The 115,343-nt window shown below is 50.3% G+C and carries 103 protein-coding genes (1 of these 103 only partly in view); 46 read left to right on the top strand and 57 right to left on the bottom strand.

Annotation, left to right across the window (positions count from 1 at the left end; translation table 11 throughout):
- A protein-coding gene (locus DES37_RS16225) for a Crp/Fnr family transcriptional regulator (protein ID WP_110026780.1) crosses the window boundary here: on the bottom strand, nt 1-239 show its start. It extends 463 nt beyond the left edge of the window; only the first 239 of its 702 coding nucleotides appear in the window; the start codon lies at nt 237-239; its stop codon lies off the left edge, out of view.
- Between the two features lie 180 nt (nt 240-419).
- The gene (locus tag DES37_RS16220) at nt 420-3,518 is read right to left on the bottom strand and encodes an autotransporter outer membrane beta-barrel domain-containing protein (RefSeq protein WP_110026778.1); all 3,099 of its coding nucleotides are present in this window, start codon (nt 3,516-3,518) and stop codon (nt 420-422) included.
- Nucleotides 3,519-4,306: 788 nt separating this feature from the next.
- Between DES37_RS16220 and DES37_RS16215 the strand changes: the two genes are divergently transcribed.
- From DES37_RS16215 to DES37_RS16165, 11 genes are all read left to right on the top strand, one after another.
- Nucleotides 4,307-4,840, top strand: coding sequence for a fimbrial protein (locus DES37_RS16215; RefSeq protein WP_110026776.1), 534 nt, complete (start codon nt 4,307-4,309; stop codon nt 4,838-4,840).
- Between the two features lie 125 nt (nt 4,841-4,965).
- Nucleotides 4,966-5,688 carry a fimbria/pilus periplasmic chaperone gene (locus tag DES37_RS16210; RefSeq protein ID WP_110026775.1) on the top strand — a complete coding sequence of 241 codons (723 nt, stop codon included), beginning with the start codon at nt 4,966-4,968 and terminating at the stop codon, nt 5,686-5,688.
- On the top strand, nt 5,666-8,272 hold the full coding sequence (locus DES37_RS16205) for a fimbrial outer membrane usher protein (protein ID WP_110026773.1): 2,607 nt from the start codon (nt 5,666-5,668) through the stop codon (nt 8,270-8,272). The genes DES37_RS16210 and DES37_RS16205 overlap by 23 nt, the downstream gene beginning before the upstream one ends.
- Nucleotides 8,272-9,597, top strand: a complete 1,326-nt coding sequence (stbD, locus tag DES37_RS16200) for a fimbrial usher protein StbD (RefSeq protein ID WP_110026771.1) — start codon at nt 8,272-8,274, stop codon at nt 9,595-9,597. The genes DES37_RS16205 and stbD overlap by 1 nt, the downstream gene beginning before the upstream one ends.
- On the top strand, nt 9,563-10,294 hold the full coding sequence (locus tag DES37_RS16195; RefSeq protein WP_110026770.1) for a fimbrial biogenesis chaperone: 732 nt from the start codon (nt 9,563-9,565) through the stop codon (nt 10,292-10,294). The genes stbD and DES37_RS16195 overlap by 35 nt, the downstream gene beginning before the upstream one ends.
- Nucleotides 10,295-10,505: 211 nt before the next feature.
- Nucleotides 10,506-11,171: a LuxR C-terminal-related transcriptional regulator gene (locus tag DES37_RS16190; protein ID WP_170123784.1), complete on the top strand. Its 666-nt coding sequence runs from the start codon at nt 10,506-10,508 to the stop codon at nt 11,169-11,171.
- 17 nt (nt 11,172-11,188) lie between these two features.
- Nucleotides 11,189-12,511 carry a TolC family protein gene (locus DES37_RS16185; protein ID WP_110026766.1) on the top strand — a complete coding sequence of 441 codons (1,323 nt, stop codon included), beginning with the start codon at nt 11,189-11,191 and terminating at the stop codon, nt 12,509-12,511.
- 17 nt (nt 12,512-12,528) lie between these two features.
- Nucleotides 12,529-13,782, top strand: a complete 1,254-nt coding sequence (locus DES37_RS16180; protein WP_110026764.1) for an HlyD family secretion protein — start codon at nt 12,529-12,531, stop codon at nt 13,780-13,782.
- A 14-nt stretch (nt 13,783-13,796) separates the two neighbouring features.
- The gene (locus DES37_RS16175; RefSeq protein ID WP_110026763.1) at nt 13,797-15,947 is read left to right on the top strand and encodes a peptidase domain-containing ABC transporter; all 2,151 of its coding nucleotides are present in this window, start codon (nt 13,797-13,799) and stop codon (nt 15,945-15,947) included.
- Nucleotides 15,948-16,149: 202 nt separating this feature from the next.
- Nucleotides 16,150-16,491, top strand: coding sequence for a hypothetical protein (locus DES37_RS16170; protein WP_110026761.1), 342 nt, complete (start codon nt 16,150-16,152; stop codon nt 16,489-16,491).
- Nucleotides 16,492-16,628: 137 nt separating this feature from the next.
- Complete coding sequence (locus tag DES37_RS16165; RefSeq protein WP_245930104.1) at nt 16,629-16,976, top strand: colicin V synthesis protein; 348 nt, start codon at nt 16,629-16,631, stop codon at nt 16,974-16,976.
- Between the two features lie 282 nt (nt 16,977-17,258).
- Here the strand turns inward: DES37_RS16165 and DES37_RS16160 are convergent, their stop codons facing one another.
- The 3 genes from DES37_RS16160 to DES37_RS16150 all read right to left on the bottom strand — a co-directional run bounded on the left by DES37_RS16160 (nt 17,259) and on the right by DES37_RS16150 (nt 20,714).
- Nucleotides 17,259-17,933, bottom strand: a complete 675-nt coding sequence (locus tag DES37_RS16160) for a hypothetical protein (protein ID WP_110026760.1) — start codon at nt 17,931-17,933, stop codon at nt 17,259-17,261.
- 1,113 nt (nt 17,934-19,046) lie between these two features.
- Nucleotides 19,047-19,982: a LysR family transcriptional regulator gene (locus tag DES37_RS16155; RefSeq protein WP_036103225.1), complete on the bottom strand. Its 936-nt coding sequence runs from the start codon at nt 19,980-19,982 to the stop codon at nt 19,047-19,049.
- A 75-nt stretch (nt 19,983-20,057) separates the two neighbouring features.
- Nucleotides 20,058-20,714, bottom strand: a complete 657-nt coding sequence (locus DES37_RS16150; protein WP_110026759.1) for a helix-turn-helix domain-containing protein — start codon at nt 20,712-20,714, stop codon at nt 20,058-20,060.
- Nucleotides 20,715-21,297: 583 nt separating this feature from the next.
- Here DES37_RS16150 and DES37_RS16145 point away from each other — a divergent pair.
- Entirely contained in the window at nt 21,298-21,690 is a 393-nt protein-coding gene (locus tag DES37_RS16145; RefSeq protein ID WP_110026758.1) for a potassium channel family protein, read from the top strand.
- A 20-nt stretch (nt 21,691-21,710) separates the two neighbouring features.
- On the opposite strand, the gene DES37_RS16140 is transcribed toward DES37_RS16145, so the two are convergent.
- The 3 genes from DES37_RS16140 to DES37_RS16130 are packed head-to-tail and all read right to left on the bottom strand — an operon-like array spanning nt 21,711 to nt 22,907.
- Nucleotides 21,711-22,127: a DUF6691 family protein gene (locus DES37_RS16140; protein ID WP_110026756.1), complete on the bottom strand. Its 417-nt coding sequence runs from the start codon at nt 22,125-22,127 to the stop codon at nt 21,711-21,713.
- A 5-nt stretch (nt 22,128-22,132) separates the two neighbouring features.
- Complete coding sequence (locus tag DES37_RS16135) at nt 22,133-22,564, bottom strand: YeeE/YedE family protein (protein WP_110026754.1); 432 nt, start codon at nt 22,562-22,564, stop codon at nt 22,133-22,135.
- Between the two features lie 10 nt (nt 22,565-22,574).
- The gene (locus DES37_RS16130) at nt 22,575-22,907 is read right to left on the bottom strand and encodes an ArsR/SmtB family transcription factor (RefSeq protein WP_036103236.1); all 333 of its coding nucleotides are present in this window, start codon (nt 22,905-22,907) and stop codon (nt 22,575-22,577) included.
- Nucleotides 22,908-23,109: 202 nt separating this feature from the next.
- On the opposite strand from DES37_RS16130, the gene DES37_RS16125 reads away from it, so the two are divergent.
- The 12 genes from DES37_RS16125 (at nt 23,110) to DES37_RS16075 (ending at nt 37,264) form a co-directional block, all read left to right on the top strand.
- Nucleotides 23,110-24,768 carry an FAD-dependent oxidoreductase gene (locus DES37_RS16125; RefSeq protein WP_110026828.1) on the top strand — a complete coding sequence of 553 codons (1,659 nt, stop codon included), beginning with the start codon at nt 23,110-23,112 and terminating at the stop codon, nt 24,766-24,768.
- Between the two features lie 421 nt (nt 24,769-25,189).
- Nucleotides 25,190-25,414, top strand: coding sequence for a hypothetical protein (locus tag DES37_RS16120; protein ID WP_146211525.1), 225 nt, complete (start codon nt 25,190-25,192; stop codon nt 25,412-25,414).
- Between the two features lie 77 nt (nt 25,415-25,491).
- Nucleotides 25,492-26,658 carry an efflux RND transporter periplasmic adaptor subunit gene (locus DES37_RS16115; protein ID WP_110026751.1) on the top strand — a complete coding sequence of 389 codons (1,167 nt, stop codon included), beginning with the start codon at nt 25,492-25,494 and terminating at the stop codon, nt 26,656-26,658.
- Nucleotides 26,645-28,594: an ABC transporter permease gene (locus tag DES37_RS16110; protein ID WP_110026749.1), complete on the top strand. Its 1,950-nt coding sequence runs from the start codon at nt 26,645-26,647 to the stop codon at nt 28,592-28,594. Before DES37_RS16115 ends, DES37_RS16110 begins: the two co-directional genes overlap by 14 nt.
- Complete coding sequence (locus tag DES37_RS16105; RefSeq protein ID WP_110026747.1) at nt 28,594-29,985, top strand: efflux transporter outer membrane subunit; 1,392 nt, start codon at nt 28,594-28,596, stop codon at nt 29,983-29,985. The genes DES37_RS16110 and DES37_RS16105 overlap by 1 nt, the downstream gene beginning before the upstream one ends.
- Nucleotides 29,982-31,229: a beta-ketoacyl-[acyl-carrier-protein] synthase family protein gene (locus DES37_RS16100; RefSeq protein WP_110026746.1), complete on the top strand. Its 1,248-nt coding sequence runs from the start codon at nt 29,982-29,984 to the stop codon at nt 31,227-31,229. Before DES37_RS16105 ends, DES37_RS16100 begins: the two co-directional genes overlap by 4 nt.
- Entirely contained in the window at nt 31,229-31,996 is a 768-nt protein-coding gene (locus DES37_RS16095; RefSeq protein WP_170123783.1) for a MaoC family dehydratase, read from the top strand. The genes DES37_RS16100 and DES37_RS16095 overlap by 1 nt, the downstream gene beginning before the upstream one ends.
- Nucleotides 31,997-32,009: 13 nt before the next feature.
- Entirely contained in the window at nt 32,010-32,273 is a 264-nt protein-coding gene (locus tag DES37_RS16090) for an acyl carrier protein (RefSeq protein WP_110026743.1), read from the top strand.
- Between the two features lies 1 nt (nt 32,274).
- Nucleotides 32,275-32,994, top strand: coding sequence for an SDR family oxidoreductase (locus DES37_RS16085; protein ID WP_110026741.1), 720 nt, complete (start codon nt 32,275-32,277; stop codon nt 32,992-32,994).
- Nucleotides 32,995-33,152: 158 nt separating this feature from the next.
- A complete protein-coding gene (locus tag DES37_RS25660) occupies nt 33,153-34,094 on the top strand; it encodes a hypothetical protein (protein WP_170123782.1) in 942 nt (313 codons plus the stop codon).
- A 16-nt stretch (nt 34,095-34,110) separates the two neighbouring features.
- Nucleotides 34,111-36,183: a peptidase domain-containing ABC transporter gene (locus DES37_RS16080; protein WP_170123781.1), complete on the top strand. Its 2,073-nt coding sequence runs from the start codon at nt 34,111-34,113 to the stop codon at nt 36,181-36,183.
- Between the two features lie 109 nt (nt 36,184-36,292).
- On the top strand, nt 36,293-37,264 hold the full coding sequence (locus tag DES37_RS16075; RefSeq protein ID WP_110026826.1) for a nickel/cobalt transporter: 972 nt from the start codon (nt 36,293-36,295) through the stop codon (nt 37,262-37,264).
- 32 nt (nt 37,265-37,296) lie between these two features.
- Here the strand turns inward: DES37_RS16075 and DES37_RS16070 are convergent, their stop codons facing one another.
- From DES37_RS16070 to DES37_RS16055, 4 genes are all read right to left on the bottom strand, one after another.
- Nucleotides 37,297-38,748 (bottom strand): MFS transporter, encoded by a 1,452-nt coding sequence (locus DES37_RS16070; RefSeq protein WP_036103532.1) that lies wholly within the window; start codon nt 38,746-38,748, stop codon nt 37,297-37,299.
- Between the two features lie 237 nt (nt 38,749-38,985).
- Entirely contained in the window at nt 38,986-40,092 is a 1,107-nt protein-coding gene (locus DES37_RS16065) for an amidohydrolase (RefSeq protein ID WP_110026738.1), read from the bottom strand.
- A 68-nt stretch (nt 40,093-40,160) separates the two neighbouring features.
- Nucleotides 40,161-40,628 carry a YjiG family protein gene (locus DES37_RS16060; RefSeq protein ID WP_036103306.1) on the bottom strand — a complete coding sequence of 156 codons (468 nt, stop codon included), beginning with the start codon at nt 40,626-40,628 and terminating at the stop codon, nt 40,161-40,163.
- Entirely contained in the window at nt 40,621-41,301 is a 681-nt protein-coding gene (locus DES37_RS16055; RefSeq protein ID WP_036103308.1) for a nucleoside recognition domain-containing protein, read from the bottom strand. Before DES37_RS16055 ends, DES37_RS16060 begins: the two co-directional genes overlap by 8 nt.
- Before the next feature lie 153 nt (nt 41,302-41,454).
- Here DES37_RS16055 and DES37_RS16050 point away from each other — a divergent pair, with 153 nt between their 5' ends.
- The 6 genes from DES37_RS16050 (at nt 41,455) to DES37_RS16025 (ending at nt 46,789) form a co-directional block, all read left to right on the top strand.
- Nucleotides 41,455-41,730, top strand: a complete 276-nt coding sequence (locus DES37_RS16050) for a hypothetical protein (RefSeq protein ID WP_036103312.1) — start codon at nt 41,455-41,457, stop codon at nt 41,728-41,730.
- 28 nt (nt 41,731-41,758) lie between these two features.
- On the top strand, nt 41,759-42,673 hold the full coding sequence (locus tag DES37_RS16045) for a LysR family transcriptional regulator (protein ID WP_110026825.1): 915 nt from the start codon (nt 41,759-41,761) through the stop codon (nt 42,671-42,673).
- Nucleotides 42,674-42,861: 188 nt separating this feature from the next.
- Nucleotides 42,862-44,301 (top strand): circularly permuted type 2 ATP-grasp protein, encoded by a 1,440-nt coding sequence (locus DES37_RS16040; RefSeq protein ID WP_110026737.1) that lies wholly within the window; start codon nt 42,862-42,864, stop codon nt 44,299-44,301.
- Nucleotides 44,295-45,224 carry an alpha-E domain-containing protein gene (locus DES37_RS16035; RefSeq protein WP_110026735.1) on the top strand — a complete coding sequence of 310 codons (930 nt, stop codon included), beginning with the start codon at nt 44,295-44,297 and terminating at the stop codon, nt 45,222-45,224. The genes DES37_RS16040 and DES37_RS16035 overlap by 7 nt, the downstream gene beginning before the upstream one ends.
- Nucleotides 45,221-46,042, top strand: a complete 822-nt coding sequence (locus tag DES37_RS16030; RefSeq protein ID WP_110026733.1) for a transglutaminase family protein — start codon at nt 45,221-45,223, stop codon at nt 46,040-46,042. Before DES37_RS16035 ends, DES37_RS16030 begins: the two co-directional genes overlap by 4 nt.
- A gap of 18 nt (nt 46,043-46,060) precedes the next feature.
- Nucleotides 46,061-46,789 (top strand): proteasome-type protease, encoded by a 729-nt coding sequence (locus DES37_RS16025; RefSeq protein ID WP_036103324.1) that lies wholly within the window; start codon nt 46,061-46,063, stop codon nt 46,787-46,789.
- Between the two features lie 192 nt (nt 46,790-46,981).
- On the opposite strand, the gene DES37_RS16020 is transcribed toward DES37_RS16025, so the two are convergent.
- From DES37_RS16020 to phnF, 19 genes are all read right to left on the bottom strand, one after another.
- Nucleotides 46,982-50,098 (bottom strand): efflux RND transporter permease subunit, encoded by a 3,117-nt coding sequence (locus DES37_RS16020; RefSeq protein ID WP_110026731.1) that lies wholly within the window; start codon nt 50,096-50,098, stop codon nt 46,982-46,984.
- Complete coding sequence (locus DES37_RS16015) at nt 50,095-51,624, bottom strand: efflux RND transporter periplasmic adaptor subunit (protein ID WP_110026729.1); 1,530 nt, start codon at nt 51,622-51,624, stop codon at nt 50,095-50,097. The genes DES37_RS16020 and DES37_RS16015 overlap by 4 nt, the downstream gene beginning before the upstream one ends.
- The gene (locus DES37_RS16010) at nt 51,621-52,868 is read right to left on the bottom strand and encodes a TolC family protein (protein ID WP_110026728.1); all 1,248 of its coding nucleotides are present in this window, start codon (nt 52,866-52,868) and stop codon (nt 51,621-51,623) included. The genes DES37_RS16015 and DES37_RS16010 overlap by 4 nt, the downstream gene beginning before the upstream one ends.
- Before the next feature lie 13 nt (nt 52,869-52,881).
- Entirely contained in the window at nt 52,882-53,280 is a 399-nt protein-coding gene (locus DES37_RS16005) for a copper-binding protein (RefSeq protein ID WP_245930102.1), read from the bottom strand.
- 66 nt (nt 53,281-53,346) lie between these two features.
- Entirely contained in the window at nt 53,347-53,772 is a 426-nt protein-coding gene (locus DES37_RS16000) for a hypothetical protein (RefSeq protein WP_110026726.1), read from the bottom strand.
- A gap of 220 nt (nt 53,773-53,992) precedes the next feature.
- On the bottom strand, nt 53,993-54,874 hold the full coding sequence (phnE, locus tag DES37_RS15995; RefSeq protein WP_110026724.1) for a phosphonate ABC transporter, permease protein PhnE: 882 nt from the start codon (nt 54,872-54,874) through the stop codon (nt 53,993-53,995).
- Nucleotides 54,871-55,740 (bottom strand): phosphonate ABC transporter, permease protein PhnE, encoded by an 870-nt coding sequence (gene phnE / locus DES37_RS15990; RefSeq protein WP_110026722.1) that lies wholly within the window; start codon nt 55,738-55,740, stop codon nt 54,871-54,873. Before phnE (DES37_RS15990) ends, phnE (DES37_RS15995) begins: the two co-directional genes overlap by 4 nt.
- 60 nt (nt 55,741-55,800) lie before the next feature.
- On the bottom strand, nt 55,801-56,730 hold the full coding sequence (phnD, locus tag DES37_RS15985) for a phosphonate ABC transporter substrate-binding protein (protein WP_110026821.1): 930 nt from the start codon (nt 56,728-56,730) through the stop codon (nt 55,801-55,803).
- 57 nt (nt 56,731-56,787) lie between these two features.
- Nucleotides 56,788-57,630 carry a phosphonate ABC transporter ATP-binding protein gene (phnC, locus tag DES37_RS15980; protein ID WP_425451723.1) on the bottom strand — a complete coding sequence of 281 codons (843 nt, stop codon included), beginning with the start codon at nt 57,628-57,630 and terminating at the stop codon, nt 56,788-56,790.
- A gap of 103 nt (nt 57,631-57,733) precedes the next feature.
- The gene (gene phnP, locus DES37_RS15975) at nt 57,734-58,492 is read right to left on the bottom strand and encodes a phosphonate metabolism protein PhnP (protein WP_110026721.1); all 759 of its coding nucleotides are present in this window, start codon (nt 58,490-58,492) and stop codon (nt 57,734-57,736) included.
- Nucleotides 58,474-59,028, bottom strand: a complete 555-nt coding sequence (gene phnN, locus DES37_RS15970; protein ID WP_110026719.1) for a ribose 1,5-bisphosphokinase — start codon at nt 59,026-59,028, stop codon at nt 58,474-58,476. Before phnN ends, phnP begins: the two co-directional genes overlap by 19 nt.
- Complete coding sequence (gene phnM / locus DES37_RS15965) at nt 59,028-60,164, bottom strand: alpha-D-ribose 1-methylphosphonate 5-triphosphate diphosphatase (RefSeq protein ID WP_036103351.1); 1,137 nt, start codon at nt 60,162-60,164, stop codon at nt 59,028-59,030. Before phnM ends, phnN begins: the two co-directional genes overlap by 1 nt.
- Entirely contained in the window at nt 60,161-60,862 is a 702-nt protein-coding gene (gene phnL / locus DES37_RS15960; protein WP_036103355.1) for a phosphonate C-P lyase system protein PhnL, read from the bottom strand. The genes phnM and phnL overlap by 4 nt, the downstream gene beginning before the upstream one ends.
- Before the next feature lie 6 nt (nt 60,863-60,868).
- Nucleotides 60,869-61,630, bottom strand: coding sequence for a phosphonate C-P lyase system protein PhnK (phnK, locus tag DES37_RS15955; protein ID WP_036103559.1), 762 nt, complete (start codon nt 61,628-61,630; stop codon nt 60,869-60,871).
- Nucleotides 61,623-62,471, bottom strand: a complete 849-nt coding sequence (locus tag DES37_RS15950) for an alpha-D-ribose 1-methylphosphonate 5-phosphate C-P-lyase PhnJ (RefSeq protein ID WP_110026717.1) — start codon at nt 62,469-62,471, stop codon at nt 61,623-61,625. Before DES37_RS15950 ends, phnK begins: the two co-directional genes overlap by 8 nt.
- Nucleotides 62,464-63,537, bottom strand: coding sequence for a carbon-phosphorus lyase complex subunit (locus DES37_RS15945; protein WP_110026715.1), 1,074 nt, complete (start codon nt 63,535-63,537; stop codon nt 62,464-62,466). Before DES37_RS15945 ends, DES37_RS15950 begins: the two co-directional genes overlap by 8 nt.
- Nucleotides 63,537-64,115: a phosphonate C-P lyase system protein PhnH gene (gene phnH / locus DES37_RS15940; RefSeq protein WP_110026713.1), complete on the bottom strand. Its 579-nt coding sequence runs from the start codon at nt 64,113-64,115 to the stop codon at nt 63,537-63,539. Before phnH ends, DES37_RS15945 begins: the two co-directional genes overlap by 1 nt.
- Nucleotides 64,112-64,561, bottom strand: a complete 450-nt coding sequence (gene phnG, locus DES37_RS15935) for a phosphonate C-P lyase system protein PhnG (RefSeq protein WP_110026712.1) — start codon at nt 64,559-64,561, stop codon at nt 64,112-64,114. The genes phnH and phnG overlap by 4 nt, the downstream gene beginning before the upstream one ends.
- Nucleotides 64,561-65,277, bottom strand: coding sequence for a phosphonate metabolism transcriptional regulator PhnF (phnF, locus tag DES37_RS15930; RefSeq protein WP_036103372.1), 717 nt, complete (start codon nt 65,275-65,277; stop codon nt 64,561-64,563). Before phnF ends, phnG begins: the two co-directional genes overlap by 1 nt.
- Before the next feature lie 324 nt (nt 65,278-65,601).
- Here phnF and DES37_RS15925 point away from each other — a divergent pair, with 324 nt between their 5' ends.
- A complete protein-coding gene (locus DES37_RS15925) occupies nt 65,602-65,811 on the top strand; it encodes a YdgH/BhsA/McbA-like domain containing protein (RefSeq protein ID WP_110026710.1) in 210 nt (69 codons plus the stop codon).
- Nucleotides 65,812-66,119: 308 nt separating this feature from the next.
- On the opposite strand, the gene DES37_RS15915 is transcribed toward DES37_RS15925, so the two are convergent.
- Nucleotides 66,120-67,037, bottom strand: a complete 918-nt coding sequence (locus DES37_RS15915) for a LysR family transcriptional regulator (protein WP_110026707.1) — start codon at nt 67,035-67,037, stop codon at nt 66,120-66,122.
- A 101-nt stretch (nt 67,038-67,138) separates the two neighbouring features.
- On the opposite strand from DES37_RS15915, the gene DES37_RS15910 reads away from it, so the two are divergent.
- Nucleotides 67,139-67,615 (top strand): GNAT family N-acetyltransferase, encoded by a 477-nt coding sequence (locus tag DES37_RS15910; protein WP_110026705.1) that lies wholly within the window; start codon nt 67,139-67,141, stop codon nt 67,613-67,615.
- A gap of 84 nt (nt 67,616-67,699) precedes the next feature.
- Here DES37_RS15910 and DES37_RS15905 read toward each other — a convergent pair whose 3' ends face one another.
- On the bottom strand, nt 67,700-68,305 hold the full coding sequence (locus DES37_RS15905) for a class I SAM-dependent DNA methyltransferase (RefSeq protein WP_110026704.1): 606 nt from the start codon (nt 68,303-68,305) through the stop codon (nt 67,700-67,702).
- Nucleotides 68,306-68,325: 20 nt separating this feature from the next.
- A complete protein-coding gene (locus DES37_RS25655) occupies nt 68,326-69,006 on the bottom strand; it encodes a GGDEF domain-containing protein (RefSeq protein WP_170123780.1) in 681 nt (226 codons plus the stop codon).
- Between the two features lie 1,453 nt (nt 69,007-70,459).
- On the opposite strand from DES37_RS25655, the gene DES37_RS15895 reads away from it, so the two are divergent.
- Nucleotides 70,460-71,236 carry an EAL domain-containing protein gene (locus DES37_RS15895; protein ID WP_110026700.1) on the top strand — a complete coding sequence of 259 codons (777 nt, stop codon included), beginning with the start codon at nt 70,460-70,462 and terminating at the stop codon, nt 71,234-71,236.
- A 314-nt stretch (nt 71,237-71,550) separates the two neighbouring features.
- Entirely contained in the window at nt 71,551-72,402 is an 852-nt protein-coding gene (gene yghU / locus DES37_RS15890) for a glutathione-dependent disulfide-bond oxidoreductase (protein ID WP_110026699.1), read from the top strand.
- Nucleotides 72,403-72,537: 135 nt separating this feature from the next.
- Here the strand turns inward: yghU and DES37_RS15885 are convergent, their stop codons facing one another.
- The 9 genes from DES37_RS15885 to DES37_RS15845 form a co-directional block, all read right to left on the bottom strand.
- Nucleotides 72,538-73,050, bottom strand: a complete 513-nt coding sequence (locus DES37_RS15885) for a DUF4823 domain-containing protein (protein ID WP_110026697.1) — start codon at nt 73,048-73,050, stop codon at nt 72,538-72,540.
- A 294-nt stretch (nt 73,051-73,344) separates the two neighbouring features.
- Nucleotides 73,345-74,199 carry a triphosphoribosyl-dephospho-CoA synthase CitG gene (gene citG / locus DES37_RS15880; protein ID WP_110026695.1) on the bottom strand — a complete coding sequence of 285 codons (855 nt, stop codon included), beginning with the start codon at nt 74,197-74,199 and terminating at the stop codon, nt 73,345-73,347.
- Entirely contained in the window at nt 74,177-74,716 is a 540-nt protein-coding gene (gene citX, locus DES37_RS15875) for a citrate lyase holo-[acyl-carrier protein] synthase (protein ID WP_110026694.1), read from the bottom strand. Before citX ends, citG begins: the two co-directional genes overlap by 23 nt.
- The gene (gene citF / locus DES37_RS15870; RefSeq protein WP_110026692.1) at nt 74,713-76,242 is read right to left on the bottom strand and encodes a citrate lyase subunit alpha; all 1,530 of its coding nucleotides are present in this window, start codon (nt 76,240-76,242) and stop codon (nt 74,713-74,715) included. Before citF ends, citX begins: the two co-directional genes overlap by 4 nt.
- Nucleotides 76,243-76,264: 22 nt before the next feature.
- Entirely contained in the window at nt 76,265-77,140 is an 876-nt protein-coding gene (gene citE / locus DES37_RS15865; RefSeq protein ID WP_110026691.1) for a citrate (pro-3S)-lyase subunit beta, read from the bottom strand.
- Complete coding sequence (gene citD, locus DES37_RS15860; protein WP_110026689.1) at nt 77,137-77,430, bottom strand: citrate lyase acyl carrier protein; 294 nt, start codon at nt 77,428-77,430, stop codon at nt 77,137-77,139. The genes citE and citD overlap by 4 nt, the downstream gene beginning before the upstream one ends.
- Nucleotides 77,431-77,455: 25 nt before the next feature.
- On the bottom strand, nt 77,456-78,499 hold the full coding sequence (citC, locus tag DES37_RS15855; protein ID WP_110026688.1) for a [citrate (pro-3S)-lyase] ligase: 1,044 nt from the start codon (nt 78,497-78,499) through the stop codon (nt 77,456-77,458).
- Nucleotides 78,500-78,516: 17 nt separating this feature from the next.
- A complete protein-coding gene (locus tag DES37_RS15850) occupies nt 78,517-79,401 on the bottom strand; it encodes a fumarylacetoacetate hydrolase family protein (protein WP_110026686.1) in 885 nt (294 codons plus the stop codon).
- An 18-nt stretch (nt 79,402-79,419) separates the two neighbouring features.
- Nucleotides 79,420-80,781, bottom strand: a complete 1,362-nt coding sequence (locus DES37_RS15845; RefSeq protein ID WP_110026684.1) for a 2-hydroxycarboxylate transporter family protein — start codon at nt 80,779-80,781, stop codon at nt 79,420-79,422.
- A gap of 323 nt (nt 80,782-81,104) precedes the next feature.
- Between DES37_RS15845 and DES37_RS15840 the strand changes: the two genes are divergently transcribed.
- Together DES37_RS15840 and DES37_RS15835 are read left to right on the top strand one after the other, a co-directional pair.
- A complete protein-coding gene (locus DES37_RS15840; RefSeq protein WP_110026682.1) occupies nt 81,105-82,742 on the top strand; it encodes an ATP-binding protein in 1,638 nt (545 codons plus the stop codon).
- A complete protein-coding gene (locus DES37_RS15835) occupies nt 82,723-83,424 on the top strand; it encodes a response regulator (protein WP_110026681.1) in 702 nt (233 codons plus the stop codon). The genes DES37_RS15840 and DES37_RS15835 overlap by 20 nt, the downstream gene beginning before the upstream one ends.
- Before the next feature lie 64 nt (nt 83,425-83,488).
- Here DES37_RS15835 and DES37_RS15830 read toward each other — a convergent pair whose 3' ends face one another.
- From DES37_RS15830 to yieH, 4 genes are all read right to left on the bottom strand, one after another.
- Nucleotides 83,489-85,084, bottom strand: a complete 1,596-nt coding sequence (locus DES37_RS15830) for an ABC transporter substrate-binding protein (protein ID WP_110026679.1) — start codon at nt 85,082-85,084, stop codon at nt 83,489-83,491.
- 161 nt (nt 85,085-85,245) lie between these two features.
- Nucleotides 85,246-85,821: an SAM domain-containing protein gene (locus DES37_RS15825; RefSeq protein ID WP_110026677.1), complete on the bottom strand. Its 576-nt coding sequence runs from the start codon at nt 85,819-85,821 to the stop codon at nt 85,246-85,248.
- A 71-nt stretch (nt 85,822-85,892) separates the two neighbouring features.
- The gene (locus DES37_RS15820; RefSeq protein ID WP_146211524.1) at nt 85,893-86,435 is read right to left on the bottom strand and encodes an OmpH family outer membrane protein; all 543 of its coding nucleotides are present in this window, start codon (nt 86,433-86,435) and stop codon (nt 85,893-85,895) included.
- 387 nt (nt 86,436-86,822) lie between these two features.
- Complete coding sequence (yieH, locus tag DES37_RS15815; protein ID WP_036103431.1) at nt 86,823-87,488, bottom strand: 6-phosphogluconate phosphatase; 666 nt, start codon at nt 87,486-87,488, stop codon at nt 86,823-86,825.
- Between the two features lie 165 nt (nt 87,489-87,653).
- On the opposite strand from yieH, the gene DES37_RS15810 reads away from it, so the two are divergent.
- Nucleotides 87,654-88,991, top strand: coding sequence for an NCS2 family permease (locus DES37_RS15810; RefSeq protein ID WP_036103433.1), 1,338 nt, complete (start codon nt 87,654-87,656; stop codon nt 88,989-88,991).
- Between the two features lie 147 nt (nt 88,992-89,138).
- Here the strand turns inward: DES37_RS15810 and DES37_RS15805 are convergent, their stop codons facing one another.
- Both DES37_RS15805 and DES37_RS15800 read right to left on the bottom strand, forming a co-directional pair.
- Nucleotides 89,139-89,870 (bottom strand): 4'-phosphopantetheinyl transferase family protein, encoded by a 732-nt coding sequence (locus DES37_RS15805; RefSeq protein WP_110026674.1) that lies wholly within the window; start codon nt 89,868-89,870, stop codon nt 89,139-89,141.
- Between the two features lie 183 nt (nt 89,871-90,053).
- Nucleotides 90,054-90,365, bottom strand: coding sequence for an Rdx family protein (locus DES37_RS15800; RefSeq protein ID WP_110026672.1), 312 nt, complete (start codon nt 90,363-90,365; stop codon nt 90,054-90,056).
- A gap of 230 nt (nt 90,366-90,595) precedes the next feature.
- Between DES37_RS15800 and DES37_RS15795 the strand changes: the two genes are divergently transcribed.
- Complete coding sequence (locus tag DES37_RS15795) at nt 90,596-91,624, top strand: hemin-degrading factor (RefSeq protein WP_110026670.1); 1,029 nt, start codon at nt 90,596-90,598, stop codon at nt 91,622-91,624.
- 176 nt (nt 91,625-91,800) lie between these two features.
- Here the strand turns inward: DES37_RS15795 and DES37_RS15790 are convergent, their stop codons facing one another.
- From DES37_RS15790 to DES37_RS15775, 4 genes are all read right to left on the bottom strand, one after another.
- On the bottom strand, nt 91,801-92,643 hold the full coding sequence (locus tag DES37_RS15790; RefSeq protein ID WP_110026669.1) for a hypothetical protein: 843 nt from the start codon (nt 92,641-92,643) through the stop codon (nt 91,801-91,803).
- 578 nt (nt 92,644-93,221) lie between these two features.
- Nucleotides 93,222-95,429, bottom strand: a complete 2,208-nt coding sequence (locus tag DES37_RS15785) for a TonB-dependent receptor (RefSeq protein ID WP_110026817.1) — start codon at nt 95,427-95,429, stop codon at nt 93,222-93,224.
- Nucleotides 95,430-95,966: 537 nt separating this feature from the next.
- Nucleotides 95,967-96,851: a diguanylate cyclase regulator RdcB family protein gene (locus DES37_RS15780; RefSeq protein ID WP_110026667.1), complete on the bottom strand. Its 885-nt coding sequence runs from the start codon at nt 96,849-96,851 to the stop codon at nt 95,967-95,969.
- A 2-nt stretch (nt 96,852-96,853) separates the two neighbouring features.
- Complete coding sequence (locus DES37_RS15775; RefSeq protein WP_110026665.1) at nt 96,854-99,196, bottom strand: dynamin family protein; 2,343 nt, start codon at nt 99,194-99,196, stop codon at nt 96,854-96,856.
- An 802-nt stretch (nt 99,197-99,998) separates the two neighbouring features.
- Here DES37_RS15775 and DES37_RS15770 point away from each other — a divergent pair.
- The 7 genes from DES37_RS15770 to actP all read left to right on the top strand — a co-directional run bounded on the left by DES37_RS15770 (nt 99,999) and on the right by actP (nt 109,576).
- Nucleotides 99,999-100,334 carry a zinc ribbon domain-containing protein YjdM gene (locus DES37_RS15770; RefSeq protein WP_036103452.1) on the top strand — a complete coding sequence of 112 codons (336 nt, stop codon included), beginning with the start codon at nt 99,999-100,001 and terminating at the stop codon, nt 100,332-100,334.
- 385 nt (nt 100,335-100,719) lie between these two features.
- Complete coding sequence (locus tag DES37_RS15765; protein WP_110026663.1) at nt 100,720-102,264, top strand: methyl-accepting chemotaxis protein; 1,545 nt, start codon at nt 100,720-100,722, stop codon at nt 102,262-102,264.
- 138 nt (nt 102,265-102,402) lie between these two features.
- Entirely contained in the window at nt 102,403-102,834 is a 432-nt protein-coding gene (gene phnO, locus DES37_RS15760) for an aminoalkylphosphonate N-acetyltransferase (protein WP_110026661.1), read from the top strand.
- Between the two features lie 189 nt (nt 102,835-103,023).
- Nucleotides 103,024-105,171, top strand: coding sequence for a formate dehydrogenase subunit alpha (fdhF, locus tag DES37_RS15755; RefSeq protein ID WP_110026660.1), 2,148 nt, complete (start codon nt 103,024-103,026; stop codon nt 105,169-105,171).
- Between the two features lie 356 nt (nt 105,172-105,527).
- Nucleotides 105,528-107,486 (top strand): acetate--CoA ligase, encoded by a 1,959-nt coding sequence (gene acs, locus DES37_RS15750; RefSeq protein ID WP_110026658.1) that lies wholly within the window; start codon nt 105,528-105,530, stop codon nt 107,484-107,486.
- 126 nt (nt 107,487-107,612) lie between these two features.
- The gene (locus DES37_RS15745) at nt 107,613-107,927 is read left to right on the top strand and encodes a DUF485 domain-containing protein (RefSeq protein ID WP_110026656.1); all 315 of its coding nucleotides are present in this window, start codon (nt 107,613-107,615) and stop codon (nt 107,925-107,927) included.
- Nucleotides 107,921-109,576 (top strand): cation/acetate symporter ActP, encoded by a 1,656-nt coding sequence (gene actP / locus DES37_RS15740; RefSeq protein WP_170123785.1) that lies wholly within the window; start codon nt 107,921-107,923, stop codon nt 109,574-109,576. The genes DES37_RS15745 and actP overlap by 7 nt, the downstream gene beginning before the upstream one ends.
- A gap of 33 nt (nt 109,577-109,609) precedes the next feature.
- Here the strand turns inward: actP and DES37_RS15735 are convergent, their stop codons facing one another.
- Together DES37_RS15735 and DES37_RS15730 are read right to left on the bottom strand one after the other, a co-directional pair.
- Nucleotides 109,610-110,299: an LrgB family protein gene (locus DES37_RS15735; protein WP_036103474.1), complete on the bottom strand. Its 690-nt coding sequence runs from the start codon at nt 110,297-110,299 to the stop codon at nt 109,610-109,612.
- Entirely contained in the window at nt 110,292-110,717 is a 426-nt protein-coding gene (locus DES37_RS15730) for a CidA/LrgA family protein (RefSeq protein ID WP_110026655.1), read from the bottom strand. The genes DES37_RS15735 and DES37_RS15730 overlap by 8 nt, the downstream gene beginning before the upstream one ends.
- A 137-nt stretch (nt 110,718-110,854) precedes the next feature.
- Between DES37_RS15730 and DES37_RS15725 the strand changes: the two genes are divergently transcribed.
- Nucleotides 110,855-111,748, top strand: coding sequence for a LysR family transcriptional regulator (locus DES37_RS15725; RefSeq protein WP_110026653.1), 894 nt, complete (start codon nt 110,855-110,857; stop codon nt 111,746-111,748).
- A gap of 2 nt (nt 111,749-111,750) precedes the next feature.
- Here the strand turns inward: DES37_RS15725 and DES37_RS15720 are convergent, their stop codons facing one another.
- Both DES37_RS15720 and DES37_RS15715 read right to left on the bottom strand, forming a co-directional pair.
- On the bottom strand, nt 111,751-113,397 hold the full coding sequence (locus DES37_RS15720; protein WP_110026651.1) for a Na+/H+ antiporter: 1,647 nt from the start codon (nt 113,395-113,397) through the stop codon (nt 111,751-111,753).
- An 842-nt stretch (nt 113,398-114,239) separates the two neighbouring features.
- Nucleotides 114,240-115,190: a LacI family DNA-binding transcriptional regulator gene (locus tag DES37_RS15715; RefSeq protein WP_110026649.1), complete on the bottom strand. Its 951-nt coding sequence runs from the start codon at nt 115,188-115,190 to the stop codon at nt 114,240-114,242.
- Nucleotides 115,191-115,343 lie beyond the last annotated feature (153 nt).

The raw sequence follows: 115,343 nt of genomic DNA, 5'->3' as shown, positions 1-115,343 counted from the left end.
GATATCACACTCACCAGTTTATTATTTTCGCCATAGATATTCACTGTACCACTACGTAGTGCTATCAGGTGATTAACTGGCTCGCCAATACTGAACAGATTACTACCCATTTTTATTTCTACTTTACGTTGCAGACTGGCAATAAAGAAATCCAAAGGCTGTTCAAACAGATAGTCTTCACATATTTGTGAAAAAGTGCAGTTTTGACACTTAATACATGGCAATTCAGGTGTTTTCATTCGTGCAACGCTATGGTGTTATCTACTCTGAGTAGATAACACCATAGCACGTCACAAGAATAATTATTGATAAAAGCAGACAAATCCTATTTTTATTTACCTGTTAATAGAATAATCACTTAACTTCATCACAGGTGTCAGACACTGGCAGCGGGTACTTGCCTCTGCCAGCAACAGGACTTAAAAGCGATATTTCACGCCGAGAGTACCTTGTGTAGAGGAATAACCTTTATCACCAACTTGCTGAGTAACACTCCCCCACAGATCCACAGACTGAGAAATATGCCCTTCCACGCCAAGTTTCACTTCACCAATGTTGCGAGAACCGGCGCTGTAGGCAGTAACATCATCCATTTTTATCCCCCAGTTGTGGGTATTATGAACCCAGTTGGCTTCAACAAATGGCTGGAACTGTCGACCAGTATCATCATCGAGCTTACTGTGGCCACGTAAATAGCCCCGCATCCCTACCCGGGTGAGCACATTCGTGACGGTTTGCTGATGAACAACCGTTCCATTTTTCTCTTGATGATCATCAACCATCAGGTTAGACCAAATCATTTGCGCCTTTGGCTGAATCCAGGCACTTTGCCGGTCATTACCTGTAACCTGGAAACTATAACCACTTTCAAGAGAAACTATTGCCCCCCTGGATGTATACTTTTCTGACGCAAGTGCTTCCCCATCTACCCGGTTTTCGAAATGGTTATACAATGCCCATGTGTCGAAATAACCGACGGCACGTGTAGTAATATCCTGATACCAGGTAGCATAGGGCCCTACGCTATAACCACTCACACGCCCTTTTGCTGAATAACCAGTAATATCCGAACGAGAGTTACTATCACTATGCCCGTAACCTGCCATGACCCCCAGATACAGGCGGTCACTGGCGGTAAACTGGCGCTGTGTTAAATCGGCGCCAAGTTGCACGACATAACGATTTGACTGGGTTTTCAACTGGCCACTTCTGTCATGAAAACGATTATGCTCACCAACCTGGCGCAACCACATACCAGCGCCATGATCACCAGCACTTTGGTAGCGCGCACCTTCACGATCATTGAGTGTCATAGTGAACAAGGTGTTAGCGGCCTGCTGGTTGGCAAGCCATGCTCCGGCTTCCGGGCGATAAACTGCACTGGAAGAGTTCCCTCCACCGTTATTATCTCCTCCACCTTCGTTACCGCCGTTTCCTTCGTTACCGCCTTCATTACCTTCGTTGCCACCGTCCCCCGGCTCAACCGCTGACGTACTGCTGGTTAAATACCAGCTTTGATCTTTTTTGACTAAATCATAATCATAAGCACCCGCAACAATACGCCCTGATTTGACAAAATCCCCATACGATGTGCCTGCGACACTAACCAGTTCAATCCCTTCAACCGTTTGGGCCCCGCTCCCACCCAGGTTGTTGACTGCCGTTTTCGTGGTTCCTGCCTCGACATCCCCAGTAATAACCAGTTTATCTGTTGCCGAATTATCACCGCCCAGTACCGTATTCAGAGACAATGTCCCGCCATCTCCGGCATAGTTACCATTAATAGTTACTGTCCGGGTCTTGCCATCAGGTATGAATGCCATTGAGCCACTATTATTCAGGCTATTAAGTGAGGAGTTGCCGGTAACATTCCACTGGCTCTGATTATCAATAGCAAGAGAATCAATGGATTGTGTAGCACCATTCAGAACCGAGCCAGACTGGAGAGTTACATCAACCTGATTATTTTCGTCATCAGAGAAAAGATCACCATTCAGCGTGGAGTGACTGGCTGTGACTTTGACTGTACTGTAAAAATCATTACCTTCAGATTCAGTGCTACGTACCTCCAAAGCCTGCTTGTTGCTTCCGGTCACCGTGGAGCCATTCATTGATAAGGTAAGGTGAGTTGCATAGGCATCAATAGCAGGGGCTCCGGTACTCGTGAGCTGTACATTGTCAAAATCAACCGCATTACTCAACGAATCGGAATACCCGCTGGCGTATAACCCTGCGGCACTACCCAGTGTTGATACAGTCGTATTTTTTACTACCATATTGCCAACATAATCCCACAGGCCATATGCATTAGAGCCTGCGGTTGTAACAACCGAATCAGATAATGAGACATCAGACTGCGGGTAAGCCAGGACGCCTGCGGCATTTTCACCATAGGTTGCCACTGTGCTGTTGGTTAACGTAACGCTGCCCCCTTTAGCAGCAAAAGCGCCAATTCCCTGGTCACCATAAGCGCTGATTGCCAGGTTATCTCCCGTGCTATCCGTTTCGCTATACAGTGCATAAGCATCGCTACCACTGGTCTTAAGCGAAGTATTTTTCAGACTGGCAACGCCTTTTTGGGCAGCAATGGCATGAGAGCCATCACCTGTTGTAGCAAAGCTGGCATCAGAAACAGTTAATGATGAATCACTGTCTGCCAGCCAGGCCGCAAAACTTTTATTCCCACGGGTTTGATAACGACCGCCGGTAACATCAATATGGCTACCAACATTCACATCCAGTGCATGAGCTGCATCACCATGGGTTTCAACAGTCGTATTGTTAAGCGCGATATCAGCATAAAGCCCACGAATCCCGGTTGCGTTTTGCGTTGTCACCTGGCTATTGGTGAGTGTTGCCTGCGCTACTACGGTTGTGTTGCTGCCATGGGCGTACAAGCCGGTAGCATCGCCTTGCGCAGCTATTGCTGAGTTGGAAAAACTCGCCTGACTACCCCGGTTAAGCAAAATGGCGGATGTTCCATTTGACGTCATTGTCAAATTATCAGCCTGCAACGCGCTGGATGTCAGGTTAATCCCGGCACCAGAGCCCCCGCTGGTATAGGTTAACTCCACCCCATCCAATTTGATTTGTGCTGCTGATTGACCATTAATCCCCCATGCAGCTCCAGACGCATTACTAATGATTTCACTGTCAGAAATATCCACAACACCTTTTTGAGCAAACACAACCGATGATGAACGGCCTGAACTTTGCAAAATGGCATCTTTCACAACGACTTCGCCATTATTAAGTGCCTGTAACACATTAGTACTGGAGAATGTTGAGTTGAAGACTTCGTCTGGCTCAGTCGTTTCTAAATGACTACCAGTTCCGGAGCTGTACAACGCATAATCGCCACTGGCTTGAGAAGTATATCCACTCGTGACATCCATACTGGTTCCGTCAGAAACCTGCCAGGGTGAATATGAAACAGCGAATGCTGACATAGGGAGTAAATAAATACTACTTAGCAAGTTAATCCCATGGATTAACTGCTTCTTTTTATAACCATCCATAACAGTGTCCTTACACAGGGTCCCCAGGTTTTAGTTTTCCTTCTAAAACACGGCACCATCTATACAGAAATACATTAAGACTAAGAATTAGAAATAATTCTAAAAACTCCGGGCACAGAAAAAATACGAACAAATAAAGAGGGAAATAAAGAACATCAATTAGCAATTCTAATTTATAGCTCAATCATCCGAAATAGAAACCCATACTAATATCGCCATTCCAGTACAGAAAAAAACAGACAAAAATAAGAGTATTCCTCTACCATCAAACAAAAAATCAGAATCAAAAACCAATACTACTGCATCACCATGAAATAAAAGAAATTATTTTCCACAACACAAAAAAATAGACTTATGTCTGTCATTTTCTCCCATAAAAAACAAAATAACCGATAAATAAAAACAAAAATCAAACATTAAAAACACATAAACACCAAAAACAATCAAATTAAATTCATGATTTAACATTTTTGAAACTAAAATACCGAAGCGTTATCCACTTTTTTTAATGGGGTACAGATGGTTTTCTTCAGTGAAAAGTTCTGTGTCAGCATATATTTCTAGCATTCATCTATTAACTAGAAAGTATTCTAGTTTTCAGCTAAGAATACACTTCGCCATTAATTGCATGGATTTACAAAAAAAAACATTGGTGCAATTATATTTACGCGGTGTTGTTCTGGTGTCGGCAATATCTATTCAAGACCTGATGGAATAGCCCGCACAGATATCTTACGAATTATGTATTCAAAATAATGAATGCGTTCTTATATAAACGGAGTTTTAAAATGAAAAAATTGGTGCTGGCTTCAGCGTTATCTGTTCTGTTCGCTTCCCAGGCTTTCGCAGCTTCTGATAACACCATCACTTTCAAAGGTGAAGTTGCTGACGAAACCTGTACTGTTACTGTAAATGGTAACGCCAGCTCTCCGCTGGTACTACTGCCAACTGTAAGCACCTCTGACCTGTCTCAGGCTGCAGACACTGCTGGTCAAACTACTTTTGATATCGCAGTAACTGACTGCCCTGCTGCGCTGGATGGCAAAAATATCTCCACTCGCTTTGCTGGTAACAACGTAAGCACCAACGGTAACCTGGGCAATATCGCAGATGATGCTGCTGCAAACGTAGAAGTTCAGATTCTGGATACTGCTAACGCGGCTATTGACCTGACTTCTGAATTTACTGCAGACGGTGACCTGTCTCTGGCTTCAGGCGAATCTGAAGCAACTGCAACCTACACTGCACAGTACTATGCAACTGCAGCATCTACTGCTGGTGCAGTTGAAGGGACTATGCAATACGCAGTTATTTATGATTAATAATTCATTCCCCCATTATTGATCATTACTTCCTTATGGAAGAATCTGACCAACCATCCCTTCGCTGGTCAGATTTGTCAAGGATGACACCCCTATAAGTTAAATTAAATGTCACAGGATATGTTATGTCATATAAAGGATTATTCCGTGTAGTAATAGTTATCTTTTATTTATTTTCTCTCTTTGTCTATAAAAGTGCTATGGCTACTGTTGTAATGACGGGCTCCCGTATTATCTATCATTCTCAGGATAAATCGGTCGACATTCAATTACGTAACCGTGACAACTTTCCTTATGTTATTCAGGCATGGCTGGATAACGGTGATACTAATTCCACACCAACGACAGGTAAAGCACCTTTTATGGTGACTCCACCGTCTTTTCGCATTGCTGCTAATGCCGGGCAAGTCTTGCGTCTTTCCTATATAGGAAGCCAGAGTCTGCCACAAGACCGTGAGAGTATTTTCTATTTTAACTTTCTACAGATCCCCCCTTCCAATTTGGGTGATGCTCAAAAAAACAAGCTATTGCTAATGATAAAAAACCGCATGAAAGTTTTTTATCGGCCTTCAGCTATTAGTGCCAACCCTAAAAAAATAAGCGAAATGATTGAAGTCACATCAGCAAAAGATGGCATAACGATTAAAAATAACTCCCCATTTTATCTTTCATTGCTGGATGTTTATTTCAATGACTCACGGGCTAAAGGAAAAGCCCCAATGATTGCCCCAATGAGCACAGCGGATATTCCTGTTTCTGGGAATGGCAGCCACACGGGAAAAGTAAAACTTACCTACCTGAATGATTTTGGAGCCAGAGTTAGCAATGAATACGACATCAATCTCTAATAAAAAAAATCACAGCAGGAAGCAATATTTCCTCTTGAGTACTGTCGCATTCTGCCTGCAACTTGCATTCCAGAATAACGCCTGTGCAGAAGAATACCGTTTTGACTCAAAATTATTAACCGGTACTAACTTTGAACATCACCTGGATTTAGATAAATTCAGCCAAAAAGATGTGGCTATTCCTGAAGGGATCCAGTCTGTCGATATTTCATTAAATGGTGAAATACTGGAAACGCAGTTGCCTGTCACCTTTAAGAAAGAGGCTGCAGATTCAAGCTCTGCCTCGCCCTGTCTGGATGCGCAGTTGCGCAAACTATTACAGCTAAAACCTGATACTACGCACCCATTACCAGTTGATGAGTGTGTGTTCGTAGAACAATTGGTAAAGCGTGCCAACTGGCACTTTGAGCCCTCAACACTCACTCTCGAATTTGTGGTTCCACAGGTATCACTTTTTCGCCAACCGCGTGGCTTTATTCCGGTATCTGAATGGGATAGCGGCGAACCGGTCTTATTCGCTCGCCACAGCACAAACTACTACCATACAGAAAATGGTGATAATACCTATAACTACCTGTGGAGCATGGTTAATCTCGGTGCCAATGCAGGTTTATGGCAGGCTCGCCACCAGGCGAACCTGCGCTATATGGATAGCAACCGTGCAGGGAATAGCTACCATTGGAATGCAGTACGCACCTGGGTACAACGCCCTCTCCCGGATATATCCAGTCAATTAAGCCTTGGGGATAACTATACCAGTAGCAGCATGTTTGGCTCCCTGTCTTTCAACGGTGTAAAGCTGGAAACTGACCAGCGCATGTGGCCCCAGGGCAAGCGTGGGTATGCACCTGAAGTTATTGGAACAGCCACAACTAACTCACGAGTTGTCATTAAGCAGCAAGAGCGCGTGATTTATGAAACCACTGTGCCGCCCGGCCCGTTTGTTATTAACGATCTCTATAACACCAAAAGCAATGGCGACCTCCATGTTGATGTGATCGGTGCCGACGGCAGGGTTTCTTCTTTTACTGTTCCTTATGCAGCAGTGCCTGACTCCGTCCGTCCGGGCAATTTCTCTTATGAACTGAGTACAGGGCGCGTACGCAACTACTATTCTGTCGATAACGACTTCTTTGAAGGTGTCTTCCAGTACGGTCTGAATAACAGCCTGACACTGAACTCCGGCATGCGCTATGCACAAAATTACCAGGCATTACTGGGAGGTGGCGTCTGGGCATCAGAAGCAGGTGCAATTGCACTTAATACCACCTGGTCACACGCCAAAGTCGAGCAAGGGAAAAGCACCAGTGGCTGGCGGGCAGAGGTCTCATACAGCAAAACATTCCCAACACGAACCAACCTGGTATTAGCGGCATACCGTTACTCCACCAGTGGTTATCGTGATTTACAGGATGTGTTTGGGATTCGCCGGGAAAATAAAACGGGCTCTGAATGGTATTCAGACACACTTAAGCAACGTAACCGCCTCGCCGCCACCATGAGCCAGAATATGTCTGAATATGGCACGCTGGGTTTTAGTGCCAGTACGACAGACTATTATGGCCCCCGGCCGCGAGTAAGTGAATTGCAACTGAGCTACAGCAATAACTGGCGCAAGCTCAGTTATAACCTGAGTGCCGGCCGCCAGCGGACATCATGGGACAACAGTAATATCTACAGCGTAAATGACGCTGATTACAGCAACAGCAACTACAAACGCACCACCGAAAACGTGTTCTCAGTAAACTTTTCACTGCCACTGGAATGGCGGGATACATCTTCACGCGTGTCAATGGACCTCACCCAGGATAAACACTCACGCACCACCACCACCACATTATCTGGCTCAGCTGGTGAAAATAATAACTTGTCCTACGCCATTTATGGCAGTGCTTCGCAATACCGAAATGGGCAAAGCGGTCATGACACATCCTGGGGTGCAAATCTACAGGACAGAACCTCCGTTGGTGCAGTAAATGCCTCCTGGGCGCAAGGCCAGGGTTATAAGCAATTCGGGATGGGAACCAATGGCACCCTGGCAATCCATGAGAAAGGTGTCACCTATGGCCCGTACGCCAGCGATACCTTTGCCCTGGTACATGCAGATGGCGCTAAAGGGGCAAAAATCCGTAACGGCCAGGGTTCAGAAATTGATGCCTTTGGTAATGCCATACTGCCTTCACTGGTGCCGTACCGTAAAAACCAGGTAAGTCTGGATACCAAAACGATGGATCAGAACGTTGAAGTTAATGGCGGCAGTGAACGCATTGTTCCTTATGCAGGTTCAGTTCCACGTATTGATTTTGAAACGGTTGCTGGTAGCCCGGCGCTGATTACGGCCAGGTTAAGTGATGGAACGCTGGTACCAATGGGTGCAGATGTTATCGATAGCAAAGGTAAAAATATTGGCATGGTGGGGCAAGGCGGCATGGTCTATGCCCGCCTGGCAGAACAAGAAGGTGTACTGAAAGTTCAGTGGGGTGAAGGCAGTGCCAGCCAGTGCGTTATTCAGTATCAATTAAGTAACGATCAGGCAGCGTCACCGCTGGCCCAGTTTGAGAGCATCTGTAAGGGAAGCAAATAATGAAATACTCAGGTCGATACCTGGCGGTGCTACTTTCTGTATGTATCACCCCATTTGCCCAGGCTACATGCATAAAAGTGACAGCCTCCTCACAACTCTCCAGCGCGGCTGTCGGTGCGGGGTATACCGCCTCCTCCTGGAGTGGAGCATGTGCCACCTGCACCGGAAAACTCGAAGTTACACCCATGCTCAGTATTGGTAGCGGGGTTGCTGCACTGCCCAGCGGAACTTTGCTTTCCAGTGCGACAGCCAATTTTCTGACCGCCGGGGTGAAAACCGGTTATAACGCAAACCAGGTGCTGTTTCGCTGTGAAAGTACCGATGCCGATAGCTTATTTGAAATGTATGCCACTAATGGTGGCAGCCCCTACGCCGGTAAATATGAAGTAGAAGATATTGAAGGTGCCTATTATACCTTTGCCAAAAATGTTGCTTTGCGCGTCACTAACCTGAAAACTGGCCTGTATTATTCACGCTACTGGCAATCACGCCAGTTGTCGCCCGGCGACTTATATGATGACGGGAAATATATCTATATTCCAGCGTCAGCATTCAGCGATGCCATGATAGAGATCTTTAAGACCGACCAGATCTCTTATTGGTCAAATGCCAGCAGCCAGTATGCTTTTAATAACCCAACATCCAATGCTTTTGTGGTTTTTAAAGGCCCGGGAATGCTCAATGCAATCACTGATGGTGGCGACAGTGCCTCCCAAAGTGATGGTTTCTATACATACTGGCCAGCAGCCTGGAGTTTATACCAGAACGTGACAGTTGCCCGTGGTGCCATGTGCCTGCTGCGTGATTACACACCACAAATCACTTTCCCATTGATTGGCGCGGCAGAACTGAATAGCGGCATTACCAGCCAGCAGCCTTTTTCCATCACGCTGGACTGCGACCCGGATGCACTTTCTGGGGTAACCGGTGCGTCCTCCAGCCCGAATGTCGCGGTAGGTTTTCTGGTGAATCAGCAAACAGCACTGAATGCTGCTTCCACATTGGGTTTGGTTAATGCCAGCGGTGGTGTCAGTTACTTGCTGGATAACCAGTATGGCGAACAGAATATCGCCAGTGGCGTGGGGATCAAAATCTACGATAAAGCGCTTAATGCTATTAACCTGCTGTCGTCCCGTGCCACTGGCGGGGGAAACAGTGCTGGCTGGTATGCCTACAAAGATATTACTGAATATGCCGCAGATAACGATGACGGTACCGTCAAATATATTGGTGACTTTATTTCGTCTCTGGAAGCTCTTCCAGGCAACCAGGCAACTGCAGGATCCGTCGATGCCCAACTCCAGGTGGTGGTCAGCTTTCAGTAAACTCACCCTGCTGGCTACCCTGTTTATCGCTGGCATAACGCCAGCGATGGCCGTGGTCAGCCCGGATCGTTCCCGGGTGATTCTGAATGAAAATGTGGGTGAAGAATCGTTGTTACTAACCAACAACGATGGCAAACCCTCACTAGTTCAAATGTGGACTGACGACGGAGACCCGCTGTTACCAATAGATAAACTTCAGGTTCCCGTGGTTATTCTGCCTCCGGTATTCAGTATTGAGGGTGGTCAGCAACATGATGTACGGATAAAGCTTCTCCACCCACATACTATGCAAGCAGACCAGGCTGAACGGCTGTACTGGATAAATATTTACCAGGTACCACCCAATACCCAGCTTGCTCGTCCGCCGGCTCGTCAGGTAGTGATGCCCTTACGTATCAGGATGAAGCTTATCATTCGGCCAGACTCGCTGGGAGAGTTACGTCAGGAAGAAGGTGAAAAGATAGATTTCACGATTAAGGATAGTAAACACATTGAATTACAAAACTCTGGGAAACGAGTTATGTCAGTATCAGTGGTAAAAATTAATCATGAAATTCACCACAATATTGTTTTACTACCAGGCGAACACCAGGATATTTCGCTTAACAGCCCGATAAAGTTAAATCAAAAGCATCAGGTTGACTGGTCAGTGATAAGTGATAATGGGGTAAACTGGAACTACCAAAAAATATTCTAAGAATAGTCCATCTATCAACAAGAAACTCATTGTCACACCACAATGAGTTTCTTCACATTCACTATAGCCAGTAGCGTTTTAGGAAAATGACTCTGTCTTTACACCAATATCATCTTTAATATCTTGCGCTTGTTTTATACCACAAGGATAAATACAACACGCACCTAGAATCCACCATCATTAGCTGGGAATGAATGAAGGAAAATTTCAGATGGAACAGAACAAAAAAAATATTAACATAGCATTACTATACAAGTTTAATGTGTTTAATGAATTTTTATATGACTATATTCAAAAATCACACCCGGAAGCCAGCATTAATATTATGACTTTCAAAAACCATAACATCTTGCTGAAGATTATGGAGGTTGACCATATTGATGTAATATTCACAGATTTATCCAGTTGGTTTAGCATGATGAATCACCTGCAGGCGAGCCAGTTAGCTACTGATAAATATCGCCTTGACCAGAGCAGTAAGATCGTGCTGATGCTTCAGGATGCTGAACTTCATGTTATTGATAAAATTAAAAAATTAAATGTCGATATCATTATCAGCATGACTGATGACTCCTATGAGTTGAAACAGGCTCTCGAGCATGTATTCAACCCCTTAAAACACAGCAAATATATTTCAGAATCTATTCTTGAGCTGACTAAAAATACAGACAACACTCAGCAAAAAGAGAAGCTGTCTAAAAACGAATGGGAAGTAATAAAACTTTTCTCCGAAGGATACTCGCTGGTCGAAATCGCTGAACAACGTTCTCGGGCAATTAGTACAATTGCCACACAAAAAACAAGCGCCATGAAAAAACTGAATCTCAAAAACAACAGTGAACTCATGAAGTATGTATATATCAATAGCATTATCTAAAAAATAAAATTTATTCTATGAAAATCAGAAAATTTTATCTATGCGTGCTGGCGTATGTATTCCCCTGCACGCATAGTTATGCAATCTCTCTGGAAGAGGCCGTTCTCGCAGCAAATACATTTAATCCTGAAATGAGTGCAGCACGAAATCAGCATGATGCCGACCAACAGAAAAGAAACCAAGGGTTCGCTGGTTTATTACCAGATATTTCACTTAATGGTTCCTGGTCTCAAACCGACCAGCCTAATGCTTCTTATGCGGCAGGAGTTACCCGGCATAATGCCAGTGTTGATTTGAATCAGTCCCTGTTTGATATGTCTAAATTCGCCGCCTGGAAAAAAGGCGATGCAATCGCTGAGCAGGCTGATGTTCAACTTTTGCAGGCACAACAGAAGTTAATTAAAGATACCGTTATCAGTTACTTTCAGGTAATCCATCGCCGGGCTCTGCTTAATAATAAAAGACAGATAGTGCAGTTGTATCAGCAAAAACTTAACCAGGCAAAAGCCCAACTGGGAATGGGAGATGCCACCCGTCTGGATGTTGCGGATGCACAAGCAAGCCTGGATAAGGCCCAGGCGGATATTGTCAATGCACAAAGCGATCTCGATGACGCGGCAACCGTCTTTTATGGCCAGTCAGGGCGCAGTGCAGATGAAATCGAAGGAAGCACCCTGTCTTGTATTCCAGGAAAGGTACCTGGCACCAAAGCACAGCTGCTTTCTACGGTATTAAATCATAATCTCGATATCCGCAATGCCTGGTTTAGCGTGCGCCAAAGTGAAGCTGATGTTCTTTCAGCCACCGGAGGACACTTACCCGTTGTCCGGCTACAGGCGGGGTACGGAACAAACTGGAGCAGGGCTGAAGACAGCAATGCGCTTGATGAGCTATTCGGTACCACCAGTAAAACCCGGAATACCTCCATATCACTGAATGTGTCGATTCCGCTTTTTTCCGGAGGAAATGCTTTATCTCAGAGTATAGAGGCGGCAAAGCGTCATTCCCAGTCCAAAGATTTACTGGCACTGGCTCAATTACGTGCCACCCAGGATCTGAACACTGCATTAAATGCACGGTCCAGCGGAATGACGCGTCTGGCAGCCAGTTCACGCTTGGTTGATTCAACCAAAGCACGCCTTGATTCAACGCGCTACGGCAAAGAGATTGGTATGCGCACCCTGATTGATGAGCTGGATGCGCTTAATGAATATGCCGCCGCGCTGAATGAAAAGTCAGATGCACAGTTTTCCCTAATACAGGCACAAACCGAGCTGGACAGCACGCTTGGTGAACTGAGTCTCTCTTCCCTGCATAACTACCAATGCACCTCCCGCTAGTCAGGAACTGATTCACTATGTCAGAACAACTTTTTCGCCAACAAGCGATAGATAACAACCGCGCAAAATCTATTGGCTCCGTCGTTCTTTACACTCCGCCATGGCGCTGGCTGGTAATCACTTTTGTCGGTGTTATCGCCATAGCGCTGGTTTCATTACTCACTTTTGGTTCTTATACAAAACGCGAGAGTGCCAAAGGAACACTAGTACCACAAAATGGTGTGATGGATATTGTTGCCACCAATGGCGGTACAGTAACAGAGCTTTTGGTCAAAGAAGGTCAGCAGATTAGGCAAGGTGATAACGTAGCCTCTGTTTCTTCTGAAGTATCGACTTCACTGGGGAAAACCCGGGAAGAGATCTCCCACCAACTGCATGCACAACAACAAGTACTCAAAGATGAACTCAATAACCTTGATGCGCTAAATATCTCTACCTTGCAAGGGCTCAGTGACCGTATTGCCCTGCTTAAAGAGCAGGTTGCACAGTTGCAGTTAATCCACAGGCAGCGAAGAACACAGACAGGTATAGAACAACAGAAGCTCAACAAACTCCAGGCATTACGCCGGGAAGGTTATGCCTCGAATTCTCAAATTGAGCAACAAGACTCTACTCGCCTGGAGTCTGTTGTGCGTATGCAGGACGTCAGCCGGCAGTTGCTGGAGTTAAGACAGCAACTGGCAGAGCTGGAACAGCAAAAAATCGAGCAGCCCATTAACTACCTGAAGCAGAAAAACGATATCTCACAAAAACTGGCGGATGTCGCACAGTCGTTACTGGAAAACGAATCCCGTCGGGCAACCCTTCTTACCGCGCCAGCCGATTCGGTGGTCGGCTCTGTGCTGGTAAAAAAAGGGCAAATGGTAACGGCAGGCCAGACACTGGCTTCACTTCTTCCCAGCAAAGGCAAGCTTCAGGCTCGTGTGATGCTCAGTAGCCGTGCAGTGGGTTTCATTAAAACCGGGCAAAGAGTTGTTTTGCGCTACGAATCTTTCCCGTATCAGAAGTTTGGCCAGCAATACGGCCGGGTAATTGAAGTATCAGAAACGGCCCTGACACCCAAAGATGTTGCCTCAGTTACCGGAGACAATCAGGCCCAGGAGCAATTTTATCAGGTCAAGATTGCTCTTGATAAACAGTCTATCAATGCTTATGGCGATGATTACCGGCTTCACCCGGGAAGCGCTCTCGATGCAGACTTTATCGTTGATAAGCGCCGCCTCTACCAATGGGTTCTGGAACCACTTTACGCTCTTGGCAAACGCTTCTGAATACGGAAATCACCATGGATTTTATTAATAAACTACGTTTCTCCGGGCGTAATACGCTCCCACTATTGCGCCAGACTCAGGCAGCAGAATGTGGCCTGGCCTGTATTGGCATGGTTGCCGGTTATTACGGCAACAAAATGGATATGTTAACACTGCGCAAAAAGTACGCGACCTCACTGAAAGGCAGCACACTGACAGATGTCATTAACCTTGGGAGCCATTTAAATATGGTTTGCCGGGCACTACGCCTTGAAGTTGAAGAGCTTTCACAGCTCCGGTTACCCGCCATTTTGCACTGGGACATGAAACATTATGTGGTACTGGCAGAGGTCAATGGCGATAAGGCAGTTATCCACGACCCTGCTCGTGGGAAACGCATCGTTCGTATGAAAGAAGTGTCCAGTTACTTCACTGGTATCGCTCTGGAGTTAGTCCCGAAAGCTAACTTTGAGAAGAAAGAAGAGAAAGTTTCACTCTCCATGCTAAGACTGATTGGTAACGTAACCGGCGTCAAAGCCGCGTTTATTCAGTTGATGGTGTTGACACTTGCACTGGAGATTTTCGGTATTATTACCCCATTCTATATGCAGTGGGTGCTGGACCAGGTACTCGTCTCAGCCGACTATGATTTGCTGACGTTACTGGGGTGTGCATTTATTATCTCTGTATTACTGCAAAATGGCATCACTGCCCTGCGAACATGGGTAACCACCTGGTTTTCCAGCATGCTCAGCGTACAGTGGTCGAGTAATATTTGCGCCCACCTGCTTAATCTTCCTCAGTTCTGGTTCGAAGACCGCCATATGGGCGACATCGTCTCTCGCTTTGGGTCAATCAACAATATTCAGAGCACCCTGACCACGCGTTTTATTGCATCCGTCTTTGATGGCGTCATGTCTGTAGCTACTTTTGCGATTATCGTGATTTACAACGCTCATTTGGCAATTATCGTCTGCGGGCTTTTCCTCGCCTACAGTACTGTGCGCCTGGTTGCCTTTCGCCCTTTTCGCCAGGCGAACGAAGACCAGATGATTGCCAATGCCGACGTACAAAGCCAGTTGATTGAATCTATTCGGGGTTCTCAGGCAATAATGCTCAATAACCGGCAAAATATGCGTGTTGCCACTTATACCAACGAACTGGTAGAAGCGACAAACAACGGCATTCGTATTCAGCGATTATCAATACTTTTCTCCAGCGTGCAGGGCATTTTATCAGGAGTTGGCCGCATAGTACTTATCTGGCTGGCGGCTCTGGAGGTGATGGACGGGAACTTTACCAGCGGGATGCTGATGTCATTTATTTCGTTTTCTGACCAGTTCATTAGCCGTGCTTCAGGCCTCATCGACGCATTCATTGAATTCCGTATGTTACGCCTGCATGGTGAGCGTTTGTCCGACATCGTGCTTACTGAACGCGAAACGGATATGGAGAATATCAGTAATCACCCACAAGCAAGCCACGCTATTCCGGTGTCTGTTAATAATCTCTCGTTTCGCTACTCCCCTGCAGAACCATGGATTTTGCGTAATGCCAGCCTCCAAATACAGGCCGGTGAGTCTATCGCCATTGTGGGCCCTTCCGGGCAGGGTAAAACCACACTGGCACGGTTATTACTGGGCCTGCTACGCGCAGAAGAAGGCTCAATCTTTATTGATAACGTTGAAAATACCCGCCTGGGCATGACATGGGTACGCCAGCATACCGGCAGCGTTATGCAGGACGACCAGTTATTCGCTGGTTCGATACTCGACAATATCTGCTTCTTTGATGCTGACTTCGATATGGCGCGTGTTGAGGAAGCAGCGAAACTGGCACAAGTACATGACGACATTGTCGCCATGCCTATGGGATATAACAGCCTGGTTGGCGATATGGGCTCAGCCTTGTCTGGTGGCCAGATCCAGCGGTTGTTCCTGGCCAGAGCTTTATATAAACAACCCGCCCTTCTCTTGCTGGATGAAGCAACCAGCCATTTAGATGTTTACCGGGAAAAAGCAATTAATGATGCAATACGCCAGATGGACATTACGCGTATTATTATTGCCCACCGCCCGGAAACGATAATGAGTGCAGACAGAATTTTTGTGGTTGCTAATGGAAAAATAAATGAAGTAGAGAAATCCACCTTATTTTCTGGAGCAAATCCAGCAGTAGAAAAATAGAATAGCTACTATTTTTAATAGTCGGAAGTTATTTTTTGAGCAGTGTAACTTTATAAGATTATTACTTCTATTTTTTCATATTTCTTTCTATAGAAAAATGATTGGCCATGAATAATAATTAACTTGTTCTTACAACACAGTAAGACAATAATCAACAAATAAACATGAGATGATTCTCATTAAATAGTCAGGAAACTACACAATGCGTGAATTAACAATTAATGAAGTAAATGAAGTAGCAGGTGCCGATTTAGGAAGTGCAGTGTATTCAGGTGTGCTTGGGGCAGCTGCCGGATTTACTGGTGGGGCAATTATCGGTGGTGTCCACGGTGGTGACGGTGGCGGCCTGCTGGGTGTCGGTTCCATCGGCCAGGGCGTTGGGATGATTGCTGGTGGGTGCATTGGTCTTGTAACTATGGGTATTTGGGGTACTGCATATGGTTACAACCATGGTCAGGAAGTAGAAAGCATTACAAGCAGTTTCTGGAACAGCGTAATCAATGGTAGCTTCTACCCGGGTACTTCAACTAATAACTCTATCTAAGTTATTTAGTTGATCAAATAAAAGCCTTCACTCTCCCTGCTGAGTGGAGGCTTTTTTCTTGGTAACAGGCTGCATACTTTATTTTACCAGGGCTCATCAAAGCATATATTCTTCAGTTCAAATCAGGGAAGAATCATATGTATGAATTAAAAGATCATGAGTTAACACTGGTCGCTGGTGCGGGTTTTAGCTCTGCCATCTATTCAGGCCTGCTGGCTGGTGTGGCCTCTACCGGTGGTGGTGCTATCATTGGTGGTGTTCACGGTGGTGATGGTGGTGGCCTGCTGGGTATAGGCTCTATTGGGCAATGTGTAGGTATGTGCGCTGGTGGTGCCATTGGTTTAGTCACCGGGAGTATCTATGGTTTTGCCTATGGCTGGGATCATAGTGACGAAGTAGAAAACATCAGCGTTAATTTCTACAAAAATGTTATTAGCGGAAGTTTCTACCCGGGAACATCCACCAATAATACGGTTCACCTCTGAACCTGTAAGCTGTAAGCTGTAATGATTAATTCAATGCCAACCCTCTGTACACTCAAATGGACAGAGGGTTTAATATTAGCATTCATGTTAAACTATTACTTTCTCTTGCTTCATTTATTATTCAGACAAATAGCCTTCTAAAATAAAAACCCCTTTTTCAACTTCAGAAAGCCATCAACCTCAAGTCACTTATACTCAAACAATCTGCTGGTTCTATTAGTGCGAACTGGCGCAGTAATTTACGAGGCGATACTCATTAACACATCACCTCTATAAAAGGCATTACAAGGAAACATACACCTGCCCGCGCGAGGAATCTCTCTGGTATGATATGTAATTGAGTAAAGGCACTGAAAGAGTTTTAGCCATACCTGGTAGCGTTCTCTCAATTTCTGGCCGATTAATAAAGTTCAATATAAAAACTAATGTCAGCCACAGAGTCTGGTTACTTCCACAACTTAACCTCTCCATCAGGTTACGCTTGCGGTTATAAACTGATTTCAGTGTACAGTTGCCTACTGAAGCAATACGTTCAGGTGTCGCAAAATACAAATAGTCACTAATAAATGTGTTTTCTCCATCGCTGAAATGGATATAAGTTTTCTCCCTAGCATCACACATTTTCTGTAACTTATTTACCGATAATAATGCACGGTGCAAAGCATGCTGAAGCACTTCTACGGTGCTATCAAGAGAAATTACACGTGCAGTCAACCGTGGAATAAAACGCTTAATTATGTCACAATAAAAATCCCTGCATAAGATAACATCATAGCTGTTAATGCGTTCTTCCTTCCACTGATCAATATCAGATACTATATCATTTGAATAAATAGCCAATATATTAACCTTTCGCTCTGGCAAGAACCTCATGCTCTTGATAACATTACCAAGAACAACACCCAGAGATAAACTTAAAAAATTATTTTTACAATTCAATTTATAACGCTCAGACATAATAGCATCACTCCAACGCATTCTATTTATAATAACAGGCCATCGAAAAACCAATCACGTATAGCATCACTGCACCACATAACAGAGCAGCATGTGGTAATAAGAAAGGTTAAATATTACTTTATTTGTTTCACATCCATGCTCCATGCATACTTCTGACTTGTCTATTAGCTTGTTCCACACCAGCCGCCAAGCTAAAAGTAAGCATATAACACCGTAAAAACACAAAAAGGTAAACACAAATATCAAATAAATAACTATTTTTATATAGATTAATCCATAACAACAATAAAAATCAGAGTTAAATACTTATAATTAGTAGCGTAGCTATTATCACTCGAACAATGTAGTGTCATTAAAAACTCTGTCAAAAATGGTATTTTACAAAAAATACCAATAATTAAACAATAATTTAACAACAACAAAACAATAAACACTAACTCGTAGTACTGTTTTTATCATCTGAACAAAAACGACCAAAAAAGGTCAATCACCTCAGAAGCACATGAGCAGGTGTGCTCTCTGAGTAATACTCTATTTTTGCAGGGTAATGTTCCTTACTCACAAGTAACAAAATTGATGAAGTTTCTTTATCCAGAGCAAATACACATAAAGAAAGCCCACCCGGAGTCAGGACAGTTCACTCAGATAAACTGCAGAGTTGCAGATGAAACGTATTTCACCACAGTGGCGTATCATCGGCACACTGGCAAAATGATTCCTGCCCGATAATATCGGCTGAACGAAAAAACATCATCATTAATTTCATTTAGATGGGGAAGCAATAACAGAATACTTATATTGAGAGTTATAACCGGACAATGCATTATGACTGACGGAGGCACTATATGCTCTATTCGCTGAATGTATAATACTCACAACCACATAGACTGACGTAACTGGTAGTGCAACAGCCAATCCGGGTTAATGTCACTCATGACTCTCCTGCAAGTGTTTATTTCACTAACAAGCAGTCTGTGCTTTATTTTGACAACAGAGCCAATGAATAAATAGAAACATGGTGAAGAAACATCAAGTCAGCTTGATATAAGGCCCAAGAAAGCAGACGTGTAGCCCTGACACGGGCAATACGTCTCAGGAACACACAACCATTCACTGCACAAACACACTTTCCCGCACATAACGGCGTAACAAACCCTCGCGGATATGGCGGTGAAAACCGTCGTTGTCCACGACTTTGTGCCAGTAAAGGAAGGCTGTGGTTTTCAGGGCAGGTTCCGCCAGGCGCAGTTTCTCCAGCCCGCGGCGTTCAATGACATCACCGGAAAACACGCACACTGAATCGGAATGATTGATCAGAGCCAGCGCGGCACTGGCCGAAGAGGTTTTCAGGGTGCAACGCATATGTTTAATGGTTTCCCCCCAACACTGGCGAATCACCAGGTCCAGTTGCTCGCGGAACATCAGCTCAATCCACGGGTAACGGGCAATATCACGCAAAGTCACGCGCCGCCCGGCCAGCGGGTGCCCGCGACGCACAGTGAAAAAGTGTTCCAGTTCAACCAGTTCACTCACACAAACATTATTGGATAAGCTATTGCACTGCCCAAAGAAGAAATCAATTTTTCCGTCGTTGAGATCCTGAATACACTGGTCATAACGCGTGAAGACTTCAAAAGTAACCTTGCCTTCCAGGCCTTCTTTATGGGCAAAATCATAAAACAGTAACGAGACTTCATCGATATAGACATCATCCGGCACACAAATCCGGTAAGTCTCTTTCATTGGCTGTGGCTCGGTATTGGGCTGGTTTTTATCAAAAATCCCTTCCAGGTCGGCCACCATGATTTCCAGCGTCGGATACAGGCGTTGAGCGAACGGCGTCATCATCATGCCATGGGCAGAACGCACCAGCAGCGGGTCATCAAATACTTCCCTTAAGCGAGCCAGTTGATGGCTTACGGCAGACTGCCCAATAAATAACTGCGTGGCCGCTTTGCTTACCTGCCGGGTTTTCAGCAAAAAATATAATGTGACTAATAAATTGACGTCATATTTAATGACTTTCGCAAGGTTACTTTGCAACATCCTGGTTCTCCCGCTGGCATCAGTTCGTCACGTATCCAACATCATTTTAGGCCCGATATTCCCTATTACACAGACTTACATCAGAAATACTTCATGCAGCTGAATATCTTCAGTAACAGGCAGCGTCGTTTTGGCTACATTCCCGGTTAAAATACTTTCCATACAAAAATAAACATGTAATCCGGCCAGCGTATCAACGCCCAGTTTATTCATCAGACTGCGTTTATGGCGGCTGACTGTTTTATTGCAAATACCCAGTACACGGCCAATCAACTGGTGGTCATACCCTTTCAGCATCAGTTTCAGTACGGTATTTTCTGTTGGGCTCAACAACCCCATAGCCGATTCATGCCGCGCACTGCTCTTGCCCTTAATCGCCTGGCTGCCGGCTATTGCCAGAGAAGGTAAGGCGTTAACCACGCCAGATAGCTTGCTGCGAATCAGCTCCACCGACCAGGTACTGTCGATACAAATCAACCGGTTACCCAATAATTCCAGGTATTCTTTGCAACGAAATACCCCCATGTCAGTCGCGCTTACCATAATAACCAGCATGGACGGGTTATCATTAATATAACTGATTGTCTGGTGGGTTTTTTCTGAGTAAGACATCCCCACACTACAAACAAATACCGGAGTAGTGCACAGCTGAATATTCTGGGTAAGTTCCTGTAGCAGCGTTTTCACCCCATGGGCCGCCAGTGAACCATCATCAAATAAATTTAGCAACATAGAATGTATTAAGACCTTTCTCGAAGAATTATCCTAAAATTTATCACGAGCACTTTTTAACCCAAAAACGATAAATATTAATAAGCCTTATTAACTAAATTAATACACCCAAAAATCATATGAATAAGCATCATGATAATTGTTATATTTTTTCATTATTCAATAAATACTGGTGCGATATGCTTAGTAATAATTCATAGCAAAAATCACGCATTAAATAAGCCAGCTGGGATATGTGTATTTTTGTGCACGGCCATTCATACCAGGCTCGCCTGATTCAGGGAGCACACCAAACAGCAACATCATAAGACACGAATTAACCAATTGATTAAGAACAAAAAATGCAAATAAGCCAGTCACATATATTTTCTAAGGAGTACATTTTTCCAGGCTGGTTACTGCCATCTGCGCCTCCCGGAGCAACGGTCTGTAACCTGTACAATGGCATAAATATAAAGAAGAAAGAAATGCAACACGGTGCTATACCTTGTTATTGAGCAGTGGCGGCAAATAACTGATACGAAAAAACCGGGTGCTTTTCCCTGGTGGGAAGGGCGTGACTTAACCCTATTCAGGCTCTGGTATGATCAAACAATTCTATTATCTGGTAGTGCTTATCGCGGTTCTAATGCTGATGCATTCTATCTGGACGCTTATGATACTGCGCGTCAAACCCGGTGATAAAAAACATACTCCCCGCGAGCTGTTACGGTTGTTTCTGGTACTGGTTTCCGTGTTATTAATCCACAGTCTGGAAGCCGGGATATTTGCTATTTTTTATACTGTTGAACACGCGCTGCCTAATTTTGAAACCGCCATGTACTTTTCCCTGACCAGCTATGCCACCGTCGGGTACGGTGATGTGCTGCTACCAATGGATTTCCGCCTGACAGGTGCCGCTGAAGGCCTGGCCGGAACACTGATGGTCAGTTGGACAGTAGCGGTGCTTATTCGGCTATTTCAGAAAACCGAATAAGCCCCTCCGGAAAATGAGCGTTAATGCCCTGCAGGCCGCATGATGCCAGCCAGCCACATCCCCACCAGCATCGCCAGGGCAAACAACACCCCTTTGATATAACCGGCCCCAACCAGAACCAGTGCCGGCCCTGGGCAAATCCCGGCAAGCCCCCAGCCCAGGCCAAAAATTGCCGCGCCGAAAAACAGGTCTTTATCCAGCGTGCGGCGGGTGGGTAACGAAACCGGCCCACCGCAAATCGCGGTTTTGCGCCGTTTTGCCATGCTAAAGCCCACAACCCCAACGGCAATGGCCCCGGCCATTACCAGAGCCAGCGAAGGGTCCCATGGGTGAGCCAGGTCGAGAAACCCCAGAACTTTTGCCGGGTTTGCCATACCACTGACCAGCAGCCCCAGGCCAAATACCAGGCCTGCAATAAACGAAACGATAATCCGCATCTCCCTTACCCCCGTAACCAGCCCAGTAATGTTGCCGTGGCAAAACCCACCGCCATAAACGTGAGTGTTGCAGCCAGTGAACGTGGTGAAAAACGCGATAACCCACAAACCCCATGGCCGCTGGTGCAGCCTGAACCTAACCGGGTCCCCACGCCCACCAGTAACCCGGCGATAAGAATAAGCGGTGTGGAGGCTGACAGGCTGATATCCGGCCGGGGGAAAAAGCTCAGGTACAGCACCGGCGCGCCAATTAACCCCAGCAGGAATGCAATTCGCCAGCCTTCAGCACGCGTTTCTCGCTGCAACATGCCACCAAGAATGCCGCTGATGCCAGCAATACGCCCACAAAACAGGATCAACACAATCGCCGCCAGGCCAATCAGCAACCCACCACTGAAACTGGCAACTGGCGTAAACTGCGCAAAATTAATTGTCATCTCTTGCTCCTCATTCCCCATCTTGCTGGACGGGGCAGTACAGGTCATACAGCGTAGTGAGTAGTGTTAAAACACGCTTATCTTCAATACGATAAAAAATTTGTTTCCCTTCCCTGCGGGTTTCTACCAGTTTGAGGCGGCGCATAACCCCCAGTTGCTGAGAAAGCGTAGGCTGGTGAATCCCCACGGCCTCTTCCAGTTGCGCCACACTGGCTTCGCCCTGGCTTAACTGGCACATCAACAGCAGCCGGTCGCTGTTCGATAAACCACGCAGAACATCTGCCGCGCCCTGAGCGGCAAGTTTCATCGCGTCATAAAAATCTTGCTGATCATGTTCTGGCATCATTGACATCCAACAATATATGATTTTATATAATATTATTAAGTATAGTGTAGTATTTCAGGCGCTGTCACGCTTTTTTCTGGTCACACGCACCAGGCTTAACCTCACCGATTACCCTGATTTTCGATGAGTGACAGGCGCATTGCCCGGCAGAACACGGGCAAACACCGGCCTGCCTGAGCAGGCTTTAAGAGAGGATATGATGAAAATTGTAATCGTTGGTGGTGTTGCCGGTGGTGCTTCGGCTGCGGCAAGGGCCAGGCGCCTGAGTGAAGATGCAGAAATTATCGTGCTGGAGCGTGGCGAATATGTTTCGTTCGCCAACTGCGGCCTGCCCTACCACATTGGCGGTGTCATTCCCGAGCGACAGTCGCTTATCCTGAAAACGCCGCAAGATTTCAAAACCAGGTTCAATATTGATGTGCGCGTGCGCCATGAAGTGCTCGCTATTGATCCGGAACAGAAATCCGTCACCGTGAAGAACCTCACAACCGGCGAAAATTACACCGAAACCTGGGATCGCTTATTGCTCAGCACAGGCGCTGCTCCAATTGTGCCGCCGTTACCAGGGCTGAACGAAACCGGTGTTTTTTCCCTGCGCAGTATCAATGATATGGACGCCATTATCGCCTGGATAAAACAACACGATGTTTCACATGCCACACTGGTGGGTGGTGGTTTTATTGGGTTAGAAGTGATGGAAGCACTGACAGAGCGTGGCATGAGCGTAACGCTACTGGAAATGGGCAACCAGGTGATGGCCCCGGTAGACCCGGAAATGGCCTCAGCACTTCACCAGGAAATACGTAACCACGGTGTTGACCTGCGCCTGAAAACCGCACTGAAGCAGGTTACGCGGGATGTCGCCGGGTTAAGCGTTGAGCTTTCCTCCGGGGAAAAATTACGCACCGGTATGGTGTTGCTGGCGATTGGCGTGAAGCCGGAAAGCCGCCTGGCAACAGACGCAGGGATTGCCACAGGTGAGCGTGGCGGTATCCGGGTTAATGCGCAAATGCAGACTTCGGTGCCAGGTATCTATGCCGTGGGCGATGCCGTTGAAACCCAGGATCTGGTGTTCCAGTCTCCCACATTAATTCCGCTGGCAGGCCCGGCAAACCGCCAGGGGCGCATCGCTGCAGACAACATGCTGATGAACCGGGGAAGCACTTATCGCGGCAGCCAGGGAACCGCCATCTGCAAAGTCTTCTCGCTAAGTATTGGCAGTTGTGGCGCGAATGAGAAACAACTGGCTGCACGCGGCCGCCGTTATGAAAAGGTGTACGTCCACAGTGCAGATCACGCCAGTTACTACCCAGGTGCTGCAATGATCAGCCTTAAACTGCTGTTTGATCCGCAAAATGGTACGATCCTCGGTGCTCAGGCCAGTGGGCAAAACGGGGTAGATAAACGCATTGATGTGCTGGCTGTCGCCCAGCGGGCAGGCATGAAAGTAGCCGACCTTGAACACCTGGAACTGACCTATGCCCCACCCTTTAACAGTGCGCGCGATGTAGTAAACCAGGCTGGGATGGTGGCAACCAACGTGCTGTTTGGTGACACAGCGATTTGCCATGCCAGCGACATTCAACAGCTTGACCCGGCAACCCAGTGCCTGCTGGATATCCGCAACCCCGGCGAACTGACGCAGTTTGGTGAGTACCCTAATGCGTTATCGATCCCGCTGGATACATTACGGGAAAATCTGGGCAGGCTGCCGAAAGACAAAGAGATCCTGATTGGCTGCCAAAGCGGGTTGCGCGGCCATGTTGCGTATCGCATTCTCACCGCACAAGGTTTCCGCGCCCGTAATCTGAGTGGCGGTTTTAAAACCTGGCAGGCCGTACTACAGGCAACTGAATAAATACCAGAGCCAGAGTGTAAAATTACTTCTTCACTCTGGCTATTTTCACTAAAAAATAACACATATGTTGACAAAAAAAATAAAACCCCTCATCCCCCAGAAAAAAATAATCCTATCCTTATTTAAAAATTCCTAATATTCATCATTACTATAAATACTAATTGATCACCATATAAAAATGATTATAAACTTCGCCGCGAATTTACCCTTTAATGCTACACAGGTTCATCCATACAACGGAGTCCTTTCACAGCATCATTTAACTATGATGGGTAAGCTCATCTCATTTAATTTAAGGATCCACGTCACTTAATAATATTATGGGAATCTGTGCGTTACTCCATAAAACTCAGTGACTGGGTTTCAAAAAAAATGAGTTCACACTTTATTGTTAATGTTTTCTATTTTAAAAGAGGTATTCATGAGTCACGCAATGGCATTCGCGACTGTCCTGGATATGCAGGCAGCAGAAAAAATCAATGGTGGCAGCAACATCTGGATTGACAAAGACGGTGTGCGCTGGAAAGAAGGCCCGTATGGTCTGTGCTACTGGCGCCAAAGTGCAGCAGCACCTGCATCAAATGGCTGGTACCGTGATGATGGAATCAATAAAGACGGTACCGCGAAACGTTGTGACGAGAAGTAATTAAGTCATTCCCTCCGTTATTTATCGGGATTATTGAAAAATAACGGAGGGTATATAAACATGCCAATAGTTTAACCATGAAAAAAACACTTTCTTTATTATTAAATAAAAAACACCTGCTTGTTTTGATGGTGGCTATACTACTTTTATTGCCGCTATTCTATCTTTCCTCCACCAGCGAGAAATCCTATTTACAGCAAACAGGTATTGTTGATTATGGTGATATTGAAAGTTATATATTAGCCACCGGGGTACTTAAGCCCTCAGAGCAGGTCAGTGTCGGTGCTCAGGTAAATGGCCAGTTACATAAATTACATGTTAAAGAAGGGGAAAAAGTCACTCGTGGGCAATTACTGGCAGAAATAGACCCAACACTACAACAAAGCGAAGTCAACCGCGCCCGTGCAGAGCTAGAAAATGCACTGATCCAAAGGGAAATAGCCCAATTAAATGTTGACCAGGCATTACGTGAGTTAAACCGCCAGAACCAGATGGCGAAAGATGGCGCAGCCATTCCCAGTGAACAGGAAAACGCACAGCTCCAGTATGACATCAATCAGGCCCAGCTTAAGGCGAACAGTATTCAAATTGACCAGGCTCGTTTATCGGTAGAAACCGCGGAGGCCAATCTTGCTTATACCAAAATTACAGCCCCGATTGATGGTGAGGTACTCGGCATTCTGACTCAGGAAGGGCAAACCATTGTCTCATCCCAGTCTGCGCCCACCATTATGATCCTCGCCAATCTGGATAACATGAGTATCCATACACGTATTTCAGAAGCAGACATTCTGAAAGTACGGCAAGGCCAGCCACTGTGGTTCTATATCATTGCCGCACCAGAACACCGTTACGACAGCCAGTTAGGCACCATTCAACAGGCACCGGATGATTTGCTGAAGGAAACCGGCAATGGGAATAGCTCAGCCCTGAACACCTCTGCGGTTTATTACAACGGTGTTTTCAATATTGCCAACCCCGACAGGCAACTCAAACCCGCCATGACGGCACAGATTTTTATTATCACAGCGCAGGTAAAACAAGTATTGCGCCTGCCACTCCAGGCGGTTCTGCGACCTGGCAACGAAAATGGCCAGTACTGGGTACAGGTTAAAGACGCCAGCCAGGTTACTGAGCGGTTAGTTACCACCGGTATCAGTAATCATGAATATGTTGAAATTATTTCCGGGTTGAATGCAGGTGAAACCATCATGCTGGGTGAGAACGCACATGCACTCCGCTAATTCCCCTTATATTTCCCTGAACCGGGTTTCACACCAGTTTGCCAACGGGCAGGAAACAGTGTGCGCACTCAACAACATTACTCTGGAAATCACCCGGGGTGAGTTTGTTGCAATCGTTGGCCCTTCCGGATCAGGGAAATCGACATTAATGAACATCATTGGTTGCCTGGACACACCCAGTGCAGGTGAGCGCATTATTGCCGGTACGCCAACACAACAACTCTCTGCGGAAGCGCTGTCCACTTTTCGGGGCAACCATATTGGATTTGTCTTTCAGCGTTATCACTTACTGCCTTATTTAAATGCGCTGGAAAATGTCTGTATTCCGGCAAGTTATACCGGAATGGCAGCCTCTGAGCGTAAACAGCGGGCCGCTCACCTGCTCAATGAACTGAACCTGGGCGACCGCCTTGCTTTCCGCCCAAATCAGCTATCTGGTGGGCAACAACAACGTGTCAGTATCGCGCGGGCTCTGATGAATGGCGCTGACATTATTTTGGCTGACGAGCCTACAGGAGCACTGGACAGTACCACCGGCCAGGATGTTATGTCACTACTCCATACCCTGAATCAGGCGGGTCATACCATTATTGTTGTCACGCATGACCCGGAGATTGCCGCGCAGGCACACCGGGTTATCACCCTGCATGATGGTCATATTATTAGTGACATCCCGGCCAGCGATACCCAATGTCCTTCTGCCCCGTTACCGCCAACCACCATGGCATGCCAGCCACCTCATTTTTGGCGCAGTCTCGCCGATGCAATACAAACCGCCTGGCGTGCTCTGACAGGTCATAAAGTCCGGGCGTTGTTGTCCATGCTTGGCATCATCATTGGAATTGCGTCGGTTATTGCTTCTGTGGCTATCGGGGAAGGTGCGCATCAGCGCATTATGGCGGATATCAGCCAGCTCGATCACCAGGCCATTGAAATTCGCCCGGGCCTGGGCTGGGCCACATCAAACCGCGATTTCGATAATGCACTCAGCCGGGCTGATCTTGAGGCACTGAAATCACTGCCATTCATAGAAAGGCTATCCCCGGTCGTCAGTACCAGCGCTACAGCCAGCTGGTTTACTCACTATGCTGATGCCACAATAACCGGTGTCAGTCATGATTTTCTGCACAACCAGACTTTTATCGAAGGGCAACCATTTTACGCTCACCAGGTCACCACCAGCGAAGCAATTGCTGTTATCGAATCACGGCTGGCTGATGCGCTGTTTACCAACGGAATCAATCCAACCGGGCAAATTATCCATATTTCAGGTGTGCCTTTTCGTATCAGCGGAGTGGTGCGCAACGTCGAATCCCGCTTTGGCGGCAACACCTCATTGCGTATCTGGATCCCCTGGACAGCCTTTATGCAGCGCTTAACGGGCGACACTCCTTTCCAGTCGATTCAGGTCAGTGTCACTGCCAGCCTGCCACTGGAGCAGGTCCGGGCCACGCTGGAAAACCACCTTGAGCAGGCCCACGGGCAACGGGACTTTTTTACTGTTACCAATGACAGTCTGGAAGAAATGGTAAAAAACGTATCCCGTTCAATGACCTTACTGACCACCGCTATTTCTGCAATTTCTCTGCTGGTTGGTGGTGTTGGTGTCATGAATATCATGCTGGTTTCTGTCACGGAAAGGATCCATGAAATTGGCCTGCGCTTATCCGTAGGTGCTCGCCCCAGCGATATCAAACGCCAGTTTCTGATTGAAGCTATGGTCATCTGTTTACTGGGAGGGATAGCAGGTATTGCCAGCGTCATGCTACTGGGAGTGTTGTTCTCCCTGGTGACCACTCAGTTCACCCTTGTATTCACCTTCACACCGGTTATCCTGGCCTGCGCCTTTTCCGCACTGGTCGGTCTGGGGTTCGGTTATTTCCCGGCCCGGAATGCAGCACGCATGAACCCGGTTACCGCACTGGCGCATCAATAATGTTAAGACTGATTACACTTCTGCTACTGCTGCCAGCCCTGAGTGGATGCGGAGCCTGGCTCAGGCACAACGCGGCTCCGGCAGAGATTTCTCTGCCACCCAACTGGCGTGCCAGTAACACGGGTGTAGGTTACCTTGAAAATAATGAAAACTGGTGGCATGCCTTTGGCGACCCACAACTCTCCGGGCTGATTGCTCAGGTTTTGACACACAACAGTGACCTGGTGATTGCCGGTTTACAACTGCGCCAGTCCCGCCTTGGCACACAACTGGTTAATACCAATCTGACTCCTGATGTCGGCGCATCGGCCAGCGCCAGTAACAGTCGGCAATTACAGTCAAATACCCCCTCTGTAGAGAGCTACAGCGCTGGCTTTTCTCTGAGTTACGAACTGGATCTCTGGGGCAAACTGGCTCGTACCCGGGAACAGAGCCACTGGAGCAGCGAAGCCAGTGCTGAAGACCTGCAAAACACCATACTGATGCTGATCGGCACCACCGCACAACACTACTGGAATATTGCCCGGCTCAATCAACTTATCACGCTGCACAATACCCGGTTACACCTCGCAGAACGCACCGGCCAACTGGTCGAAACCAAATATCAGGCAGGTGCAGCGGGTGAACGTGACCGCTTAACCAACCAGCAAACGCTATTGGCGCAACGCCACCAGTTACGCACGCTGGGTGAACAGTTGGAAAATGCCCGTAATGCACTGGCACTTATCTACAACCAACCCCACCTGAACCGTGCTCCGGAAATAGACGCGCTGGACACCGGGCAGAACATTGGTGTCCCTCTGGCTCTGCCAGTCGAAGTCATTGCCCGCCGCCCGGATGTGCGCGCTGCCGAGTGGCGCTTACGCGCAACTCTGGCGGGTAACGATGTCGCCCGGCTTAGCTTTTTCCCTTCGCTGACTCTCGGTGCCAGTCTGAATGCCGGGCATACACTATTCAGCCAGTGGTTCAGCAACCAGAGTCTGGCACAAAGCCTCACTACCAGCCTGCCATTCCTCCAGTGGCGTACCGTACAACTGACCATTGCCCAGTCAGAACTGGAGGTTAAACAGGCGGAAGAAAGCTTCCGCAAGCAGGTTCTCAGTGCCCTGGTCGAGGTTGAAGATGCTCTGGCACAACGTGAGACCAGCCATATTCAGCGCGAAAATCAGCGCACTACGCTCGCTATCAGCCAGCAACTACTGGTACTGACCCAGTCACAGTACAACGCCGGTCAGGTGGCATTGCAGGTGTTACTCGATGCTCAGGACAACGTTTTAAACCAGCAAATATCACTGATTGAAAGTCAGTACAGCTACCTCACGGCATCCATGAAACTGTGGCAGGCCATTGGGGGTGGAGAAACCCGGTACACTGGAGAAGAGGAATCATGAATAAAACGGAATTAAAACGCGTTGTAGTCACCGGTTATGGTGCAGTGACTCCATTGGGGTTATCAGCCAGCACAAGCTGGGAAGCCATCATGAATTACCAAACCGGTTACCGGCTGGTGGATAAAAAAACTGCAGGGATTGAATCCGCCTTTTTTGGGCTGGTCGACCAGGAACCAGCATTAAAAAACGTCCCTTCCGCCATCCGCCGCCGCTTGCCGCGTTTTGCCCGCCTGGCAGTCAGTGCAGCCCAGGAAGCCATGGCAATGGCTTTTGGTGAACAATCGCTGGCACAATCACATGATCCTTTATCTTGTGGGGTGATCATTGGTAGTGGCTGGGCCGGTATTGACGATGCTTACGCTAACTATGCAGGCTACCAGCAAGCGGGCGCGGGTTCAGCATTCAGTTGTTTTCATGCCATGCCCAGTGTGGCAACCAGCGCCTGTAGTATGTTGTGGGGGTTACGTGGCTACCAGAACACGCCTGTCGCCGCCTGCGCCACCGGCACCATCGCCATTGGTGATGCATTCGAACAAATCCGTACTGGCCGTATGTCGATGATGCTGGCGGGTGGCAGTGAATCTCTGCTTTCTGATGCTTCTGTCTGGATGATAGACATTCTGCAGGCGCTGACACATGAAACGCAGGATATTACCAAAGCCTGTTGCCCATTCAGCCTGGACAGATCCGGTTTTGTGTTATCGGAAGGTGCTGCCATATTGTGCCTGGAAGAGCGTGAAACGGCACTGGCGCGCGGGGCGCAGATTCTTGGGGAAATCAAAGGCTATGGTAACTATTCAGATGCTTTCGACTTTACTGCACCAGCTCCGGACAAACGCGCACGCATTGCAGCCATGCAGCAGGCAATAGCACAGTCAGGCCTTAGCCCACATGATATCGGCTATATCAATGCCCACGGCACATCCACACCACTCAATGACCTGAACGAAACAGAATCCATTCACCAGGTGTTTGGCGACAAGGCATCTCAGATCCCTGTATCCAGTACCAAATCCTACAGCGGGCATTTAATTGCTGCGGCTGGCAGTTTTGAAACCATTGTCTGCCTGCAGGCGCTGCAGCATGAAGTACTGCCAGCAACACTTCACCTGAAACGAGCAGACCCGGCATGCGACCTGGATTACATACCGGAAGGCCACCGGTACTGCCGTGTCGACAACACACTGAATCTGAGCTTCGGCTTCGGTGGTGCAAACGCAGCGCTGATTATCGGGCGGGCATAATGAACACCTGTTGTTTTACCCGCCAGCAAAACCAAAGCTGGGCTCATTTTTCCGGTGATTATAACGCCATCCATTTTGAGCTGGCCGCTGCGCAAAAAGCAGGCCAGCCAGCGCTGTTAGTACATGGTATGCGTGTCATACTGGATTTGCAGCAGCGTATGAGTGTTCCGGCACCAGGTCTGCAGAACGCTTTACTGCAATTTTCGGCCCGGCTGCGGGCACCTGTTTTGTGCGATGCGCTGTATCAGATTGAGGCTGAGCACGGGAAAGCGCGCCTGATTCACCTGGAAAGCGGCGAAAAGTGTCTCCAGAGCCGCCTGAGCTTTGCCAACAAGGTTTCTGCACCTTCCCCGGTTTTCCGCCAGGAAATACCAAAATCACAACTGGCGGCCTTACAGCATGAATGGCCTCGAGATTTATCTTGCCAGCCATGGGCATTTATTGCCGGTGTGTTGTTTCGCCAGCAATTACACACTCCCTGGCATTTCCCTTTTTTGACTGACACCCCGCAAGGCCTGCCAGCACCGTTAACCCGCTTATTCAGCACTGCGACGGTAGTGCACACACACCAGGACATCACCTTTCCTGCCCGGCTGTGCACGGGTGAATTGCCATTACACTCAGGCCTGCAACTCATATCAGACCACCCGCTGCTCATGGGCTCTGCGCAATCCGGGTGGGTTATCCAGAACACGCTTCACGCCACCCAGCAAGGTGAGCTGGCAATGCAAATACGCACCACACTGAAAGCCACCACATCCACATAAGGAATTGATAAAAATGGAAATGACAACCCAGCTGTATACCGCTATACGCGCCACTATTGCTGATGCCAAAGATATGGAGATTGAGCAGATCCACCCGGAAACCACACTGAGTGCATTGCAACTCGATAGCCTGGATTATGTGGAGTTAATGGTCCTTGCCAAACGCGACTTCAAGAAAAATATCAATATAGACACCATTGCTGCATCACCAGATATGTCACTGGCAACGCTGTGCCAACTGGTCGCAGATGCTCCAAATACCGGAGGTACAGCGTAATATGTCCAGTTCATGGGTGTTAATTACCGGCGGCAACCGGGGGATTGGGCATGCACTGGTCACAGAAATGTTGTCCTGCGCCCCGGTTATCGCGACATCCCGCCGGGGCAATCCACCGGGTAATCCACCAACCGGAAAACACTGGGTCAAGTATGTTGCTTGTGATGGCAGCCATCAGCCTGCTGTTGATGCTCTGGCTCCGGAATTACTGGCAAAATATGGTGCGCCTGCTGCCATTATTCACAACGCCGGGATAACCATGGATAACCTGCATATCCGCCAGTCAGGTGAGCAATGGCGCCAGGTAATGGAAACCAACCTGAATGCCATTTTCTACTGGAACCGGCACCTGATCCCCGCAATGATGGCTGAAAGGCAGGGAGCCATCCTGCTGATGTCTTCTGTCAGTGGCCTCAAAGGCAATATAGGGCAAAGTGCCTATGGTGCCAGTAAAGCCGCACTGGTCGGTCTGGCAAAATCTCTGGCGCTGGAAGTCGCTCGTTTTGGGATTCGGGTAAATTGCCTGGCTCCCGGTGTCATTGACAGCGAGATGACCCGAGCCCTTCCCCCACAAGCGATGAAACAACTGCTCGCCGGTATTCCTTTGCGCCGGGCTGGCTCTGCGGAAGAAGTCGCCCGCGTAGCCCGCTTCATGATTAGCGATGACAGTCAGTATATGACCGGGCAGACGCTAGTGCTGGATGGCGGTATGAGCGCCTGAAGTTGCAGAGTGATATTCAGCACAATGCGGTTATCCCGGTGGAAGACTACGCGGGAGTACAGGCTGGTTCTGTCCTGGGGTATACGGGGCATTGATGCCACACTCCGCCAGTGGCATCAGGCCAGCCTGGTCAATGGAATGAAAAAGAGAGAAATAAAGTGACCTTATTTGAGCGCTGGCTCATGTTGGCTGCCAGTACAACCCGGCACACCACCACGCGCCTGTGGGCATCCGTTAAACGGAAGGCTGACTGGCGAAAGTGGCTATTTTCCCACCTGGATTACCGTGTAATTATCCGGTTTACCCGTTTTATGCCAGCCATGGTGGCTGCCAAAGGACCATGCCATCAGGGGTTTGAGCAAACGCATCGCCATATTTTAGGGCGGGCAAACCCCACCCGCTACCGCGATTGCATAATACGCCAGAAAGTACTGCGCAACAGCCTGGTTTATGGCAACCCGGCATTGATGAAGCAACTGGCCCAATGTGCCAGCAAAATTCGCCAGTTTATTGATGGCCAGGCGTTGCCCTGCCTCCCTATTTTTGCACCGATGCACACAGTGTCAGATGTACTGGCCGGGGCACTACCCGGGTTTGTCACCGGGAAACCCATTACGGTGGTGTCAGTCCATGATGATATTGGCTCATCTGTCCACACTCAGCAAAACAACACTTTTGGCCTGGCTCTGGAGCAATTTGACCCGGGTAAGTTACAGGGTGATAACGGAACCACGCTGGCCAGTCTGGTCGAGAGGTTGCTCGATCAACAAACCAGCCTGGTCATTTTCCCCGATGCCTTACCAGAATGCACCACTCGCCTGGCAGGGCGCGCGATGAGCACCCAGACCATGATGTTATTTGGCAAAACAGCCGCCATCCATACAGGCCTTGCGACTTTCAGCCGGGTCGTGAAACACCCGGTGCTGTTTTATTGCCTGTTTATCAACGGACAAAATGAACTGGACGTGGATATTCTGGATTACACGGCATACCGCGAACTTCACGGAAAACTGCCCGCCATTATTGAACATGCCATACAGAAATACAGCCACGAATGGCTGCTCTGGCATTACACCTCATTTTTCTATTTCCATTCTTAATTGCCAGGACAAATCGATGAAGAAAAAAAAGCTGCATGCCCCTGAGATGGTATTTCAGGGAGAAATTGCTGAATGCGGCCTGGCCTGCATCACCATGTTATTAAATACTCTGGGAACAACCACTTCACTGGCCGGGTTACGCCAGCGCTGGCCAGTTTCACAGGCAGGCGCTTCACTGGCCACACTGGTGAATATTCTTGGTGATTATGGGCATACTGCGTGGCCGGTCACTTTCAATGTGCAGGATATCAATAAGCTCCCGGTTCCCTGTATTTTGCATTATGGTGGCAACCATTATGTCTACGTCTACAGCCGCCATGGGAAATATTTCCAGGTGCTTAACCCGGCAACAGGTTGCTTTATGTTATCCGGAGAAGAGCTGGCAGCCTCTGCCACCGGCTATGCAGTGATTCTGGAAGAATGCGTATACCACAACACAGCAACCAGTGGCGCGATCGCTCCCTCACAAAGCTGGCTGAGCACGCTGAAATTTCCTGGCATGGTAAAGCGGTGTGGTGGTGGTGTTGTTCTGGCATTATTTGGTTTTGTACTGCCCATATTATTCGCTTCTGTGGCTGGCAACCATACCCTTATAGAACAACAGGGTGGTAACAGCGTATTTCTGGGAATTTTGGCGCTGTTTGGTTTTGTCTCACTACTACAATACTCTCTTGGCCGTTGGGGGCTTTACGCTGCGTTAAACGCCGCACAAAAATACAGCCCTTATATTTTTGGCAAGCTATTCAAAAAAAACACCGACTACTTTGAAAAGCGCCCACTGGGAGATATCAGGCAACGATTTTCGTCAATTAACAGCACGATATTACAGCGTGAACAAACACTGAATGGCAAATACTGTGCGTTATTTATTGCTGTTGTCACTCTGGCAATCATGGCTGTGCTCCATATTTGGCTGATGTTGTTCTCCCTGGCCACCATGTTCATTTATGGCATTGCCAGTTATTACTTCGCCCATATAAAAAAGAACCTGACCCAGCAGCTTGAAGAAAGCGGTGCCATTATGGAGTCATTCACGCTGGAGGCCATTAAAGGTGTGCTGGCTATCCGCGCGGGAGACCTGCGGGAAAAAATGGTGGTGCGCTATAACGATATACACCGCTACACATTGGGGTATTTTGAGAAGCTGAGCCTGGTCGATTTACGCCAGACCACCTGTTTTTCTATTCTGGGTAATATTGATACCGTACTGTTCCTGTGGATAGCCTTTTACAGTATCAATAATCTGGGTCTGGCTTACACCACGGTAATTGCATTCTATTTCTTTCGCAAAATAGCGCTGGACAACGTCTCACAATTTTATCAGGCGTGTGTGGCGCTGAAACTGCAAAAAGTAGCGGATGAGCGCATCAAAGACATGCTCAATTATCAGGAGATAGACGATACCGCAGCACCAGCCAGTTTCACCACCGGGTTCCAGATACATAATCTTGCTTTTGGCTACGATGCCCGGCAACCGGTTTTGGATAATGTGGCACTGGCGGTCAACAAAGGGGATAAGGTGGCTCTTACCGGGGTATCCGGTAGCGGTAAAAGCACACTCCTGAAAGTTATGGCTGGTTTGTATCCCACCAAACGCGGTACGTTTTACCTGGATAACACTCCGGTGGACACCTCCGCGTTAAATACGCTGTATGCCAACATGTACTATCTGCCTCAGGAGCCACTGATTTTCGAAGGTACACTCTATGAGAACCTTGTCTGGTACAGCGGTAACCAGGCCGATGAAAACACCTGTCGGGCACTGCTCGAACAACTGGGGTTACTGGCTGTCATTGATGCCCTGCCCTGCGGTTTAGCCACTCGCATGTCATCCAGTAACACCTTATTTTCCTCGGGCCAGTTACAGCGCCTGATGGTATGCCGTGCGCTGTTATCTGCGAAACCCATTCTGCTGCTGGATGAACCCACAGCCAATCTTGATGCTACATCTGCTGAGCTGATGTTCAGCACCTTACTGAGTAGTGATAAAACACTGCTGATTGCTACCCATGACAACTCAGCGCTGGCTAACTTTGACCAGGTTTTACAGGTCAGTGATGGCCGCCTGTCTGCTGCCCAACAATATTGATACAACGCCAGCCTCAGGCAAAATTATGAATTTACTGAGGCTGGCGATAAAAAACTGCCTGCCAACACGTTATTACGCCATACTCTCTGCACTAAACCGGAGAACAGTTATGGTGACACACTCACTTTCCCGCGCCACCCGCTATACCGCGCTCCCCTTACTGGCGTTGGCAGTGCTTACTGCGGCGATTTTACTGCACGCTCACTGGGGCGCATTTTTGCAATGGTGCCTGGCTGTGCAAATCTCGCTTCACCGCTACCTGGTGATGTACTTGCTGCAACTGAATAATCACCAGTATTCAGGCGGGATATGGCTTCTGGTGGGTTCATTTATGTACGGTGTGCTGCACGCCATTGGCCCGGGGCATGGCAAATTTATCGTCACCACCTGGATTACCACCCACCAGGAAAACACAGCAATCACGCGGATTGTCCCGTTTGTTGGCAGCCTGTTACAGGGAGTCAGCGCGATTCTGTTTGTGTTTATTCTGGCGGTAGGGTTTAACCTGGCATCTGGCTCGCTGAGCGAAAGCCGCTGGTATATTGAGAAAATCAGCGCGGTATTTATTGGCCTGTTCGGTCTGTGGGTGATTTTCCAGGCACTGAAAAGCCTGCAACCCCGCAAGCTAACTATTCGGCGTATCCAGCCTGCCCTTGCTACAGCCCACACACACCATGAAAGCTGTGGCTGCGCACATCACCATATTTCTGCCGTGCCACTGGCTCAGGCCAGTTGGAAAACCCGGCTGGGTGTGATGTTTACTATCGGTGCCCGCCCTTGTAGCGGAGCCATTATGATCCTGATGTTCGCCAACGCACTGGGCATTGTGACCTGGGGAATTGCCGCGGTCATGACCATGGCGCTGGGTACCGGTTTATCCATTATGGGGCTCTCTCTGGCAGTGCGCTACGCACGGGAGAAAACACTGGCAATGTTTGGTGGCAATACCGCCAGCCGCCAGTGGCTGTTGCCCTGTATCCGGGTGCTGGGTGGAATAATACTGGTGCTGTTCGCCACGGTACTGTTTTTAACGGTTATTCCCGTCAGTGCCAATGGCGATTATATTGCTGCCGGGTGTTAATGTTGTGGCGGGCCTGGGCTGCCCGCCACAGGTTATTTTTTCTTTTGTGACACATTAATTCCGGCGTCCGGTGCCAGGCGGGTGATATCCCATAAGCCAATGGCAGTGAGCACGCCAATCACCACAAAGCCCAGGCGAAACGCCATCCCCGGTTGGTGTGCAACATTTTCTGGCAACCAGGATGTCAGCAGGCTTCCCGCACGAATACTCAGTGCACCCAGCGTAACACCCAGCCCACTCGCCAGTTGCAAAGAGGTACTGAACAGGGTGTTTGCCCCACTCATTTCCTGGGCTGGTACTTCAGCAAATGCCAGCGAACTGATGCCAGTAAATTGCATTGAGCGGCTGAGCCCGCCCCAGAACAGCATCACCAGGGTGAGAATACGCGGCGAATCAGGGGTTAACAGCGCACAAACCAGCAGCGACAGGACACACAACACCCCATTGCCCAGCAACAGTTTTCGAAACCCAAAATAGCGAATCAGTGGCGTGGTGGCGGGTTTCATAGCCAGGTTACCGGCAAACACGGCCAGCACCAGCGAACCGGCGTGAAAGGCATCCATGCCAAACCCAACCTGGAACATCAACGGCAACATAAAGGGCGCGGAACTGATAGTCGCCCGCAGTACAAAACCGCCACGCATGGTGACACGAAACGACGGCACACGTAGCGTGCGCAGTTGTACCAGTGGGGCTGAGCTGCGCAATAAATGGCGTACCGCCCAGGCGAGAAACACCAGCCCCATTACCAGTAACCCGGCCCCGTACCAGGGATTTTCATTTTGCTGGCTGAACACTTCCAGCCCGGCAACCAGGCACAGCATTGACAGGCCCACGGAGAAAAAACCCTGGGTATCGAATGGCTGTTTCTCCACCGGTTTCTGGTTGCTCATCATCTTTAATGAACAGGCAATCGCTGCCAGCCCAAAAGGAACATTGAGAAAGAAAATCCAGTGCCAGCTGGCGTAAGTGGTAATAAAGCCGCCAATGGGCGGCCCCAAAATAGGCGCAACTAATGCCGGCCAGGTAAGAGTGGCAATGGCGGTAATCAGTTGATCTTTGGGTGTGGTGCGTAATACCACCAACCTGCCAACCGGCACCATCATGGCTCCGCCAATCCCCTGGATAATACGCATCACCACAAACTCAGTGACGTTTTGCGTTAACCCGCAAATCAGAGAAGAGAGGGTAAAAATCAGCAGCGCGGTGCTGAACACCGTACGGGCGCCAAACCGCTCTGCCACCCAGCCACTGGCCGGGATCAGTACCGCCAGTGTCAAAAGGTAGGCGCTGATACCAATATTTAAATCTACTGCGGTCACCCCAAAGGCTTTTGCCATATCGGGCAACGCAGTGGCGATAACCGTGCCGTCGAGAAACTCCATGAAGAATGCGCTGGCCACTAACAATGCGAGGCCAGAAATCGCCCGACGTTTTTTTTCCGGTTGCGTGCTGTTGTCGGTCGAAGAATCAGAAATTGCCATTGTGGCTTCCCCTTTGCCTGGCCCCATCTGGCTATTGGTATGATAAATTAATTACATGTTATACCAGAATGAATTACAGAAATGCCTGTTCTCAGGGGAGATACTGTCTTAATCAACAAGAAAGAATTAACACATTTTGAGAAGCAGTAAGGTAAAAAAAGCAGTGGCTGGCGCGGACACTGCTTTTTTAGAGCAGAGAAACCACCGTAACAGGTAGCTTCTTTTAAAACTGATTGATTATGCTCCCAGAACCCGGCGCACACAGGCCTTGAAGACATCCACGCCAATATCCAGCGCACTGCGGTCAAAGTGCATATCCGGGTGATGCAAACCCGGCTTCAGGTTGGCTCCCAATCCCCAGAACCCGCCTTTAATGGCCGGGCGCTGTACCAGATAATGGAAGAAGTCTTCGCTGCCTGGTGTAGTTTTCGGCTCAGTCAGGCCTTCATCGCCCAGCACTTCACGGATGGCTTCGCTAACCAGTGCGGTGGCGTCATCGTCGATAACCGCAGCAGGCATCTCTTTGAGAATAGTGGTTGCCACGGTTGCGCCAAAGGCCTGCGCACTGTGAGCAATCGCCCGTTCCACCTGAGCTTTCAGCTCGGTCATGCCTTCGTTATCTGCCGAACGCAGATCCCAGCAAACCCGGGCCTCTGCAGGAATCGAGTTGGTTACACCGGCATCACTGAGAAAACGTGTGGCTTTCACGCTGAAAGTCAGTGAAGGCGATAAATGAATACCATTAACTGCCTGCACAGCATTAGCAGCAGCATCCAGCGCGTTAATCCCTAAGTGCGGGCGTGCTGCATGAGCTGCTTTACCGGTAAATACGGCTTCAATAGTAGAAGACGCAGAGTAGTACATCGCCGGAACAGCTTTGCCCATCGGGCATTCTTCAATTGGCCGCAAGTGGAAGCCCAGCAGCATATCCACGTCATCCAGCACGCCCGCATCAACCAGCGCCAGCGCCCCGGTACCCAGCTCTTCCGCAGGCTGAAACAAAAATTTTAACCGGCCTTTTTTTACCAGCCCTTGCTGAATCACTTCCTGCGCGGTAGTCAGTACCACTGATGAGTGCCCATCATGCCCACAGGTGTGGCGGGCAACATGCTGGCCATCAATAATATGGCCCAGCGCATCCATATCTGCGCGCAATGCCAGAACCGGGCCTGGTTCACCGCTGTCCAGTTCGGCGACAATCCCTGTGGTGCCATTCACATGGCGGGTAACCTGGTAGCCAGCCGCTTCCAGTTTTTCCGCAATGTATGCGGAAGTTTGGTGTTCTTCAAAACCCAGTTCAGGAATTTCATGCAATACCCTGAAATGCTCAATTGTACGGGACACGTCTTACTCCTTTTGATTATTGCAGGTGCGGGCTGCGGCTTTTCCTGGCAGCCCTTAACAACACAAACTCAGGAAAATGCGCGCATAAACAGCATGGCTATCAATGCGTTGGCAATACTTACCACCATCAATAACGGCCAGTATTTTTTCGGCACGTCCGCAACACCCAGCAGGCGCCCCATATACTGAAGCTGGGACCCCATCAGGAAGATAGCCGGTGCCAGAATGGTGATTTGCCCGGCATCCAGCGTGCCTTTACTTAACAGGCTGACCGCCACACCTGTCCCTGCCGAAGAAGACAACCAGGCCGTTAACAGGACAGTAATCGCCTCGCCGGGCAGCCCAAACAACCCCATCAGTGGCGCACACACATGGCCTATCATCTGCATCACACCCAGTAAGTTGAGCATTTCGGCAATGACATAGGCCATCAGCACATTTGGCATCAGGTTATTAATGGCAATATTGAAACCTTTACGTGCGCCAATAACGAAAATATCAAACGGGTTACTGGGTGCTTTCACTGAGTTACTCATTGGCGAAGTCCTTCTTATAAACGGTATTCAAAGCCAGACGCACTACCGCCGCGCCAACGAATTTCATCACAAACATTAATACCAGCGGAATAATTATGGGTGTGGTTAATGAGGCAAACATGGCTGAACCAATAGAAAAATAGTTATTAATCAAGCCAGCACCGGAATATTGCCATGCACCCATAATCACCACATCTTTACGGGTAATTCTTTCGCTGTCATAAAGCTCTTTACTTAATGCCGCACCCGCATCGGTACTTTGTAAATCCGTGATTAATGCCAGCCCCGTATAACCGGGTAACCCCAACAAAGGTTTCAGTAAAGGGGTAAGGAGTTTATGCGCAGCGCGAATAGCGCCATAGTGAGTGAAAATCTCCAGCAAACCGAGCGCTAACATGACTGTCGGCACCAGTGACAGCGCAAACAGGAAGCCCGCCTTAGCACTTATGCCACCGCTACCAAGAAAGGTATTCGCTTCCGACTTCATGGTGCCAAACTTACCGCCCAGCGTGGTAAAATCAAAGGCGCCCAACCAGTTCATCCCGTCCACTTTATAAAAAAAGCCGGAGAAAACCAGCAATACAATAATCAGCGACAGCCAGGCTCCAGGGCCAACTTTCCATTCGCTGTGTGCTTCTCCTGATGGATTTTCCAGGGTTTTATTTTCGCTCATATTAATTTCTCTTCTCAAAGCTCCGGAACGTATTGGATGTTATGTCAGTTGTGTTTGCAGGCTTTTTTATTTTAACACTACCCCGATATAAGCAGGATGTGTGCCTGTTTGGTGTTTTTTAACTATTGTTTTTATTTTTTATACGGAAACCCCATGCCAATGTGTTTATTTAGCATGCAAGCTCCCCACTCTTTATTTTATAAAGAGTTCCCTGGTGTTGTAGCGAGTAAAACTTATTATTTCCCGGCAAGTGCCGCTGAACAGAATAACCGAATCCGGATAAACGCCCTGGTTTGGTGCAATTCTGTTTTACTGTTTCATGGCATCCACCGTTTGAACAAAAAAACATCACAAGACCATAAATTCGATTATTACGAAGCCAGACAGGAATATGAATGCCAGTTAATGGATGATATTGTTGCTCTGTAAGCAACAGTCAATCATGAAAGGCCCGGATATGTTCCATGAAAAGCAGGTAAGTTATCTGTATGAAGTTGGTATTCAGGGTGGAATCCGCCGCGCTGCAGATATTCTTGGCGTGAATCCTTCTGTTATCAGCCGGCAAATTAGTCAGCTCGAACGCCGCCTGCAACTCCCGCTTCTGGAACGTCGCGGCCGTACAGTTATTCTCACTGAAGCCGGGAAACTGCTTGCAGAAGACTATTTTGAAAGCCGCCAGCGCCGGGAAAAGCTGGAAAACCACTTACGGGATTTGCGCCATATGCGCGGTGGGTCTGTTTCCGTGCGGATTGGTGGCGGGCTGATTAATGTGTTTATTCATGAGGTGATGACCCAGTTTGCCGAGTCCTGGCCACAGGTGTTTGTGGAAATCAGTGTCGCCAGTATGCAGGAAATGCTGAACGATATTGTCCAGGGTGAAGCGGATATGGCTGTCGCCTTTGGGCCCATTGGCAGCCCGGAGCTGAAGCGCCACAGTTTCCGTTGGGGGCCAATCTGCGCAGTAATGGCACCGGGCCATGAGCTGGCCTGCCTTGAGCGGGTCACTATTGAACAACTGGCAGAGCAGCGGTTAATTGCACTGACGGAAAGCTTTGGCCTGCAGCGCCATATGAATGCCATGTTCCAGAGCAAAGGGCTGACCTTTTCCCCGGCATACCGTTGTAACCTGTTCTCTACCGCCAAAGGGATGAGCCAGGCAGGTTTAGGGATTTCATTTATGAGCCGCTTTGCCGCCAGCGCACTGATTGAGCAAGGGAAACTGGTTGCCATCCCGGTGGACCACCCCATCGCCAGTAGCGCCCAGTGCCATTTGCTGCGCAACTCTGACCGCCGCTTTACCCCGGCCGCGCACCATATGTGGCGTTTATTACTCAATGCATTTAACGATGCGGAAAGCGCACTTCCGGCCTGACTCACAACAATTGTTATTTTTTTGCACCACAACAAAGCAACACGAGACATGCCTGTCTTAACAAAAATCAATACCCAGGAGAAGATACTGCCAATAAAAATATAATAATCAATAAGATAAATACTATGGCACGGTTTGTGCGTAGTCACTTTCAGTTATTCCTGATTACGTAATAACTGGAGCGTGTAATGATAAAAATAACCGTACCGGATGGCGTGTATTACGATGAAATGTTGACGGCAGAAGGAAAGCAACGCCAACACTATGACGGCTGGTGGCAATGGTTTCAGAATACCGACCAAACTGCCATTCACCAGAAAAAAGAGCAGGCAGAACTGCTGTTTCACCGCATCGGCATTACCTTTAATGTCTATGGTGAAGATGAAGGAACGGAACGGTTAATCCCTTTTGACAGCGTACCGCGCATTATTCCCGCCGATGAATGGAAAAAACTCGACCAGGGCATTCGCCAGCGCGTCAAAGCGCTCAATGCTTTTCTCCATGATATCTACCACGACCAAACCATTCTCAAAGCCGGGCTAATCCCCGCCGAGCAAGTGCTGGCCAATGAACAGTTCCAGCCCTGCATGATTGGTATTGACCTGCATAACCATATTTACGCCCACATTACCGGCGTGGATATGGTACGCAACAGCGACGGTAACTATTACGTACTGGAAGACAACCTGCGCACACCTTCTGGCGTGTCTTACATGCTGGAAAACCGCAAAATGATGATGCGGTTATACCCGGAGATGTTTGCCAACCAGCATATTGCCCCGGTGGAGCGTTACCCCGGCTACCTGTTACAAACGCTGCGCGAAAGCTCACCGGTGGATGACCCTTGTGTGGTGGTTATGACACCAGGGCGGTTTAACAGCGCCTACTTTGAACACAGTTTCCTGGCCCAGCAAATGGGGGTGGAGCTGGTTGAAAGCGCCGACCTGTTTATTAAAGCTGGCGCGGTGTATATGCGCACCACGGAGGGGCCGCGCCGGGTGGATGTGATATACCGCCGTATTGATGATGCCTGGCTTGACCCTCTCGCCTTCCGCACCGATTCCATGCTCGGTGTACCCGGCCTGCTTTCTGTTTACCGGGCAGGCGGCGTGGTGCTGGCCAATGCCATTGGCACGGGTGTGGCAGATGATAAATCCATCTACCCTTATGTGCCGGAAATGATCCGTTTTTACCTCGGTGAACAACCGATTCTCAACAACATTCCCACCTGGCAATGCCGCAAACCCGAAGACCTGAAATTCGTACTCAACAACCTCGACCAGATGGTGGTGAAAGAAGTTCATGGTGCTGGCGGTTACGGCATGTTAGTTGGCCCCAGGGCAACACGCAGTGAAGTAGAAGCTTTCCGCGAGCGCCTGCTGGCAAACCCGGCGAATTATATTGGCCAGGAAACCCTTGCGCTGTCCACCTGCCCCACCTTTGTGGACGACGGCCTGGCACCACGCCATATCGATTTACGCCCCTTTGTGTTGTCCGGGCAGGAAACCCGCCTGGTGCCTGGTGGGTTAACCCGCGTCGCGCTAACGGAAGGTTCACTGGTGGTGAACTCGTCTCAGGGCGGGGGAACCAAAGACACCTGGGTAATGGAGGACGATGAATCATGCTAAGCCGCACAGCCAGTGAACTGTTCTGGATGGCCCGTTACCTGGAGCGGGCAGAAAGTTTCGCCCGGGTTCTGGACGTTACTTACAAACTCTCCATGATGCCGCGCCACAGCCAGCAACAGCGGGATTTGGCGTTACCCCTGAACCTGTCGTGGACCCACGACCTGTTTCAGGCACGTTACGCCCGTTTTTCTATGGATAACCTGTTGAATTTCTTTGCTATGGATAGCAACAACCCCAGCAGTATTTGCAGTTGTGTTGAACTGGCATGGAACAATGCTCACGCAGTAAGAGGCAGCCTGTCGGCAGAAGTGTGGGAATGTATTAACACCACTCGTATCCAGTTGAAAAAACTGCGTAAGCAGGGTGTGGAAAGCATTGGTGCCGATGCCTTTTTTGACTGGGTAAAAGACCGCGCTCACCTGTTTCGTGGCGCGATTTTTGGTACGTTGCTGCGTAACGATGCTTTGTGCTTTATTCGCATTGGCACCCTTATCGAACGTGCTCTGGCAACCACACAGCTCCTGTTAGTGAAAGACCAGCAAATCAGTAACGACCCGGATTCCGTTCGCGAATATTACCGGCTCGATACCCTGTTACGCGCCGTGAGCGCCCGGGAAGCCTATAACAGCTTGTATCGCCAGCCAGTCACCCGCGAAACCGTGGCGGAATTACTGATTTTGCGCAACGACGTACCGCGTTCACTGCGGGCCTGTATCGAAGATATTGTCGGCCAGCTTGAACTGGTGGCGAACCAGCACTCTCAACAACCCCTGCGCATAGCACACCAGTTAAATGTCGATTTACGGTTCAGCACGCTGGAGGATTTAGTCAAAGCAGATATGCAAAGTTACCTGACTGGCCTGTTAACCCGGATCAACGCCCTTGCCGACAGCATTCACAAAACTTATCTGGAGACGGTATGAAGCTCACCATTAATCACCTGACCCGTTACAGCTACGATGAAGAAGTGAAATTCAGTACCCAGTATTTGCGCCTGACACCGCAAGACTCCGGCCACCAGCATATTCGCGCCTGGACGCTCACCTTTCCGGAGTGCGCCAGCGTGGCCACTACCGATACCTGGGGCAATGTGCTGCATGTACTCACTTTGGATAATCCCCACAAAGAGATAGTGATTCATGCTCAGGGGATAGTCGATATTGCCGATAACGAAGAGAGCAATGAAACCGATGACGAACCCGCGCAGGTTTCCCCACTGGTTTTCCTGCGCAGTACGCCACTGACTCAGGCTGATGATGCTATTCGCGCCTTTGCCAGCCACTATTTTCAGCCCGAAGCGCCAGTGGAGAGTTTGACCACGCTGATGGCGGCGCTGCGGGAGAGAATGCCCTATTCACCAGGGGCGACCCAGGTGCAGGACAGTGCGGCAGAAGCCTTCGACAGAGGGATGGGTGTGTGTCAGGATCACAGCCATGTGTTTCTTGCCTGTTGCCGTAGCCTGCAAATCCCGGCACGCTATGTCAGCGGTTATGTCTACAGTAAGGATACCCACCACGTGGCGATGCATGCCTGGGTGGAAGTGTGGCTGGATGACCGATGGTTGGCCTTTGATATCACCAATAATACCCGCAGCCTGGCGCAACACCTGAAGCTGGCTGTCGGTCTGGACTACCTGGATGCCTGCCCGGTGCGCGGCAGCCGTCTGGGCGGTGGCGCAGAGGTTATGTTTTCTGAGGCTGAAGTGCGCCAGTTTTCCCAGCAGGCGCAACAACAGCAATAAATAGTACGAGAGTGTTCCATGACCTACTGTGTGGCCATGTGCCTGTCTGACGGGCTGGTATTCGCTTCTGACTCCCGCACCAATGCGGGAGTAGACCATATTGCAACGTTTAAAAAATTACATGTGTTCAGCCGGAATGCTGACCGGGTGCTGGTGTTGCAGTCTGCCGGTAACCTGGCAACCACACAGAGCGTTATCAGCCTGTTGTCTGCGCGGATTCAGGCAGAGCAAGAGCCCAACCTGATGCAGGCGCATTCCATGTATGATGCCGCAACATTAGTTGGGCAAACATTGCAGGAAGTGGTCCAGCGCGACAGCCGTGCACAGCAAAGTGGCAGCACAGTTAATTTTGGTTGTAACCTGTTGTTAGGCGGGCAGATCCATGGCGAACCCCACCGCCTGTTTCATATCTACCCGGAAGGCAATTTCATAGAAGCGACCCAGGACACGCCCTATTTCCAGATAGGCGAAAGCAAGTACGGCAAACCGATTATTGACCGGGTGCTGCGCCAGGATACACCGCTGGAGCAGGCAATGTGCTGTGCGCTGGTGTCGATAGATTCTACGTTGCGCAGTAACCTTTCGGTGGGCATGCCGCTGGATGTCATGCTTTACCGTGCCAATAGTTTTGATGCCAGTGGGCAACGGCGTATCACCGAGGATGATCCCTGGTTTTCCACTATACGCAAAGCCTGGTCGGAAGGGTTGCAAAACACCTTCCGCCAGTTACCGCCATTTGCACTTTAAGTAAGCCGCGCCTTCAAAGGCGCGCGAGGCTGATGACAAACCTCATGCCAGCACAGTGCCAGAGGATGTGACCCAATAAAAAACCAGGAAAATCAATTCATTGATTTTCGTCCGCTAACTAAAAAGAAGGAAAAATCATGCTTTTCCTTCTTTTTCATCAATCTGCCGTGCCTTCCCTGGCGCGCTGAAACCTCAACCTTTACGGTGCGAGAGCAAATACACCGCCGGGATCACCAGCATCGACAATAACGGTGCGGTGATCATGCCGCCAATCATAGGCGCGGCAATGCGCTGCATCACTTCAGAACCCGTACCACCACCCCACATAATGGGCAGTAAACCTGCCATGATCGTGGCGACAGTCATCACTTTGGGCCGGACACGTAATACTGCCCCTTCGTGGATCCCCGCCAGTAACTGGTGGCGCGTTAGCGGCCCTTCTTTGCGCTGGTGCTGAATGGCATGGTTCAGGTAGAGCACCATAATCACCCCGAACTCTGCCGCCACCCCGGCCAGCGCAATAAAGCCCACCGCCGTAGCTACCGACAAGTTGTACCCCAGTAAATACAGTAGCCACACCCCGCCAATCAGGGAAAATGGCAGTGTGCCCATAATTAACAGCGCATCTTTAACTTGCTGGAATGTCAGGTACAGCAGAACGAAAATAATCACCAGTGTCACAGGCAATACCACTTTCAGTTTCTCCGCCGCACGGGACATATACTCAAACTGCCCGGACCAGGTTAACGACACACCTTGCGGCAACTGAACTTGCTGGTTAACAGCCTGCTGCATCGCCAGTACAGCTGAGCGCAAATCCCGGCCGCGAATATCCACATACACCCAGTCAGATAAACGGGCATTTTCACTTTTCAGCATGGCCGGGCCTTCACTCACTGACACTGAAGCCAGTTGAGACAACGCAACCTGTGCGCCTGATGCAGTGACCACCGGCAAATCCCGTATTTTCTGTACCGAATCACGCATCTCCCGCGGGTAGCGAATGCTGATGGGGTAGCGTTCACGCCCTTCGAGGGTTTCTCCAATGTTTTCCCCGCCCACCAGGCTCGATACCACCGACTGTAACTCCCGCACTGAAACGCCATAGCGGGCAGCGGCGGCACGGTCGATATCAATATTGATATAACGCCCGCCATCCAGGCGTTCTGCCAGTGCCGATGTCACGCCGGGTACTGTTTTCACCACACGTTCAATCTGTTCAGCGACCTGTTCCAGTTGCGCCAGGTTATCGCCATTCACCTTGATGCCGACCGGGCTCTTGATCCCGGTAGAGAGCATATCCAGCCGGTTGCGAATTGGCGGTACCCAAACGTTCGCGATACCCGGTACCTGCACCGTTTTATCCAGCTCATTAATCAGCTTTTTCATGGTCATGCCCGGGCGCCACTGATCTTTGGGCTTAAAGTGAATGGTGGTTTCCAGCATGGTTAACGGCGCCGGGTCGGTTGCGGTATCGGCCCGCCCCACTTTGCCGAATACCGTCTCCACTTCAGGCACGGTTTTAATCATCCGGTCCGTCAGTTGTAGCAGGCGCCCGGCTTCCTGAGCCGAAATCCCCGGCAGAGTTGAAGGCATATACAGCAAATCGCCTTCGTCCAGCGCAGGCATAAATTCACTGCCCAGGCGAGATAACGGCCACAGTGTCGCCACCAACAATACCCCCGCCAGTGCCAGTGTGGTTTTTGGCCGCGCCAGTACCCAGGCCAGCAGTGGCTCATAACCCCGAATCAGCATACGGTTAACCGGGTTGGCCTGCTCATCAGGAATTTTCCCGCGAATAAAATAGCCCATCAGCACCGGAACCAGGGTGATCCCCAACCCCGCAGCCACCGCCATAGACCAGGTTTTGGTGAAGGCCAGCGGCGAGAACATTTTCCCTTCCTGGGCTTCCAGCGTGAACACCGGAATAAAAGACAAGGTAATAATCAGCAGGCTGCAAAACAGTGCCGGGCCCACTTCTGCCGCACTCTGCCCGGCAACATGCCAGTAGTCATTACCTTGGGGTGTTTGCCCGGGGTGTTCATGGCGCCATCGTTCCAGCCCTTTGTGCATGTTCTCTATCATGACGATAGCCGCATCCACCATGGCACCAATGGCAATGGCTATCCCGCCCAGCGACATAATATTGGCGCTGACACCCTGGTAATGCATGACGATAAACGCCCCCAGGATACCCAGTGGCAAACTAATCATTGCCACCAGCGCCGAACGGAAATGAAACAGGAACAGCGCGCAGACCAGTGCCACCACAATAAACTCTTCAATCAGTTTGTGGGTCAGAGTTTCAACGGAGTGCTTAATCAGTAACGAGCGGTCATAAACCGGGACAATTTCAACGCCTGCTGGCAAACTGCGTTTGACTTCGGCAAGCCGGGTTTTCACGGCATCGATGGTGGCAAGGGCGTTTTTACCCGAGCGCATAATGATAATGCCGCCGGTTACCTCGCCTTCGCCATTAAGCTCTGCCACACTGCGCCGCAATTCCGGGCCGCGCCGAATTGTTGCCACATCAGACAGCATGACCGGCACGCCGTTACGGCTGGTAATCACAACATGCGCAAAGTCTTGCAGGTTTTTCAGGTAGCCGGAGGTGCGCACCATATATTCGGCCTCACCCATTTCGACCACTGCGCCACTCCCCTCCTGGTTGGCACTTTTCACCGCGTCCGCTACTTGCTGGTGGGTAACATTCAGTGCCCGCATGCGGTCCGGGTTCAGCACAATCTGGTACTGCTTCACCATACCGCCCACACTGGCAACTTCCGAAACATTAGGGACTGTTTTCAGTTCATATTTCAGGATCCAGTCCTGAATGGCGCGTAAATCCCCCAGGCTGTGTTTGCCGGTTTTGTCGGCCAGTACATATTCATATACCCAACCCACACCAGTGGCGTCCGGCCCAAGCGAGGCACGGGCTTCCGGCGGCAGGCTCGACTGCACCTGGCTTAAATACTCCAGCACACGGGAGCGTGCCCAATATGGGTCTGTACCGTCATCGAACAGGATATACACATAGGCATCGCCAAACATGGAATACCCACGCACGGTTTTGGCTCCAGGCACCGATAGCATGGTAGTGGTCAGTGGGTAAGTGACCTGGTCTTCAACAATTTGTGGCGCTTTGCCGGGGTAACTGACCCGCACAATCACCTGGGTGTCTGACAAATCTGGCAGCGCATCGAGTGGCGCATTTTTTACTGCCCAGACGCCCCAGGCTGCCATCATTACCGCCGCCAGCAAAACCAACAGGCGGTTACGTAAAGACCAGCGAATTATTGCGGCAATCATCGTTGAGCCTTATGCCCGTCGGCGGGCATGTTCATGATGGATTCAAGGCGTGCGCCATCTTCAGTCATGGTGAATGAGAACATCACATGGTCGCCAATTTTCAGCCCCTGCTGTTGTTGCGGGGTTGCCGCAAAGTCCATGGTCATAGGTGGCCATTTCAGGGCAGGAATCGCTTCATGAGAAATGGTGACAGCGCCGTCAACCAGCGCGACTACCTCGCCATTCGCAGAAACAGCCGCTGGTGCATTTGCCGCTGTGTGTGTAGAGGTTTCTGTGGCTGTATTGCCCGGTGTGTTGTCTGCCATTTGCGGTAACGCGCTACGCAGGCTGGCTTCTGAATCAATCAAGAATTGCCCGGAGACCACAATGCGCTGGCCTTCCTTAAGCCCTGATTTCACTTCGACAAAGCCCTGAGCATGCTCACCGAGCGTGACAGCCTGCGGTGAGAAATAGCCGTCTTTTTCAGCCAGCAAGACCCGGTTTTGGCTGCCAGTGGTGATCAGCGCTTCTTCCGGAATCGCCAGTACAGGAGCCTGTTGAGAAGCCGGGGTTAACGCCATGTGCAGGTACATACCGGGGCGCAGTTGCTGGTCGGGGTTATCAAGTGTGACGCGCGCTTTCAGGGTGCGGGTGTTGGCATCCAGGTTTGGTAGCACCTCGGTGACCTTGCCCTGGAATACTTTGCCCGGCCAGGCCTGAGTGGTGGCGGTTACTTCACTACCGGTATGAACCTGTGCGGCCTGGTTTTGCGGGTAATCCAGCACAGCCCAGACGGAGTTCAGCGCCGCGACATCAAACAATGCCTGAGTGGCGGAGACTTGCGCGCCTTCACGCACATCTAACTGGTTAATATAACCGGCCTGGGAAGCGCGCACCGTTACCCGGGTTTGTGGCTTACCGGTACGTTCCACCTGGCGGATTATCTCTTCTGGCATAAATAGCAGCGCAAGGCGTTCACGCGCCGCGTGGTTTAATGCTGCATCGCCCAATGCTCTGACAGCCAGATACTCCTGCTGCGCCGCTGCCCATTGCGGGATCCACAACTGTGCCAGGGCTTCACCTTTGTGCACAAATTGCTGCGGTGCATTCACATACAGTTTTTCCACCAGGCCGCTGGCAAGTGCAGGCACCGTTACCCGGGTGCGCTCGTTCACGGCCACCGTGCCATAGCCATCCAGGCGGGCTTCCATAACCCGTTTCGTGACGTCGGCAGTACGTACACCGAGGTTCTGTTGCTGCCGGGCGCTGACCTGCACACCGTCCGGTTGCCCTTCTTCATCGGCATAGCGTGGTACCAGGTCCATATCCATAAACGGCGATTTGCCGGGTTTATCAAACCGGGTGCCCGGCGTCATTGGGTCATACCAGTACAACACTTTGCGCTCACCGCCAGCACCGGGTGCTGCGGGTTGATTGGTTGTGTTAGCGGTGTCCCCGCTACTGTGTTTACCGGCAAACCACCCGGCAGAGATTAAAACAATGGCACAAAGCGCCATCAGGCTAATACGACGTAATTGCGGTTTCATTGTGGTGAGTCCTGCACGGTGAGGTAGCGGATGGCGGCCCAGGCTGTTGCCATGGCTTGTTGGTTATTACTGAGGGCGACGTTGCCGTTAAGTTGTGCGCGCCTTGCGGCCAGCAATGCGGTCAGTGTGCTGTTTCCGGCACGATACTGCGCTTCTGTCAGCCGGTATTTGGCCTGCAATAATGGCAATACCGTGTCGCGCTGGCGTTGGTAAATCGCCTGTGCAGACTGGTACTGCGCAATCAGTGCGTTCAGTTGCGCCTTATGTTCGCGCACCAGTAACGTCAACTGGTCTTTTGCCTCCATGGCACGGGAGAGATCCGCTGAATAGTCTTTATCCTGCCGCGTCCCCTGAAACAGCGGCAAATCCACCGACAATTGAACACCGGCCAGGTCATCCATACCATCGCCACGGCGCCCATAATAGACTTGCACACCGACATCCGGTTGCGCGGCTACTGCAGATTGCTGTGAACGCGCTTTTGCGACATCGGCCGCCCGGGCCGCCTGGATAATTTCCGGATGCTGTTGCACAGCTTCCAGCAACACTGCGGCCGAAGCAGGCAAACGCTCAATACGCGGGAAAGGGCCACTGGTTTGCGTTATCTCTTCACCGGTCAGTTGCATCAGGCGCGCCTGTGCAACCTGAATATCCCGGCGGGCATTGTCCTGCAGGTTCAGCATCTCATTCACCGCCAGGCTAATATCCACTGCACTGTCGGGTTGGGCACTGCCACTGGCAACTGAGGCTTTTTGTACTGCCACCTGGCGTTGGGTTTCCGCCAACTGTTCATCAATGGCCGCCAGCGTTTTCCGGGCAATCGCCAGTGTGAGCCAGGCCTGGGCGGTATCGCGTTGTAGCTGTGCGAGTATCACCCCTTTGCCTGATTCAACTTCACGCGCCTGCGCCTGCAGAGTGTCTACTTTGCGCTGGCGTTTAGTGCCGCTTACCCAGGTTTGGCTGATGCCAATTTTCTCCATCGTCATGCCTTCACGGGTAAGACGGTGGCTGTTATTGCCCTGCACCGGCACGTTATCAATCCCTACCAGTAGTTTTGGGTCGGGCAACTGGCCTGCCGAAACAGCCATATTTTCCAGCGCATTTACCTGGTGTGCATTGGCCGACAGGCCAGCCGACCAGGCCTGAGCCGCCTGCAACGATGCTTCCAGAGTGGTTGCCTGCGCGGCAGACAGCCACAGCAGGACAGGCAGCCCGCAGGCCGCCATTTTCCATGGTCTTTTCATTGTGACTCCGGTGTTAGTTCGTGCTGGCGGAAACCAGTTGATAACCCGTTGTCACCTGTTTAAACGCAAAGGTGATGTGCTGGCCGGGGGCAAAAGCCTGCCCCTGGTAACCCTGCAAGGAAAACTGCATGGTCATAGGGGGCCAGTTAAGTTGTGGAATAGCCTGGTGAGCAATCGAGACTTTTTCCGCTCCCCAGTTCTTCACGACACCGGTAGCGGTAATGACATCTGCAGGTTGGGCAGCAGGCGTGTTCATACCTGGCATATCCTGCATGCCTTGCATATCGTGCATATCGTGCATGGATTCTGCCAGTGCGGCAGTGGGGGCGGTGAGTAACAGTGTTGCAGTGTATAAAGCAGTAACTAACAGGGTGCCGCGCAGCGCAGCAAAACGGACAGATAACAGTTTCATTAGAGAAGTCTCCCAAATTTTCACAAACGGCCAAAAGGCCACCAAACAGGTGAAAAACGGGTAGATCTATTCTCTGAAACGGCAAAAACGGATTTCAGCAGGTGGGCCAGTGCTGGGGGGAACATGCCAGGACACAGGTTGAACGCAATCACGCTCCCTGCGTTCTACCAGCAACAGCCCGGATTCCATGGCAACAGGTTCAGGTTGCAGTTTGTGGTGCTGCAGCTTGCCATAATCCGGGTGGCAATCTTTCTCACACAGAATGCGGTCTACCGAAGTACGCATCGCCATGGTGTGCAGCATGGCCATATTGTGGCTGTCATGGCTGTAATGCGTGGTAACGGGTGCAGAAAGATGTGTGCCAGGGGAGGATTCGCTCGCCTGAGCCAACGGTGCATTGCCCACCAACCAGCAGGCAGCCAGAAACAGCACCGGGGTGATAAACCCGTGTTTCAGGTAGCGCGCCAGAGAGAGGAACAAACGTTGGGGCATGAGCAATTCCTTTAGTGAGTGGGTTATTCTACACACACTTTTTTCAAGGCTCCAAGAGTAATCTGTGCGCAACTTGTTGATTTAACCAAAAGCAAACAAAACTAACACAGTACCAACAACCGGGCTCCGTTCTTGTGCCTCCACCGGGACAGCGGCACAGGCACTGAATGCGTTGCGGTAAAAATTGCCAGTTTTAAACAATTACAGAGCGTTAAACCCATTACCGGGCTTCAAACAGGGGCACTGTTTTACCGGTGATATAGCGCTGGCGTAACCAGGTCGATGCCACATCCATTGCCATTACCACTGCAACCAGAATCAGGGTGATAAACATCACCACATCCCAGTTCCACAGGCGCATGTTTTCGGCATAGACCAGCCCCACCCCACCGGCACCCACAAAACCCAGAACCGCCGCTGAACGCGTATTGGATTCTATCTGGTACAGGCTCAGCGCCAAAAACGCCGGGAAAGACTGCGTGAAAATACCGAAGCGGTGCTTTTGCACATTCCCGGCACCGACAGCACTCAGCCCGCGCCCGGGTGAACGTTCTACCGCCTCATGGCCTTCTGCATATAAGCGCCCCAGCAGCCCCGTGTCCTGCATCACAATTGCCAGTACACCAGCCAGCGGCCCAAGCCCCACGGCACGCACGAAAATCAGCCCCCAAATCGCCATGTCCACACCACGCAGCACATCGAACAGGCGGCGCATCAGTAGAGCAACAACGCCATTGACCCGGCCCTGCATCACGTTACGGGCAGCAAGGAAAGACAAAGGCAACGCAATGAATGTTGCCGTCAGAGTACCGGCAAACACAATCGCCAGCGTGATGCCAATTTGCCCCAGATAATACCCAAAGGGCCAGGAGGCAAAATCATGCCAGACAAACATGCGTGCAAAGTAACGCCCCAGTTGCCCCATACCCCGGGTGAACTGTTCCGCAGTAATACCAAACTGCAGGAAAAACCAGACGTAATAGGCCACGACCGCCAGCGCAAGAAGAGCAACTCCGCGCAAATAGCGCCGTTGCGCCCGAAATAATTCAGGGTGAGAATCCCGGCACTGGGCGATATTCGGTTCCGTTTGCCACACACTCATGCTTTCCCCTCCAGCACCCAGCGGCGCAACCGGCCTGAGCACAAATCCAGTAGAGACACCACCAGGATAATCAGCAGCAACGTGATGCTCACCTGGTCATAACGGTCGAGCTTGATGTTGGTCATCAGCTCCTGGCCGATACCGCCCGCGCCAACCAACCCCAGTATGGTGGAAGAGCGGAAGTTAATTTCCATGCGCATAAAGCTGTAAGACAAAAACAGCGGTTTCACCTGCGGCCACAGTGCGAAGCGCATGCGTTGCAGGCGGCTGGCACCACAGGCAGCAAGGCCGCGTACCGGGCGCGATGAACTGTTTTCAATGGCTTCATAGAACAGTTTGGTCAGGCTGCCCACGGTATGCAGCGCCAGCGCCAGAAAGCCGGGAATCGCCCCAATACCGAATGCCATCACAAACATCACCGCCCAGGCCAGTTCCGGCATGGTGCGCAAAAATGCCACCAGCGACCGCACGCCATAACGCAATGCCGGGTGTGTCCAGGTATTGCCTGCCGCCATAAAAGCCAGCACCACCGCCAGTGCAACGGCCACCAGGGTTGATGCCAGCGCCAGTTGCAGGGTTTCCCAAATCAGCGGTAACTGAATATGCAACCGGTAACCCCAGTACAATAACGAGCCCTTGGTATGCCCGTCGGCAAACAACAGGTTCCAGTGCAGTATTGGCAGGGTTTCAAACAGGTAATCAAAGAAGTGTGGCAGTGCCTGCCAGAGCGTAGTGAGGCTGAATTCCGCCACATTGCCTGCCGCCAGGTAAAGCCCCAATAAAACCAGAGACCAAAGCAAGGTATCGCGCTTTTGCTGGCGTTTAACTTGCTGGTAATACTGCTCAAATTCGGTGTTCGACGTCATGTGCGCTACCTGCGGTAAAACAACGCCCGGTGAGATAACCGGGCGCCAGTACCCAATAACTTAACGGGCTGTGACCAGCTCACGTTTCATATCAATGATTTGCTGGTAGTCGGCAACAGTTGCCGGGCCAACATGCTGTTCACCACCCACTGCTTTAGCGAAGCAGGCATGGTCTTCTTTATCCAGTTTCTTAATAGTTTCAACTACTTTGGCTTTGAAATCGGCTGGCAGGCTGTTGCTTACCAGGATCGGGCCATTGGGGATCAACGGCGATTTCCAGATGATGCGGATCTGTTTCATCAGATCCGGGTGATCCATACGAATCAGGCGGCCAAAGGCACCAGAGGTATAACCGGTGTTATAGTCGCCCACCAGTGAGGTCCAGGTGACGGCACCAGCGAACTGGCCGTTCAGTACACCCAGGATGTCCTGTTCATGGCCACCAGAGAAGGTCACACTGGAGAAGAAGTTGTTGTATTTGTTATCGGTGTTGCCGCCAAACTGCTGTTTGAAGGCATGGTTCGGGATCAGGTAGCCCGAGGTGGAATCCGGATCGGCAAAACCGAACGCTTTCCCTTTCAGATCTTCCAGTTTTTTATACGGGCTGTCGGCTTTAACGATCACGACAGAGTGGTAACCCCGTGACTGATCTTTGTCATCCACCAGAATACCCACAATATCCACGGCTTTTGGGTTGTTAATATACACCGATGCGTATGACGACGGTGACATACTCAGCACCATATCTACTTTGCCGCCCAGTAACCCCTGAATAACACCAGAGTAGTCAGACGAGTTACGCAGTTTAGTATCTACATTCAGTTCTTTATCAAAGAACGTTTTTACACACTGGTTATCGCCAATTTGCTGTGTGGCATTTTGCCCACCCAAAATACCCAGATTCAGTTCTTTTGGCGCATCCGCCGCCATCGCGTTACCGGCCATGAATACGCCTGCCATCAGTGCCAGTGAACGAAAGGAGTGTTTCATAAGGTTTTTCTGCCTTTTCATTATCATTTGCCTGTGAGTCTTGTTGGTAAGGGTGCGTTAGTGAAGTTGGCTGATTTCATCGCCATAGAGTTGTTGCAGGGTGTCTTCTGTTAAACTTGCCGGGTGCCCGTCATACACCACGCGCCCGCTGGCAATGCCAATCACGCGCGAGCAATAGCTTTGCACCAGTTCTACTGAATGCAGGTTGACCATCACACTTATCCCACGCTGGCTGACCTGTTTCAGGGCATCCATAATGCGCTGGGTATTTTTCGGGTCGAGAGAGGCAACAGGTTCATCTGCCAGCAAAATACGCGGGTTCTGCATTAAGGCGCGGCAGATTGCCACGCGCTGCATCTGGCCGCCGGACAGGTTTTCCGCGCGCTGCAGAGCATGGGGCAGCAGGCCCATCCACTCCAGTAATTCAATAGCCCGTGCACGGTCGCTGTCCGGGAAAATTTTAAACAGGGATTTCAGTGTGCTGGTCTGGCTCAGGCGGCCCAACAACACGTTGGTTAACACATCCAGGCGCGGAACCAGGCAAAAGTCCTGGAAGATCATGCCGCATTCACTGCGCCACTGGCGTAACGCCCGGCCATGCAGTTCAGTAATATCCCGCTCGTCATCGTCGTCTTCCTGGCTCAGGATATGCCCGGATGTGGCGGTATGAGTGCCATTGAGCACATGTAACAGTGTGGATTTCCCTGCCCCCGAGCGGCCAATCACGCCCACCAGCTCACCGGCATGGAGATCAAAACTGATGCCATCCAGAACATTGTGCTGACCATTCCAGGATTTGCACAAATCCTGCACACTCAGCACTGTCTGTTGTGCAACCGGCTGAAGTTGCGGTTGTGGGGCTGCTAAGGTGGATTTTAAAAGTGCCTGCGCCATGTTCATTGTCATTGCCATCTGTCGGTTAAGGTGCCCCTATTAAGGCGAGCGCAGATGAACGTTTAATGACAATAAAATGATTAAACGGTGAACAACCCGCAGTGAGCGGTTACAGGGCCAGGGTCATGCCATCCCATGCGGGGGAAACAGATGCTGGCAGGCGGTTTTTCTGCAACCAGTTATCCAGCCCGTGGCTGATATGGCTAAGCCAGGTATGCTGCGGTTGTAGCGCATAGTGAATCGCCAGCGCCTGGGTGATATCGTTATGGTTGCGCGGAGGAGTGCCGCCTGGCGGGTGGCTGCAATCCAGTACCAGGTTACCCAGTGGTGCGTTTTGCAAAAATGCCAGTGTCCGGGGAGGTAGCCCGCAGGTGTCGCACAGCCAGGCCAGGGTATTACCGGGGGCACCGTGTTTCCTGAAAACATAGCCAAAAGTGATTTTTGAATGTTGCAAGGGTACTGGGGTGACGGTCATGCCCGGCCACTGAACAGGTTCAAAAGGCGTAAAAGGAACCTGAAAATCCAGGATGCCGGGGTGTTTAAATAAATCGTCACAGCCTTGTGAGTCCGGCGGGCCAAACACCGGGATCGGCTCCCCCATGCCCCAGCGCAGCGGGAATAACCCCTGGACGTGGTCCATATGGTAGTGGGTGAGCACTATCCGGCTCAGTTCCCCTGGCGCAAAGCGCTGTTCAAGGTGGCACTGCCCGGCATCAATCAGTATCTTTTCTTCACCTGCATGGAGCAGTGCGCTGCAAGGGCCACGGGCATAGCGGTTATCCTGACGGGCACGCTGGCAGGCCTGGCAGCTACAACCAAAGACCGGCACTTGTTGCGCACCACCGGTACCTAAAAAGGTGAGTTGCATAATGCATGGTTCTCCAGCAACTGGTTAAACGCCGCCAGGGTGTCTGCCAGCGCACCATCGTTATTCAGGTACACAGCATTGGGTTCAGGAACGCAAACGCTGCGTTGCAGGCGAAGGGCAATGGCCGCTTCGTCTTCTCGCCCCCGCAGGCGCAGGCGCCGGGCCAGCACATCTGAGGAAACCTGCAACACCACTGGGAACAGGCTATCGCCATAGCGCTCCCGGGCGGTGGCGCAATGCTGGCGGGAGCCATTTACCAGCACATTTAGCCCCCGCTGCAACCACAAATCCATTTCTATGCCCAGCCCATACTCACAGCCATGGGCCTGCCAGTGCAGCGCAAACAACCCGGCCTGCAGGCGGCGACGGAATTCGGTGGTGGTCAGCGCCACATGGTTTTCCCCGCCTGCAGAAGCCGGGCGAGTAATGTAGCGGTGGGCAATCACCAGCCCGGCAGGCGGCTGTGTGCGCAAGGCATCCAGCAGGCTGTCTTTCCCTGAACCAGAAGGCCCCGTCAGCCAGATTAACCGCGCCATCAGTAAACCTGCCGCCCTTGTGACCAGACATGGCGCACCTGTGCATGCCCGTGGTGGGTATGTGCCAGCACCAGATCTGCCCGCAACCCTTCAGCAATACGCCCGCGGTCAGCAAGGCCTATCGCCCGCGCCGGGTTTGCCGTCACCATTGCAATGGTCGCCGGGAGCTTCAGTGAATTACGCTCGTCTTTTGCCAGGCGAAACGCGGCATCCAGCAGGCTTGCCGGGTAGTAATCCGATGACAGAATATCCAACAAACCACTGGTTGCCAGGCAGTGTGCCGCCACATTCCCTGAGTGCGAACCACCACGCACAATGTTCGGTGCGCCCATTAAAATATTCAGGCCTTTATCCCGGGAATGCTGCGCGGCCTCATACGTGGTGGGGAACTCCGCTATTACGCTGCCTATCTCACAGGATTCATCCACATGCGCCGCCGTGGCGTCATCGTGGCTGGCCAGTGCCAGGCCGCGCTCACGGCATAATGCGGCTATCGCTTCACGGTTGGGGCGCGACCAGCGTGCCGCCAGAGCAACCTGTTCGCTTTCATACGCTGCCATTTCGCTGTCCGTCAGTTGGTATTTTCCCTGGTAATATTCACGGAATTTCTCCAGCGAAGCATACTGGCGCTGGCCTGGTGAATGGTCCATCAGTGACACAACTCGCAAAATATCAGTGTTCATCAGTTGTTCAAACAGCGGCAGCGTGGCGTGGTAAGGCAGCTCGCAGCGTAAATGCAGCAGGTGATCGGCCCGGTTGGCATTCCGGCCGCGGCTTTCCTGAATGGCGCCAATCATTTTTTCCAGGTTATCCATGCGGTGGCCGCCATCGCGTACATCACCCACACCAATGGCATCCAGCACGGTGGTAATGCCGCTGGCAACCATCAACGCATCGTGGCTGCTCATGGCGGAATGGGCAGGCCAGTCCACACCTGGGCGTGGGGTGAAAAATTTATCCAGGTTGTCGGTATGCAGTTCAACCAGCCCCGGCAATAACCAGTCCTGCTCGCCATCCAGCGCCTGTGGTAACTGACTGGTTGTTTCGCTGTAACTGCTAATCACCCCGTCACGCACTTCCAGTGAGCCGGAAACCACTTCCTGTTCCAGTACCATACGCACATTGTTGATAATCATGCTTCTGTCTCCGCCACCATGGGGTTCATAATATGCAGGCGGTTTGCCACCCGTTCTCTGACTTCGCGGTCATGAAAAATGCCGACAATCGCCGCACCACGGCTGCGGGCTTCTTCAATCAGTGCCACAACCGCCGCACAGTTTTTGTTATCCAGCGATGCGGTGGGTTCATCCAGCAGTAATACTGGCGACCGGGCGATAAACCCACGGGCGATATTCACACGTTGCTGCTCGCCGCCGGAAAACGTGGCAGGTGCCAGTGACCATAAACGTTGTGGTACGTTGAGGCGGGCGAGTAATTCACGGGCTTTGTCTTCGCACACATCGCGCGCTTCGCCCCGCTCCAGCAAAGGCTGCATCACCACTTCCAGCGCACTGATACGCGGGATCACGCGCAGAAACTGGCTCACCCAGCCCAGCGTATCGCGCCGTAACGCCAAAATTTGCCGGGCGCTGGCAGTAACCAAATCAACCTGTTCGCCATGGTGATGAACGTTGATGCTGCCCGAATCGGGTAAATAGTTGCCGTAAAGCGTGCGCAGTAGTGTGGATTTACCGCTGCCTGAGTGGCCGTGTAAAACCACACACTCCCCGGCATTCACCTGCAGTGACACCTGGTTAAGGACCGGCAACCGCGCCCCTTGCTGGTTGTGCAGCACAAAGGTTTTGCACAGCCCTTCTACATTTAGCATTGTCATGTTGAGTTACCCGAGAATGGAGGAGACCAGCAGTTGGGTATACGGGTGATGGGGGTCGTCCAGTACCCGGTCGGTCAGGCCGCTTTCCACCACCTGGCCTTGCTTCATCACTAACAGCCGGTGGGCCAGCAAACGCGCCACACCCAAATCATGGGTGACAATCACCACCGCCAGGTTGAGGTCCCGCACCAGGTTACGCAGCAGATCCAGCAACCGGGCCTGTACCGAAACATCCAGCCCGCCGGTTGGCTCATCCATAAATACCAGGGCCGGGCGGGTGACCAGGTTGCAGGCAATTTGCAGGCGTTGTTGCATGCCGCCGGAAAATGTCACGGGCAGGTCATCGAGCCGGGACGGGTCAATTTCCACATCCTGCAACCAGTGGCTGGCTTCTGCGCGAATATCACCATAGTGGCGCGCACCTGCGGCCATCAGGCGTTCACCAATATTGCCGCCTGCGGAAATGCGTGGGCGCAGCCCGTCAAGCGGGTGCTGGTGCACAACGCCCCACTCGGTGCGTAATAAGCGCCGGCGCGCGGCTTCGCTAAGTTGATACAGATTCTGCTCGCGGTAATGAATCGCACCCTGTTGCGGCACCAGGCGGGCCGAGAGCGATTTCAGTAAGGTGGTTTTGCCGGAACCGGATTCCCCAACAATCCCCAGCACTTCGCCAGGGAAGAGATCAAACGAGACATTTTCAAACCCTTTTCCAGGGGCATACAGGTGGGTCAGATTGCTGACACTAAGCAGTGGCTGTTCTTCAGGCATCATGTTGTTTTTCCTGCTGCTGGCGGCAATAGTCGGTATCGGAGCAAACAAATAAACGGGTGCCGCTGTCGTCTATCACCACTTCATCAAGGTAACTGTCACGCGAACCACACAGTGCGCAGGGTTGGTCCCAGTGCTGGACATCAAAGGGGTGGTCGTCAAAATCAAGGCTTTCCACCTGGCAATAAGGCGGCAGTGCGTAAATGCGCTTTTCCCGGCCTGCGCCAAACAGTTGCAAAGCGGGCATCATGTGCATTTTGGGGTTATCAAATTTGGGAATGGGCGACGGGTCCATCAGGTAACGCTGGTTAACCTTTACCGGGTAGGCATAGGCGGTAGCGATATGGCCATAACGGGCAATGTCTTCATACAGTTTTACCTGCATCACTCCGTATTCTTCCAGCGCATGCATCTGCCGGGTTTCCGTTTCCCTGGGTTCAATAAAACGCAGGGGTTCCGGTACCGGCACCTGGTAGACCAGGATCTGGTCTTCGCGCAGCGGGGTTTCCGGAATACGGTGGCGTGTTTGAATCAGGCTGGCGTCAGTAGTCCGTTCAGTAGCAGCCGCGCCACTTACCTTCTGGAAAAAGTGCCGGATGGACACCGCATTGGTGGTGTCATCGGCCCCCTGGTCAATCACCTTCAGGGTGTCGTCATCACCAATAATACTGGCGGTTATCTGGATACCGCCGGTTCCCCAGCCATAGGGCATCGGCATTTCCCGCCCGGCAAAAGGCACCTGGTAGCCAGGGATAGCGACCGCTTTGAGGATGGCGCGGCGAATGGTGCGCTTGGTTTGTTCGTCCAGGTAGCCCGGGTTATAGCCGGTTAAATCATGCATTTTTCTTTGCCTCCCGGGTGGCGCGAACCTGGTGTAACAGGGCAAGCTCTGCCTGGAAATCAACGTAATGGGGTAATTTCAGGTGCGAGACAAAACCGGCGGCTTCTACGTTATCTGCATGGGCCAGCACAAACTCTTCGTCCTGTGCCGGGCCATCAATGGTTTCCTGCCATTCGGGAGCCTGTAGCGCACGGTCCATCAGTGCCATCGCCATGGCTTTGCGTTCACCCCGGCCGAAAACCAGGCCAAAACCCCGGGTAAACGCAGGGGGGTCCACCTGGTCGGTAAAGCCATTCACCATTTCGCAGGCTGTCAGCACCATTTCGCCGATACTGACAGCAAAACCCAGTTCTTCCGGCACAATTTCCACATCCACATAACCACTGCGGATCTCGCCAACAAAGGGGTGGTTGCGCCCGTAACCGCGTTGAGTGGAATAACCGAGAGCCAGCAAAAAACCTTCATCGCCACGCGCCAGCTGTTGTAACCGCGCACTGCGGGAGGCCGGGTATTCCGGTGGTTCACGGGTAATATCCTGCGCGGGTGTTTCGTTTTCCGGCTCAGGTACTGCGAGTTGCTCCTGTTCAAGCAGGCTGAATACCGTAGGGACAGCTTCCGGTAAAGGCTGGTCGCCGGGAGGCACATCCGGTACTTGCCCATCGGCCAGTAACATAAAATCGAGCAGGCGATGGGTGTAGTCATAGGTTGGCCCCAGCACCTGGCCACCCGGAATGTCTTTGTAAATAGCGGAAATACGCCGTTCACAGCGCATAGACTGCATGCTGAGCGGCTGGCTGTCGGCAAGGCGAGGCAACGTGGTGCGGTAAGCACGCAGCAGGAAAATGGCTTCGACCAGGTCGCCACTGGCCTGTTTGATTGCCAGTGCCGCCAGTTCCGGGTCGTACAACCCGCCTTCCGTCATCACCCGGTCTACCGCCAGGCCAAGTTGTTGGTTGATTTGCTCACAGTGCAGTTCTGCCACTTCCTGCTTGCCACGCCGTAAAGCCGCCTGCAGGCGGTGTGCGTGCTCAATGGCCTTTTCGCCACCTTTCACGGCCACATACATCAGCACACCTCCACATGGGTGGTGCGCGGCAGAGCCAGCAGTTGGTTGCCGCAAGTGAGGATCAGGTCGCAGCCTTCCGGGAAGGTATCCGCGTGGTGGCGCAGGAAATCTGTTGCCGCCTGGGGAAGTTGCGGTGCAATGGCGCGCATTTCGCTGATTCCGGGCCCCCACAGGCGCATATTCAGGCCGCCATTTAAGCCCGGCACTTCCAGAATCACTGTTGTGCTGGTTTCGGGGGCATCTGCCTGGCCGGGTGAAAAGCGGTGCAGAGCCGGGTCCTGCCGGGCGTCCACCAGGGCAAATAAGGCACTGGCCGGGTCTGCTGTTTGCAGTGCCCCGGTATGAAAGCGCAGGTTTTCTGCCACGGTGTCGTTGTGTAAGGCCGGGTCAATCCAGACCGGCGTATCGCCGTCAACCAGCGTTAACAGCACGGCTGTTGCCGCCGGGGAAAGGCCACTCCATCCCTGTTCCAGCGGCAGGGTGACAATCACGCCCGGCTCACTCATCGCTTTCAATAAACGGCGAAATGCATATTGCGCATCGGCCACAGGCCGGTTGAAACTTGCCATTAATGTCATGGGTTCTCTCCGCGAACCAGGGTGAAAAAGTCAACTTTGCTGCCTGCGATTTCCCGGGCGCGCTGTTGCTGGCGCTCTGCCCGGTTCGCGGCCAGCGGGGTGATGACCTGTTCCAGAATCAGTTTGTAAAATGCCGGGTGTTGCAGTAATGCATCCAGTACCGCGCAGCGTTCCGCATGGGCTTTACGGCGGCCCATGACATAGCTGAACCCGCACAGGCCTTCGGCAAGGCGTATGGCGGCACGGGTGATGGTGACATCGCCCACCACAAAACGCTGGCCGGTGTCACCCGCACGGGCCTGGACACGGGCCATGCCGCATTCAGGTTCCCGCAACGCAGTCCATTTCAGGGATAAATTCAGGGGTTTCCAGTAGCGCGCCAGTTCATCGTCCTGGCTGTGCGCCAGCACCGACATCCAGTGCTGGCGTTCGGTTTGCTTCTCCATTAGTGCTCCAGAGTCAGTTCAATCATGTCGCCACGGGTCAGGCTGATGGAGTACTCCACGTTGTCGCCCGCCGTGTTTTTGTTCAGGGTGCGTACATAAAGCAGCGGCGCCTGTAGCGGGAGTTGCAGGAGTTTGCACTCTTTGGCCTGAGCACGGCGGGTTCCTATACGGGTTTGGTGGCGCACCAGCGACTGCCCCAGGCGCTCATGCAAAAAGCGGTGTAAAGAGCCCTGAGTAAATTGCTGCAGTACCGGCCACCAGCTCAGGTCGCGCAGGTAATGGTTAATCACACATAACGGGACATCGTTCACACGCCGCAAGGTGCGCAGGTGCACCACCTGAACGCCTTCTTCAATACCCAGCGCAGCCGCCACATCAGGGCTTGCCGTGCGCAACACTGCCAGTAAGCGTTCACTGGTGGGGTCACTGCCCTGTTCAAGTAAGTTCTGGGTAAAGCGGGACTGAGCATGGAGGGGGTAATCGTAAGGGCGTTTCAGTACCAGAATGCCCACGCCCTGGCGGCGCTGAACCAGCCCTTTATTGACCAGTTCATCTACAGCCCGGCGCAGGGTATGGCGGTGTACCGAAAAGCGTGCCGCCAGTTGCTGCTCAGAAGGCAGGTAATCACCAGTACGGTACTGATGGTTAAGTTCCTGTTCCAGTTGTGACGCTATGGCCTGGTAGACCGTGGTCGGATGTCTGGATAACTCCAGCATAAGCAACACCTCATTGAGTATGAGTAACTCCACAGGTGAAACAATCTGCCCACCTGGTTCTGACGACAGGAATACCCTGAGGCCTGAAGATGACAGCGGTGTGAACAATTCGTGGCGGGCGGGTGAATTTGGTACGGGCCGGGGGATGGGTTACGCCTGGAGATGTAGCTTGTTACTGCGGTTCTGTACCGCAAATATATAGTTCATATTTTTTGAAAGAGATCCGCAAATTGTTTTGATTTTAATCACTGAATGGCAGGCCTATCATTGTTCACATCAGGGCAATACAGCCCATACGAACAAAACCATTTAAGGAATACGACCATGAAATCTATCAAAATTTTCGTTGCAGTTGCCGCTCTTTCTGTTATGTCTTTCGGTGCTTTCGCTCAGAGCGTTACTGCCACAGCCTCTACTCTGGATGGCGCTGAAGCACAAATCGCAGCGCAGGCAAAACAGGCTGGCGCGTCTTACCACATTACAGAAGCCAATGTGCATAACGGCGTGCATATGACCGCTGAACTGACCAAATAAGTGGCTTGTACCATGTTGCTGCTTAAGCAGTAGCCCACAGTTCGAACCACCCAATAAAAATTGGGTGGTTTTGTATTTTTAGCGAGCCCAAACAGTAAACTGGATACCCTCTGCACGATTTCCCAGACACGAGACCCGGTCAGTATCAGTGCCGCCAATAACCCGGAAAAAATGTGGCGCCTGGTGTTTGCCAATGAACCCCGTGATATCTGGCAGGAAAGATATGACCGCATGGATGCCGCCACGAATAAAATCCATGCCGTGCTGGCAAAGCGTTACGGGTACCACATATGAAAGTGCGTACCACCTCACCTCTTACCCGCAATAGCCTGCAGTTGTAGTTTGAGCCAGTGCGTTACACCACGCTGGCCACTGCGCTTATGCGAATAAATCTTCACGTCAAAAGGCGGGGCATCAAAAGGCAGAGGGAAAATTTTCAGGTGGGCAGAGCGGGCCAGGCGTTCTGCAGCACTGCGAGGAATGGCCATCAGCATATCAGTGCTTTCAATAATAAAAGGGGCACTTAGCATAGACGGTGTTTTAATCGCCACCTGCCGTGTGTGGCCCATTCGCTCCAGCTCAATATCCAGCACGCCTTGTGTTTCATTCCAGGGCGTTACCACGACATGGCTGGCAGCCAGGTAATCTTCCAGCGTTAACCGCGCTCTGTTTACATTGCTGATTACCACATATTCATCCCTTTGCCAGGTTATCTCGTCCAGATCCGGGTGTTCAGTTTCATTCAGCGCATTAAACCCCAGAGCCAAATCCACCTCGCCTGCCAGCAGTTCCGTTAATGCCGGGCTGTGGGGCAAATAGCGCAGTTCGAAACGGATCCCTGGCGCAAGGGGCTGCACTTTATGCATCAGAGCGGGAAATACACAAAAGGCCGTGAAGTCTGTAATGGCAATTTGCAGGCAGTCTGTTGCAACTGCCGGGGAAAAATCAGGCTGTGGGATAAGCTGCTGGTTTAAAAAGGCTAAGGCAGAGGCAATTGCCGGAGCGAGCTGGGTTGCGTAGACACTCGGGCACATGCGGTGGCCCTCGCGGAAAAAGAGCGGGTCATTTAACGCAGTACGCAAACGCGATAACGCATGGCTCAGAGCAGAAGTGCTCATGATCAACTCTTCTGCAGCCATACGCACAGAGCGATGGCGGTACACAGCATCGAATACCGGTAACAGGTTCAGGTCAATACGTCTTAAAGCCGGATGCATAATATTCAACAACAGGTGATTTCATTGCACTTAATTCTTCCAACAATACTGATTATGCTTGCAGCCAGCAATCTCAATGACAACATGATGCCAACAAAACAGGAAAACCAATGAGCATAACGATTCGCCAGGCAACCCCGGAAGACGCAAACGCTATTTACGACATGATTTATGAACTGGCGGTATACGAAAAAGCCCCTGAAGAAGTGGTGACAACCCCTGAAGAAATCAGCGCATCACTGTTTGGCCCGGGCAGTAAAATCGAAGCGTTAATTTGCGAAGTTTCTGGGAAAATAGCGGGTTATGCGGTGTTTTTTACCAGTTATTCCACCTGGCTTGGCCGTAATGGTATCTATATGGAAGACCTGTATGTCTCACCTGATTGTCGTGGCATGGGTGCCGGAAAAGCATTGCTGAAAACCATCGCGCAATATGCAGTTACCCGGCAATGCGGGCGCCTTGAGTGGAGCGTACTGGACTGGAACCAGCCTGCCATCGATTTCTACCTGAGTATTGGTGCGCAGCCACAAGATGAATGGGTTCGCTACCGCCTGTCAGGTGATGCGCTCGCCAGGTTTGCCGAATAATACTGTTCATCCAGCCCCCTTTAACAGCACCAGAACAAGTTAACACCAGTGTCTGTTAAAGGGTTACCACTACGGCAGTTAAGTTCACTGCTTCTGAGCCAGCCATACAGTATGGCCGGTGCAGTCAGGGTCTTCCATCACTACGTCCAGAACGTCAAAACCATTACTGTGAAGCAATGCGCGGTATTCATCGGGGGCAAGGCTTGCATGATACAAAGGCTCCCCCTCAAATTGCCCCATAGCAATGCCGTTTGCCGGGCCACTGGTGAACAGTAACGCACTGCCTGAATGGCTGTGTTGGGCAAAAACTGGAAACATTTTGCGCTGGTCTTGCGCTGTTAAATGGAAAAAGCTGTCCCAGGCCACCAGGCCAGAAAAAGTGTGCCCCAGCGCTAAACTGCGCATGTCCTGTTCCAGCCAGCGTTGCGCCGGGAAACGGCTACGTGCCCGCGCAAGCATAGCTGGCGCACCATCAATACCGGTGACCTGGAAGCCTTGAGCAATAAACCAGGCGGCAATCGGCACACCATTACCGCACCCGATATCCAGAATATGCTTTTCACCGCAACTTGCGTGCAGAAACTTTTCCAGCCAGCTTTTTTCAAACAGCGTTTGCGAGCGCAGGCGGGCAAAAGCACTGGCATGGCGCTGGTAAAGAGAAAGAATATTTCTGGCGGCCTGTTCGCTCATTATTTCCCCAACTGTTCTGGTTACCGGGAAACGGTTACCGAGCTTACCAGCGTATTACGCCCGGCTCGCTTCGCCTGGTAGAGCGCATCATCAGCACATTTGAATGCCTGCGCAACCGGTGTGCCAGGCAATACCTGGCACAGGCCGATACTGGTTGTGACCGCCACACTGCCGCGCGGTGTTTCAACGGCAAGGTCGCTCACTTTTTGGCGAATGTGCTCAAGAAAATGGCGTGCCAGAGGCTCATCGCTTTCGGGCAGGAAGCAGACAAATTCCTCCCCACCATAACGGGCCACCAGGGCACCAGGTGGCAGAGACTCTTGTATCTCCCGGGCCACACGCTGTACTGCCAAATCTCCGGCGTCATGCCCGAATGTATCATTCACCTTCTTAAAGTGGTCGATATCAAACAATGCCAGACAACCTTTGCCACTTCCCCGCACCAGCAGTCTGTCCAGTTGCTCATTGAAATAACGGCGGTTGTACAAACCGGTTAACTCATCACGAACAGAACGCCGATAGTGCCAGTCAATCTGGTCAAATAGAAACAGTGACAACAGCGCACCCAGCACAAAATAGCACCCCAAATTTTGGGTGATGGTCATGGATACCTGAAATAAGGCAGGTTCAGGGCGCACAGACATCAGTGAGGATGGAATTAAAGACGCCAGCACGCACACCAGCGCTCCTGCACCAGCCAATTTCTCCCCCTTGCCACACTGGGACCGATGACGCCAGCACACCGCAAAGCACAGGAAAAACAAAGTGGCATTATTTATTCCACCTATATAAACACGAGTAATGAAAGAGCGATAATGCAGATAAAAAAACAACATTGCAGTGATTATGACAGTTATATTAATCATCATAATCAGAATATGTATTCCTCTTACAGGAATACGAAACCAGCTTAAGAAGCCAAAAAACATCATATAAGCTGTTGTAACGTAAAGCCCGTTAGCCATAATAATTGAGAAAACTATGGGTAACCAGACACGGATCATCATCAGCGTGAATGCACTACCCAGAAAAAAGAAGCACAGGAAAAAATAGGTCGCGGCCTTTTTTTTATGGCCCGACTGGTTTCGGCTTACCTGGAAAAGAAAGAAGCAACCAATCAGGCTGCATATAATATTGTTAAAAATACTGGCTAAAGTTACCGCATCAAAAGCAGTCACATGAAGATCCTGACGTTAAACATTCAGATTCAAAGGCCGGCCCGGCAGGCATAAAGGTTAAGCCTGTTTCACACGAGTAATTCTCAAAGCAAGTGTATAGCTGAAAGTACATGCAAACTTTGCCCAAGGCCAGGCAACAAATAAAAGCGTTGTAGAGCAGATGTATGCTGTTTGTTTGGCATAAGATTAGCACTGCCGCTCAACAGACGCTACCGCTGAACAGCACGAAAAACCGGCCTCTTCTTTTCATGGATTAACTGACCCGTTCACTCCGCTGTATGGTTCCCATCCGCCGAACTAAACCTTTTGTGTGATCATACTAATTATGGTGGTTGACAAGTGCTGCTTTTTGCGCCCTGTAAGGTTTATCTTAAAATGACCTTAACAATATGAAAAACTTTAATTTATTTTCAAGAGGATAAGGTGGTTTTACCCGTAACAAGTCACGCTTACCACTGACACAAAAAAACCAGAAGTAACTAATTTATATAATATTTTTCAGTTAGTTATCAAGATAAGCAATTGATTTTAGCGATCGTTACAAAACTTACAATAGTTGTTAACTATCAAATAATAATGAATGATCGGTTTAAACGATTTTAAAATAAGAATATGACATTTATAATCTCTTAACAATCCATTAAGTCGTACTAATGGCAAACAAAGACACAAACAGGTGACTATTCCGTCCTGAGTAGCATCTGTATGTTGGCGCTATGACATAGTCATTTTTCGTTTCGATGTCTGTGGTACCCAGCCAACTCCGCTATTAATAGTGCCAGCACCAGCATACTTTCTCGACCTCCGGGATAGCCCAAACAGAGGGCTGAAGACAAAATGTGTAGATGTCGTTTAGCCTGAAACCAAAATTAGTATTGTTTTTGGTGGCTTACATTTGTTTTTGTTGCCAGGTTCACGGGTATACATCCTGCGAACAACGGGGCACTTAATGCTGCATTGATAACAATGGGAAGGTATGGACATAACGAACGAGTTAAAACTTGCGTTGGCAAAGCAGGAGCATTTATCTGTACATTACCAACCGATTTACTGTGTGAAAAACAGTGAGATTCACTCGCTGGAATCACTGGTACGCTGGAATCACCAGACGCATGGTTATATCTCGCCAGACTTGTTTATTCCTCAGTCAGAAAAGGATGGTTCTATTTATGAACTCTCTCTTTTTGTACTGCAAGAAACCTGTGAAATGCTTAAACAGCACCCTAATATAAAAGCATCCATCAATATTTCACCATCATTATTTAAAACTGATGGCTTTTTTAATGATTTCATTAACACGTTAAAATCGTATGCTATTCCAACAGCCAGGATTGAAGTGGAGATCACTGAAAATCTGACTATTGAGCATTTAAAATATGGTAAGCATCATCTCGACCATTTTAAAAATATTGGTATCACCGTCAGTATGGACGATTTTGGTGATGGCCTTGCCAACTTCGTACAGTTACTGAATTACCCCTTCGATAAAATCAAAGTGGACAAACAGTTAGTACAGAATGTTTCCCGTAATAGTTGTAAATACAGCATTCTGAAACACCTGATAAAACTAAGCCACGATATGGGCATGCAGGTTACTGCCGAAGGGGTTGAAACCATTGAAGATTTTAAAACTTTAGTTGGTTTTAAATGTGACTATATTCAGGGCTTTCTTATTTCAAAAGCCTTACCTAAAAACCAGTTTTTTGATTTTTTGACTCGTTTCAGCACCAGGGAAAATTTTATTTATAACTAGTTTTATTATGTTATTCAGCCTGTCTTACCTGAACCAGGAACTGCAGGCATCGTCAGTATGTAATTTTCACGGATTACGTGGACAACGGCCAGCCAGGTCCGCCAGCCACAACAACGAAGTGGAGACGACATTCACCCCAGGATAATCCTTGTTATCCTTCTGTTTTATCCCGTTACCTGTTGAGCAGGTAGCGGGATTTCTTTTCTCTGGCTTACCTCTCATAGTGAATGATTTCACGCCTGATAGTGTTAAACCGGAAAAAACAGACCTGCTACACTCCCTGTAGATTTTCATTCAACAATGGGATATCACCTATGACAGCGAATACATGGCAACCGCCAAAAGTCTGGACCCCACCGGCTAAAGACAGCAGCACATGGTCCGCCATTAACCGGCCGGTATCTGGTGCCACCCACGAAGCAACACTACCTTGTGGGAAGCACCCTATTCAGCTTTATTCTCTGGGTACGCCGAATGGGCAGAAAGTGACCATTATGTTGGAAGAGTTGCTGGCTGCTGGTGTAGCTGATGCAGAATATGATGCGCATTTAATTCGTATTGGCGAAGGTGACCAGTTTTCCAGTGGCTTTGTCGCCCTGAACCCAAACTCCAAAATTCCTGCATTACTGGACCGCAGTGAAGACCCTTCAGTGCGCGTGTTCGAATCAGGGGCTATTTTGCTCTATCTTGCGGAGAAATTTGGCCACTTTCTGGCGAAAGACCTGGCAACCCGGACGGAAACACTGAACTGGCTGTTCTGGCTGCAGGGGGCTGCGCCCTTTGCCGGAGGCGGGTTTGGCCATTTCTATGCGTATGCACCTGTCAAACTCGAATATGCAGTGAACCGCTATGCCATGGAAACCAAGCGGCAACTGGATGTACTGGATAAATTGCTGGCGACACGTGAGTTTATCGCGGGAGCAGACTACTCGATTGCCGATATGGCTATTTGGCCCTGGTATGGTGGTCTGGTATTAGGGCGCCTGTATGACGCTGCTACGTTCCTGGATGTTGCCAGTTATACGCATGTGGTTCGCTGGGCAAAAGCCATCGATGCGCGCCCTGCTGTAAAACGCGGCCGTATTGTGAATAAAGCCAGTGGTGAACCGGGTACGTTCTTGCCTGAACGCCATAGCTCAGCGGATTTTGATGGGCTGACGTTGTAATTAAAATAATATCAGGCGCGATATTGAAAAATATTTCGCCTGAATTTTTGAATTATTTTAGATAACAGCCATATTTACTATTCCACTCAGCTACACGGCACTGTCTAAATCAGCTTTATGCCCGATTATTAACAACTAATACAACCCAGCGACATAAGAATTAACAGGCTCAGCAAGTAAATCCTGAGGATGATCGCCACCAAATGTAGCCCATTTGCTTTTACCACTAATCATTGCTGCGGCAACACGTCTATTTGACTCAGCGGAATAAATTACTATTTTTATTGTTATCCGGTCAGGTAAACCAGACCATTCTGTAGCCCTGTCTTCCCAATGCAATATTTGCGGAACAACATAATAACCATGGTCAATCTTATGATTTGTATTAAGACAAGATAAATCACCACAATCATAAAAAATATTAACATTATCAGTGTAGTGCGAGAAAGCCTCTCGGATCGCCATTGCAGTAGCTTTACCTGAACCGGTATATGTTTGATTACCATACATCCCGTTAGCAGGAACAGAAATACTAACTGGCGTATCTTTCATCAAAAGCTCAGTTTTCTCCTCAATATTGTTCACATTATATTTTGCAGAACATCCCACAACAGACAGGGCCACAATGGCCAAAATAGAATTTTTCACTTTTATTACCCCGTATAATGATATTTTATTTATGTAGTCATATATTATTAATATAATGCTAACAACATCACATTATCATCAACTTTACATTGAATAATTCTCACCCGCACACACCATCATGACAGCTTATTTTTGTACGAAGGGAATAGTGAATAATTACTTATTTTTCCATAGGGCACAAGGAATGTTTTGGTAATCTCAGTGCTTACCATTGCCTGATTGAGTTAGCATGAATAAGACGCAAATAATTGCAGCTTCTCGCAATGAAATATACCTCCAACGTTAAATGAATACCTATACCTCCGGCAAGCCAGCCAGCACCATTGCCACAGAGAGCAAATCGGCGCTGCCTCCCGGGCTCAGGTGGCGGGCAATTAACGCCTGATCCATTTGGTGTAACTGCTCCCGGGTCCACCTTACAGCCAGAACCTGCCGGGCAGAACGCTGAACATAACGTAGCCCTGAAAGCCCCCCGCGAGATACCAGGTTGGTATCCGGGTTGACCACCATCAGGCGCAACAGAGCCAGGTGCAGGCGGCGTTCTTCGCAGGCTTCGTCCTGCCAGCCCGGCAAAATATAGCGAGTGACAGTTTGAAAACCAGACTCTGCTTCCCCGCGCGCGCCTGCCAGGCCAAACTGTTGAAACAACCGCTCGCCCGTGGATGCCTGGCGGTTGCGTTGCACCAGCTCACGCGCCACCAACCCGTGGCAAAACAGGCTGACCTGGTGGCACACCGCCTGGCGCGAAAGCCTGCTACCCTGAGCTTCCAGCCGCCCGGCGGCACAACACAATAACCCCAGTGCAAAAATACCGCCTTTATGGGTATTCACCCCGCCGGTTGCCTGAAACATGGCCTGTTCACAGGCAATACCTGCCGGGCGTAATAAGCGCAATTGCACCGCTTCCGGCAGGAAGGCATGTGTTTTCCCCAGCTCATAGAAAACTGCAAACCAGGGAGCAATTGCCGCAATGCTGCGCATGAACAGTTCATGATCCATGTCGTGATGTGAACCACTGTTCGCCCGGTCAACCAGGCCTGGTTTCGGTGTCAGGTGAATTTCATCGTACAGCGCCCGTACCACGCGTTGCACCATGGTTGTTGACTCAACGCGTGCGGGAACGGCGTTAATCACGGGTAAACCAGTCATCAATGCGTTTCTCCACTTCAGCAACCACCTGCTCAACCGGGTGGCGGCGTGAGCGCGCGCAGGCATGAGCCGGTTCTCCACAAATCAGGCAACGGCGGCCTGCCCGGTCCAGGGAATGGCGGCCAATTTGCCCGGCTTCCGGGTCAAACACATCAAAATCCCACAACCTGCCTAACGGGTGCTCCTGTTCCAGCTCCACACAACTGGCTTTCAATTCTGCTGCATTGTGGTTCACACTCCACAAGGCTTCTGCACCGGTATCCAGCCAGTTAACTTCCCGGGCTAACACCGGCCAGCGGTGTTGCCAGAGCAACTGGTCACACGCAACCAGCGCAACGCCCATCAGGTTACGGTATTGAATACTGTCTTTAACACTGCCCGGGATAACCAGTGTCAGCGAAATCAGGGGGGCGTGATGACGAGCCAGCCATGACTGCTGGCGGTGAGCGCGTTGCTCTTTTGCCGCCAGCAGTGCTGAAAGGCTGACCCCTGGTTGTTGAGGGGCCAGCATGATCATTCCTGTTCCTCCTGCACCTGGCGTACTACGTCAATGACGGAGCCATCGCGGTAGCGAATAATGCCGACAATGCGGTCAGTAAACGCAACCGACCGGGGTTCACCGGTTAATGCCACCGCACGCTGGTAGAGCGTTTCTATATCAACAACTTTCAACCCGGCAGCCAGCAGGCGCTCGCGTACTTCCGGGCGTGCCGGATTTACCGCAATGCCATGGTCGGTGACCAGGACGTCAATACTTTCACCCGGGGTGACACAGGTGGTCACACGCCTGACCACAGTAGGGATACGGGTACGTAGCAGCGGAGCGACAACAATCGTCAGGTTGGCAGCACTCGCCACATCACAGTGACCGCCAGAGGCACCGCGCATAACGCCGTCAGAGCCGGTTATCACGTTAACGTTGAAATCGAGATCTATCTCCAGTGCACTGAGGATAACCACATCCAGTTGATCACAACTGGCTGCCCGGCTGTCCGGGCTGGCATACACTTCGGTAGAGATTTCAATATGATTAGGGTTGCGGGCCAGAGATGCCGCAGCCTGGCTGTCAAAGCACTGCGTATCCAGCAGCTTTTCGATTAAGCCTTTTTCATGCAAATCCACCAGGCTGCCGGTTATTCCTCCTAAAGCAAAGCGTGCCACCACACCATGGCGCGTCATTTTTTCTTCCATAAAGCGGGTACAGGCCGTTGCCGCAGCACCGGAGCCAGTTTGCATGGAGAACCCATTTTTAAAATACCCGGAGTGTTCGATAACGTCGGCGGCATTGCGGGCAATCATTAATTCACGCGGGTTGCTGGTTACGCGTGCGGCCCCAACGCTTATTTTGCCAGGATCACCTACCCGCTCTACCGGCACAACAAGATCGATCTGATCCTGGCGCAGGCTGGCTGGCATATTCGGAAATGGTACCAGGCTTTCAGCCAGCAGGACCACTTTATCTGCATAATGTGCATCTACCATGGCGTAGCCCAGTGAGCCGCAAGCAGACTGCCCTTGTGTGCCATTGGCATTCCCGAACGCATCGCTACTGGGAACACCCAGAAAAGCCACATCAATGTGCAATTCACCACTTTCCAGCAAGTGTACTCGCCCGCCATGGGAGTGAATCTGTACTGGCTCTGCCATCAGCCCGTGTGATATCGCGTCTGCCAGTTTACCGCGCATACCCGAGGTATAGATGCGGGTAATCACGCCCTGGCGAATAAAATCCACCAGCGCGTCATTGCAGGTCATCAGGGAACTGGATGCCAGCGTCAGGTTTTTAAACCCCATGCCAGCCAGTGTGGCTACCACGGTGTTAATCACCCGGTCGCCTTCGCGAAAAGCGTGGTGGAAAGAAATTGTCATGCCATCCTGCAGGCCCGCGCGCTTAACGGCTTCTTCCAGTGTCTGGCACAGCTTGCGGTTTAATTTTGCTTCGGCATCGTCAAGCCACGGTGTGGCAGCATGTTCCCCATCAAAACTGGTCAGGTGGCGCAGGTGAGGAAACGCGCCGTGTAGTGCTTCTGTCTGGTTATTCATTTTGTTGTCCTGATTGGGAAATTTACTGGCGCACACCGGAAGCGGCAGCACGTTCCAGTACACGTTGCGCATGGTCGATAATCGGGGCATCCACCATCTTGCCATTAAGGGAAACCACCCCCAGGCCGTTGCGTTCACCTTCTTCGGCGGCTTCAATCACCCGTTTAGCATGGTCAACTTCCTGCTGGGTGGGTGCATAAGCATTGTGTAACAGGTCTATCTGGCGCGGGTTGACCAGCGATTTGCCGTTAAAGCCCATTTTGCGAATCAGCCCGACCTCACGCAGGAAACCGGCTTCGTCGTTTACGTCTGACCACACCACATCGAACGCGTCTATTCCTGCAGCGCGAGCAGCATGGAGCACGGCACAGCGGGCATAGAACAGCTCGGTGCCATCGCCACGCTCAGTTTGCATATCCATCACATAGTCGAATGCCGCCAAAGCAATGCCAATCAGCCGTGGGGAGCTGCGGGCAATCGCCACTGCATTGATGACGCCAATGGCAGATTCAATCGCCGCCATAATGCGGGTTGACCCGGGCTCCCGCCCGCAGGCTTTTTCAATGCGTTCCAGGTGCGTTTCCAGCTCGGCAATGTCTTCCGGTGAGTCTGTTTTTGGCAGGCGGATAACATCCACGCCCGCGCGGACAACCGCTTCCAGGTCTGGCAGGCCAAACGGCGTGTTCAGTGGGTTAATGCGCACCACTTTCTCGATATCCCGGTACATTGGGTGCTGCAGGGCATGAAAGACCAGCAGGCGGGCACTGTCTTTTTCGCGCAGTGCTACGGCGTCTTCAAGGTCGAACATGATGGAGTCAGGTTTATAGATAAATGCAGTGGACAACATGGCCGCACTGGCTCCCGGGAGGAACAACATGCTCCGGCGAAGTGTTTTCATGCCAGTGCCTCCCAGTCAACATGCTGCACACCGGCTGCACGTAACAGTGCGCTCTGTACCCGGGCGCGAATCACGCAATCCAGCGCGCCTTTATCTTCAATAATGACAATGCCTTCATGAACAGCCATCTGTTCGAGGGTTTGTGCTACTACAGAGCGAATTTGTTCGCCAAATTGTTTGTACACTTCGCTATGAATCACGATTTCCAGTTCGCCGCTTGCGGGCGCGATTTTCACCATCAGATCGCTGGATTCGACCGTACCGGCGATGGCTTCTTTGATTATCTGCATGACAGTTTTCCTGGTCAGTCCTGAATTAAGCTACTGCTGCACGGTATTGCTGCAACAGCAGGGAGTAAGTGGTATGCGGCACGATGTCGCGAATGCGGGCAAAGTGCTGGTTTTTCAGTAAGCGCCGTACTTCAGAGGCGGAAATAGCGTCCCCGGTTGCTTTGCGGCACATGCGCGGGATCTCCACCACGGTGATATTGGGTGTCTGGTCGGTATCCGTAGCTTCCAGCCAGCTGTGCATTGACTGGTTGTATTGCCTGGTGACCGGGCAGTAAGGCTCAGATCCCACAAAGCGATGGGTGATCCCCAGTGCCGGGGCGATATAGTGGCGAAAAATAAGCAGATCCATTCCCCCCCAGGCTTGCTCAATTGCGCTTTTATCTTTGAGAAAGTAGCCGGGGAAAGTGGCGCGGGAGATCAGGTAATGGGAGCCTTCATGTACCGTCAGGTTGGGGATATCGGCCACACCGGAGCGCACCATGGCTAAGCGTTCGTTGAACGGGAAAAACGAAGCGTCTTCGCGTACTACGAACAAGTGCAGCCAGTCGCATGCCCGGGCGGCCTGCTCGGCCAAATAACGGTGCCCAAGGGTGAATGGGTTGGCATTCATCACAATGGCACCAATACGCGCGCCGCTTTTCCGTAAGGTGCGTAATTGTTTGCAATAACGCTGAATGCCAATCGGGGTATTTTCCATCAGTACTGCGCTGTCATCGCACTGAACAATGGGCCAAAAACCGCTTTGGGCAAATTTGTCGATGTTGTAAGGGCGCGTATAGAGAAACAGGTGGAAATGCCCCTGCGCCAGCGCGTAACGCTCCACTTCCTGTAATAACCTGGCGCTGAGGTTTTGGCCGCGCCACTCCGGCGCGACCGCAACACATTTAATGATGTTTTTCACAAGGCCGGCACATCCCACCAGACGCTGGTTATCCAAAGCCAGCATGAAATAGCGAACATCACTATCCATCCCGAGGCGGTTGGCCGCTAACAGCGCGCGAATTTCTTCGGCGCGCTGAGCATTGCGACTGATATCGATGACATGAAAATCGACAGGGACGTCGTCCATTTTTATCACCAGCCAGGTCAGTGAGACACAGCGGCCAGAGGCCGATCCGAAAGCACTGCGGGCGCAGGGGCTTCAACAATGACATTGCTCAGATGACCGATGCCTTCTACTTCCACTTCAATGCGATCGCCTTCATGCATAAACAGTGGCGGGTTGCGTTTTTTACCTACGCCCCCGGGTGACCCGGTAATAATGACGTCTCCCGGGTTCAGGCGGGTGAATGTGCTGATGTATTCAATCAATTCCGCCACGCTGTGGATCATGCTGGCCGTATTGTCTTCCTGCACCATGCGGCCATTCAGCCAGGTGCGAATCGCCAGTTTGTGGGGGTCGGGAATGGCATCTGCCGTGGTCATCCAGGGCCCAAATGCACCGGTCTGCGGCCAGTTTTTACCGGCAGTAAACCAGGTGTGCTGCCAGTCTCTGGCAGAGCCGTCCATGTAGCAGCTATACCCGGCGACATGTTTCAGCGCCTGGTCTCGTGTGATTTGCTCACCCCCCAGGCCAATGATCACCGCCAGCTCGCCTTCGTAATCAAACTCGCTGGAGTAGTGCGGTTTCATCACCGGCTGGTTGTGCCCGGTTTGTGAATCCGGGAAGCGGACAAACAAAGTTGGCGCAGGATCATGCTGATCAAACTCCCGGCGTTTTTCCGCATAATTCATGCCGACGCACAGGATCTTTTCTGGCTGGCTGATTACGGGCAGAAACACGACATCATCAAAACTTACGTCTGCACTTAACTGCGCCAGTGCCTGAGCATGAGGCAGGGCATTCCCTGCCAGCAGTGCTTTAAGGCTCGGCCAGCGGTCGCCAAGGCGCATGCCCAGGTCAATAAAGCCATCTGGTGTGACGATGCCATAACTGTGGCGGCCAAGATGTTGGTAACTTGCAATTTTCATAGCGGTAAAACCTGTCAGTCAGACTAAAAAGTTGCCGAGGAACAGCAGTGCCAGGGAAACATTTATAGCGCCACCAATACGCGTGGCTATTTGTGCAAAAGGCATTAAGGACATACGGTTACCCGCAGTAAGAATGGCGACATCACCCGTACCGCCCTGGCCACTCTGGCAGCAGGAAACAATGGCCACATCAATGGGATGCATGCCTATCTTCTTGCCAACAAAGAACCCGGTGGCAACCAGAGCACTGACAGTGCTGACAATCACTAACAGGTTGGTGAACGTGAATGCGTGAACCAGTTCTTCCCATGGGGTAATGGCAACGCCTACGGCAAAAAGGATTGGGTAAGTCACGGAAGTCTGGAAGAATTTATAGACCACCTGTGAGCCTTCCAGCAGGCGGGGAGAAACACCGTGAACCAGTTTGATGAAGACCGCGATAAACAGCATGCCAACAGGTGCTGGCAGGCCAATCAGTTTGTGGCCGAGCATCCCTATCATGTACAGCAGTACGGCCAGTAAAGCACCGGAAGCGATAGTGGTAACATCAGTTTTACCGCTAAATGCCGCGGTCAGAGAACCTGCCGCCTGGGCCGTTTTCCCAGGCATCAATTCACCTTCCCCGGTTAAATGCGGGTAGCGTTTACCCAGTTGGTTCAGGCTGCCAGAGATAATAATGGCCGTCAGGCTGCCAAGCATCACTATTGGCAAAATACGCCCCAGCGCCACACCCTGGTCCATATGCAATAAAGTGGCATAGCCAATGGAAAGCGGTATTGCCCCCTCACCCACGCCGCCAGCCATAATGGGCAGAATAAGAAAGAAGAACACCTGGAACGGTTCCATGCCCAGCGCCAGGCCAACGCCCATCCCCACCACCATTCCCACCACTTCACCACACAGCATCGGGAAGAAAATACGCAGGAATCCCTGAATCAGCGTGGTACGGTTCATACTCATAATGCTGCCCACGATAATGCAGCAAATATAGAGATAGAGAATGTTGGTGGATTTGTAGAATTTGGTGGTGGATTCCACAACGACATCCGGCAACAACCCGTAATGCACCAGTGCAGAAGGAATGAATGTGGCGCAAATCGCCGCAGCACCCATTTTGCCAATGAGAGGCAGGCGTTTGCCAAACTCGCCACACGCGAAGCCAAAAAAAGCCAGTGTCGCAACCATAACGACGATATCACTGGGTAATTTTCCCCCCAGGCAATCAACCGCAATCAGCAACCCGGCCAGCACAAACAGCGGTAGCGGGATAATGCCAATTTTCCAGGTATCGAGGATATGCCACCATTTTTCTTTCAGTGAAACCTGGGCAAGGTCATCCGGGTTCTGGGGTACAGAGTAAGAATCATCAGTCGTGCTCATTATTAAGCCCCTTGGTTATTGTTCCGGGTCAGATTAAAAGAGCAAGCACCTATATAATGTGAGGAAATACATATTAAGCAGGAAGTTTTAATGGATTGTATGGTGTTTATGGAGTTTATTATAATGTGTGATGCAGTGCAGATTTAATTGCGTGGTGTTTATGGAGTTTATTATTTTCAGTAACAAAATTTCAAAATTCGCCTATTAAATTAATTCCCTGCCAATTCAGGCTGTGTAGAGGATCACAAGTTTTTTATAGCGACAGCGACGGGCACATGAAAAATGGTAAAGTTGATCTTTTAATAAGTGCGTTATAGCAAATAATGAAACTCTCATTCCAGGTAAAACTGTTTGTCTCCCTTGCGGTGTTTTTCATGGGGCTGTTTGTGCTGCTTGGGGTCTATTACTATGTTGATATGAGCCGCCAGTTATACCAGGAAATGAGCGTACGAGCCCGCATTCAGGCTCAGGAGATAGCACTTATCCCGTCACTAAAGACAGCCGTCGCACACCATGACATAACACAAATCAACCAGTTTATGACCCAGGTAGCGAAGCGCAGTGATGCCAGTTTTATTGTTATTGGTGATGAACATGCCCTGCATCTTTTTCACTCAGTATTTAATGACCGGGTTGGTAAAAAATTAGTGGGCGGTGACAATCAGTCTGTTCTGAAAGGTAAAACAATTACTACTATTCGCAAGGGTGGTTTAGGTATTTCATTGCGCAGCAAATCACCTATTTTTGATAATCAGGGTAAGGTTATTGGTATTGTTTCTGTTGGGTATTTGAAAAGCTACCTCGACAACATTACTTCGCGTAAAGTGGTTAATATTACGTTATCTGCCGCTTTTATCCTGATGTCATTATTTGTTTTTTCGTGGTTTTTTACCCGCAGTATCAAAAAGCAAATTTTCTCACTGGAGCCACGGGAAATTGGTTTATTAGTTCGCCAGCAAAAAGCGCTGATGGAATCTATCTATGAAGGGGTGATTGCCATTGATGCTCAATCGCGGGTTGCTGTTATCAACCAGGCGGCCAAACATTTGCTTGGGCTGAATCAATCCTCACGCGAAGTGCGTGGCAAGCCGTTATCAGAATTGATTGAGCCGGTGCACTTTTTCCGCCCTGACATCATGTTGCAGCAGGATACCCACGATGAGATTTGCTGTTTTAACCACCTGACGGTTATTGCCAGCCGGGTGCGTATTATGCTGGAAGGGAAGTTACAGGGCTGGGTAATTACTTTCCGGGACCGTAACGATATCGATGCCATGGCCGCACAACTCAGCCAGGTTAAACGGTACCTGGATAACCTGCGCATCATGCGGCACGAACAGCTAAACCATATGGCGACACTGGCGGGTTTACTGCATATGGGGCGCTATCAGGAAGCAACAGCGTATATTCAAAGCCAGTCAGAGCATGACCAGGAGTGCCTGGATTTTATTTCTGACCGGTTTCAGTCGCCCACACTGTGCGGGTTGCTATTAGGCAAAACAGCACGCGCACGGGAGAAAGGTGTTTCGTTACGGTTCGACCCGGCGTGTGAAATGCGTGAACCTTTCCACGGGCTTACTGAATCCGGGCTTTTGTCCGTAATTGGTAACCTGCTGGATAACGCGATTGAAGCCACCCAGCGTGCCAGCGGCGCACATCTTCCTGTCGAAGTACTGATTCGTTTATCCAGCCGGGAACTGATTATTGAAGTTGCAGACCACGGTGTTGGTCTGGATCCGGCAATCCGTGAGCATATTTTTGAACGCGGTGTCACCACCAAACAACATGGCGACCACGGTCTTGGGCTTTATCTTATCGCCAGCTATATCACCCAGGCTGGCGGCAGCATCGAAGTCGCCGATAATATTCCTTCTGGCACGGTTTTTTCGCTGTTTATACCCTGCGTGCCAGCCCTTGCTCCAACAGAAGAGGAAACTGTGTATGCAACTGGAACCCATTGATGTGTTGATTGTGGAAGATGAAGCACCACTGGCGGAGCTGCATGCAGAATTACTCCGCAACCACCCACAACTGCGCTATGCAGGCACTGCACCTTCCCTTGCGGATGCCCGCCAGTTATTGCAGCACCTGCGCCCGGGCCTGGTCTTGCTGGATAACTACCTGCCAGATGGCAAGGGGATCAGTTTGATGAACAGTCCGTGGATTGCTGAGCACAAATGCTCGGTGATTTTTATTACTGCCGCCAGCGATATGGATACCTGCAGCCAGGCGATTCGCAATGGAGCCTTCGACTACATCCTTAAACCTGTCTCGTGGAAAAGGCTGGACCAGTCTCTGGCGCGCTTCGTGCAATTTAATGAGCAGCAGCGTACCTGGAAAATTGTCGATCAACGCAATGTGGATTCGCTCTACGAGTTGCAAGGTAAAAATTACCGTACAGAAAACGGTAATAAAGGGATTGAAGAACAAACCTTAAGCCGGGTGCAAAGCTTATTTGCCAGCCACCATGACACAGTGTTATCTGTCGATGATGTGGTGAGCCAGACCGGGTTGAGTAAAACCACCACCCGGCGTTACCTGGAGCACTGTGTGGACAACGGGTTTCTGGATGTGGAAATGCGCTATGGCAAACCCGGCCACCCACGGCGCATGTATCGCCGTAAACCGGAGTTGGGTAGCTAACCACTGCGCCATCCCTGGTGCGGTGGTTACGACACTTTTGTGCAACGCCGTATGTTTTTCTGTATCAGTTCAGTTTTGCTTTCGAGAAATCACTTCCCATCAGGCTGACACTGTACCCGGTTACATTGCTGCGGGTGGCATAGAACGTTTTCCCATTTGCTAACGTCAGCCAGGGAGCCTGCTGGTAAAAAATAGTTTGTGCCTGCTGGTATAGTTTCGCTCGCGTTGCCGGGTCACTGGTTTCTTTCGCTTTGGTTACCAGAGCATCGTAGTCTTTGTTACACCAGTGAGCCGCGTTGGAACCACTTTTAATACTGCCACAGCTGAGCAGTGTGTCGGCAAAGTTATCCGGGTCGCCATTATCTGACATCCACCCGTACAGTGCCGTTGCATGCTCACCTTTACGCAGTCCGGACAGGTATTCACCCCACTCCCAGGTAACAATTTTGGCTTTCACGCCCACTTTCGCCCAGTCGCTCTGGATCATTTCAGCAATACGCCGCGAGTTGGGGTTATAAGGGCGCTGAACCGGCATGGACCACAAGTTGGTTTCAAAGCCATTCGCAAATCCCGCCTGTTTCAACAGAGCCCTGGCCTTTTCCGGGTTGTAATCATAATCTGGCAAATCTTTTTTATAGCCCATCATCGTTGGGGGAATCGGTGATTTTGCCACCGTTCCTGACCCCATAAATACGGCGTCAACAATCGCTTTTTTATCCACTGCGTAATTCAGCGCCTGGCGCACCAGCACATTGTCGAAAGGTTTTTTCTCGGTATTAAACGCCAGATAGCCAACGCTCAGCCCGTCAATCGAATGCAGAGTAAGGTCTTTGTCTTTTTTGATAGCGTCAAACTGTACCGGGCTGGGTGCCGGGATAATCTGGCACTCGTTTTTCTCCAGTTTTGCCAGGCGGGTTTGTACGTCAGGAGTAATGGAGAAAATCAGGTGTTTGGTTGGCACTGCGCCATCCCAGTAATTCGGATTGGCAATGTAACGAATCAGGGAGTCGACCTTGTATTGCTGTAACGCATAAGGCCCGGTGCCAATCGGCCAGGTATCTACATACTCTGGAGTACCTTTTTTCAGCATGGCATCAGCATACTCCGCAGATAAAATTGACGCGAAGTCCATTCCCCAGTCAGCCAGAAATGCGGCATCAGGTTTAGTCAGCACAAACTGGACATGGTAATCATCCAGTTTGTTAACTTCTTTGATAAGCGATGACAGCTCCAGGTCATTGAAGTACTCGTAGCTACCATGTGACACATTATGGTAAGGGTTATTTGCATCTTTCTGGCGCATTACCGAGAAAATGACATCATCGGCGTTAAAATCCCGCGTGGGTGTAAAATATTTATTGCTGTTGAATTTAACGCCTTTGCGCAGAGTGAAAGTATAGGTTTTGCCATCTGGGCTGATGGTCCAGGAGGTTGCCAGTGAAGGAACAGGCGAGTTATCTTTCGGGTCGAATGTCACCAGGCGGTTATACAGTGTTTGTGAGCTGGCAACAAAGGTTGGGCCGGAACTGGCTAATTGCGGGTTAAAAGATTCAGGGGAAGCAACAGAGCAATAAACCAGCGTGCTTTCCGCTGCCAGTGCAGCACTGGCGGGAAACAGGGTAGAAAATAACAACCCGGTAAGAAATTTCCTTGTCAACATATCGTATAGCCTGCCATTTTTTTAAAACATAATGACAGCACAGGCCAACTGATTTCGCAAATAACGAAAAGCACTCAGGTTATGACTTTTTCCTGGTTTACTGAGTAAATTTTCTCCACCTCTTGCATCTCTGGGGCGTAAAAGCTCACACCAGTTTCAACTCAGGAAATAAATTTAACCTGATTACGCCCCTGCAAGCCAAGAAATACAGATTCAGCCAGAAAGACATTTCCTGGATTTACTTTATCTATCCCTAATTGTTTCAGGATGGTTTTTTTCATATAAAAAATATGCTTATAGGTGATTTCATTTTTCTCTATTAAATAACTGTAGTTATCACCTTCCATAATAGACTGATAAATATCAAAGTAGGATGCTTTAAGTGCCACTTTATCTGCCCCCTGCCTGCACAGCGGTTCACACATCAACAGCCCACGTAATTCAGCAGGGGTTATCTTTAACGGTGTAAATAACCGGCGAAAGTTACGCGCAAGCCGATGCCAGTTAGGCAATAATATTATTTTGTCTGCCTTACAGCGCATTAACCTTAAGCTTACCTTTCTGTACAACATACGGTTGCGAATATTCAGAACAATATAAAAATATTGCTCAAGCTCACAGACTGGTATTGTTAATGCTTTTCCAGGGCTGTAATGCTGTACTGGACAGAATTTATCCATAGCTGCAGCAACGCCAACAGAAAAATAGCTGTCATCGGAAATGACACAAATTTTCATTCTGGTGAAATCCTTTAGGTCACCGGCAGGCTGGGAATGCGGGTATTACGGTTGTAATACCCGTAAGAGAATTAATGACTGGTGGCTGGTGTGTTATGTTCTTCTGATTTAATAGCCACTTCTGGCAGTGAATTAAACTTGACCGTATAGTTTTTCAGTTTTGCCAGAATATCGTCGGTGATATCTGCATCTTTAGCCACGGAGAGAGCTGCCTGACGAGGCAGTATTGCCACTGCGCCATGTTCATCCTGCCAGGACATTGCTGCTTCAGTAACGGCAGCCAGCACCGTTTTACGTGCATTTTGTTGCTCTGCCTGCCACTGGAGTTGCAAAATCTGCCCATCAGCCTGGCGGGCTAAGCCCACTTTCTCTTCATCCATGGTGCTGTACTGTTTACCGGCTAATTCAGCACCCTGCTTCAGGCGTTCGTTAACCAGGCGCAAATGTGCAGCTTCCTGTTCAGCCAGCCCCGAATCCACTAACAACTTTTCCATATCGACAAATTTCACGGGATCAACTCCTGTTGTTTTCTCATTACAGCCTGCGACAATTCCCGCCGCCAGTACGAATGCAATCGTTTTTTTTGTTAACTGGAAAAAACGACCTGTATTCATTACATACTCCTTTATGTTGCATTTACCAAACCCACGGTACAACTCAGGCCAGGTATGGATAATCAAGCCAGGAAGTTCTCTGCGCGTTCCTGGATACTGAATAAAAACGACCAGTAATGCCGGATTCTGAAACTCTTGGGTAAAATTTTCGTAGCGGCATGCTACCTGAGAGAAACGGCGGCAGGAATTTATATCAATAAAAAATGCATTTATAAGCCATAAATACAATGATTAAACAATATAAAGGATATTATTCTGAATGATATTGAGTGCGGCCCGAAAAATCAGGGTAAAAAGCAGGCACAAGTCCCGTCCTGACTGCCATATCCCTTTACAGCACATGGCAAAACTGGCTCCACCGCCAGCTTGAAGACGGGAACCAGTGTGTTAACGCGTCAGAACCCAGCCCCGGGCCTGCCACAATGCGGGCAACTGCGCTAAATCATGAAAAACGGTGACGCGTGGGTGGTGAATCGGCTGGTTATGTTCGTCAGCACAGAGATAAAATACATGCATACCTGCTGCCACTCCCGCCTGAGCACCTGCCATAGAGTCGTCAACTAAAATGCAATTTTCTGGGCTCACTTGCATGGCTTCGGCTGCATGGAACATCAAAGCCGGGTCTGGCTTCCAGCTGTGAATATCGTAGCCGCTGAACAGGCGCCCGGGGAAAAAGTGCAGCATGCCCGTTTTACCCAGTGACTGCTGCATTTTTGACACCGGCCCATTGGAGACAATGCACATAGGAACCGTCACAGATTCAACCAGCGCGCGAGCCCCAGGGATCTCTGCCAGTTCACTTTCAAACAAGCGCGCCACTTCAGCACGGTATACAGGCTCCAGTTCCGCTTTGTCCAGTTGAACACCGTGCTCATGATTGATTGTATCGATGATTTCGTAGAGTTTGATGCCTTTAAAGCGCTGATACATGGTCTCCAGACTCAGGGTAATACCAAATTCGTGGAACATATGCACATACGCTTTGGAACAAATCACCTCGCTATCGACCAGCGTCCCGTCGCAGTCGAAAAAGATAGCTTCAATGGCTGACATGGGTTTTCCTGAATTTATAAGTTGAACGTTTACTCTACGTTGTTTGCGCAATGCAATCGATCCCGTATGCGCTAATCAGTGAAAAAAATCCGGCTATTGCCTCTACATTTAGCCATTTTGGTATAGGATAGCGACGTTTTTTTCTTCCTTTACCGGAAATTGATAATGAATCAACTACACACCACCCCGGCAGAGCGCCAGGGATTGCTGGAACGCGTCTTCAAATTACGCGCTCACGGGACAAGCGTACGCACGGAAGTGATAGCCGGTTTCACCACCTTCTTGACCATGGTGTATATCGTTTTTGTTAACCCACAAATTCTCGGCGTGGCGGGGATGGATACCAGCGCGGTATTTGTCACTACCTGCCTGATTGCTGCATTTGGCAGCATACTGATGGGGATTTTTGCTAACTTGCCAGTTGCGCTGGCTCCCGCTATGGGGCTGAACGCCTTCTTTGCCTTTGTAGTGGTCGGTGCAATGGGCCTGCCCTGGCAGGTTGGAATGGGTGCCATTTTCTGGGGCGCCATTGGCCTGTTATTACTGACGATTTTCCGAATTCGCTACTGGATGATATCCAATATCCCGGTCAGCCTGCGCGTCGGTATCACCAGTGGTATTGGCCTGTTCATTGCCATGATGGGGCTGAAAAACGCCGGTGTGATTGTCGCCAATAAAGATACGCTGGTCGCTATTGGTAACCTTACCTCGCACTCGGTGCTGTTTGGTATCATTGGGTTCTTTATTATTGCCATTCTCGCGTCGCGTAATATTCACGCCGCCGTGCTGATTTCCATTATTGTCACATCCCTGTTGGGCTGGATGATGGGCGATGTCCACTACACCGGTATCGTCTCTGCTCCACCAGATGTGCATACTGTTTTCGGCCATGTTGATCTGGCTGGTTCATTCAATATTGGCCTGGCCGGGGTTATTTTTTCTTTCATGCTGGTGAACTTGTTTGACTCCTCTGGCACGCTGATTGGCGTTACCGATAAAGCAGGCCTGGCCGACAAGAAAGGCAAGTTTCCGCGCATGAAACAGGCGCTGTTTGTTGACAGTATTTCCTCTGTAACAGGTGCGTTTATTGGTACTTCGTCAGTTACAGCCTATATTGAATCCTCTTCCGGGGTTTCTGTCGGTGGGCGTACCGGGCTGACGGCGGTGGTAGTTGGCTTACTGTTTTTGCTGGTGATTTTCCTGTCGCCACTGGCGGGTATGGTGCCTGACTATGCGGCAGCTGGTGCACTGATTTATGTGGGTGTGCTGATGACTTCCAGCCTGACGCGTGTTGACTGGAACGACCTGACTGAAGCCGTACCCGCATTTATCACCGCAGTAATGATGCCATTCAGTTTCTCAATTACTGAAGGTATTGCGCTGGGCTTTATTTCATATTGCGTGATGAAAATCGGCACCGGCCGCCTGCGTGACCTCAGCCCTTGTGTGGTGGTGGTTGCGCTGTTGTTTGTGTTGAAGATAGTGTTTATTGACGCACACTGATACCGGTTGTTTACGGTAAAAAAATGGCTGCCAGCGGGGTTAACCCGGGCAGCCATTTTTGATTTATACGATGCTTTTTATTTATACAATATAGTGATAGTGGTTGGCTGATAGCCTGCTGAAGCACACCGGCAAACAACTGTTTTCTTATTTAATAATTAATGCCTTATCTGCAGGCATACTGGTAAAGCGCATTAAGCGAGTATCCGGGTCGTGCGCCCTTTCCTGCAAGTCTTTTAACACCCGCCAGCCAGAAGCCGTATCAAACTCCCACAACTTCAGGCGTTCTGCTGCCGGAGCACCTGCCACAGACCACACCAGCAGGTCTTCAGCATCACAAATCGTTTCAACCAGCGCCATAGGTGCAAAACGTAACCGCCCAACCCCCGGCAATAATTGCAGCTCATGGGTGATATTATTAGGCTGACCAACCAGTTTTCCCAGACTTTGGCGAACCGCCAGAATCTGGACCCAGGCTTCTTTCGGATCGGTTTGGTTATTAATCCAGATAATTTCATTGCTGCTCAGGCCTTCCCGCTCCGCAGGAGCGTTAATAATGGCCCGTTGAAGCTCCATATCCAGACCACATTTGCCTTCTGTTGCCACCACCACACCGGCCCAGTTTCCTGCATAAGCTACCGAGAAATCGGGCAACTCCTTACTGACAAAACACGGCCGGCCCTGCTCACAAGTAATTTCTGGCAACACAGCAATGCCATACAGCATAAACATCAGTTCAGCCAGCAAACTACGTGAGGCCAAAAAACGGTTACGTTTATGGGATGGAAGTTGCTGGGAGTATTTCAGAGCCTGGGCTGAAAGGCGTGGTGACAAATTATGTGGGTAAGAGAGTATCCCCCGTGCAAAGTGCGTAGCCATCGTTCACTCCTTGATTAATGGGCAATTAAAAGGTGTATGCACAACCGCTCCCCAGAATAAGGGCCTGGCGTTGCTATGCAATACATTGAAAACTGAATTTTACGCATTTGAGAAGAAAAAAGCTCAATACAACACAACAATCACTGAACTTTACAATGTTCAGATAAGTCCAGTAGAAAATGCTTAAACACTGCCAGACTCAGAAGGCGTGGTGCGCGGCAAATCACTATGACCAAGGCTGCGCTCAGGGAAGCAAATATCCCGCACCCGCTGCTTGAGAGTAGGCGCATCAGGAAAACCGCCGTCACGTTTACGCTCCCAAATAACCTGCTCATTCACCCGAATAATAAAGATTCCACCTGTCGCAGGCTTGAGTGTCACACTCGCCAAATCCTCTGCGAAGGTAAAGAGCAACTCCTGAGCCATCCATGAGGAACGGAGCAGCCAATTACACTGAGTACAGTACTCAATAATAACCTGCGGTTTTGGTTCCATAATCATTTCCCTTCATTTTTTCTGCGGTGGATGCGTACTGAGTGAATACGCCAAACATAGAACAATTCTCATTATCAGAGAATGCATTGCTTACACTGCGTGTTTATATTAGCTTTATTTCATATTGCTAACACTATTGTAACCTTAACACAGTGTCTGGCCTCCTGTGCTGTCCCCCTGCCCGTTGTCATCTCTTTTCCTGCTTCGGGGTTATTAAGGAGAATGAATTTATGAATGGTCGCTACCAACATTATTTGTCACTCAAAGCCACACACCCGCACAAACATACCTGCGAGCTCGCGGCACAAATGGCTATCAGTGAAGCAGAATTGCTCTTTTGCCGGCTTGGGCAGGATACAGTCCAGTTACGCCCTGATTTCACTGCTTTGTTGCACGGGCTGTCCCGGGTTGGTGAAATAAAAAATATTACCCGAAACCCTTATGCTATTCATAAGCAAATTGGGGGTTATGACAACCTGCGCCTGGGCCAGCACGGTATTGTGCTGAACCCACGAGCACTGGATCTCCGCTTGTTTCCTGCTCAGTGGCATTGTGCCTTTGCCGTAGCGGAACAAACCTCGCAGGGGTTACGCCAGAGTATTCAGATTTTTGATAACCAGGGCGATGCTGTACTCAGTGCCTTCACGACCGAGAACACCAACCTTACCGCCTGGAATGAACTGATTAGCGAATGTAGTTTACGCAAACACCGGGAGCTGGATCTGCGCGCTTACCCGGCACCGTTACACACAGATGCTGTTGATGGTCAGGCGCTTGAGCGTGAATGGCGTGCAATGACCGATGTTCACCAATTCTTTGGGCTGCTGAAAAATCATGAAGTTTCACGCCTGCAGGCGTTTCGTGCAGTGGGTTCTGATCTTGCCTGCCAGGTCGACAATGATGCTGTGCAGCAAATTCTGGCTCAGGCGGAAAAAGCGCAAAATGAACTAATGATCTTTGTCGCCAGCAGGGGTTGTGTGCAAATTTTCACAGGGCCTATTGATAAGGTGGCGGTAGTAAACCAGCAACTGTGTGTGGAAAACCCGGCATTTTCGTTGCAATTAGCTATGGATAACATTGCGGAAACCTGGGTCACACGCAAACCCACGCGGGACGGATTTGTTACCAGCCTGGAGCTGTTTGCTGCAGATGGTTCTCAGATAGCACAGCTCTATGGCCAGCGCAGTGAAGGGGCGCCAGAACAACTTACCTGGCGAGAACAAATCGATGCTGTGATGAACACAGGTGTGGCGGCGTAAGTGGAAAAGGCCAGGCCGGATGGTATCCGGCACTGAGGGAAGCATTGCATTGCAGTGCAACGCACTTTACCCGCCTGGCGCAAAACAGTGAAATACATGGCTCAATAAACGCCGTCAGCACCGCCTGTTAGTGATAACAAGTGATACTCCTGGCGGCAAACACGGCATTGCCGCGGCTATAAACTCTGCCATTGTGTGCTCAGTGCCTGGACATGCATTTGTTCTTCATATTCCAGCGCACCCTTGCCATTTATGGCCGCACTAAACGTGCTGAACCAGTCGTCACTGTTTGAGGTATCGCGTGTCAGTTCAAGAAAAGCTGTACGCAATTGTTGGTGCTGGCTGTTACCTGCCTGTAATACCGCCAGGTCTGATTCAGCCCGGGACTGATTCGCATAATCCCCACGTGCTGCGGCCAGTGCAATATCTTCTTCCGCCAGCGCCTGCCACTCACTGTCCTGAGCGGTTACCTTTGCCTGAATAAACTGCTCCACGGTCTGCCGTGCATGCGGTTGCCAGTCTGCGGCGATATTATCATCCACCAGCTTATTCAGCCTGGCCTGCGTCATTGCCAGGTCCATCGCGTCGGTCAGTTGCGTTCCGCTACCAGGTACGCCACTCAGTGCAGTATGTAGTTTTTCAGCCAGTTGATCAGCCGTTACACCTTCTGCCGCCGCGTGGTAAAAGCCTGTAAAGCTCACCGCATCCATTGCCGTAGCCGGATCAGTAAACAACGAGTTATTCAGGCTGGGGCTTTTCGCCAGGCGTTGAGACAAAGAAGCCAGGCCATCCAGTTGTTCAGGTGAGATAATTTCACCGGATTCAACAGAATAGTTCAATGAGACGGTCACGCCGCCATCTTGTTGCAGCGCTGTATCAGCACCGGTACTTCCATCTTGTGTGTGCTCAGCATCTTTCGTTTTTACAGAATGCCCGGAAGTGGCATGGCTGGAATTGTCAGACAACGACGTCCCCGTTATCACGCTCCCGGACAGTGACTTTGCGAAAAGAGTGTTCATCCTTTTTCCCTGAGAATAGACATATACTCGTCTGTTATCGGCACAAAAGCGCAGAGGTTTACACGATATTCAAGCGATACTAAAAAGCCTGTTTAGCAGTAAGCGGGATTTATTCGATTCAGCACAAGGCTCAAGTAAAAAATGGTTTACCTTAAAAAAGGCTTTAGTTTCATAATGATGAAATCAGGTGCAAATACTCTCCACCTCGTTTTATTTGCAGTTCCGGCCAGGAAAAGCATTTTAAACCGGTATCAAGACTGAAATACGCAGGGTAAAACTACCAAATATAGTAGGTCTTAATGGCTAATATTGTAGTAACAGAAAAGCAAAATGAATAATAATGGTTATTATTTGCAGTTATTTTAAAATAACCTCATCGATAGAATTAAAGCCACATCCAGAATTGAGTTTTTATTTAAAAATAAGCGCAGCATGCATTGATATTAAAATAATATTACTAATAAATAACAAAATTACAGTTTTATCTCCTGTTCCGTTTATCCTGGCCTATCCGGAAAGGTAAAAAAAACCGGCCACCTTTTCAGGTAACCGGCTTATTAAAAGCTATTCAGTTAATCTTAGAAATCGTAGGTCATTGACACTTTCAGGGTACGCGGGTCGCCCTGGAAAATATAAGAGCCGTAGCTTTCTACAGAAGCCCAGTATTTTTCATTGGTGACGTTTTCCACACCAACACGCCAGACCATTTCATTCTTGTCTGCGTTAAGCTGCATCCGGTAGCGCACACCTAAATCCAGCGTGGTGTAGCTGTCCAGCTTTTTGGTGTTTGCCGCATCGGCATACTGAGAGCCAGTATGATTGACACGCGCGGTTGCAGTCAGGCCCTCCACATGGGGGATGTCATATTCTGCACCCAGAACACCCACAAAACGTGGCACACCAATGGCATCGTTGCCATCGTTGGTGCCATTTTCAGTTTTAGACAGTTCCGGGTCTATCCAGGTGGTGCTGGCATTCAAACGCAGGCCCAACATGGGCTCGCCAAACACATTCAGTTCAATACCGCGGTTACGCTGCTCACCATCCAGACGAGTGTAGTAATTTGAGCCGACATAATCGTTAATCGCTGAAGGTTTTTTGATTTCAAATAATGCCAGGGAGCCGCCCACGCGGCCAAAATCCATTTTGACACCCACTTCATTTTGTTTGGAGTGAATGATGCCCAGGCTTTGGCCGTAGTTCAGTGCACCCACACCAATGGAATCACCTGGTTGCAGTGCTTCGGTATGGTTGGCATAGAAAGAAACCGGCTTCCATGGCTTATAAACAACACCATAAGTCGGCATCCAGCGGTTATCTTCGAAGTGTGAGGTTTCCGCCCCGGAGTTATAGTCATAGTTGACCAGCACCACTTTTTGGTAGCGGGCACCCAGAGTAAACAGTAACTTATCGTCCAGCACGCCCAATGTATCACTTAACAACCAGCCCTGAGTGCGGCTACGAATCGTGGTGGATGGATCGGAGTATTTACCACCGACATAATCAGCTTCAGGTTTTGCAACATCCTGCGGGGAATAGATGTTGATTGTTGATGTCGGTGCAAAGAAATTCATTGCATAGGCAGACTTGGTCTGGCTGGTAAATGCGGAATAGCCCACATTGACATTGTGCGACACAAACCCAGTATCAAACTTACTGCGTAACCCCGCCATACCACTAAGCGTATCAATAATGGTGTCTGACTTCATGCGTGAAACAGTTGCGTCACCACTGGTATCTGTCAATGCCGGTGTGGTTGATTCCCCGGTTTCCCGTGCATGCTGGCCGCCCAGTGCGGCATACGCAGTCAGACGCCCATCATCGAGTAAGTCGTATTCTGATTTCGCCATACCGAATTCATTTTCGATATCGCTGTAACTCCATTTCTGGGTGTAGTTGGTAGAGCTACCGGGCACCGCTGGAATAAAATCGACACCACTGATATTTACACCACCACGGCTGCCATGGAAGGTTTTCTTCTGGTAGCCAAAATCCAGTGAAGAACGCAGGCGGTCGCCCCGATAATCCAGCCCCAGTGAAGCCAGAGTAGTACGGCGTTTATCGTTATCTACCGCGCCCTCGCCTTCGCGGTGCAACAAATTTACCCTTGCGCCAAACTGGTTGTTATCACCAAACCGGCGGCCCACATCCAGGCTTCCACCTAACCGGGAATCTGAGGTGTAATCCACACCGACACGGGTAATCGGCGTATCTTCCGCGCGTTTAGGTTCCAGGTTGATCATGCCACCAACCCCAGTACCAGCCGCACCATTCAGAAGTGCATTCGCACCTTTGAAAATTTCAATACGCTCCAGCATTTGGGTATCAACCACCTGGCGAGGAACCACCCCAGGCAGCCCCCCCATAGTCATGTCATCGCCGTTCAAAGTAAAACCGCGAATACGATATGTTTCAGCGTATGTGCCATAACCTTTGGTCGACTGCACACCCGCATCGTTAGCCACTACCTCAGCAATTGTATGTGCCTGCTGGTCCTGGACTAATTTAGAGGTGTACCCCACCACATTGAAAGGCACATCCATGGCGCTTTGTTCACCTAACATTCCCAGGCGGCCGCCATTGGCAACCTGCCCGTCCAGATAAGCAGGCACCAGCTCATCGCCACCTGGCTGGAAGGTATTGTCAGGAGAAGCAGTCACCGTAATGGTATCTACTTTCTTAGAGTGAGTGGTCTCTTGCTTTGAGGTGTTTGTTGACTGGCTGTCCGTTGCTGTGCCCACGGCAAGTGCCGGGAAAATAGCGCTACTGATTAGCAACGCCAATATGCGGGGCCCCTTGCCCACACAAGTTGACTGGCGGTTTGACACGGCTTTTCTCTCTGTTCTTAAATGATAAGATTTATAATTTTGAGACCGATTATCATTTTTGAGTTACTAAAATCAAGTCATTCTTTTCTTGCTAATTATTCAATATTTCATATAAGTGAGCAGAATCAGTGTGTTAGTGGTAGCTAAACGTGAAAGAAATCTGCTTTTCCAGAAAAAGCACCCGGCATGGCATGACGTATCCATCGCCTTCAACGGATAGTTCGCCATGATAAAAAGCGAGAAGAGCCGCAATGTAGCTTTGAACCTCGGACAATAATAAAGAAACACCGTTCATGCCGCAGGTTAACTCTGGTTGGAGAGATAGAAATCATAAACAGGCAGCCGTGGTGGGTTTGCTTTCATACACAACCATAAGAAAACAATTTTCCGCTTGAGGCCGCTGTTAAACCTCATGTCTGCACAGAACGAGAGGATGTCACCCAATAACAAGGGGAAACAGGTTTGCCCCTTGTTACTTATTACCCACCAGCGCAGTTAATCGGCGTCTGCCAGGTGAAAGATTTCATCCACCATGCTGCCAGCCAGGCGGGAAGCTGAACAAATACGCGGCATACCCAGCGCAATGTTTTGCCAGCTTTGTGTTACAGACCAGGTGACAGGCTGATACTCACCGTGACACCAGTCACCCAGCCAGCTCAGCAATGCTTTCAGATCCATCATACCTGTTGCTGGCGGGAACGTAAGCCACTGATGGTAAAAGTGCCGGGTTCTTGCTGATGCACCGATATCGCAAGCCAGTTGCGCAATAGCACGTTCCCGGACAAACTCCACCAGCGAATGGGAATGTATGGATTGTTGCGCACGGCAGACATCGCCAAACATCCCCCAACGCAACTCCTCCAGCGCGATATAACAACGGGCAGCAGGAGAAAAACGCTGATAATGCCCGGTACGCCAACGAGCAAACACTTGCTCACAATGAACCTGAGCCTGGTTGAGGCTGTCTGACTTTTCCAGTTGCGCGGCCAGCCGCTGCTGGCGCTGGCTTACCAGGGTTTGCAATTGCAGCAGGTGTTTCTCTCGTTCATGGCCGGGAGGGCAACTGGCGCGCAACACCTGAATCCGTGCCGTCAGTGATGCCAGAGTAAACTGGCTGAGCGCCATTTTACTGAGGAACCACTGTAGCCAGGCCAGATTGGCATCACCATGGTTCATTGCCGCTTCACTGCCATGTAAAATTTGCCCTGCGGGGAGTTTCTGGCGAAATACCGCTTGTAAGTGCACCCAAAACTGGTTGCTTTGTGGGTGGCGGTGGCGCTCCCGTCGCAGGTCAATATCACTGGCAAGGTCGACAACAAATTTGCCATTAATACATTCCAGTGTTTCTTCTGGTATTTCAATTAATGATGAATACGTCATTATTATTGTTCCGCTTTTAGCAGCGTCTGGATATCTTCCTGCAATAAACGTGTATCTTCACGAATAAATGTGACCGTTGTGAGGCAATGCTGAACGCGTTTACGTAACCCTTGCTGTTGCTCATGGCTTTGCTGACGAGCCAGCATGCAGTGATTCAGGTTACGCTGAATCGCTTCCAGCGCACTGGTCACTTCAGCAAAAAAGGTTGTCAGGCACTGAGTGACGGAGACATCCAGCTGCGCATACACAGCTCCCCTCATATGTTCGCAGGCCTGGGTAATATGCTGGAAGAGTTTCGTCTGCAGTTCATTAAGGTTAATCACAAACTGACGTGAATAATCCGCATTTCCTTCCAGTTGATCCGTCGCGCCATTAAACCAGCGTTGCATCGCAGAACGAATACCCGTCTGCATTTGTGAATTGACAGTACGCTGTTCTGTTAACGCATCAGCAAAACAGGAGGCAACACTGGCATCCAGCAACATATTCTGAATATCGGGTAAGGAGAGAGGTTCCTTGACACAAGCATCAAGCCCGGTACTCAGGCGTTGCTCAATAGGCTCCAGTGTTTGGCGAAACGTTGCCGTTAACGTCTGCTTCAGTGTTTCTGCTATCGCGGCCAGTGCCGCAGCCATATGGCTCTGAGCCCAGGCCATGATGGCTTCGCAAGAGTGGCTTATCTTAAACAGGCTGAGCCTGGCCAGATTTTCATTACCGGAAATCAGCAGCCGCTCGCCTGGGGTGAAATCTGGTTCATGGTACAGCAACGAGGACACTTTTTGCGTTACCATTGCAGGCACAACCCCATGTTCAAAATAACTTTTCAGCGCGTCATGCACTCGCTGCCTGCACTGGTCAAGGTTATTGCCTATCTGGCCAATCGCTTCTTCCATTTCCATCTGAACACGTTGGGCTACCGGTGCCTGGCACGAATACAGTGTGGTGATATCCAGTTCAAGACTGTGAATATGTGCCTGCAGGCTGGCATCATCCATATTAAGCCCCTGCGCACGCAGAAACAGAAACTCACTGGCGAGACGGGAATAACTATTCAGTTTTTGTACTGCTGAGTGCAATGCAAAAAGCGAAGCCTTCCCTTGTGCCGCATCAAGAATGGTACTGATGGGTTGCTCCAGCAAGGCATCTTCCCAGAGCAACTGAGCAGCCAGCCCGATATGAGGGATATTGGCGAGATCAGCAGTCTGCCAGCGGCGCCCTAATGCGGCATCGGCAAAATCCTGAACCCAACGATGCTGGTCAGGGTCAGGCAGGCAACCATGCTGTTCAATTTCATGTTTGGCACGGTATGCCAGGTAACCCCACATTGAAGACACCGGGAAGACATGTTCCGGGGTGATAACCCCGCGCATCAAAGAACCGGCTATCAGGGCGCGAATTTGCTGTTCGTCATCGCTATTACGGTCTTTCTGATCAAACTTGTTGACCAGCGCATACACAGGCACTTTGTCGCCAACCTGAGCCACTACCCGGCGCATTTCATCATCGGATATGGATTTGAGCTGAGTGTAATCCAGCACCACCATAACCGCCGAAGCCCGGCTTAATTGCTCTTTTAACATCTGCTGCAAATAAGGCTGGCCGGCTTCATTGGGCCCGGGGGTATCCAGCAACGTTAACTGACCATAAGGAACTTCCTGTTCAGCCAGATGAACAAATTCCACCTCAATTACAGGAATATGTTCAATTGCAGTATAAGCGGCAAAAGGGAAATCAATGTTGAGAACCTGAGATAACCGTACCAGGTCATTCAGGCTTTTCAGGCAATAAAAAATAGGCTGGGCACCCAGATAGTGCCGTTCGAATCCCTGCTTTTCAATTATGCGTTGAATCAGGGCTTCCATATCGTTGTCTATTTCCAGGCGCTCTGCCAGCGCCTGCCGGTCTGAATGTATCAGGCAGGCATGCAAATTTTCCATCAATGCTTCAATAGGTAAAACATGAGGAAAATAGAGACTGGGTTCCCGCTGGCCGGGCGTGTGGCGAATCAACGTAGGCAGCGCTGTCATAGGCCGGTTACGGTTGGGCAGCACTTCAGTACCAATGATGGCATTAATCGTCGTGGATTTGCCTGCTTTCATGGTGCCAACAATTGCCAGTACCATTTCCTGATGCGTGAGCTTACGCAGCTCACTTTGCAATATTTCATGCTGCCTTTGTATGCCATTAAGGCTGAAATGGTTAGCATTTGCAGCAACAGTACTGTCTGTCGCTGCAACAGGCGGGCTGGAAGCAGGGAACTGTTGAATCGAATCAAGCTGCGAAATAGCCAGTTGCAATAGCCTCTCCGCCTCCTGACTTAATTCAAATATTGTCTGTGTGTGCATAAAAACCTTTCCTTAATGCAAATCATCAGACGTGATAATCACGTCTTTTATTTTTTAGTTATGAAATAGCCTGGAACTATTTATTTTTAATATAAAGAAAAACCATTACCCGCAGGTAAGGAAGCAAAAAGATTTCTTTTCTATTCAATCAATAAGCATGACACAACACTGGCAACAACCCTCCCCGGGTAAATAAACCCAGGGTACTAATCAGCGAAAAGAGTGTTCCCACACCAGTGAGCGTAGCGTTGCGGAGGAAGCCAATTAAGAGAGTGAGCCACCTAAAGCCGCCAGTGAAGAATAACACTATCTTATTAGCTTTCACGATATGTTGTTCGCATATTTAAAGCAACTTATTGATTGTGAGAATGAAAAACCAGGTTATCTCATTCCCTGCCGATGGCATTAATTTTGGTTAAGTAAAATCATGATTGCGAATCACTCCCATTTCAATGGGCGCCAGACGGTATGTTTCCACCTCTGTAATGACAGAATCACGCCATAAAAAACACCATTGCTTTTTTAGCAGTAAAAAATACAAATTTAATATATATGTTATTGTTAAATATAATATTTATTACAACGATAATCATGTAAACATGCAAAAAACCACACAATCACCATGAGAAATAAGTTATAATCCAGCGGTTTTTACCATTTAATGAGAATTCTCTGCAGATTACCGGCTTTTACGCCTGACAGAATTCACACCAAATGGCCCGCTAACTCCATAATCGGGTGGGTTTTTTGTTCAGCGCCAGGCAGAGAATATCAGTACCAGTGATACAATAAAGGATACGCCATGCAACTGCCTCAATGCCCCAAATGCCAGTCTGAATATACATACCAGGATAATCTGATGTATGTCTGCCCGGAGTGTGCTCACGAATGGCGTGACGACGAACCTGCACACCAGGACGATACCCTGGTGGTGAAAGATGCCAACGGGAATACTCTCGCTGATGGCGACAGTGTCACCGTGGTTAAAGACCTGAAAGTTAAAGGCAGCTCTTCCACACTGAAAATTGGTACCAGGGTGAAAAATATCCGTCTGGTGGAAGGTGACCATAATATTGATTGCAAAATCGATGGTTTTGGGCCGATGAAACTGAAATCTGAATTTGTTAAAAAGAACTGATTCGTTTCACCTCCCGTTAATGGGAGGTGTTTTTTCTTGTGCCATTTATAGATAGTAAAAAAATCCCGACATAATTTATTTATCAGCTACCACTCATTAGACACAAACAATATCCCGGTTATTTCACGCACCAGGTAATACCCTGGTAAATCACTAAACCATTATCACGATAGTACAATTTCCGTATAAAGCAAAAATTTAAAAACACATAAAATCAATGAATTAAAGAAATATTAATTAAATTTAATTGTTAGCCATAATTAAACTACACTCACTCATTCCTTAGAGAAAATTTTTTAGATAGCCATCACTTTTTAATGCTAAAGATATATTAAGAAATGCCGAGATCATCTGTTAATCCCGTAATAACGCCAGGTATAACCAAATGCGCCAACAGCCTTTTGTGACAGATACTGAATATGAGTTGACGGACGACGCGACACTGATGTCTACCACAGACCTGCAGAGTTATATCACTTATGCGAATGACAGTTTTATCGAAGCCAGTGGTTTCTCCAGTGAGGAGCTTATTGGCCAGCCGCATAACCTGGTACGCCACCCGGATATGCCACGCCAGGCATTTGCTGATATGTGGGCAACGTTAAAACGTGGGGAACCCTGGACCGGGCTGGTAAAAAACCGGCGGAAAAATGGGGATTATTATTGGGTGAGGGCGAATGCAGTTCCTATTGTACGTAACGGCCAGGCTATGGGGTATATGTCTATTCGTACTAAGCCCACACGCGAAGAAATTCGTGAGGCAGAAACCCTCTACCGGGCCATGAATGAAGGGCGCGCAACTCATCTCACATTACGTAATGGCCTGGTGGTCAAAAAAGGGGTCTCTTCACTCTTTTCATTAACCAAAACATTATCATTGCGCTGGCGTATTCGCCTGCCACTGCTGGTAACACTGCTGCTCTCCTCAGCAGTAATGGGTTTTGTAAATATCTCCCTGCATGAATACCTGGTTATGCTCGGGTTAAATACCGTTCTGTTTATTTTGGTGGGGCTGCTGCAGGAACGCCAGGTCGCTACGCCTGCAGAACAACTGCATAAACAGGCGCTGATGGTGGCGACAGGCAACAGCCATAATGTCGACCACATGCAACGTTCGGATGAAGTCGGTATTACTTTGCGTTCAATCAGCCAGTTAGGCCTGATGTTCCGCTGGCTTATCAATGATGTCAGCGGCCAGGTGTGCAGTGTGCGTACCGGCAGCGATGCGCTGGCACAAGGGAATGAAGACCTTAATGAGCGCACCCGGCAAACAGCAGTGAACGTGCAACAAACCCTGGCAACCATGACGCAGTTATCCGATACCGTGCGGGATAACACCAACACCGCCGCTCAGGCGAATAAGCTCTCCGGGCAGGCGAGCAATGCGGCTACCCATGGCGGGCAAGTGATGGAAACCGTTATTGCCACCATGAACCAAATAGCCGAAAGCACCAAACAAATTGGCAGTATTACATCCCTGATTGACAGCATTGCGTTTCAAACCAACATTCTGGCACTGAACGCCGCTGTAGAAGCCGCCCGCGCGGGTGAGCAGGGGAAAGGGTTTGCCGTGGTGGCGGGCGAGGTACGCAGCCTGGCACAACGCAGTGCCAAAGCGGCCAGCGATATTCGCCATTTAATTGAATCCAGCTCTTCGCGGGTAGAATCCGGAGCCGAAGAAGTACAGAAAGCTGGCGAAACAATGCACGATATTGTGGACCAGGTGAAGAATGTGACCCAGCTTATCGCGCAAATTAGCGATGCGACCGCAGACCAGGCGCACAGTCTTTCTGAAATTACCAAAGCCGTTGATCAACTTGATCATATTACTCACCAGAACGCGACACTGGTTGATCAGGGCGCCCAGGCTTCGGCCTCCATGCAACACCAGGCTTCCCGTCTGGAAGATGCCGTCAACGTGTTCCGTTAACCGGTTTGCCAGCAAGGGCTGGCAAATCTGTTGATTCACTATCCAGTGGGTACTTGCCAGTGGGCACTTGAGGGATGGCGAAAATCACACTATGTTGATTAGCATATCCCTCACAACACTTCTGTTCCGGGAGCCGCCATGTCGATTGAACTACGCCCTGCCCGGCTTAATGACGCCGATGCGTTATACAAGCTAATTTGCGAACTGAAACAAACTACGTTTGACCGGGACGCCTTTCTCAGTGGGCTGGCACGCAACCTCGACGATCCACAGCGTTTTTACCAGCTTGCACTGCTGGATAACCACCCGGTGGGTATGATTAGCCTGCAGATGCAATTTCACTTGCACCATGTCCGCTGGATTGGTGAAGTTCAGGAACTGGTTGTCATGCCGGAATCACGCGGGCACAACACTGGCCAACGCTTGCTGGCCTGGGCTGAAAGTAAAGCCCGTGAGTGGGATGCAGAGCTGCTTGAGTTATCTTGCGGAGCACTGCGCAAAGACGCCCACCGCTTTTATTTACGCGAAGGCTACGAACCCACACATTTGCGTTTCACCAAACGCCTGTAACACTCACCACTCATTTCCCTTCTCGACACGTCATATCTGACGAAGGCCTGTCTTTCGTCAGAGTTTTGTCAAAAAAAACACCGTAATATCCTGATTAGTTCCGGGCTTATTTAGCTGGCACAGAAAATGCATTGATGGGCGCGCGTGATGGCATGCCACACGCTTACTCTTATCACTGGAGCCAATCGGATGAAAAAAGTTGTCACGGTTTGCCCTTATTGCGCATCAGGTTGCAAAATCAACCTGGTGGTTAATAACGGTAAAATCGTCAAGGCCGAAGGCGCAAACGGGAAAACCAATGAAGGCGATTTGTGCCTGAAAGGGTATTACGGCTGGGATTTTATCAATGATACCCAGATCCTCACTCCCCGCCTGAAGTCCCCCATGATTCGTCGCCAACGCGGCGGCAAACTGGAAGCCGTTTCCTGGGATGTTGCGCTGGATTATGTCAGCGAACGCCTGAGTGCGATTAAACAGAAATATGGCCCGAATGCCATTATGACCACCGGGTCTTCCCGTGGTACGGGCAACGAAACCAATTACGTGATGCAAAAATTTGCGCGCGCCGTTATTGGCACCAATAACGTCGATTGCTGCGCACGCGTCTGACACGGCCCTTCGGTTGCAGGTCTGCACCAGTCGGTCGGTAATGGCGCAATGAGTAATGCCATCAACGAAATTGACGACACAGATTTACTGTTTATTTTCGGCTATAACCCTGCGGATTCGCATCCTATTGTTGCGAAGCATGTTCTGCGCGCAAAACAAAATGGCGCGAAAATCATTGTGTGCGACCCACGCAAAATTGAAACCGCGCGTATTGCCGACCAACACCTTGCTTTGCGTAATGGTTCAAATATTGCCCTGCTCAATGCTCTGGGCCATGTGATCATCGAAGAAAACTTGTACGACAAAGACTTCGTTGCCACGCGCACAGAAGAGTTTGAGGAATACCAAAAAATTGTTGCGGGCTATACCCCGGAATCCGTCGAAGACATTACGGGGCTGAGTGCACAGCAAATCCGTCAGGCAGCCCGGACCTATGCCGGCGCTAAAACTGCGATGATTTTGTGGGGCATGGGCGTCACACAATTTTACCAGGGTGTGGAAACCGTTCGTTCCCTGACAAGCCTTGCATTGCTGACCGGGAACCTGGGCAAACCCCATACCGGCGTTAACCCGGTACGTGGACAGAACAATGTACAGGGTGCCTGTGATATGGGCGCACTGCCAGACACCTTCCCGGGCTACCAGTATGTGAACAACCCTGAGCACCGCGCGAAATTTGCCAGCGCCTGGGGCGTCGACTCACTGCCTGCTGAAACGGGATACCGCATCAGCGAACTACCGCACCGCGTTGCTCACGGGGAAGTAAGAGCCGCTTACATTATGGGTGAAGACCCGTTGCAAACGGATGCTGAACTCTCTGCGGTACGCCAGGCGTTTAATGACCTGGAACTGGTTATTGTTCAGGACATCTTCATGACCAAAACTGCATCTGCAGCCGATGTCATCCTGCCATCCACCTCGTGGGGTGAGCATGAAGGGGTATACACCGCGGCAGACCGCGGCTTCCAGCGCTTCTTTAAAGCAGTGGAACCCCAGTGGGACTTGAAGACAGACTGGCAAATTATCAGTGAAATCGCCACGCGCATGGGCTACCCGATGCATTACAACAACACCCAGGAGATTTGGGACGAGTTGCGGCATCTGTGCCCGGATTTTTATGGGGCAACCTATGAAAAAATGGGCGAGCTGGGCTTTATTCAGTGGCCATGCCGCGATACCGGGCCAGAAGACCAGGGCACTTCCTACCTGTATGCGAAGCAGTTCGACCGCGCTAATGGCCTGGGGCAGTTCTACACCTGTGACTGGGTGGCTCCGCAGGACAGGCTTACAGAGGAATACCCCATGGTGTTGTCTACCGTGCGTGAAGTGGGCCATTACTCTTGCCGCTCCATGACCGGTAACTGTGCGGCTCTGGCAGCACTGGCGGATGAACCCGGCTATGCGCAAATCAATACTCAGGATGCGATACAACTGGGTATTGAAGATGAGGCACTGGTATGGGTGCACTCGCGTAAAGGTAAAATCATTACCCGGGCACAGGTCAGTGACCGGCCCAACAAAGGCGCTATCTACATGACATACCAATGGTGGATAGGTGCCTGTAATGAGCTGGTAACAGAAAACCTGAGCCCAATAACCAAAACGCCGGAGTATAAATACTGTGCAGTCCGGGTTGAGCCTATTGCGGACCAGTATGCAGCGGAGCAGTACGTTATAGAGAGTTATGACGCCCTGAAAACCCGCCTGCGGGAAAGCGCACAAGGGTAACAACAACAGTGTGATATCTCATCAGCCGTACACCATCAGGTGTACGGCTTTTTTATACGAACCGCTATTGCCCCGCAATTGTGCAACCTATATGAAACTCATATGACTTCTTTCAGCTAGCAGACAAAATACTCAGTCAGAAGCGCTACTCATCTGTTCTCTCTTAATTTTTCGTTAATGTTCGCTAATACATTTCGCGCCATTTCCCGCTCTGCTTCAAAGAATGTTTGGTGTTTTATTAAACCTCTTTAAACATTGCGTGATCTCTCGCCCAAAAAGTAAACAAAGCCATCACCCCCACTTCAATTAACCTTTTCGCGACATATTATTAACATCAGGAAAGGAGAAAAAAAGCCATGAGCCAAATACACAAGCACCCAATTCCCGCAACTATTGCGGAACGCTGCCTGATAAATCCGGAACAATATGCGTCAATGTACCAACAGTCATGCCAGGATCCTGATGCATTCTGGGGTGAACAGGGCAAGATCCTCGACTGGATCAAGCCGTATACCAAAGTAAAGAACACCTCGTTCGCACCGGGCAATGTGTCGATTAAGTGGTACGAAGACGGCACCCTCAACCTGGCGGCTAACTGCCTGGATCGCCATCTCGCCACACGCGGCGACCAGGTGGCTATCATTTGGGAAGGCGACGATGCCAGCCAAAGTAGCACGCTGACTTACCGTGAATTGCACCGCGAAGTCTGCCGCTTTGCCAATGTGTTAACTAAACAAGGTATCCGCAAGGGCGATGTGGTGGCGATTTATATGCCAATGGTGCCGGAAGCTGCCGTCGCCATGCTGGCCTGCGCCCGTGTTGGTGCCGTTCACTCCGTAATTTTTGGTGGGTTCTCACCAGAAGCCGTTGCCGGGCGTATTGTGGATTCCAGCGCAAAAATGGTGATCACCGCCGATGAAGGTGTTCGCGCAGGGCGGGGAATACCGCTGAAGAAGAATGTTGATGAAGCGCTTGAACACCCGGAAGTTACCACCATTGAGCATGTGATAACGTTTAAACGTACTGGTGGTGATATTCAATGGCATGAAGGCCGCGACCTGTGGTGGCACGATTGTATGGCTGACGCCAGTGATGAACACCAGGCCGTTGAAATGGGCGCGGAAGACCCGCTGTTCATCCTCTATACCTCCGGTTCAACCGGTAAGCCAAAAGGTGTGTTGCATACTACCGGAGGCTACCTGGTTTATGCCGCCACCACATTTAAATATGTGTTTGATTACCACGACGGCGACATTTACTGGTGCACCGCTGATGTGGGCTGGGTAACCGGGCACAGCTACCTGCTTTATGGGCCACTGGCCTGTGGCGCAACCACGCTGGTGTTTGAAGGCGTGCCGAACTGGCCGAAGCCGAACCGTATGGCACAAGTGGTGGATAAACATAAGGTCAATATCCTGTACACCGCGCCAACCGCAATTCGTGCCCTGATGGCAGAAGGTGACAGCGCCATAGAAGGTACCGACCGTTCGTCATTACGTATTCTGGGTTCAGTGGGCGAACCCATTAACCCGGAAGCCTGGGAGTGGTACTGGAAAAAAATCGGTAATGAAAACTGCCCGGTGATGGACACCTGGTGGCAGACAGAAACCGGCGGATTCATGATTACCCCGTTACCCGGCGCCACTGAACTGAAAGCAGGCTCCGCCACCCGGCCCTTCTTTGGTGTACAACCGGCGCTGGTTGATAACGAAGGTAACCCTCAGGAAGGCGCAACAGAAGGTAACCTGGTTATCACTGATTCCTGGCCTGGCCAGGCGCGCACACTGTTTGGCGACCACGCCCGTTTTGAACAAACCTATTTCTCAACCTTCAAAAACCGCTATTTCAGTGGTGATGGCGCACGCCGCGATGAAGATGGTTACTACTGGATAACCGGCCGCGTAGACGACGTGCTGAATGTGTCCGGCCACCGCCTTGGTACCGCAGAGATTGAGTCTGCACTGGTTTCTCACCCACTGATTGCTGAAGCAGCTGTGGTTGGGATCCCCCATAGTATTAAAGGCCAGGCTATATATGCCTACGTTACCCTGATTCATGGCGAAGAACCCACTCCAGCACTGTATACCGAAGTACGCAACTGGGTACGCAAAGAGATTGGGCCACTGGCAACACCAGATGTGCTGCACTGGACTGATGCCCTGCCGAAGACCCGCTCCGGGAAAATCATGCGCCGTATTCTGCGCAAAATCGCCGCCGGTGATACCAGCAACTTTGGCGATACCTCGACCCTGGCAGATCCAGGTGTTGTAGAAAAATTACTGGAGGAAAAACAAGCAATCAAAATGCCGTCTTAATACGGCACGATACCGCCCTGCATATAAATGCAGGGCGAATCAGTGATGTGCGTAATCTGCGCGCTAAAAGCCATAACTAAACCTAACCTACAACAAAAAATTGACCTTACCTCTGGAGATGCCGCGATGAATGATACCGTTTATCAGCAGGTACAAGATAACCCGCATTTCAGGGAGTTAGTACACAAAAGGCAAAGGTTTGCCGCCCTCCTGACCGCTATTATGTTGGTGGTTTATTTTGGTTTTATCATGCTTATCGCTTTTGCGCCCGACTGGCTGGGAACCCCGCTGGGGCCAGACACTAACGTCACCCGCGGTATTCCCATTGGTATTGGCATTATCGTGCTGTCGTTTGTGCTGACAGGCGTGTATGTCTGGCGGGCAAATGGCGAATTTGACCGACTCACGAAGGCCATTATCAGCGAGGTAAAACCATCATGATGCGTTTGTTGACCACGTTACTTATGATGGGGTTGCCACTGGCCGGACAGTGTGCGGATGCCATCACCGGGGAAGTTAAACGCCAGCCAACTAACTGGCAGGCGATTATTATGTTTGTCATTTTTGTCGTGCTGACTCTCGGGATAACCTGGTGGGCTTCCCGCCGGACCCGCTCCAGAAGCGACTACTACACTGCCGGTGGGAATATCACTGGTTTCCAGAACGGCCTGGCGATTGCTGGTGACTTTATGTCTGCGGCATCCTTTCTGGGGATTTCCGCGCTGGTGTATACCTCTGGCTACGACGGCCTTATCTATTCCTTAGGCTTTCTGGTCGGCTGGCCGATTATTCTGTTCCTGATTGCCGAACGCCTGCGTAATCTCGGCCGCTATACCTTTGCAGATGTGGCTTCCTACCGCCTGAAGCAACGTCCAATTCGTACCTTGTCCGCCTGTGGTTCACTGGTGGTGGTGGCGTTGTACCTGATTGCACAGATGGTTGGTGCCGGTAAGCTTATCCAGCTGTTATTTGGCCTGAACTACCATGTTGCAGTGGTTATGGTGGGTGTGTTGATGGTGATGTACGTGCTGTTTGGCGGCATGCTGGCCACCACCTGGGTGCAAATCATCAAGGCTGTGCTGCTGTTGTTTGGTGCCAGTTTTATGGCGATTATGGTCATGAAACATGCCGGGTTCAGCTTTAATAACCTGTTTACTGAAGCGATGTCGGTGCACCCTAAAGGTGGCGCGATTATGCGGCCTGGCGGGTTAGTGAGTGACCCAATATCCGCCCTGTCACTGGGCCTTGGCCTGATGTTCGGTACTGCCGGGTTACCACATATCCTGATGCGTTTCTTCACCGTGACTGATGCCCGCGAAGCACGTAAGAGTGTGCTCTACGCTACTGGTTTTATGGGGTATTTCTACTTCCTGACCTTTATTATCGGCTTTGGTGCCATCATGCTGGTGGGTGCAAACCCGGCGTTTAAAGACGCGGCCGGAGCACTGATTGGCGGTAATAACATGGCGGCAGTTCACCTCGCGGATGCCGTTGGCGGGAACCTGTTCCTTGGCTTTATTTCTGCGGTAGCGTTTGCCACCATTCTGGCGGTAGTTGCCGGGCTGACTCTGGCAGGTGCATCTGCGGTGTCTCACGACTTGTATGCCAACGTTATCCGCAAAGGCGCAACAGAACGCCAGGAGTTAAAAGTCTCCAAAATTACCGTTCTGGTACTGGGTGTGGTGGCAATTCTGTTGGGGATTTTGTTTGAGAAACAGAACATTGCCTTTATGGTGGGTCTGGCCTTCTCCATTGCCGCCAGTTGTAACTTCCCGATTATTCTGCTGTCGATGTACTGGTCCAAACTGACCACTCGCGGCGCAATGATTGGCGGCTGGTTAGGTTTGCTCACTGCGGTGGTTCTGATGATTCTCGGCCCAACCATTTGGGTGAAAATCCTTGGTCACGCCACAGCGATATTCCCTTACGAATACCCGGCGCTGTTCTCCATGCTGGCGGCCTTTATCGGTGTCTGGTTCTTCTCCATCACAGATACCAGTGAAGCCGGTAAACAAGAACGTTCATTGTTCCAGGCACAGTTTATCCGTTCACAAACCGGCATCGGTATTGAGCAGGGTAAATCGCACTAACACCGTTTTCTCCCCCGGTGCGCCGGGGGAGTATCAAAACATCGCCCAGCGCACTACTGGGGCAGCCAGTACCATAATTATCCCCGCCAACATCATTACCAGGCTGGATACCATGCCTTCCTGCGGCCCCAGTTCGTAAGAGCGTGCAGTCCCGGCGCCATGAGAAGCGGCACCAAATCCGGCCCCTTTTGCCATACCCTCACGAATAGCCAGGCGCAAAAACAGCACATCGCCAATCGCCATGCCAAACACGCCGGTTATCACGACAAACAGCGCCACTAAATCGGGTTGACCGCCAAGCGGTTTGGCTGCGGCCAGTGCAAACGGCGTGGTCACCGAACGAACAGCCAGGCTGCGCTGCACTTCATCCGGCAGAGTAAACAGGCGAGCCAGCCAGACCGAGCTGGTTACAGCCACCAGCGTAGCCGTGATTACCCCCGCCGAAAGCGACATCCAGTGGCGTTTTATCAATGCGCGGTTTTCATAGACCGGCACAGCGAAAGCCATGGTTGCCGGGCCTAACAACCACAGTAACCAGTGGGTTTCCAGCATGTATCGTTGGTAAGAAATATGCCCGGCAACCAGTATTGCCACCAGTAATACCGGCGTCATCACCAGCGGCATCAACGGTAATTTATGCCATTTGCGATACAGGCGTTTATTCGCCATATAAAGTACAACTGTCGCCACCAGGCATAACAAACTGAAGGCGATATCATTCATCCTGAACCTGCCTGCGCGCCAGGCGAGCCACTTCAAAGCGGTAGACTTTCTCCACCACCCAGGCCGTGGTGCCAAGAACCATCACGGTACTGAGCATGATGACCAGCACAATACGCCAGCCTTCCGCCATCAATAACTGGGTGTAATTCACGACGGCCACAACCGCGGGAACAAAAAACAGCAACATTTCTGCCAGTAACCAGCGAGCACCAGCCCGCACCCAACTGAGCGGCAACAGCCGGGTCACTATCAGCCCCAGCAACAGCAACATACCCACCAGATTGGCAGGCAGCGGCAAACGCCACCACTGCACCAAATATTCCGCCAGTACAAATAAACCCGCATACAACACGACCTGAACCGGAACCTGCAGGCGTTGTAGCATGCCCGGCGCCAGTGTTCGTAATGCAATGGCCATAGCCAGGATATCCTGAAATTATCAACAAAGAAGGCGCAGTATAAGAAAGCGCGAAAAATTCCAGAAATGAATTAAAATTATCGAGATCATAGTTAAATGGCATAGTTTGTTAAATGGCATAGTTTGGGAGAGCAGGCATGGATATACGCATGTTGCGTTATTTTATTGAAGTAGTCCGCCAGCAAAGCTTCACCCGTGCTGCCGAGAACTTATTTGTTACCCAGCCCACTATCAGTAAGATGCTGCGCAATCTCGAAGATGAATTAGGCACCACGCTGCTGATTCGCCAGGGGCGCAAATTGTCGCTCACTGATACTGGGCAAGCCGTGTATGACAAAGGCCGGGTGATTCTGGATAACGTTCAGCAACTCCAGTCAGAGTTGAGTGATATTCGCCAGTTGAACCACGGTACTTTGCGCCTTGGGATCCCGCCAATGGTGGGGATGATTATGGCTTCTCCCATTGCCCACTTTCGCCAAAAATACCCGGGCGTAGAGTTAAAAATTTCCGAATTTGGTGGGCTGAAAGTGCAACAGGCAGTACAAAATGGCGAGCTGGATGTCGCTGTAACGGCGCTGCCTGTTGAAGACGAGCAACATTTCACTACGCTGCATGTGGCACAACATCCGCTGTGCGTAGTGGTTCCCAAAGGTTCTGAATGGGCGGCGATGAGCACCATTTCCCCCACGCAACTGGCCGATGTACCGCTACTGATTTATAACGAAGATTTTTCCCTCAGCCGCCAGTTGATGCAGATGTTTTCCGAGTTAGGGATTACCCCAAGAATTGCAGTGCGTAGTGGGCAGTGGGATTTTCTGGCTGCCATGGTGCAGGCCCAGGTGGGGCTGGCTATTTTACCCGAACCCATTTGCCAAAAGCTGGATTCGGGCTTGTTATGCTGGCGGCCACTGGACAGCGAACTGCACTGGGCGCTGGGGATGATTTGGCGTAACGAGGGCTACCTTTCCCACAGCGCACAAGCCTGGATAACATGCTGCAAAAACCACTGGCCGCCATCAGGCAGCCTGTAACGTTAGCTTCGCTCAATCAGCAATGTTTCCAGCAGATCCAGGTCATGGACCATTTTTAGCAGGGTTTCATTACTGATCTGTTTGGTAGCCCGCAGGTGGTAAAGTTCCGCCCGCTCAGAACGCAATGCTGTCAGGCGCAGGCGCCGCTCAAGGTTTTCTTCTTGCGTTGTGCTTGTGTCATCACTGCGTCCCCCCGCCCTGCGCCGCAGGTTGCCGATAACCCGGGAGCTTACTTCCCGGATAACTTCGTCATCGATATTCTCTTTGCTATCTGCCGCCAGCCTTTCCGCCATTTTCTGCACTGTAACAATAGCCACTTCAGCCGTTGCAGACCGGGCAATACGCTCTTCCCGGGAAATCAGTGCATGGTCAGTCACCGTGATATGGCGCAGCAGTAGTGGCAACATCACCACGCCGACAACCAGCGAAAAGAGGATCACACCAGCGGAAATAAACACCATTTCATAACGAGCAGGGAACAGCGAACCATCTTTGAGAAACAAAGGGATTGCGAGCACACCAGCCAGAGTCAGCGCCCCGCGAACCCCCGCGAAAGCAGCAATAGACAACTCGCGGGTACTCCAGTCAGAAAAAGACATGGGGTTGTTTTTCAAAAAGCGCAAACTGAACCGTTTCATCACCCACAGCCAGATAAAACGCACGGCTATCAGGGCGATATAAATCACCACGATATCAGCGAACAGCATCCACACTTCAACGTTCGGGTCGGCGCTGGCTGTGGCCAGTGACGTTTCCATAATGCCAGGTAGCTGCAGCCCTAAGAGTAAGAAGACCATGCCGTTAAACACAAACTCCAGCATTGCCCAGACACTGTTCGCCCGCAAGCGCATAGCCAGTGGCGCAGTACGCATTACGCCGGAACGGGTTATCGTCATCCCGGCGGCCACCGCCGCGAGGATACCTGAAACACCAAAATGCTCGGCAATGAGATACGATGCAAACGGCAGCAGGAACAGCAGCAAAATTTGTGTTGCCGGTTCATCGCCGCTCCAACGGCTCATCAGGCGCAGAGAACGGCCATACACCAGGCTGACAATAATACCAGCGGCCAGCCCGCCAATTGCCACTTTAAGGAACTCAACGGTCGCGCCGCCCACGGTAAACACCATAGTGCCCATAACCACCGCGACAGCAAATTTCAGTGAGACCAGGCCGGAAGCATCGTTCATCAACGCTTCCCCTTGCAGGATCCCCATTATTTTTTTCGGTATGCGCCCTTCGCCAACAATTCCGGACAACGCCACGGCATCAGTAGGCGAAAGCACGGCAGCCAGCGCAAAAGCCGGAACCAGAGGAATACCCGGCACCAACCAGTAGATCAGGAAACCTATGCCAGCTACCGTTATCAGCACCAGCACCAGCGCGAGGCCAATGATCTCCCGGCCATGTTGTAAGAACTCCGATGTCGGCGTTTTCCAGCCATCAGCAAACAGCAGTGGCGGGATAAACAGCACCAGAAACAGCTCCGGGTTGAAGTCCACATGCAGGCCAAACTGCGGCCAGGCGAACAAAGCGCCCAGCGCGATTTGCATTAAAGGTAACGGAACCCGAAACGGCAACATGCGTGTTACCATCCCGGAAACGGAGACCAGTAAGGTCATAATGAGAATCGTGAAGAAAATTTCCATGTTTTCCTGCGATGTATAATTGCGGGTGATTGTTATGTCAGAAGAGTGGTACAACCTGATAGTAAAGTAATTTTTACCGAGTTGAAAATCAAAGCGCGTGGGATGGCTTTAGCACCGAACGCAAAACTGCAAGTGCAGTAAAATACTCGGCCTGCCTGGAGCCAGTTGCGCGACGTGCCCATCACAGTAAAATGATCTGCCAGCACAGAGCAAATTGCGCGCCGTGTCAGCCACACTGCTTTTTCTCACCTACTGAGCCCGGCGCCCGCAGGGGGCACTGGCCCCACCCCCTTTTGTGGCCGGCAAAATCGCCGCTTCGCGGACATTCGGCTTACCCCGGCGGCCTGTTCGGGTACCGCTCCGAGTCGGCTTCCTGCCTCCCGTCGCTCTGCCTGCGTCCTGCAGGCAGCCCCGGCCCGCCAGGCACGCCTCAACGATTTAGAGGCCACACCACACCCGACTGTAATATCTCAGCAAAAATCAAAAAAAACAGACAACGCACAAAAAACCCGCCACTCACAGCGAGGGTTGTGTCGCGTAAGACCAGTGAACCGCAGAAAGGAAGACAAGGTTATTCCGCCCGGATGGCGGAATAAGGCGAACCGAGGCATGGATGCCGAGTCGAGCCGGCCGCAGGCTGACTGCCCGGAGGTGAACGCAGTGCGCAGCACCGGTCGCCCGCGAAAACGGGGATTGCAAAGGGGGCGAGCCCCCTTTAGCCCGTTCACAGGCTGTGAAGCCACATTAACCTCATCACTTTAAGTGAACGGAATTTTCACACCAGCCCGGGTGAACGGAAACAACCACACTGCAAGTGAACGGAACTTTCACCACACTTACTCTCAGCGCTTACCCATATCCGGAATAATCAAATCGCCACGGAGCACACACCCCCCCAGCATTTGCGTTTTTTCATCCAGCCAGGACACAATCCTTGCCGCCATCGCATCCATCGAATATTCAATTGCCGGAATTGTCGGTATCCCCGGCAAATTCAGTGAACCCGCAAGGCTGAAAACCATAACATCCCCAGGCACGGATTTATTAAACGCCTGCAATTGCGGAATCACTCGCTGGGCTTCCAGCTCATTAGCAACCAATAATGCATTGAAATTAAAAGTGCTGGCATTGTTAAGCAGTTCCTGCAATGCAACAGAAGACGAGGAAGAGCCCATAAATACCAGGTTGCGATTAAACGGCAGGAAGTTTTTCTCCAGTGCCTGCTTATAACCAAGCAACACTTGTTCGGCAAAACCACTACTGAGCGGATGGATCAATGCTATCTGGTGGCGCCCCTGGCTTGCCAGGTAGTTGCAGGCGGTTTCCGCCGCAAAGGCATGATCAAACTGAATATTGTTCCCATTATCTTGATCCATGCAATCAACCATGATGACGTTTTCCTGGTCGATATTCAGTGCAAAACGCGCACCGATAATCAGAATGTCATCACACAGACCACAAGAAAGCTCATTGAGCGCGCGCAGTACTTCCGCTTTCGTATTAGCAAATCGCAGCAACAAATGTTTTTGGTGGTCGCTGAGCTGCTTTTCCAGCGCATAGAGATAATCGGTGGTCTGATGAATGTTATCCTGCGCACAAATCACACCGATGCAGCCAGTGGACTGGCTCAACAACGACTGTGCAATCACGTTGGGCCGGTAGTTCAGCTCATCAACTGCTTTTAGTACAGCCTGGCGGCTCTCTTCCTTTACACCGCGCGAACCACTCAACACCCGTGACACTGTGGCTTTAGACACCCCGGCCAGACGCGATACATCGTTGATTGTAGACATCGTTCTCCCCTGACAAGTCTCACATAATCCCTGTAATCCTGAATGCGGCAATAATTCATCGTGCCACTTTTTTCAGTATATCGGTTTCCGTTTTTCATGGAAACCGATTTTCCAAATACACGCTTATTGCCGCATAAATAGTCAAAATTCGTG

The organism is Mangrovibacter plantisponsor (assembly GCF_003182475.1).
GTDB lineage: Bacteria > Pseudomonadota > Gammaproteobacteria > Enterobacterales > Enterobacteriaceae > Mangrovibacter > Mangrovibacter plantisponsor.
This window is presented reverse-complemented; position numbering and strand designations above follow the sequence as displayed.

Excerpts from the sequence above, each read along its gene's own strand:
- DES37_RS16220 (WP_110026778.1), bottom strand. The coding sequence starts at position 3,518 with ATGGATGGTTATAAAAAGAAGCAGTTAATCCATGGGATTAACTTGCTA.
- DES37_RS16215 (WP_110026776.1), top strand. The coding sequence starts at position 4,307 with ATGAAAAAATTGGTGCTGGCTTCAGCGTTATCTGTTCTGTTCGCTTCC.
- DES37_RS16210 (WP_110026775.1), top strand. The coding sequence starts at position 4,966 with ATGTCATATAAAGGATTATTCCGTGTAGTAATAGTTATCTTTTATTTA.
- DES37_RS16205 (WP_110026773.1), top strand. The coding sequence starts at position 5,666 with ATGAATACGACATCAATCTCTAATAAAAAAAATCACAGCAGGAAGCAA.
- stbD (WP_110026771.1), top strand. The coding sequence starts at position 8,272 with ATGAAATACTCAGGTCGATACCTGGCGGTGCTACTTTCTGTATGTATC.
- DES37_RS16195 (WP_110026770.1), top strand. The coding sequence starts at position 9,563 with ATGCCCAACTCCAGGTGGTGGTCAGCTTTCAGTAAACTCACCCTGCTG.
- DES37_RS16190 (WP_170123784.1), top strand. The coding sequence starts at position 10,506 with ATGGAACAGAACAAAAAAAATATTAACATAGCATTACTATACAAGTTT.
- DES37_RS16185 (WP_110026766.1), top strand. The coding sequence starts at position 11,189 with ATGAAAATCAGAAAATTTTATCTATGCGTGCTGGCGTATGTATTCCCC.
- DES37_RS16180 (WP_110026764.1), top strand. The coding sequence starts at position 12,529 with ATGTCAGAACAACTTTTTCGCCAACAAGCGATAGATAACAACCGCGCA.
- DES37_RS16175 (WP_110026763.1), top strand. The coding sequence starts at position 13,797 with ATGGATTTTATTAATAAACTACGTTTCTCCGGGCGTAATACGCTCCCA.
- DES37_RS16170 (WP_110026761.1), top strand. The coding sequence starts at position 16,150 with ATGCGTGAATTAACAATTAATGAAGTAAATGAAGTAGCAGGTGCCGAT.
- DES37_RS16165 (WP_245930104.1), top strand. The coding sequence starts at position 16,629 with ATGTATGAATTAAAAGATCATGAGTTAACACTGGTCGCTGGTGCGGGT.
- DES37_RS16160 (WP_110026760.1), bottom strand. The coding sequence starts at position 17,933 with ATGTCTGAGCGTTATAAATTGAATTGTAAAAATAATTTTTTAAGTTTA.
- DES37_RS16155 (WP_036103225.1), bottom strand. The coding sequence starts at position 19,982 with ATGTTGCAAAGTAACCTTGCGAAAGTCATTAAATATGACGTCAATTTA.
- DES37_RS16150 (WP_110026759.1), bottom strand. The coding sequence starts at position 20,714 with ATGTTGCTAAATTTATTTGATGATGGTTCACTGGCGGCCCATGGGGTG.
- DES37_RS16145 (WP_110026758.1), top strand. The coding sequence starts at position 21,298 with ATGATCAAACAATTCTATTATCTGGTAGTGCTTATCGCGGTTCTAATG.
- DES37_RS16140 (WP_110026756.1), bottom strand. The coding sequence starts at position 22,127 with ATGCGGATTATCGTTTCGTTTATTGCAGGCCTGGTATTTGGCCTGGGG.
- DES37_RS16135 (WP_110026754.1), bottom strand. The coding sequence starts at position 22,564 with ATGACAATTAATTTTGCGCAGTTTACGCCAGTTGCCAGTTTCAGTGGT.
- DES37_RS16130 (WP_036103236.1), bottom strand. The coding sequence starts at position 22,907 with ATGCCAGAACATGATCAGCAAGATTTTTATGACGCGATGAAACTTGCC.
- DES37_RS16125 (WP_110026828.1), top strand. The coding sequence starts at position 23,110 with ATGAAAATTGTAATCGTTGGTGGTGTTGCCGGTGGTGCTTCGGCTGCG.
- DES37_RS16120 (WP_146211525.1), top strand. The coding sequence starts at position 25,190 with ATGAGTCACGCAATGGCATTCGCGACTGTCCTGGATATGCAGGCAGCA.
- DES37_RS16115 (WP_110026751.1), top strand. The coding sequence starts at position 25,492 with ATGAAAAAAACACTTTCTTTATTATTAAATAAAAAACACCTGCTTGTT.
- DES37_RS16110 (WP_110026749.1), top strand. The coding sequence starts at position 26,645 with ATGCACTCCGCTAATTCCCCTTATATTTCCCTGAACCGGGTTTCACAC.
- DES37_RS16105 (WP_110026747.1), top strand. The coding sequence starts at position 28,594 with ATGTTAAGACTGATTACACTTCTGCTACTGCTGCCAGCCCTGAGTGGA.
- DES37_RS16100 (WP_110026746.1), top strand. The coding sequence starts at position 29,982 with ATGAATAAAACGGAATTAAAACGCGTTGTAGTCACCGGTTATGGTGCA.
- DES37_RS16095 (WP_170123783.1), top strand. The coding sequence starts at position 31,229 with ATGAACACCTGTTGTTTTACCCGCCAGCAAAACCAAAGCTGGGCTCAT.
- DES37_RS16090 (WP_110026743.1), top strand. The coding sequence starts at position 32,010 with ATGGAAATGACAACCCAGCTGTATACCGCTATACGCGCCACTATTGCT.
- DES37_RS16085 (WP_110026741.1), top strand. The coding sequence starts at position 32,275 with ATGTCCAGTTCATGGGTGTTAATTACCGGCGGCAACCGGGGGATTGGG.
- DES37_RS16080 (WP_170123781.1), top strand. The coding sequence starts at position 34,111 with ATGAAGAAAAAAAAGCTGCATGCCCCTGAGATGGTATTTCAGGGAGAA.
- DES37_RS16075 (WP_110026826.1), top strand. The coding sequence starts at position 36,293 with ATGGTGACACACTCACTTTCCCGCGCCACCCGCTATACCGCGCTCCCC.
- DES37_RS16070 (WP_036103532.1), bottom strand. The coding sequence starts at position 38,748 with ATGGCAATTTCTGATTCTTCGACCGACAACAGCACGCAACCGGAAAAA.
- DES37_RS16060 (WP_036103306.1), bottom strand. The coding sequence starts at position 40,628 with ATGAGTAACTCAGTGAAAGCACCCAGTAACCCGTTTGATATTTTCGTT.
- DES37_RS16055 (WP_036103308.1), bottom strand. The coding sequence starts at position 41,301 with ATGAGCGAAAATAAAACCCTGGAAAATCCATCAGGAGAAGCACACAGC.
- DES37_RS16050 (WP_036103312.1), top strand. The coding sequence starts at position 41,455 with ATGCCAATGTGTTTATTTAGCATGCAAGCTCCCCACTCTTTATTTTAT.
- DES37_RS16045 (WP_110026825.1), top strand. The coding sequence starts at position 41,759 with ATGTTCCATGAAAAGCAGGTAAGTTATCTGTATGAAGTTGGTATTCAG.
- DES37_RS16040 (WP_110026737.1), top strand. The coding sequence starts at position 42,862 with ATGATAAAAATAACCGTACCGGATGGCGTGTATTACGATGAAATGTTG.
- DES37_RS16035 (WP_110026735.1), top strand. The coding sequence starts at position 44,295 with ATGCTAAGCCGCACAGCCAGTGAACTGTTCTGGATGGCCCGTTACCTG.
- DES37_RS16030 (WP_110026733.1), top strand. The coding sequence starts at position 45,221 with ATGAAGCTCACCATTAATCACCTGACCCGTTACAGCTACGATGAAGAA.
- DES37_RS16025 (WP_036103324.1), top strand. The coding sequence starts at position 46,061 with ATGACCTACTGTGTGGCCATGTGCCTGTCTGACGGGCTGGTATTCGCT.
- DES37_RS16020 (WP_110026731.1), bottom strand. The coding sequence starts at position 50,098 with ATGATTGCCGCAATAATTCGCTGGTCTTTACGTAACCGCCTGTTGGTT.
- DES37_RS16015 (WP_110026729.1), bottom strand. The coding sequence starts at position 51,624 with ATGAAACCGCAATTACGTCGTATTAGCCTGATGGCGCTTTGTGCCATT.
- DES37_RS16010 (WP_110026728.1), bottom strand. The coding sequence starts at position 52,868 with ATGAAAAGACCATGGAAAATGGCGGCCTGCGGGCTGCCTGTCCTGCTG.
- DES37_RS16005 (WP_245930102.1), bottom strand. The coding sequence starts at position 53,280 with ATGAAACTGTTATCTGTCCGTTTTGCTGCGCTGCGCGGCACCCTGTTA.
- DES37_RS16000 (WP_110026726.1), bottom strand. The coding sequence starts at position 53,772 with ATGCCCCAACGTTTGTTCCTCTCTCTGGCGCGCTACCTGAAACACGGG.
- phnE (WP_110026724.1), bottom strand. The coding sequence starts at position 54,874 with ATGAGTGTGTGGCAAACGGAACCGAATATCGCCCAGTGCCGGGATTCT.
- phnE (WP_110026722.1), bottom strand. The coding sequence starts at position 55,740 with ATGACGTCGAACACCGAATTTGAGCAGTATTACCAGCAAGTTAAACGC.
- phnD (WP_110026821.1), bottom strand. The coding sequence starts at position 56,730 with ATGAAACACTCCTTTCGTTCACTGGCACTGATGGCAGGCGTATTCATG.
- phnC (WP_425451723.1), bottom strand. The coding sequence starts at position 57,630 with ATGAACATGGCGCAGGCACTTTTAAAATCCACCTTAGCAGCCCCACAA.
- phnP (WP_110026721.1), bottom strand. The coding sequence starts at position 58,492 with ATGCAACTCACCTTTTTAGGTACCGGTGGTGCGCAACAAGTGCCGGTC.
- phnN (WP_110026719.1), bottom strand. The coding sequence starts at position 59,028 with ATGGCGCGGTTAATCTGGCTGACGGGGCCTTCTGGTTCAGGGAAAGAC.
- phnM (WP_036103351.1), bottom strand. The coding sequence starts at position 60,164 with ATGATTATCAACAATGTGCGTATGGTACTGGAACAGGAAGTGGTTTCC.
- phnL (WP_036103355.1), bottom strand. The coding sequence starts at position 60,862 with ATGACAATGCTAAATGTAGAAGGGCTGTGCAAAACCTTTGTGCTGCAC.
- phnK (WP_036103559.1), bottom strand. The coding sequence starts at position 61,630 with ATGCCTGAAGAACAGCCACTGCTTAGTGTCAGCAATCTGACCCACCTG.
- DES37_RS15950 (WP_110026717.1), bottom strand. The coding sequence starts at position 62,471 with ATGCATGATTTAACCGGCTATAACCCGGGCTACCTGGACGAACAAACC.
- DES37_RS15945 (WP_110026715.1), bottom strand. The coding sequence starts at position 63,537 with ATGTATGTGGCCGTGAAAGGTGGCGAAAAGGCCATTGAGCACGCACAC.
- phnH (WP_110026713.1), bottom strand. The coding sequence starts at position 64,115 with ATGACATTAATGGCAAGTTTCAACCGGCCTGTGGCCGATGCGCAATAT.
- phnG (WP_110026712.1), bottom strand. The coding sequence starts at position 64,561 with ATGGAGAAGCAAACCGAACGCCAGCACTGGATGTCGGTGCTGGCGCAC.
- phnF (WP_036103372.1), bottom strand. The coding sequence starts at position 65,277 with ATGCTGGAGTTATCCAGACATCCGACCACGGTCTACCAGGCCATAGCG.
- DES37_RS15925 (WP_110026710.1), top strand. The coding sequence starts at position 65,602 with ATGAAATCTATCAAAATTTTCGTTGCAGTTGCCGCTCTTTCTGTTATG.
- DES37_RS15910 (WP_110026705.1), top strand. The coding sequence starts at position 67,139 with ATGAGCATAACGATTCGCCAGGCAACCCCGGAAGACGCAAACGCTATT.
- DES37_RS15905 (WP_110026704.1), bottom strand. The coding sequence starts at position 68,305 with ATGAGCGAACAGGCCGCCAGAAATATTCTTTCTCTTTACCAGCGCCAT.
- DES37_RS15895 (WP_110026700.1), top strand. The coding sequence starts at position 70,460 with ATGGACATAACGAACGAGTTAAAACTTGCGTTGGCAAAGCAGGAGCAT.
- yghU (WP_110026699.1), top strand. The coding sequence starts at position 71,551 with ATGACAGCGAATACATGGCAACCGCCAAAAGTCTGGACCCCACCGGCT.
- citG (WP_110026695.1), bottom strand. The coding sequence starts at position 74,199 with ATGACTGGTTTACCCGTGATTAACGCCGTTCCCGCACGCGTTGAGTCA.
- citX (WP_110026694.1), bottom strand. The coding sequence starts at position 74,716 with ATGATCATGCTGGCCCCTCAACAACCAGGGGTCAGCCTTTCAGCACTG.
- citF (WP_110026692.1), bottom strand. The coding sequence starts at position 76,242 with ATGAATAACCAGACAGAAGCACTACACGGCGCGTTTCCTCACCTGCGC.
- citE (WP_110026691.1), bottom strand. The coding sequence starts at position 77,140 with ATGAAAACACTTCGCCGGAGCATGTTGTTCCTCCCGGGAGCCAGTGCG.
- citD (WP_110026689.1), bottom strand. The coding sequence starts at position 77,430 with ATGCAGATAATCAAAGAAGCCATCGCCGGTACGGTCGAATCCAGCGAT.
- citC (WP_110026688.1), bottom strand. The coding sequence starts at position 78,499 with ATGGACGACGTCCCTGTCGATTTTCATGTCATCGATATCAGTCGCAAT.
- DES37_RS15850 (WP_110026686.1), bottom strand. The coding sequence starts at position 79,401 with ATGAAAATTGCAAGTTACCAACATCTTGGCCGCCACAGTTATGGCATC.
- DES37_RS15845 (WP_110026684.1), bottom strand. The coding sequence starts at position 80,781 with ATGAGCACGACTGATGATTCTTACTCTGTACCCCAGAACCCGGATGAC.
- DES37_RS15840 (WP_110026682.1), top strand. The coding sequence starts at position 81,105 with ATGAAACTCTCATTCCAGGTAAAACTGTTTGTCTCCCTTGCGGTGTTT.
- DES37_RS15835 (WP_110026681.1), top strand. The coding sequence starts at position 82,723 with ATGCAACTGGAACCCATTGATGTGTTGATTGTGGAAGATGAAGCACCA.
- DES37_RS15830 (WP_110026679.1), bottom strand. The coding sequence starts at position 85,084 with ATGTTGACAAGGAAATTTCTTACCGGGTTGTTATTTTCTACCCTGTTT.
- DES37_RS15825 (WP_110026677.1), bottom strand. The coding sequence starts at position 85,821 with ATGAAAATTTGTGTCATTTCCGATGACAGCTATTTTTCTGTTGGCGTT.
- DES37_RS15820 (WP_146211524.1), bottom strand. The coding sequence starts at position 86,435 with ATGAATACAGGTCGTTTTTTCCAGTTAACAAAAAAAACGATTGCATTC.
- yieH (WP_036103431.1), bottom strand. The coding sequence starts at position 87,488 with ATGTCAGCCATTGAAGCTATCTTTTTCGACTGCGACGGGACGCTGGTC.
- DES37_RS15810 (WP_036103433.1), top strand. The coding sequence starts at position 87,654 with ATGAATCAACTACACACCACCCCGGCAGAGCGCCAGGGATTGCTGGAA.
- DES37_RS15805 (WP_110026674.1), bottom strand. The coding sequence starts at position 89,870 with ATGGCTACGCACTTTGCACGGGGGATACTCTCTTACCCACATAATTTG.
- DES37_RS15800 (WP_110026672.1), bottom strand. The coding sequence starts at position 90,365 with ATGGAACCAAAACCGCAGGTTATTATTGAGTACTGTACTCAGTGTAAT.
- DES37_RS15795 (WP_110026670.1), top strand. The coding sequence starts at position 90,596 with ATGAATGGTCGCTACCAACATTATTTGTCACTCAAAGCCACACACCCG.
- DES37_RS15790 (WP_110026669.1), bottom strand. The coding sequence starts at position 92,643 with ATGAACACTCTTTTCGCAAAGTCACTGTCCGGGAGCGTGATAACGGGG.
- DES37_RS15780 (WP_110026667.1), bottom strand. The coding sequence starts at position 96,851 with ATGACGTATTCATCATTAATTGAAATACCAGAAGAAACACTGGAATGT.
- DES37_RS15775 (WP_110026665.1), bottom strand. The coding sequence starts at position 99,196 with ATGCACACACAGACAATATTTGAATTAAGTCAGGAGGCGGAGAGGCTA.
- DES37_RS15770 (WP_036103452.1), top strand. The coding sequence starts at position 99,999 with ATGCAACTGCCTCAATGCCCCAAATGCCAGTCTGAATATACATACCAG.
- DES37_RS15765 (WP_110026663.1), top strand. The coding sequence starts at position 100,720 with ATGCGCCAACAGCCTTTTGTGACAGATACTGAATATGAGTTGACGGAC.
- phnO (WP_110026661.1), top strand. The coding sequence starts at position 102,403 with ATGTCGATTGAACTACGCCCTGCCCGGCTTAATGACGCCGATGCGTTA.
- acs (WP_110026658.1), top strand. The coding sequence starts at position 105,528 with ATGAGCCAAATACACAAGCACCCAATTCCCGCAACTATTGCGGAACGC.
- DES37_RS15745 (WP_110026656.1), top strand. The coding sequence starts at position 107,613 with ATGAATGATACCGTTTATCAGCAGGTACAAGATAACCCGCATTTCAGG.
- DES37_RS15735 (WP_036103474.1), bottom strand. The coding sequence starts at position 110,299 with ATGAATGATATCGCCTTCAGTTTGTTATGCCTGGTGGCGACAGTTGTA.
- DES37_RS15730 (WP_110026655.1), bottom strand. The coding sequence starts at position 110,717 with ATGGCCATTGCATTACGAACACTGGCGCCGGGCATGCTACAACGCCTG.
- DES37_RS15725 (WP_110026653.1), top strand. The coding sequence starts at position 110,855 with ATGGATATACGCATGTTGCGTTATTTTATTGAAGTAGTCCGCCAGCAA.
- DES37_RS15720 (WP_110026651.1), bottom strand. The coding sequence starts at position 113,397 with ATGGAAATTTTCTTCACGATTCTCATTATGACCTTACTGGTCTCCGTT.
- DES37_RS15715 (WP_110026649.1), bottom strand. The coding sequence starts at position 115,190 with ATGTCTACAATCAACGATGTATCGCGTCTGGCCGGGGTGTCTAAAGCC.